Origin of the sequence: Paenibacillus gansuensis, assembly GCF_042684925.1 — a bacterium.
GTDB classification, from domain to species: domain Bacteria; phylum Bacillota; class Bacilli; order Paenibacillales; family DY6; genus Paenibacillus_N; species Paenibacillus_N gansuensis.
The window spans coordinates 115,344-230,686 of the sequence record NZ_JBHUME010000019.1 but is presented as its reverse complement, the minus strand read 5'-3'; the positions used below and the strand labels follow the sequence as shown (position 1 = coordinate 230,686).

Annotated in this window: 88 protein-coding genes and 1 riboswitch (2 of these 89 cut by a window edge); of the genes, 40 read left to right on the top strand and 48 right to left on the bottom strand. The window is 52.6% G+C overall.

Translation table 11 applies throughout. From position 1 onward, the window contains the following. From ACFSUF_RS23895 to ACFSUF_RS23885, 3 genes are all read right to left on the bottom strand, one after another. On the bottom strand, positions 1–1,255 hold the 5' portion of the coding sequence (locus tag ACFSUF_RS23895; protein WP_377607348.1) for a sensor histidine kinase. The gene continues 230 nt to the left of window position 1, outside the view; 1,255 of the gene's 1,485 nt are visible here — the first part of the coding sequence; it begins with the start codon at positions 1,253–1,255; the stop codon falls past the left edge of the window. Next, positions 1,252–1,974, bottom strand: a complete 723-nt coding sequence (locus tag ACFSUF_RS23890) for a response regulator transcription factor (RefSeq protein WP_377607346.1) — start codon at positions 1,972–1,974, stop codon at positions 1,252–1,254. The genes ACFSUF_RS23895 and ACFSUF_RS23890 overlap by 4 nt, the downstream gene beginning before the upstream one ends. Positions 1,975–2,126: 152 nt before the next feature. Then, the gene (locus tag ACFSUF_RS23885) at positions 2,127–3,791 is read right to left on the bottom strand and encodes a glutamine--tRNA ligase/YqeY domain fusion protein (RefSeq protein ID WP_377607344.1); all 1,665 of its coding nucleotides are present in this window, start codon (positions 3,789–3,791) and stop codon (positions 2,127–2,129) included. Between the two features lie 180 nt (positions 3,792–3,971). Between ACFSUF_RS23885 and ACFSUF_RS23880 the strand changes: the two genes are divergently transcribed. The 6 genes from ACFSUF_RS23880 (at position 3,972) to ACFSUF_RS23855 (ending at position 8,362) form a co-directional block, all read left to right on the top strand. Continuing rightward, entirely contained in the window at positions 3,972–4,448 is a 477-nt protein-coding gene (locus ACFSUF_RS23880; RefSeq protein WP_377607342.1) for a nucleoside deaminase, read from the top strand. A gap of 482 nt (positions 4,449–4,930) precedes the next feature. Continuing rightward, on the top strand, positions 4,931–5,653 hold the full coding sequence (locus tag ACFSUF_RS23875) for an ABC transporter ATP-binding protein (protein ID WP_377607340.1): 723 nt from the start codon (positions 4,931–4,933) through the stop codon (positions 5,651–5,653). Further along, entirely contained in the window at positions 5,650–6,741 is a 1,092-nt protein-coding gene (locus ACFSUF_RS23870; protein ID WP_377607338.1) for an ABC transporter permease, read from the top strand. The genes ACFSUF_RS23875 and ACFSUF_RS23870 overlap by 4 nt, the downstream gene beginning before the upstream one ends. A gap of 21 nt (positions 6,742–6,762) precedes the next feature. Then, a complete protein-coding gene (locus ACFSUF_RS23865; protein ID WP_377607336.1) occupies positions 6,763–7,380 on the top strand; it encodes a TetR/AcrR family transcriptional regulator in 618 nt (205 codons plus the stop codon). Positions 7,381–7,462: 82 nt separating this feature from the next. Continuing rightward, positions 7,463–7,762, top strand: coding sequence for a hypothetical protein (locus ACFSUF_RS23860; protein WP_377607334.1), 300 nt, complete (start codon positions 7,463–7,465; stop codon positions 7,760–7,762). Positions 7,763–7,912: 150 nt separating this feature from the next. Further along, positions 7,913–8,362: a hypothetical protein gene (locus ACFSUF_RS23855; RefSeq protein WP_377607332.1), complete on the top strand. Its 450-nt coding sequence runs from the start codon at positions 7,913–7,915 to the stop codon at positions 8,360–8,362. Positions 8,363–8,445: 83 nt separating this feature from the next. On the opposite strand, the gene ACFSUF_RS23850 is transcribed toward ACFSUF_RS23855, so the two are convergent. Next, positions 8,446–9,909: an NAD(P)/FAD-dependent oxidoreductase gene (locus tag ACFSUF_RS23850; RefSeq protein ID WP_377607330.1), complete on the bottom strand. Its 1,464-nt coding sequence runs from the start codon at positions 9,907–9,909 to the stop codon at positions 8,446–8,448. A 30-nt stretch (positions 9,910–9,939) separates the two neighbouring features. After that, positions 9,940–10,039: riboswitch (purine riboswitch) on the bottom strand. 270 nt (positions 10,040–10,309) lie between these two features. On the opposite strand from ACFSUF_RS23850, the gene ACFSUF_RS23845 reads away from it, so the two are divergent. The 4 genes from ACFSUF_RS23845 (at position 10,310) to ACFSUF_RS23830 (ending at position 14,198) form a co-directional block, all read left to right on the top strand. After that, positions 10,310–11,137 (top strand): AraC family transcriptional regulator, encoded by an 828-nt coding sequence (locus tag ACFSUF_RS23845; RefSeq protein ID WP_377607328.1) that lies wholly within the window; start codon positions 10,310–10,312, stop codon positions 11,135–11,137. A 115-nt stretch (positions 11,138–11,252) separates the two neighbouring features. Beyond that, entirely contained in the window at positions 11,253–12,344 is a 1,092-nt protein-coding gene (locus ACFSUF_RS23840; protein WP_377607326.1) for an amidohydrolase family protein, read from the top strand. Beyond that, entirely contained in the window at positions 12,341–12,706 is a 366-nt protein-coding gene (locus tag ACFSUF_RS23835; protein ID WP_377607324.1) for a Rieske (2Fe-2S) protein, read from the top strand. Before ACFSUF_RS23840 ends, ACFSUF_RS23835 begins: the two co-directional genes overlap by 4 nt. Further along, positions 12,693–14,198 (top strand): glycoside hydrolase family 88 protein, encoded by a 1,506-nt coding sequence (locus ACFSUF_RS23830; protein WP_377607322.1) that lies wholly within the window; start codon positions 12,693–12,695, stop codon positions 14,196–14,198. The genes ACFSUF_RS23835 and ACFSUF_RS23830 overlap by 14 nt, the downstream gene beginning before the upstream one ends. On the opposite strand, the gene ACFSUF_RS23825 is transcribed toward ACFSUF_RS23830, so the two are convergent. Continuing rightward, complete coding sequence (locus ACFSUF_RS23825) at positions 14,195–16,561, bottom strand: helix-turn-helix domain-containing protein (RefSeq protein ID WP_377607320.1); 2,367 nt, start codon at positions 16,559–16,561, stop codon at positions 14,195–14,197. The genes ACFSUF_RS23830 and ACFSUF_RS23825 overlap by 4 nt on opposite strands. A gap of 248 nt (positions 16,562–16,809) precedes the next feature. Here ACFSUF_RS23825 and ACFSUF_RS23820 point away from each other — a divergent pair, with 248 nt between their 5' ends. From ACFSUF_RS23820 to ACFSUF_RS23780, 9 genes are all read left to right on the top strand, one after another. Then, the gene (locus ACFSUF_RS23820) at positions 16,810–17,781 is read left to right on the top strand and encodes an ABC transporter permease (protein WP_377607318.1); all 972 of its coding nucleotides are present in this window, start codon (positions 16,810–16,812) and stop codon (positions 17,779–17,781) included. A gap of 30 nt (positions 17,782–17,811) precedes the next feature. Further along, positions 17,812–18,693: a carbohydrate ABC transporter permease gene (locus ACFSUF_RS23815; RefSeq protein WP_377607316.1), complete on the top strand. Its 882-nt coding sequence runs from the start codon at positions 17,812–17,814 to the stop codon at positions 18,691–18,693. A gap of 42 nt (positions 18,694–18,735) precedes the next feature. Beyond that, positions 18,736–20,295, top strand: coding sequence for an extracellular solute-binding protein (locus ACFSUF_RS23810; protein ID WP_377607314.1), 1,560 nt, complete (start codon positions 18,736–18,738; stop codon positions 20,293–20,295). A 160-nt stretch (positions 20,296–20,455) separates the two neighbouring features. Next, on the top strand, positions 20,456–22,210 hold the full coding sequence (locus tag ACFSUF_RS23805) for a right-handed parallel beta-helix repeat-containing protein (RefSeq protein WP_377607312.1): 1,755 nt from the start codon (positions 20,456–20,458) through the stop codon (positions 22,208–22,210). A gap of 62 nt (positions 22,211–22,272) precedes the next feature. After that, the gene (locus tag ACFSUF_RS23800; RefSeq protein ID WP_377607310.1) at positions 22,273–26,247 is read left to right on the top strand and encodes a sugar-binding protein; all 3,975 of its coding nucleotides are present in this window, start codon (positions 22,273–22,275) and stop codon (positions 26,245–26,247) included. Positions 26,248–26,498: 251 nt separating this feature from the next. Beyond that, complete coding sequence (locus ACFSUF_RS23795) at positions 26,499–27,590, top strand: Gfo/Idh/MocA family protein (RefSeq protein WP_377607308.1); 1,092 nt, start codon at positions 26,499–26,501, stop codon at positions 27,588–27,590. Positions 27,591–27,670: 80 nt separating this feature from the next. Continuing rightward, positions 27,671–28,408 (top strand): ThuA domain-containing protein, encoded by a 738-nt coding sequence (locus ACFSUF_RS23790; protein ID WP_377607306.1) that lies wholly within the window; start codon positions 27,671–27,673, stop codon positions 28,406–28,408. Further along, entirely contained in the window at positions 28,405–29,526 is a 1,122-nt protein-coding gene (locus ACFSUF_RS23785; RefSeq protein ID WP_377607304.1) for a Gfo/Idh/MocA family oxidoreductase, read from the top strand. Before ACFSUF_RS23790 ends, ACFSUF_RS23785 begins: the two co-directional genes overlap by 4 nt. 85 nt (positions 29,527–29,611) lie before the next feature. Next, positions 29,612–30,523, top strand: coding sequence for an AraC family transcriptional regulator (locus ACFSUF_RS23780; RefSeq protein ID WP_377607302.1), 912 nt, complete (start codon positions 29,612–29,614; stop codon positions 30,521–30,523). Here the strand turns inward: ACFSUF_RS23780 and ACFSUF_RS23775 are convergent. After that, positions 30,520–31,305, bottom strand: a complete 786-nt coding sequence (locus ACFSUF_RS23775) for a phytanoyl-CoA dioxygenase family protein (RefSeq protein WP_377607300.1) — start codon at positions 31,303–31,305, stop codon at positions 30,520–30,522. The two genes, ACFSUF_RS23780 and ACFSUF_RS23775, sit on opposite strands and share 4 nt — an antisense overlap. A gap of 278 nt (positions 31,306–31,583) precedes the next feature. On the opposite strand from ACFSUF_RS23775, the gene ACFSUF_RS23770 reads away from it, so the two are divergent. The 5 genes from ACFSUF_RS23770 to ACFSUF_RS23750 all read left to right on the top strand — a co-directional run bounded on the left by ACFSUF_RS23770 (position 31,584) and on the right by ACFSUF_RS23750 (position 37,042). Next, a complete protein-coding gene (locus ACFSUF_RS23770) occupies positions 31,584–32,915 on the top strand; it encodes an extracellular solute-binding protein (RefSeq protein ID WP_377607298.1) in 1,332 nt (443 codons plus the stop codon). A 176-nt stretch (positions 32,916–33,091) separates the two neighbouring features. Next, complete coding sequence (locus ACFSUF_RS23765; protein WP_377607297.1) at positions 33,092–34,048, top strand: carbohydrate ABC transporter permease; 957 nt, start codon at positions 33,092–33,094, stop codon at positions 34,046–34,048. Between the two features lie 15 nt (positions 34,049–34,063). Continuing rightward, on the top strand, positions 34,064–34,897 hold the full coding sequence (locus ACFSUF_RS23760; RefSeq protein ID WP_377607295.1) for a carbohydrate ABC transporter permease: 834 nt from the start codon (positions 34,064–34,066) through the stop codon (positions 34,895–34,897). 40 nt (positions 34,898–34,937) lie between these two features. Then, a complete protein-coding gene (locus ACFSUF_RS23755) occupies positions 34,938–36,773 on the top strand; it encodes a glycoside hydrolase family 66 protein (RefSeq protein ID WP_377607293.1) in 1,836 nt (611 codons plus the stop codon). Positions 36,774–36,835: 62 nt separating this feature from the next. After that, entirely contained in the window at positions 36,836–37,042 is a 207-nt protein-coding gene (locus tag ACFSUF_RS23750; RefSeq protein WP_377607291.1) for a hypothetical protein, read from the top strand. Positions 37,043–37,566: 524 nt separating this feature from the next. Here the strand turns inward: ACFSUF_RS23750 and ACFSUF_RS23745 are convergent. Continuing rightward, positions 37,567–38,814 (bottom strand): NAD(P)/FAD-dependent oxidoreductase, encoded by a 1,248-nt coding sequence (locus ACFSUF_RS23745; RefSeq protein ID WP_377607289.1) that lies wholly within the window; start codon positions 38,812–38,814, stop codon positions 37,567–37,569. A 394-nt stretch (positions 38,815–39,208) separates the two neighbouring features. Here ACFSUF_RS23745 and ACFSUF_RS23740 point away from each other — a divergent pair, with 394 nt between their 5' ends. Next, positions 39,209–39,727, top strand: a complete 519-nt coding sequence (locus tag ACFSUF_RS23740) for an RrF2 family transcriptional regulator (protein ID WP_377607287.1) — start codon at positions 39,209–39,211, stop codon at positions 39,725–39,727. 216 nt (positions 39,728–39,943) lie between these two features. Then, entirely contained in the window at positions 39,944–40,609 is a 666-nt protein-coding gene (locus ACFSUF_RS23735) for a GNAT family N-acetyltransferase (RefSeq protein WP_377607285.1), read from the top strand. A 365-nt stretch (positions 40,610–40,974) separates the two neighbouring features. On the opposite strand, the gene ACFSUF_RS23730 is transcribed toward ACFSUF_RS23735, so the two are convergent. After that, a complete protein-coding gene (locus ACFSUF_RS23730) occupies positions 40,975–41,811 on the bottom strand; it encodes a sugar phosphate isomerase/epimerase family protein (RefSeq protein WP_377607283.1) in 837 nt (278 codons plus the stop codon). A 212-nt stretch (positions 41,812–42,023) separates the two neighbouring features. Here ACFSUF_RS23730 and ACFSUF_RS23725 point away from each other — a divergent pair, with 212 nt between their 5' ends. From ACFSUF_RS23725 to ACFSUF_RS23705, 5 genes are all read left to right on the top strand, one after another. Continuing rightward, on the top strand, positions 42,024–43,829 hold the full coding sequence (locus ACFSUF_RS23725) for a cache domain-containing sensor histidine kinase (RefSeq protein ID WP_377607281.1): 1,806 nt from the start codon (positions 42,024–42,026) through the stop codon (positions 43,827–43,829). A gap of 29 nt (positions 43,830–43,858) precedes the next feature. After that, entirely contained in the window at positions 43,859–45,412 is a 1,554-nt protein-coding gene (locus tag ACFSUF_RS23720) for a response regulator (RefSeq protein WP_377607279.1), read from the top strand. An 18-nt stretch (positions 45,413–45,430) separates the two neighbouring features. Then, complete coding sequence (locus ACFSUF_RS23715; protein WP_377607277.1) at positions 45,431–46,726, top strand: extracellular solute-binding protein; 1,296 nt, start codon at positions 45,431–45,433, stop codon at positions 46,724–46,726. Positions 46,727–46,843: 117 nt separating this feature from the next. Further along, positions 46,844–49,165, top strand: a complete 2,322-nt coding sequence (locus tag ACFSUF_RS23710) for a glycoside hydrolase family 66 protein (protein WP_377607275.1) — start codon at positions 46,844–46,846, stop codon at positions 49,163–49,165. Positions 49,166–49,324: 159 nt separating this feature from the next. Continuing rightward, positions 49,325–50,557 (top strand): aminotransferase class V-fold PLP-dependent enzyme, encoded by a 1,233-nt coding sequence (locus ACFSUF_RS23705; protein ID WP_377607273.1) that lies wholly within the window; start codon positions 49,325–49,327, stop codon positions 50,555–50,557. Between the two features lie 16 nt (positions 50,558–50,573). On the opposite strand, the gene ACFSUF_RS23700 is transcribed toward ACFSUF_RS23705, so the two are convergent. The 20 genes from ACFSUF_RS23700 to ACFSUF_RS23605 all read right to left on the bottom strand — a co-directional run bounded on the left by ACFSUF_RS23700 (position 50,574) and on the right by ACFSUF_RS23605 (position 78,310). After that, on the bottom strand, positions 50,574–51,062 hold the full coding sequence (locus ACFSUF_RS23700; protein WP_377607271.1) for a DinB family protein: 489 nt from the start codon (positions 51,060–51,062) through the stop codon (positions 50,574–50,576). Positions 51,063–51,208: 146 nt separating this feature from the next. Further along, positions 51,209–52,432 (bottom strand): MFS transporter, encoded by a 1,224-nt coding sequence (locus ACFSUF_RS23695; protein ID WP_377607269.1) that lies wholly within the window; start codon positions 52,430–52,432, stop codon positions 51,209–51,211. Positions 52,433–52,551: 119 nt separating this feature from the next. After that, the gene (locus tag ACFSUF_RS23690; RefSeq protein WP_377607267.1) at positions 52,552–53,052 is read right to left on the bottom strand and encodes a hypothetical protein; all 501 of its coding nucleotides are present in this window, start codon (positions 53,050–53,052) and stop codon (positions 52,552–52,554) included. Between the two features lie 182 nt (positions 53,053–53,234). Continuing rightward, on the bottom strand, positions 53,235–54,509 hold the full coding sequence (locus ACFSUF_RS23685) for a glucoamylase family protein (RefSeq protein ID WP_377607265.1): 1,275 nt from the start codon (positions 54,507–54,509) through the stop codon (positions 53,235–53,237). A 68-nt stretch (positions 54,510–54,577) separates the two neighbouring features. Then, a complete protein-coding gene (locus ACFSUF_RS23680) occupies positions 54,578–57,028 on the bottom strand; it encodes a beta-galactosidase (RefSeq protein WP_377607263.1) in 2,451 nt (816 codons plus the stop codon). A gap of 907 nt (positions 57,029–57,935) precedes the next feature. Further along, complete coding sequence (locus tag ACFSUF_RS23675; RefSeq protein ID WP_377607261.1) at positions 57,936–59,267, bottom strand: glucoamylase family protein; 1,332 nt, start codon at positions 59,265–59,267, stop codon at positions 57,936–57,938. A gap of 1 nt (position 59,268) precedes the next feature. Then, entirely contained in the window at positions 59,269–60,261 is a 993-nt protein-coding gene (locus ACFSUF_RS23670) for a carbohydrate ABC transporter permease (RefSeq protein ID WP_377607259.1), read from the bottom strand. A 15-nt stretch (positions 60,262–60,276) separates the two neighbouring features. Next, a complete protein-coding gene (locus ACFSUF_RS23665) occupies positions 60,277–61,146 on the bottom strand; it encodes a carbohydrate ABC transporter permease (RefSeq protein ID WP_377607614.1) in 870 nt (289 codons plus the stop codon). 2 nt (positions 61,147–61,148) lie between these two features. After that, positions 61,149–63,557 carry a DUF5696 domain-containing protein gene (locus ACFSUF_RS23660; protein WP_377607257.1) on the bottom strand — a complete coding sequence of 803 codons (2,409 nt, stop codon included), beginning with the start codon at positions 63,555–63,557 and terminating at the stop codon, positions 61,149–61,151. Next, complete coding sequence (locus ACFSUF_RS23655; protein ID WP_377607255.1) at positions 63,550–65,622, bottom strand: YIP1 family protein; 2,073 nt, start codon at positions 65,620–65,622, stop codon at positions 63,550–63,552. The genes ACFSUF_RS23660 and ACFSUF_RS23655 overlap by 8 nt, the downstream gene beginning before the upstream one ends. Before the next feature lie 13 nt (positions 65,623–65,635). Next, positions 65,636–66,511 carry a carbohydrate ABC transporter permease gene (locus ACFSUF_RS23650; RefSeq protein ID WP_377607253.1) on the bottom strand — a complete coding sequence of 292 codons (876 nt, stop codon included), beginning with the start codon at positions 66,509–66,511 and terminating at the stop codon, positions 65,636–65,638. A gap of 15 nt (positions 66,512–66,526) precedes the next feature. Beyond that, entirely contained in the window at positions 66,527–67,498 is a 972-nt protein-coding gene (locus ACFSUF_RS23645; protein WP_377607251.1) for a carbohydrate ABC transporter permease, read from the bottom strand. 8 nt (positions 67,499–67,506) lie between these two features. After that, entirely contained in the window at positions 67,507–70,602 is a 3,096-nt protein-coding gene (locus ACFSUF_RS23640; protein ID WP_377607249.1) for an extracellular solute-binding protein, read from the bottom strand. A gap of 65 nt (positions 70,603–70,667) precedes the next feature. Beyond that, positions 70,668–72,119, bottom strand: a complete 1,452-nt coding sequence (locus ACFSUF_RS23635) for an extracellular solute-binding protein (protein ID WP_377607247.1) — start codon at positions 72,117–72,119, stop codon at positions 70,668–70,670. A gap of 154 nt (positions 72,120–72,273) precedes the next feature. Then, positions 72,274–73,284 (bottom strand): LacI family DNA-binding transcriptional regulator, encoded by a 1,011-nt coding sequence (locus ACFSUF_RS23630; protein WP_377607245.1) that lies wholly within the window; start codon positions 73,282–73,284, stop codon positions 72,274–72,276. A 616-nt stretch (positions 73,285–73,900) separates the two neighbouring features. Next, positions 73,901–74,230, bottom strand: a complete 330-nt coding sequence (gene cyoD, locus ACFSUF_RS23625) for a cytochrome o ubiquinol oxidase subunit IV (RefSeq protein WP_377607612.1) — start codon at positions 74,228–74,230, stop codon at positions 73,901–73,903. A 4-nt stretch (positions 74,231–74,234) separates the two neighbouring features. Next, positions 74,235–74,846 (bottom strand): cytochrome o ubiquinol oxidase subunit III, encoded by a 612-nt coding sequence (gene cyoC, locus ACFSUF_RS23620; protein WP_377607243.1) that lies wholly within the window; start codon positions 74,844–74,846, stop codon positions 74,235–74,237. Further along, positions 74,846–76,819, bottom strand: coding sequence for a cbb3-type cytochrome c oxidase subunit I (locus tag ACFSUF_RS23615; RefSeq protein ID WP_377607241.1), 1,974 nt, complete (start codon positions 76,817–76,819; stop codon positions 74,846–74,848). The genes cyoC and ACFSUF_RS23615 overlap by 1 nt, the downstream gene beginning before the upstream one ends. Before the next feature lie 23 nt (positions 76,820–76,842). After that, positions 76,843–77,829, bottom strand: coding sequence for a ubiquinol oxidase subunit II (cyoA, locus tag ACFSUF_RS23610; RefSeq protein WP_377607240.1), 987 nt, complete (start codon positions 77,827–77,829; stop codon positions 76,843–76,845). A 226-nt stretch (positions 77,830–78,055) separates the two neighbouring features. After that, positions 78,056–78,310 (bottom strand): hypothetical protein, encoded by a 255-nt coding sequence (locus ACFSUF_RS23605; RefSeq protein ID WP_377607238.1) that lies wholly within the window; start codon positions 78,308–78,310, stop codon positions 78,056–78,058. A 242-nt stretch (positions 78,311–78,552) separates the two neighbouring features. Here ACFSUF_RS23605 and ACFSUF_RS23600 point away from each other — a divergent pair, with 242 nt between their 5' ends. Beyond that, on the top strand, positions 78,553–79,299 hold the full coding sequence (locus ACFSUF_RS23600; RefSeq protein ID WP_377607236.1) for an ABC transporter ATP-binding protein: 747 nt from the start codon (positions 78,553–78,555) through the stop codon (positions 79,297–79,299). Continuing rightward, complete coding sequence (locus ACFSUF_RS23595) at positions 79,296–81,263, top strand: FtsX-like permease family protein (RefSeq protein WP_377607235.1); 1,968 nt, start codon at positions 79,296–79,298, stop codon at positions 81,261–81,263. The genes ACFSUF_RS23600 and ACFSUF_RS23595 overlap by 4 nt, the downstream gene beginning before the upstream one ends. 17 nt (positions 81,264–81,280) lie before the next feature. Here ACFSUF_RS23595 and ACFSUF_RS23590 read toward each other — a convergent pair whose 3' ends face one another. From ACFSUF_RS23590 to ACFSUF_RS23580, 3 genes are all read right to left on the bottom strand, one after another. Continuing rightward, positions 81,281–82,282, bottom strand: a complete 1,002-nt coding sequence (locus ACFSUF_RS23590; RefSeq protein ID WP_377607233.1) for a sensor histidine kinase — start codon at positions 82,280–82,282, stop codon at positions 81,281–81,283. Continuing rightward, a complete protein-coding gene (locus tag ACFSUF_RS23585; protein ID WP_377607231.1) occupies positions 82,279–82,950 on the bottom strand; it encodes a response regulator transcription factor in 672 nt (223 codons plus the stop codon). The genes ACFSUF_RS23590 and ACFSUF_RS23585 overlap by 4 nt, the downstream gene beginning before the upstream one ends. A 101-nt stretch (positions 82,951–83,051) precedes the next feature. Next, positions 83,052–85,136, bottom strand: coding sequence for an alpha-L-rhamnosidase-related protein (locus ACFSUF_RS23580; protein WP_377607229.1), 2,085 nt, complete (start codon positions 85,134–85,136; stop codon positions 83,052–83,054). Positions 85,137–85,271: 135 nt separating this feature from the next. On the opposite strand from ACFSUF_RS23580, the gene ACFSUF_RS23575 reads away from it, so the two are divergent. Continuing rightward, entirely contained in the window at positions 85,272–86,147 is an 876-nt protein-coding gene (locus tag ACFSUF_RS23575) for an AraC family transcriptional regulator (RefSeq protein ID WP_377607227.1), read from the top strand. Positions 86,148–86,203: 56 nt separating this feature from the next. Here ACFSUF_RS23575 and ACFSUF_RS23570 read toward each other — a convergent pair whose 3' ends face one another. Both ACFSUF_RS23570 and ACFSUF_RS23565 read right to left on the bottom strand, forming a co-directional pair. Then, positions 86,204–86,707 (bottom strand): CcdC family protein, encoded by a 504-nt coding sequence (locus ACFSUF_RS23570; protein WP_377607226.1) that lies wholly within the window; start codon positions 86,705–86,707, stop codon positions 86,204–86,206. A 175-nt stretch (positions 86,708–86,882) separates the two neighbouring features. Beyond that, positions 86,883–87,383 carry a DinB family protein gene (locus tag ACFSUF_RS23565; protein WP_377607224.1) on the bottom strand — a complete coding sequence of 167 codons (501 nt, stop codon included), beginning with the start codon at positions 87,381–87,383 and terminating at the stop codon, positions 86,883–86,885. A 508-nt stretch (positions 87,384–87,891) separates the two neighbouring features. On the opposite strand from ACFSUF_RS23565, the gene ACFSUF_RS23560 reads away from it, so the two are divergent. The 3 genes from ACFSUF_RS23560 to ACFSUF_RS23550 all read left to right on the top strand — a co-directional run bounded on the left by ACFSUF_RS23560 (position 87,892) and on the right by ACFSUF_RS23550 (position 92,141). Beyond that, positions 87,892–89,229 (top strand): FAD-dependent oxidoreductase, encoded by a 1,338-nt coding sequence (locus ACFSUF_RS23560; protein WP_377607610.1) that lies wholly within the window; start codon positions 87,892–87,894, stop codon positions 89,227–89,229. Positions 89,230–89,389: 160 nt separating this feature from the next. Then, a complete protein-coding gene (locus ACFSUF_RS23555; protein WP_377607222.1) occupies positions 89,390–90,106 on the top strand; it encodes a response regulator in 717 nt (238 codons plus the stop codon). Next, the gene (locus ACFSUF_RS23550) at positions 90,096–92,141 is read left to right on the top strand and encodes a sensor histidine kinase (protein WP_377607220.1); all 2,046 of its coding nucleotides are present in this window, start codon (positions 90,096–90,098) and stop codon (positions 92,139–92,141) included. Before ACFSUF_RS23555 ends, ACFSUF_RS23550 begins: the two co-directional genes overlap by 11 nt. Positions 92,142–92,650: 509 nt before the next feature. Here the strand turns inward: ACFSUF_RS23550 and ACFSUF_RS23545 are convergent. The 4 genes from ACFSUF_RS23545 to ACFSUF_RS23530 form a co-directional block, all read right to left on the bottom strand. Then, a complete protein-coding gene (locus ACFSUF_RS23545; protein ID WP_377607218.1) occupies positions 92,651–93,709 on the bottom strand; it encodes an EAL domain-containing protein in 1,059 nt (352 codons plus the stop codon). Between the two features lie 138 nt (positions 93,710–93,847). Continuing rightward, the gene (locus ACFSUF_RS23540) at positions 93,848–94,735 is read right to left on the bottom strand and encodes a diacylglycerol/lipid kinase family protein (protein WP_377607216.1); all 888 of its coding nucleotides are present in this window, start codon (positions 94,733–94,735) and stop codon (positions 93,848–93,850) included. A 138-nt stretch (positions 94,736–94,873) separates the two neighbouring features. Next, entirely contained in the window at positions 94,874–95,764 is an 891-nt protein-coding gene (locus tag ACFSUF_RS23535) for a TetR/AcrR family transcriptional regulator (protein WP_377607214.1), read from the bottom strand. A gap of 44 nt (positions 95,765–95,808) precedes the next feature. Continuing rightward, a complete protein-coding gene (locus ACFSUF_RS23530; protein WP_377607212.1) occupies positions 95,809–99,009 on the bottom strand; it encodes an efflux RND transporter permease subunit in 3,201 nt (1,066 codons plus the stop codon). Between the two features lie 341 nt (positions 99,010–99,350). Between ACFSUF_RS23530 and ACFSUF_RS23525 the strand changes: the two genes are divergently transcribed. After that, a complete protein-coding gene (locus ACFSUF_RS23525; protein WP_377607210.1) occupies positions 99,351–101,438 on the top strand; it encodes a multicopper oxidase family protein in 2,088 nt (695 codons plus the stop codon). Between the two features lie 157 nt (positions 101,439–101,595). Here ACFSUF_RS23525 and ACFSUF_RS23520 read toward each other — a convergent pair whose 3' ends face one another. The 11 genes from ACFSUF_RS23520 to ACFSUF_RS23470 all read right to left on the bottom strand — a co-directional run bounded on the left by ACFSUF_RS23520 (position 101,596) and on the right by ACFSUF_RS23470 (position 113,771). After that, on the bottom strand, positions 101,596–103,176 hold the full coding sequence (locus tag ACFSUF_RS23520) for an FAD-dependent oxidoreductase (protein WP_377607208.1): 1,581 nt from the start codon (positions 103,174–103,176) through the stop codon (positions 101,596–101,598). Beyond that, positions 103,149–104,090: an ROK family protein gene (locus tag ACFSUF_RS23515; RefSeq protein ID WP_377607206.1), complete on the bottom strand. Its 942-nt coding sequence runs from the start codon at positions 104,088–104,090 to the stop codon at positions 103,149–103,151. The genes ACFSUF_RS23520 and ACFSUF_RS23515 overlap by 28 nt, the downstream gene beginning before the upstream one ends. A 50-nt stretch (positions 104,091–104,140) precedes the next feature. Beyond that, positions 104,141–104,965 (bottom strand): MurR/RpiR family transcriptional regulator, encoded by an 825-nt coding sequence (locus ACFSUF_RS23510; protein ID WP_377607204.1) that lies wholly within the window; start codon positions 104,963–104,965, stop codon positions 104,141–104,143. Beyond that, entirely contained in the window at positions 104,940–105,656 is a 717-nt protein-coding gene (locus ACFSUF_RS23505) for an N-acetylmannosamine-6-phosphate 2-epimerase (protein WP_377607202.1), read from the bottom strand. Before ACFSUF_RS23505 ends, ACFSUF_RS23510 begins: the two co-directional genes overlap by 26 nt. A gap of 29 nt (positions 105,657–105,685) precedes the next feature. Next, positions 105,686–107,245: a DUF4127 family protein gene (locus tag ACFSUF_RS23500; protein WP_377607200.1), complete on the bottom strand. Its 1,560-nt coding sequence runs from the start codon at positions 107,243–107,245 to the stop codon at positions 105,686–105,688. A gap of 5 nt (positions 107,246–107,250) precedes the next feature. After that, on the bottom strand, positions 107,251–108,096 hold the full coding sequence (locus tag ACFSUF_RS23495) for a carbohydrate ABC transporter permease (RefSeq protein ID WP_377607198.1): 846 nt from the start codon (positions 108,094–108,096) through the stop codon (positions 107,251–107,253). Then, complete coding sequence (locus tag ACFSUF_RS23490) at positions 108,096–108,992, bottom strand: carbohydrate ABC transporter permease (protein WP_377607196.1); 897 nt, start codon at positions 108,990–108,992, stop codon at positions 108,096–108,098. The genes ACFSUF_RS23495 and ACFSUF_RS23490 overlap by 1 nt, the downstream gene beginning before the upstream one ends. 127 nt (positions 108,993–109,119) lie before the next feature. Beyond that, positions 109,120–110,436 carry an ABC transporter substrate-binding protein gene (locus tag ACFSUF_RS23485; RefSeq protein ID WP_377607194.1) on the bottom strand — a complete coding sequence of 439 codons (1,317 nt, stop codon included), beginning with the start codon at positions 110,434–110,436 and terminating at the stop codon, positions 109,120–109,122. Positions 110,437–111,843: 1,407 nt separating this feature from the next. Continuing rightward, on the bottom strand, positions 111,844–112,341 hold the full coding sequence (locus ACFSUF_RS23480) for a DinB family protein (protein WP_377607192.1): 498 nt from the start codon (positions 112,339–112,341) through the stop codon (positions 111,844–111,846). Positions 112,342–112,479: 138 nt separating this feature from the next. After that, positions 112,480–112,818: a hypothetical protein gene (locus tag ACFSUF_RS23475; protein ID WP_377607190.1), complete on the bottom strand. Its 339-nt coding sequence runs from the start codon at positions 112,816–112,818 to the stop codon at positions 112,480–112,482. 26 nt (positions 112,819–112,844) lie between these two features. Next, positions 112,845–113,771 (bottom strand): MFS transporter, encoded by a 927-nt coding sequence (locus ACFSUF_RS23470; RefSeq protein WP_377607188.1) that lies wholly within the window; start codon positions 113,769–113,771, stop codon positions 112,845–112,847. Between the two features lie 228 nt (positions 113,772–113,999). Here ACFSUF_RS23470 and ACFSUF_RS23465 point away from each other — a divergent pair, with 228 nt between their 5' ends. Beyond that, positions 114,000–114,464 carry a MarR family winged helix-turn-helix transcriptional regulator gene (locus tag ACFSUF_RS23465; RefSeq protein ID WP_377607186.1) on the top strand — a complete coding sequence of 155 codons (465 nt, stop codon included), beginning with the start codon at positions 114,000–114,002 and terminating at the stop codon, positions 114,462–114,464. Between the two features lie 37 nt (positions 114,465–114,501). Beyond that, positions 114,502–115,343 carry the 5' portion of a ring-cleaving dioxygenase gene (locus ACFSUF_RS23460; RefSeq protein ID WP_377607184.1) on the top strand. Its footprint extends 133 nt past the window's final position, so only the first 842 of its 975 coding nucleotides appear in the window; its start codon is at positions 114,502–114,504; its stop codon lies off the right edge, out of view.

The following is a 115,343-nucleotide window of genomic DNA, read 5'->3' as shown; positions in this document are numbered from 1 at the left end:
GACCGGTGTTCCTGACATCAACGGTTGCCCAATCTCCTTCCGGACGGCTGTCAATCCGGATGACTCCGCCAGGCTTGTTATATTTAATGGCATTGTCCAGCAAATTGACGAAAATATGCATCAGGCTTTCCTTGTCCGCCCATACGACCACCGGCTGCAGGCCTAGCTCGAGGCGAAGCCCGAACTTCTCCACTTTTCCGTTCATTCGGCCGGCGATATCGGTCAGCAGCTCCCGCAGTTCAACCGCTTCAGCCTGCTCTTCGAAATCATATTTCTCCAGTGCCGTGAGATGCAGCGCCTTGTCCACCATTTCATGCAGCCGTTCCGCTTCCTTCCCGATGTTCAGCACGCCTTCATCGACAAGCTTCGGATCGTCCTTATACATGCCCATTAAGTCTACGTATGCTTTGATGGAGGTCAACGGCGTTTTGAATTCATGGCTGATGTTGCCAATGAACTGCTTTTGCTGCTGCTCGAGTGCCTGCAGCTTGGCCACCGCCAGCTGAAGCTTGTGCTGCTCTTCCTGCATTCCGGTGATATTTCTTTGAATTTCCCGGCTCATGTAGTAGATTCCCTGACTAAGATCTCCTAACTCATCCCTGCTGCGCATCGGCGGTTCCGCTATATATCGCCCCTGCTGAATGGACACGGCAGCACCTTTGAGCTTTACGACCGACTTGGCGAACCGGCTGAAATACAGGTACCCGAATACGAAACTGGCCACAAGAACGGCCGCTCCGATCGTAAGCAGCAGATTACGGATCCTGAAGTAGAAATTCCGCTGGCTTGCCAGGGAATAATGAAACTCCACAACGCCTGCCTGCTCGCCGGCAACCATGACCGGCGCCAGGTAATACACCTGGGCGCCTTCCGTTTGATATACCGACTTGTTTTTCAAGGCATAAGGGAGCAGCGCAGACGTATCGGGTCTAGAGGTAAACGGCACAGAATTGCCCGCTTCTTTCCCTGTCAGATGATATAAAATCACAGGCAGGCCGCTATACGTCCCGATCGTCCTGGCAAGTTCCTGTCCTCGTGCAGTCAGAAACTTCTGTGCATCTCTGGTCTCCCCTGTGTAAAACGCCTGGTTCACCTGAAGATTGGCGAACTCGGTCTGCCGCTGGAGCGTTGCCTCCATCTGGCTGAGCTGATCCTGCTTGATCCCTTTCAGCACCAGAAAGCTGAGCACTCCAAGCGCCGTAACCAACAGGGCCGCCAGAAAAGCGATAAATTTCAGTTTGATGCTGATTTTCATCTGGCGGCACCGACCGCTTTATAACCCACGCCATATACTGTTTGCAGCAGTCCCGGGCCGTTTTCCCCGATTTTTTTGCGCAGCCGCTGAATATGAATATCGACGGTTCGGGTTCCACCGGCGTAATCCATGCTCCAGACCAGGTCCAGCAGCTCGTCCCGGGTATACACCCTTTCCGGGTGGCTGCACAGCAAAACCAGCAGATCGAATTCTTTCGGCGTGAGCTCCAGTTCTGTTCCTTGCTCTTCGGGATAGTCCCCAAGCTGCGGGTCGCGGTAAACGGCAGTACGTTTTTTGGTATGCAAAATCAAACCGCCCAAGCGAATCTCTTCCTGCTCGGCTTCTTTGGCCCCTTTGTTCAGCCTCCGCAGCAGTGCTTTGACACGGGAAATCAATTCTCTTAAATCAAAAGGCTTTGTCATATAATCATCGGCACCAAGTTCCAGCCCGAGCACTTTGTCTACAATATCGTTCTTGACCGTCAAAAGGACAATCCCGATATTCTCCCTGTCGTCCAGTCGGCGGCATACCTCATAACCGTTCAGCTTCGGCATCATCACGTCCAGAACGATCACGTGAGGCTTGAACCATTCCGCTTTCCGGAGCGCCTCTTCTCCGTCATGGGCGGTTTCCACCACATATCCTTCTCTTCGAAACGCATAGGTTACCGGCTGGGCGATGCTCACTTCATCATCCACCACTAAAATTCTCTGTTCCACTGTGGCTAGCCCCCTTTTTGCCTAAAAATGACATATCACTACTAGTATACCCGTAAGCATAGCAGAAGAATGTTTCAGAAACGTATCTAAGCCCGGCCGTATGCAAAAAAAAGCAGAGAACCTTAAGGTCCCTGCCTTCTCTGCTATATTTCTTACTTACCTGCTTCAAACGAACTTTTCAGGGACACGATCAGGTTAAATACCGGATGGCCCGGCGTGGAATGTTTCGGATCCACATTGAAATACCCGTGGCGGAAAAATTGGAATTTATCCTGCGCCTTGGCGTCCTTCATGTTCTCCTCGACAAAACCGTTCAGCACTTCCAGCGAATTCGGATTGATATGATCCAGGAAGGTTACGCCTTCCTCATCCGTTTCCATATCGTTTATCAACGGCTCGTAGAGGCGGAACTCAGCAGGCACGGCATTCGTCGCTTCTACCCAGTGGAGCGTGCCTTTCACTTTCCGGCCGGTGAAGCCGCTGCCGCTCTTCGTTTCCACATCGTACGTGCAGTGGAGCTCTACTACATTGCCGTTCTCGTCTTTCACGAAATCGTTGCACTTGATGAAGTAAGCATGCTTCAAGCGCACTTCATTGCCCGGGAACAGGCGGAAATACTTCGGCGGCGGGTTCTCCATGAAATCGTCCTGCTCGATGTAAATTTCGCGGGAGAACGGAATTTGGCGGCTGCCCATTTCCGGATTTTCCGCATTGTTCTCCGCTTCCAGCCATTCCACTTGCCCTTCCGGGTAGTTGGTGATGATCACTTTCAGCGGACGGACAACGCCCATCGTGCGCGGAGCCTTCAACTTCAGGTCTTCGCGGATGTAGTGGTCCAGCTGCATGGCATCGACTACTCCGGTTCCTTTATGCACGCCGAGATCACGCACGAAATTACGGATCGATTCCGGCGTGAATCCCCGGCGGCGCAAGCCGGAAATCGTCGGCATCCGCGGATCGTCCCAGCCGTCCACTACGTTTTCTTCAACTAGTTGCTTCAGCTTTCTTTTGCTCATCACCGTGTTGGTAATGTTCAGACGGCCGAACTCGTACTGGCGCGGTACGTTAGGCATTTCACATTCGCGGATCACCCAGTCGTAGAACGGGCGCTGATCCTCGAATTCCAGCGTACAAATGGAGTGCGATACGTCCTCGATCGCATCCTCCAGCGGGTGGGCAAATGCGTACATCGGGTAAATGCACCACTTGTCCCCGGTGTTATGGTGATGCGTATGGGAAATCCGGTAAATGACCGGGTCGCGCATGTTGATGTTGCCCGAGCTCATATCGATTTTGGCGCGCAGTACTTTCTCTCCGTTGCCGAACTCCCCGGCACGCATGCGGGAGAACAGATCCAGGTTCTCTTCCACGCTGCGGTTGCGGTACGGGCTGTCCTGTCCGGGCTCCGTCAATGTGCCGCGGGTTTCGCGGATTTGGTCTGCCGTCTGGTCGTCTACGTACGCGAGCCCTTTGTTAATCAGGAGCACCGCTCTATTGTACATTTCCTCAAAATAATCGGATGCAAAGAAAAGGCCGTCCCATTCAAAACCCAGCCAAGCTACGTCCTGCTTGATCGCTTCCACGTATTCCGTATCCTCTTTCAAAGGATTCGTATCGTCAAAACGAAGATTGGTCAGCCCCTTAAATTCGTCAGCCAACTCAAAATTGATGCAGATCGACTTGGCATGCCCTATATGGAGATAGCCGTTCGGTTCCGGAGGAAACCGGGTAATGACCTTATTGACTTTGCCTTCGGCAAGGTCGGATTCCATGATGGTGCGAATAAAATTTGCGTTAGAAGTCGGTTTCGTTTCCATCCCTATCAACCTTCCAGCTCTAATTTGTCTATGTCTCATTATTACCTTATCTGATAATTATAACATTTTCTGTGCATGATAATAAATAATGCATGAGTGAAATTGTTTTGCCCCGCCTTTATCATATAGTATACATATAGCGGTATAAGGACTTTTTGATTAGATATGGAGGGCAATGATATGTTCAATCCCGATTTGCTTCGCGAAGCGATCCGCCTGGCGGCGGACAATGTTCGTACGGGACACGGCGGTCCGTTCGGCGCAATTGTGGTGAAGGATGGGGTCGTTGTCGGCCGCGGCACCAACGAAGTGACCGATTCCAACGACCCGACGGCTCATGCGGAAGTGCAGGCCATCCGGGCCGCCTGCCGCGAGCTCGGCACATACCAGCTGGCCGATTGCGAGATTTATACCAGCTGCGAGCCTTGCCCGATGTGCCTCGGAGCCATCTACTGGGCCCGCCCACGCGCGGTCTACTACTATAATACCCGCCACGAGGCGGCCGATATCGGCTTCGATGACCAGCTGATCTACGATGAGATTGCCGTGCCGATTCAAGAGCGGCGCATCTCGTTCAAACACACAACGCCAGACGTGGCCGAGACGGATCAGCCGTTCGTGCTATGGAGCCGTTCGGCGGATCGGGTGGAGTATTGAGGTTTGCATTGAGTAAGGCGCAGGCTTAGGATCCCGGCACTTGTTGAAGTGCCGGGTTTTTGTTTTAGGTTATGGTGCTTTATGCCTTGCTGGTGCTTTATGCCTTGCTGGTGCTTTATGTACCGTGGTGGCGGCTGTTCAAATTCCAATTAGGGTAACCATTTTCGCTGTGCTGCAGCCGGATTTCGCTATAGAGGGCTCTTTCTCGGTATGCTCGACTTTAACGACCGTGAATTTCCTTAATCTACTGTCCATTATGCGCGACAAGGTAAAACGCGGTCGCAGATTCCGGGATTGCTGAAATTCCTCTTAATTTAAGGTAATGCCACTGTGAGATAGCGTAATTGGTTACTTTAAGTTCACCCCCGTGCAGGTTGGAAATTTTCTTTTCACTCGGGCTTGTTCGGACCTTTTTCGGCGCGCTTATTCATGCTAATATAAGAGTGAGTAATCACTCATTTATGTAAGGAAGGTGGGCTACAATGTCTCAAATCGAAATAAAAGACGTAAGCCGGACGTTCGGCAAACGTACTGTGTTGAAGGATATTTCGCTGGAGGTGGAAAAGGCCGAGATTTTCGGGCTGCTGGGTCCTTCGGGCGCAGGCAAGACGACACTGGTCAAATGCATCGCCGGAATTGATGAAGCAACTTCCGGCAGTGTGCGGATTGGCGGCGTGACCATGCCAGATTTGAACTTGATGAAGCGGATCGGCTATATGACCCAGTCGGATGCGCTCTATGAAGAGTTGACGGCGGAGGAGAATTTGGACTTTTTTGCCTCGATTTATGGATTGAAGGGTGCCGCCAAAAAGAACCGCATTCACGAAACGATGAAGCTGGTCAATTTGCAAGGGGATCTGAAGAAACGGGTAGCGGAGTACTCAGGCGGGATGAAACGACGGCTTTCTCTGGCCATTTCGTTGCTGCACGAACCGGAAGTCCTGATTCTCGACGAACCGACGGTCGGAATTGATCCGGTGCTGCGGCAGTCGATCTGGGAGGAGCTGGAGCGCCTGAGCCGCAACGGGACTACGATTGTAGTCACGACCCACGTTATGGATGAGGCGGAAAAATGCGGAAGACTGGGCATGGTCCGGGAGGGTCTTTTGATCGCGGTGGGTACGCCTGATGAATTGAAAGAGCGGATTGGAGCCTCCAATTTGGAAGAAGTATTCATTCATTACGGAGGGGTGAAGCAAGTATGAGAACGAGAGCGGTAGTTGTTCGGATTATTCGGCAGTTTATCCGCGACAAGCGAACGATGGCCCTTATGATTGCGGCGCCGATGCTGGTGCTGTTCCTGATGTCCCTCGTGTTCGGCAGCGATGCGTATACGCCCCGTATTGCCGTTACCTCCAGCGTCCCTGCGCCCGTTCAGGAAAAGCTGAAGGCAGCGGATGCGGAGATCAGCAGCCTGACGGGAACGAATGCGGAAGATGCGCTGCGATCCGGCGATGTGGATGCTGTCATAGATGTTCAGAATCAGCAGCTGTCCGTCACGCTGGAGGGTACCGACTCCTCGGTGAACCGTGCGGTGGTGATGCTCCTTCAAAAACTCGGAGGCGGAAGCAGTCCGGGAGCCGCAGGTGCTGATGGTGCTGGTGCTGGTGATGCAGGCGCGGGTAATGCAGGTGCCGCAGGTCCAGCAACCCAACAACCGCAGATTCACTATTTATATGGCTCTGCCGATCTCGGTACGTTTGATTATGTGGGGCCGGTGATGATCGGGGTGTTCATTTTCTTTTTCGTGTTCCTGATTGCAGGGGTCTCCTTCCTACGGGAGCGGTCCAAAGGCACATTGGAGAGGATGCTGTCGACGCCGCTGAAGCGCTCGGAAATCGTGTTCGGATATGTCATCGGCTTCGGTATCTTCACCTCCGTCCAGGCCTCCATCATCTCCTGGTTCTGTATTCATGTGCTGGACATGTGGATGGCGGGCTCCTTCGGATACGTCCTGCTTGTAACCTTGTTGCTCGCTATGGTAGCTTTAACGTTAGGTATTTTGCTATCGACATTTGCCAATAACGAGCTGCAGGTGGTCCAGTTCATTCCGATTGTGCTGGTGCCGCAGATTTTTCTGTCGGGGCTGTTTTCGTTGGATACGATGAACTCGTTTTTGCAGGGGTTAAGCCGTTATTTCCCTCTAACGTACGGGGCTCATGCCCTGAAACAAATTATGCTGCGGGGTGAAGGATGGTCCGGTATTCAGACGGATGTGTTCGTGCTGGTCGGATTTGCCCTGGCGTTCATGCTCCTGAACATCCGCGCATTGAAGAAACACCGCAAACTATAGTACAGGGAGGAGATTCTTCTCTTGAGCAAGGAACGCGTGACCGATAAGCAGCAAAAGATTTTGGAGAGCGCCATCGATATTTTTGCCGAAAAAGGATACGCCGCCGCCTCCACCAGTGAGATTGCCAAACGGGCCGGGGTGGCCGAGGGGACGATTTTCCGTCATTATCGCACGAAGCATGAACTGCTTACTGCGATTATCGGCCCTCTTTTGATGAAAATGGTGTCTCCGTTCGTGATCAAAGATTTTAAGAAAGAAGTCTTCGACAAAGATTACGGGAGTTATGAAGAGTTTTTGCGGCGCCTGATGGAAAACCGCATGAAATTTGCCCGTAGCCATGCGGCTTTGCTGAAGATTTTGGCCCAGGAGATCGCCTTTCAGCCCGAGATTCAGTCTGAGTTTAAGAAGCTGTTCAAGGAGCACATTTACCCGTTGTTTCTTAAGGTCGTGGAACATTTCAAGGAAAAAGGCGAGCTGAAGGATTTGCCGTCGGAGACGATCATCCGTCTGACGATCACTACGATTGTGAGTACGGTTCTGGCGCGGTTTTTGATTTTGACGGAGGGTACGGCTGAGGAGGAGCAGCGGTTTTTGGAGGATACGGTCCGGTTTATTATGGGCGGCGTGGGCCGCGTATAGAGTTGGCGCGGGTTAGCGGCGTGCTGGTCGGCGTGATGTGAAGGCTGGGATACGTCGCATCTCGGCGGCGGGTGTCAGCGTGATGCCAATTCGGCGGGCCGGGCGGGCAGTACGGAGTCGCATGATGCCAATCCAGCGGGCCGGGCGGCTTCGCATGATGCCAATTCGGCTGGCCGGGCAAATGTTGTATGCTGTGCAGCATTTTGCAGCGATTATGGTATCTAATATGGGAGTGTTGTATTCCGTGCAGCATTTTACAGCAATTATGGTATGTAAAATAGGGAATGTTGTATGGCGTGCAACATTTTTGGAGATCAGACCCCGTTACAGGGTGGAAATGTTGTATAAAGTACAATATCCCGCTGAAAACAGCCAATATTAACGGGTAATTGTTGTACAAAATACAACATTCAGCTGAAGTAACCCTTTTCGAGTTCCTCCGGCCAGTGCCGTTCTCAACATTCTAACAGGATTTCCCACTCCTTCCGGCGAAATAGTAATTATCTAGAATCCAAGGAGCGAGGTGTTACCGGTGGCGCATCATCCGATCCTGACAGAGGAAGAGTTGAAGTTGCTTTTGTCGAAGGAGCGTCCTGAGGAGGAACGGGAGGCTGCTGCGGAGGCTGGAGCGAACGAGGGCGCGGAGAGCGTGGATCCGGGCAGCGGTATGAACGAAGCTGTGGACGCGGCTGAGAGCGTGGAACGCGGTGAGGAAGCAGTGGTGCCAGCGGGCGTTGACGCAGGAAACGACGCGGACAGCGCTGCGGCTACGAGCGGAGGCACCGAGGGTGATAGCACCGAGGGCGGCGAGCAGCACGCAGGCGATGCCGGTCCGGCGGGCGAGGATGCCGCGGCGGACAGCCCGGGGCCGCCCATAGGCGAGCCGGGCTTTCTGCCCCGCGCGATGCGCAAGCGCGGCAAGAAGCCGGCCCTCGCGGACCGGCTGCTGGAGCGCTTCCGGCGCAGCGGAAAAAGGACGTGATCCCAACCGGGTGAAGTTTCACCGGTGTAGGTCACGTCCTTTTTCTTGCGCAGAGCGCGCGGGCCCCTGCGCAGCAGGCAGCCTTACGCGAGGCGGCTCACGATGCTGCGCGCGATCCACACGCCGGCTGCGCCCGCCTGGGCCAGGCCGCGCGTGATGCCTGCGCCGTCGCCGCCGCAGTACAGGCCGGCGATCTCGGTCTCAAACTCCTCCGTCAGCTTCGGTCGGGCGGAGTAGAACTTGGCCTCGACGCCGTAAAAGAGCGTATGCTCGGAGGCGAGGCCCGGGGTCACTTTATCGAGCGCGTCGACCATTTCGACGAGGCTCTTCATCGTGTTGTACGGCAGCACGAGCCCAAGGTCGCCCGGCACCGCCTCGTTCAAGGTCGGCTCAAGGAAGCCTTCCTTGATGCGGCCTTCGGTGGAGCGGCGGCCTTTGAGGATATCGCCGTACTTCTGAACGATCACGCCGCCGCTGGACAGATCGTTCGCCCGTTTGCAGATTTCGCGCGCATATTCGTTTGGCTTGTCAAACGGCTCCGTAAATTTATGCGACACCAGCAGCGCAAAGTTCGTGTTCGGCGAACCGAGCGCCGGATCCTTATAAGAGTGGCCGTTCGCCGCCATGACACCGCTGTGATTCTCGACCACAACGTGTCCGGACGGATTGCTGCAGAACGTGCGCACACGGGTCCCCACACTTGTGTTGAAAATAAACTTGCCTTCATACAAATGCTCGTTAATCTCACGCATCACCACATCGGACGTCTCTACACGCACGCCTACATCCACTTGGTTGTTGTACATTTTCAGGCGGCGGCGTTTCAGCACGTCCGTCAGCCAGGCGGAGCCGTCGCGGCCCGGTCCGACCATTACTTTATCCGCCAAAAATTCCTGCCCATTCCTCAGCACAACCCCGCGAACACGGTGCGCGCCCTCTTCTTTCACCGTCAGCAAATCTTCCACTTCGGTTTTGAACATCATATCGACCCGGGTTTTCAGGCATTCGAAAATGGACTGCAAAATCTCCAAATTCTGCTCCGTTCCCAAGTGGCGCACCTGCGCGCGAAGCAGCTTCAGTCCCGCCGCATAGCCGCGCTGCTCGATATCCCGGATCGTCTCCGTCGTCGGATCTGTGATATTCAATGTCGCCCCGTGCTTCAGGTTAATGTCATCCACGTAGCGGATGAGGTCCAGTACCTGCGACGGTGCCAAATAATCCGTCATCCACCCGCCGAATTCGGTGGTGATGTTAAACTTGCCGTCGCTGTACGCTCCCGCTCCCCCGAAACCGCTCGTAATGGAGCAGGCCGGGAGGCAGCCGGCAAAATCTTTTTTCCCGGCAGGCGGCGGACAAAGTTTAATTTTCTCCTCCAGTATCGGGCAGCGGCGGCTGTAAATGTCATGGCCTTTATCTATCAGCAGCACCTTCAGGTGAGGCGCCTTCAACGTCAGTTCATAGCTTGCAAAAATCCCCGCCGGCCCAGCGCCGACAATAATCACATCATAGTTGTTCATTTTCTTCGTCTCCTCCTTATAATAGGTCAAAAGAACACAAAAAAATCCCTGCAAACGAATAGGCGGAAGTCCACCTTTCGTAGCCAGGAATTTGCGGCTCCTTGTAGAGACCCCCGGCCCGTATCGCCAGGGTTATACGAAAAGAATTGTTGGATATTCAGTTAGGCTCAACGACTCTTATGGTAACGACAATGCGAAGGAATGTCAACCATTTTATTATTAACGTTCGTGTTTTACCGATAATAAGTGAGAAACTAGCTAAATAACCCAAAAAGTATTGATAAAATACGAAATTTATCTTGATAAATCCATATATCCGCCAAAGGCGCCTTCCGGCAGCACTGTAATCACACCAACCTTTTGAAAAACGCTATAATAAATCTAATAAAACTAACCCTTTGAGCGGGATAGCTTAGAAAGGCTGACGCTTATGAATTATGAATTTCTGACAGCACTTACGCCCCGCATTATCGATGTGGTGTCGCGCGATCAACCTTTTTGGGAACATTTTGATTATGTGCTCAAACGGGAAAAAACAGGTATACATACGCTGGCCTACGTAGACCAAGGGGAAGGCAGCCTTGAGGTGGATGGTATGGCCTATTCGCTTCATCCGGGGTGTCTGTTTCAAATTTGGCCTAACGTGGGCATGCGGATCGGAACGAACCCGGAACGGCCGCTGCGGTTCTTCTCCTTTCATTTTCACTACTGCCTCATCCGGTGGGAAGGCGGGCAAATGTCCAGCATCCACCTGAACGAGAAACTTCCCGTATTTGGCGACCTGCTGTATTTGGGCCAGCCTTCGATAGAAGAGTCCTTTCGGAAAGCATTTCACATCTGGCAGGACAAGAAGGAAGGCTATGAATGGCACGTAAAGTTTGAATTCCTGAACATTATCAGGCACATTACCGAGTGGTCCAGTTTGGAGCAGGAAGAAAGTTCTACAATAGGCCTGGTGCAAAAAGCTTCCGCATACATAAGAGCGCACTATAACGAGACGATCACACGAGAACAAATTGCCGAGCATGTCTCTTTATCTCCAGGTTATCTATCGATAGCATTCAAAAAATATACAGGTTTGAGCGTAATTGAGTATGCGACCAAAATCAGAGTGGACCGGGCGAAATTCCTCTTGAAAAGCAGCAGGCTTCCTGTTAGGCAGGTTGCTGAAGAATGCGGATTTACGGATTCCTTCTATTTCTCGCGTATCTTTACCAGAGAAACGGGCATGAATCCCCGCGATTACCGGAACGCCTAATTTCAGACATAACAATAATCCAGTTTTTCATTAGGATTCTTCATGTAAACAGCGATCAATGGCCGTTATAGTAAATATATAATTCCATTACATGTTTACGTGAGGAGTGCTTCAGTTGGATAAAAAGCATATTATTGATGCAGATGTTCACAATGCCATTGCAAATGGCAAAGACTTGCTTCCCTTTCTGCCTAAAGTGTGGCACGATTATTGGCTCTCCGCCGGACCTGCCTATGGCGGCGGCTGGCATTCACCGGTTGGAGTAATGCGGAAAGATGCTGTACCCGAGGGCGGCGGCATTCCGGGCAGCGACCCGCAGTACATGATCAAGCATCATTTTGAAAAATACGGAATTGATTATGGAATTTTGACCGGATCGGGCATCTTGGGAATTTCGCTGAATCCTAATCCGGACTACGGGAATGTCGTTGCCAGTGCCTATAATGACTGGCTTGTTGAAACCTGGCTGAAGGCAAGCCCCATTTACAAAGGCTCCATCCTTGTCAACCACGCAGATCCTGCGGCGGCGGCCAAAGAAATAGACCGGATGGCCTCGCACCCGGATATGATTCAGGTCATCATGTGCAGCGGCTCCAGGATGTTATTCGGCCAGCGCTTCTATCACCCGATTTATGAAGCGGCGGAGCGTAACGGACTTCCCGTTGCCGTTCATCCCGGTACCGAAGGAAGAGGCATTGCCGGCGCCCCTACTCCATCCGGTTATCCTACGACTTACCTGGAATGGCATAATATTCTCCCTACTAATTACATGGCTCACGTAAACAGCCTTGTCTGCGAGGGCGTATTCGAAAAGTTCCCTAACCTGAAATTCGTCGCGATCGAAGGCGGTATCGCGTGGCTTCCGCATCTGATGTGGCGGATGGACAAAAATTACAAAGCACTCCGGGACCTGGTGCCTTGGCTCAAAAAACTGCCGTCTGAGTATATCAAGGAGCATATCCGGCTCACGACGCAGCCGATCGAGGAACCGTCCAAAGCCGAACATATCAATCAGATCTTTGACATGATCGGCTCCGATGATATGGTCATGTTCTCCTCCGACTACCCTCATTGGGATTTCGATAATCCCCAGATGGTGCTGCAGCCGATCCGCAGGGATCTGAGACAGCGGATTCTGGTTGATAATGCTTTGAAACTATATGGTGCCCAAGCATTCCCTGCTATTACACAGGAGGTGCAGGCATGAGTAAAACCAAAACAAAGTATGCTGCCGCCAGCTTGCAAGAGCTGCAGGAGCTTGGACGCAAAATTATTGTAATCAACGGAATAGAGATCGGATTATTTCTTGTTAACGGTAGCTGTTATGCGTGGAGAAATCTATGCCCTCATGCGGCGGCGCCCGTATGCGAGGGTGTCGTGTGCGGCACCCGGTTGCCCTCCCTGGTATATGAATATGAGTACGGCCGGGATCAGGAAATTGTGCGCTGCCCTTGGCACGGCTGGGAGTTTGATTTGACCGACGGCAGTCATCTTGCTGACACGGGCGGGGTCCGCCTGCGGGGATATAAAGTCGAAGTTGAGGAAGATATCGTATATGTGCTTATCTAACCATACTGACAGTAAGGTGGAACTGCCCGGCAAAACACCCTGCCTGGCAGCAGCTCATGCTCAAACCGCCGACCTTAAGGTGCCGGAAAGCAAACGTATTCCGTTCGGATGGACAGCCGCCGGGATTGGCCCGGGCTCCGGGGAGAGTTTGACATTGTACTGGAACGGGCCTTTGCGGAACCATCCTGCATGGCTTCGGATCGCCATTGCTCTGGATGTCCGGGAGAATGTCCGCCTTGCCCTGCGCTCTGCGGCAACTGGTGTGCCGATCGGCGAATTTGATATCCGATACGCATCGGTCTTTCAGCTTTATCAGGTAAAGCTAACCGGCGCACAGACGGAATTGGTGTTAAAGGAAGGCGCAGTGTTATCTCTAATCCAGGGAAGTGAAGCGCTTTGGATTTTCACAGGCGGTCCTGCTGAAGCGCCGCTGCTGCTGCCTCATCTTCTTCCGGAGAGCGCGGATTCTCCTGACCCTTGGCTCCAACTGCCCGGTAACCTAGCCTCCCTATCCTCCGTGCAGGCTTTCGGATGGCAGGAAGGCTGTGTTCTGGACGGCCTGCTCGAGCTCGAGCGGGCCGCAGGGACCGGCCGCTTCCTGGGATCAGTGAAGGCTCACTTAGGCATGTTCTTTGATCAGCACGGCAACTTGCGCTACGAGAATCCCCGGAGTGAGCCGGCAGACGGCCGGGTGTACGGCATCGAGGGAACGCTGCCCTTTGCCGCACTGGCCCAAGTAGACCCGGCACACCCTTCTATGGAGAGGGCCATCCGTTTCTGGTTATCCGATGCTTCAGACGATGGTACGATCCGGGACGGAACGATGCTGTCTGCCGAGGGAAGTTATACGATTGCGTATCCGATGGCCGTCATGGCCAAGGCATACGATCGGCATGACTTGGCGCTGCTTGCGATCCGTCAGCTGGAGGCCCGCCAAAAGCTGCTCACCGACGGGGACGTCCTTTATCTCCGATCCCATGAAGACGGCAGCCGAAGCTTCCGTAACTGGTCCAGAGCCTATGCGTGGTATCTGCTGGGGCTTGCCCGTACGCTTCGGGAGCTCCAGGAATTCAGCAGCTTGCCGGATGCGGATTACAACCGGATCGCCGCCCTGAAGTCGGAGCTCGCCAGAGCAGCCGGCGTGATCATGACCTATCAGTCTCCTGCAGGGTTATGGCCGGTATATGTCGACGAACCGGAAACAGGCATCGAGACTTCTGGCTCTGCCGCCATAGCAGCCGCTCTGGCTATCGGGGTCCAACTGGGCGTGTTAGATGACCAAGCCGGTTTAGCCGCCCTGCGGACGAGAAACGCCCTTACGGATTATCTTACTCCGGACGGCATTCTTTACGGCGTGGCCCAAAACAACAAAGACGACGGCCGGCTCCAACGGGAAGGATACCGCATCCTGTCCCAAATGGGAACAGGCCTGGCAGCTCAACTGGAGGCGGTACTGCAGCAGCTGCCGGGCCTTCCCGGAATCCGTCTTTAAATCTCTTGCTGTTCACGGTATTGGGTAGGTGTTACCCCTTCCGCTTTCTTAAAAACCCGATTGAACCAGGAATGCTGGTACCCTACCTTTTCCGCGATTTCACTGATTTTCATGTCTGTTTCAAGCAGCAGTTTTTTTGAGTTTTCAATTCTTACCTTCGTTACATAATCTACGTAATTGATCCCTTTGACCTGCTTGAATATTTTGCTCAGCGAAGACACATTCACCCCAAGCGTATCCGCGCATTCTTCCAGCGACAAATCCGTCATATATTTCTCTTCTACCAGCCTGACTACCTTCTCTACGTTTTGGGTCAAGTGAGCCTGGTAGGTTTGGTTCATCTCCTGAACATAAGGCGAAATGACGTGGTTTTTGAACCACTTCAACATCTCTCCGCCCTGACGCAGCTGCATAATCTCCTCATAAAAGTTCTGCCCTTTGAGAAAAGAATAGACGTTAAATCCGGCTTGCAGCAGTGTATTGTTTACATTGCCGATTAATTGGATCATCGCCTGCTGCAGTAACAGCTCCACGCCGGCATGCCGTTCCAGTTCGACCACAAATTCCTCCGCCCGGCGGAACGCCTCCTCCTCTTGCCCCAACCGAATGGCATGTATCAATTCCTTCTCGATTTCAAAAGGGTACCGAAACGTAAAGTCACCAGAAATAAACAGGGAGTCCATTTCAATAATCTGGTTGCCTTCGATCAGCTTCCGGAACCGGAGCGTCTGCCGTGCCTCCTCCATCATTTGGGGGATACAGCCCAGTTCCGTGCTTAGCTGGCCGATACATACGGTGACTTGGAGATTCAAAATATTATTCAATGTGCTGATGATTTCCTGAGAGAGCTGCGAAAGCTCTTTTTTCACAGCTGTACCGGGGATATTCGCAGGCAAACCGATGACAATCCCCACAAATAAATCCTGGAAATTGATTACATAAGCCTGCTCCATGTGCAACCGGGTTAACTCGTCCATAATGTTCGCAGCCGCGAAGGAGACCAGCTGGTCGTCGTCTTCCTTAAATTTGCCGCCAACGGTAGTAAGTCCGATTAACTGCACAGCCAGTACAGCATACTGCTGATTGACGGTTTCCCATCCGTAATACTCCATCCTTGCTTTCAGTTCATCTTCAGCCAGGTAATAAAGGCGCCCTTGCACCCATTGGAGCATAAAGCCTTCCCGCAGCGCCGGCAGCTGCTCCTCCACCCGTTCCTGCAGAATGCTGCTTTCCCGGGACAAATTATGCCATTCCTTTTCGATAAACTTCAATTCGTCGCCGCTCTCCATCCCGCGGTACTTGGGATCCTTCGTAATGGAGCCCATCAACCGCGCGATCGGCGTGTACAATCTACGGGACGCGAACCAGGACAGAGCCGCAGCGGTGACAAAACCGATGGCGCTGATCAGCAGAATCAGTCTGGACATCACGACAACCGGCGCTGAAACCTTGGATATATCGGAAGCTGTGGCAAAAATCCAGTCCGATCCCAGCCGGGAGGAGGTGTAATACGATACCGAATATTTTATACCCTCGAATCCCGACAGGAATGTATCCTCTTTCAGATTCTGCCATCGGGCCATCACCCTGTCTTTAAGAAACTCCTCAAAGCGGGAGTTGCTCTCCGACCCTTGCTTTCCTCTGATTAATACATCCCCTTGCCGGTCAAACAGGCTGGCCGCCACCGATTCATCAAACTCATGCAAGTAGGAGCTTATTTGGGAAGGATTTAAACGCACGATAAGGACCCCGTATTTATTGGCGGCATCATAAGGGAGCTTATGAATCAGGCTGTAGGGAAACCCCTTCTGGGCGGACGGCTGACTGGAAACCCCAGGCAATTCGAGCGATTTGGTCCAGAAGATGTTCCTATCCTTGCTCATCATCTGCCGGAAATCAGAGAGGTCAGTCCCTTCCGGAAGTGTGCTGACGCCGCGGGTGCTGCTGATCAGGACCCCTCTGTTTTCTATATATAAGTTCACTTCCGCAATAAGCGGATTGGTTTCCTGCATAATGTACAGCGTCTTCAGCAGGCTTCTTGTGAAATCCACGTCTTCCGCGAACCTTATATGCTTTAGCTGCTCGCTAAAGACCGGATTGAGCGCCCATTGGGTAAGCCTCACTTCCAGTTGGGATAATTCATTATCTAATTGTTTGGACACTTGCGTAAGACGAAGCTGATGTGTCTTATTTACTTCCGATTCAATCCGGTTCACGCCGATCTGATGAAGACTGAATCCGATTAGCGCGGTTGGCAAGCAGGTGATCAGCATCACCAAAATCAGGCTCCTGCGAAAGAAGGAAGAATGAATGCCGGAGTTTCCACCCCGTCCCTTGTAATGTAAACGAATACGCTGCAGCACGCTCATTACCTCCAGCCGGAATCGGTCTTGTTATACACAACAATATATACCGCCTATATTTTCCTGGCAACAGGTTTCCCCCCTTACACCCGCTTTCCTGTACTAAGACTTTTTTGACGCAGGCCAAACCCCGGCAAATCAAGCGCCTTCCAACCTATTCCGCCAATCAAATAACTCTTATTGCTAGAAAGCGCGCAGAGAAATATAGTCAGGTCATAGACAACGACACATCGAATGATTGGAGGAGTATGGTGAGTACTACGAACGAATACCTGCTGAAACCAGCCGCGCTGCCCAAAACAAATACGAATCGCAAAAACAGGGTATGGAACGCGCTGAAAAGAGACAAATACCTTTATCTTCTCGGCTTGCCGGGATTGCTCTGTTTGGTGATATTTAAGTACTTCCCGATGTGGGGGGTCTTGATCGCTTTTCAGGATTATTCCCCCTATATGGGTTTCTTTAAAAGCGAATGGGTCGGCTTTGAACACTTCCAGCGATTTTTTAACAATCCTGATTTCTATCAACTGCTAAGAAATACGCTGGCCATCAATCTGCTTAGCCTCGTTTTCTTCTTCCCGATCCCCATCGTACTATCTTTGATGTTGAACGAGGTCCGGAATGAGGTTTTCAAACGAATCGTTCAATCCATTGTCTACCTGCCCCACTTCCTGTCATGGGTCATCATTGCCGGCCTGACCTTTTCCCTGTTTGCTACCGGAGAAGGGCTTATCAATCAGGTGCTGGTTTCATTGGGTGCCAAGCCTGTAGAATGGCTGACGACGCCTAACTATTTCTGGGGATTTCTGACCGCCCAAAGCGTCTGGAAGGAAGCCGGTTGGGGCACCATTATTTTTCTTGCGGCCATGGCCAATGTGGATCCGCATTTATATGAAGCAGCCCGCATGGACGGAGCCAGCCGGCTGCAGCAGATGCGCAATATCACACTTCCGGCCATCCAGAACGTCATTGTTATTCTGCTGATTCTCAAGCTCGGACACATTATGGATGTAGGCTTCGAACAAGTCATTTTATTGCAGAATGCTGCTGTCTCCAGCGTATCCGACGTGTTCGACACGTATATTTACCGGGTCGGCGTGAAACAGGGCCAATTCAGCTACACCACAGCCGTCGGGTTGTTCAAGTCGGCGATCGGCCTTCTCTTGGTCATCGGATCCAACAAGCTGGTCAAAAAAGCCGGAGGAGAAGGCTTCTATTAATACAGAAACTGATCATAGGGAGTGTCCGCTATGCGAGAGTCGCTTGGAGAAAGAATCTTCTCCAACATCAACCTTATATTGCTGGGTTTGATAGGGTTAGTATCTTTATTTCCTTTCTATTATGTGGTGGTAGTTTCATTTACGGATCCCAAGGAATTTGTGAACAGCAGCTTCATCCTGTTCCCGAAATCCTGGTCACTGGCTGCCTATAAGTACATCTTATCTACCGATACCTTCATTAAATCCTTGGGCGTAAGCGCATATCTGGCTGTTGTCGGAACGGCACTCAGCCTGATCGTGTCAGCAGCCTTCGGCTACATGCTATCGAGAAAGCGGCTGTTTGGCCGCCGTATCCTGACGATCGCCCTGTTAATTACAATTCTTTTCAGCCCAGGCATTATCCCGAATTATCTGGTGGTGAAGGAATTGGGACTGATGAACAGCCTATGGTCCATCATCCTGCCCGGTTTGCTCAGCGGCTGGAACGCCCTGCTGCTGAAAACCTTTTTCGACGGCATACCGGAAAGTCTGGAAGAGGCTGCTTATATTGACGGAGCTAATGACTTAAGAATCTTCTTCCGTATTATTTTGCCGCTGTCCCTTCCCGCCTTGGCTGCCTTTGGTCTGTTTTTTGCAGTCGGGTACTGGAATTCCTTCTTCAATGCGATCTTGTATCTGACCGATCCGGATAAACGGCCGCTGCAGGTCCTTCTGCAAGGCATGCTGGTCCAGTCCGAGACAGGCATCGGAGACCCGGGCGTGGCTGCTCAGCTGTCCAGCGAACAGCAAGTTCCTGCCCAGACGATCAAAATGGCCGCCGTCGTCATCGCAACCGTACCTATTTTATTGGTGTATCCGTTCCTGCAGAAGCACTTTGCAAAGGGTGTTATGCTTGGCTCTGTCAAGGGATGATCACATACATTACTATTAGAGAAGAAGAAAGGGAGGATTAGAATGAAAAAGAAGAAGATGCTAGTGTTGGCGCTCACCGCTTCGATCGCAATGACGGCGGCACTGGCCGGTTGTTCCAATAAGGAGGAAGCCAATGCCCCGGCCAACTCGAACGGTAACAAGACAGAAGCGCCTACCGAGTTTAACATTACAACGATTAACTACAATTCGGAGGCTCCGGCCAACGATAATCCGGTTGAGCTGGAGATGGAGAAACGTACCAACACCAAGATTAACGTAACCTATTTGCCTTCCAACAATTACGGGGACAAATTCAATGTGATGCTGGCTTCGGGTGAAATTCCCGACGTGCTCCTGACTCCTTACATTTTTAGCCCTGAAGTGACCCGTGCTATTAAGGAAGGCGCCTTCTGGGACCTGACTCCTTATATCCAGGATTATCCGAATATTATCAAAAACTATCCGAAAGAAAGCATTGAAAATACCAAAGTTGAAGGTAAAATCTATGGCCTTCCTCGTCCCCGCCCGCTGGTTGGCGGAGCTTCTTTTCCTTTGCTCCGTCAGGACTGGATGGATAAATTAGGGTTGAAAACGCCGGAAACGATGGAAGAACTATATACCGTATTGAAAGCCTTTACGGAAAAAGATCCGGACGGCAACGGCAAGAAGGATACCTACGGTTTTACCGGGCATGTGGCGGAAGGCTGGATGGATCAGCTTGACTTCATCGAAAGCACATTCCATGGATATAACGGCATGGTGGTAAGCAAGGACGGAAAGACCATTTTCCGCGATCTGGAACCGGCTGCCCGCGAAGCGCTGCTTTGGTTGCAACGGGCCTATAAGGAGGGCGTATTGTCTCCTGATTTCGCTATTATTCAAGGTTCCCAAGTGAAGGACATGATGAATCAAGGCAAAGTCGGCATGATTCCTACTTCCATGGACAGCAAAAACGTCGGAGAAATTTTGGCAGCATTGAAAACAAAGACTCCGGACGCGAATATCGCCCATCTGCCCTACTTAATTACTCCTTCTACCGGCAACAAATTTGCAATAAAAGAGGGCGGCTTCTTCGGAAACTACCTGATTTCCAAAAAAGTACCTGAAGACAAAATGAAGAAAATCCTGGCGTTCTTTGACTACGGCGCAACGCCGGAAGGTATGGAACTTGCCAATTATGGAATCAAAGACGTTCACTTCACAATCGGCGAGGACGGCAAAAAAACAACCAATGAGGAGTTCAAGAAGATTGCCGCAGCCTCTTTGAACAACATTTGGACGAACATAGACCCTTACAGCCGTATTTCCCAGCCTGCCCCGGATTACCCGAAAGAGTATTTCGAGCGCGATAAGAAGATTATTGAGGAACGTCTAAAATATGGCGTATTCATCAACAACAGCGGCGTCAGCTCTGAGACCGAGCTTCAGCTTGGCACTGAAATTTACAAGAAGATACAGGATATGAAGATTAAAGTCATTATGGGCAAGCAGCCGATTGAAGCATGGGATAAGCTTGTGGAACAAATGAAGAACGATGCGAACGTGAAGAAGATTATCGAAGAGAGAGACGCGAGCTATAAGCAATTGTTCGGCTCTAAATAAGCAAAGATGAATCTAAGCGGTTAGCGGGTTGGCAGCAGCTCCCTAGCCGCTTATTTTCAAATAAATCTTAATGCAGGAAAGCCCATCGAAGGTTACGATGATGGACGAAAGGAGGGAATTTGCAAAACGCATTAACACTCACACTAAGGAGGAAATGACAATGGAAATTCATGCTCGCAGGAACATGTCAGCCCGATTCATTTGTTTCTTTTTATGCTTAGTGTTATTCTGCTCCACCCTTGTATTTGGAAAGCCCGCACATGCAGCTCCAAAGACGTACTATGTCAGCCAGCTGACCGGCCAGGACCGCAGCGATTACGGCACTTCGACAAGCCAGCCTTTTGCTACCATCCAATATGCGGCGAATCTCACCAATCCGGGAGACACCGTGTATGTCATGAACGGAACTTACGGTCAAGTCAATGATCAATTTGTGTTTCAAGTGAAACGTTCCGGATCTGCCGATCCGAACGGTTATATCAGTTATCTCGCTTATCCTGGACATAAGCCGAAACTGAAGATAACCGATGCCTGGAATCTCATAGTTGTAAGCGCTTCATATATACGGATCGAAGGTTTTGAGATCGAAGGGAACAATGCGAATCTTACATTAAGCGACGGAGAAGCCCGTTATAACCATTTCGTTCAAAATAAGGCTGCAGGAACAATTGATTGGAATTACGTCCGGAAAACCCAGACTAACGGGATTTATATCAAACCGGACGCAGCAGCGGATGTTGCTAACCCCCATCACATCATCATCAGGAATAATACGGTACATGACGTTGCCGGCGGCGGAATTTCCGCACAGGATGCCGATTATATCACGATCGAGAATAACACGGTCTACAATAACTCCTGGTATACGCTCTATGCAACCAGCGGCATCTCCATCCTTACGCCCAAGAATACGGATTCCAATACTACGAGCTACAGAAACGTGGTTCGCAATAATCGGGTGTACAACAATAAAACGCTAGTCAAATGGGAAAAAACACTCGATTATTCCGACGGGAACGGCATTATTATCGACAGCACCAAGAATGTGTCCTATACAGGAAAAACGTTAGTGACCAACAATCTATCCTACAATAATGGCGGCTCCGGGATTCACTCGTTCAAGAGCGCGAAGGTAGATATCATAAACAACACGGCATACAACAACTCGTCCCAGCTCGATTACGGTGAAATCTTTGCGCTTTACAGTGACAACGTCAACATTTCAAACAACATCCTGTTTGCGAGAACAGGGCGGAAGATCAACCAGGACTATCAAAATACAAATCTCGCCATCAACCATAACATCTACCATAACGGCAATCCCGCAATAAGCGGAACGAATGATATCTGGGGTGATCCCCTGTTCGTCAATGCCGCAGGCGGAGACTTCCATGTCCAGATCGGGTCTAAGGCGATTGACAGCGGTACAACCAATTTGGCACCCGCCAATGACTTCGCCTACAGCCCAAGGCCCCGCGGAGCCGGCCCTGACCGCGGTGCATATGAAAGCCAGAATCTGATCGGCAACCCGAGCTTTGAATGGGGCAACTTGGGCAGCTGGAACAAAGAGCTGAACACAGCCGGCATTACGATTCAGAATACGGGGGCTTACTCAGGAACTTACAAGGCCAATTTAAGTACAACCGCAGCGACCAAGCTGTCCCAAACCGTAACGGCACCTGAAACTGCTTCCTATACCGTGACGGCTTATATCAATACGAATATTGCAAGCGGCGTGACTTTCGGTGCCGATGTTGCCGGTGTAAACAAAGGGCAGCAGACGGTTGCATCCGGGGGCTATAAAAAAGTCACGTTTACGGTAAGCGCAACGGCCGGTCAATCCATCAAAGTGTGGATCAGCGCACCTCAATCCTCGAGCGGCTGGGTTGCGGTTGACGATGTTTCCTTACAGTAAGTGAATGAAGCAGTTCAGGGATGGGGGTTTCCCCCTTCCCTTCATTTTGAAGTTCAGAGAGGATGACAAGATTGAAAAAGGTAGGATTATGTCTTCAAGTCCTTGCCCTGGCGGCAACGGCATTTTTTGCCCCCTTATCACCGGTATACAAGGCACATGCAGCGGGCGGAACCATCTATGAGGCGGAAGATGCCGCTAAAGTCGATAGTGTCGTGCTGACATCCGGCGGAAGCGCCGGCTATTCAGGAACGGGCTTTGTCGATTTAGGGGATAAGGCGAACGGCGCCGGCATTACCTGGAATCAAGTCCAGGCAGCCTATACCGGGAATTATACGATCAACATCAAATATAGTAACGCTTCAGGTAATGCCAAACCCGTCAGTCTTATCGTAAACGGGCAAAAGTACGCGGTATACCAGGGCGCTGTCAGCCCTGCTTGGAGCAATCTCCAAGCCGTGGTCTTCTTGAATCAGGGAGCCAACACGATCAAAGTGCTGTCTGAAAGCGCGGACGGTCCTGAAGTCGATTCCTTGGAAGTAACCCCTTATGCAACGGTCTTCGAAGCTGAGAACGGTGCGGGAGCGGCACATGTGGGCGCAACGATCGCCGCCAACACGGGAACGGCTCCGGGTTTCTCCGGCAGCGGATATGTCAGCATAGCAACTCCTACTAACGGATACTTGTTATACAACAATGTAAATGTGCCTGCAACCGGAAAATATACGATAAAAGTCAGGTACTCCCTGTTAAGCGGAAACCGTCCCTATGCCGTGACGGTAAACGGTGCCCGCGTTCAGGATGCCAAAGGCCTCTCTACGGGCGGATGGAACATCTGGAAGTATGAAGAACTTACGGGGATCGACCTGCAGGCAGGAGTCAATACGCTCAAAATCGAGCGGATTGGAACCAATTCCACTCCTGTCATCGACCGGTTTGAAATTGTAAGCGAAACACTGCCTGCGATCGGGGATCAGACGTTCCGTAATACCACCTTTGAAACTTCCGATGCGGATCCTGTCATTGCAGGAACTTCAACAGGAGCCGCGTTGAACTCACCGCTGATTGCCGGTTCCGCGTTGAAGGGCACTTCCGGCAGTACCGTTGCCATCGTGGAAAACAACGGCTCCCGCTGGGCTGAAATTACGACGCCTGAAGGCAAGCAAGGCATCGTCGGCTTCCCTTTCCACTCCAGCTGGATCACACCGGTATCGATGAAAAGCTACACCTTCGAATCCAGTTTTATACTGAAAGACGATAAAGCGAATTACATCTTTAAGTTGATCAATGCTGCAGGATCTATGGAAAGCCCATTGTTCGTATTTAGCATGGACGGCAAAATTTACGCAAGATCGGATAATAAAGCCGGCGGAGCTTTGGCTGAAAGAGCCGCTTGGAGCCCGGACACGGCCTACCGGATCAAACTTGTCTTCCACGTAGACACCAAAAGCTACGATATGTACATCAACGGCACCAAGGTGGTCAACAGCGAGCCTTTGCAGGACGATCCTTATTCAGGCGGACTAAAAGGATTCTTTATGGAAGTAACCGGCGGTCCTCACCAGCAAACCCGCATTCTGGCGGATGACATTACATTGAGCGGTTCCAATGCACCGGGTACGGCTCCTGTTGTCAATCCAAACCCCGGTGCTCCTTACATTGAGCAACCTTATATTGGAACACCTGTACAATATTATGTCAGCCCTGCCGGTTCCGATACGAACGACGGACGGTCTACTGACAAAGCATTCAAGACGATCAACAAAGCGGCAAGCGTCACCAATCCGGGTGACACCGTCAACATAATGCCGGGCACCTACTCCCCTGCAGCGAATGCGAATGATTTTGTGAACATTACCCGTTCCGGAGCGCGCGATTTCAAAACCGGCATCACACATTACATTACTTACCGCGCTTACGATCCGGCGCAAAAACCTAAACTGCTGCTGCCTCCGAACATTCCGGGGGTATGGGATATGGTCCAAATCAGCGCTAATTACATTATTGTGGACGGTTTGGAAGTAGAGGGAAATAACTTGAATTTAACTCTAGCCGAAGCGGAAGCCAATTATGAAAGCAAGATTGCCGGGGGTTCGGATTGGGCCACCTATGCGAAGACCAACACAAACGGTATATCGGTGACCGGACATCACATCACCGTGAAAAACTCGCATGTACATCACATGGCTGGCGGCGGCATCGGCGGTTACGGCGATTACATCCTGTTTGACCGCAATCTGATTCACAGCAACAGCTGGTATACCATGTACGCAACCAGCGGAATCAGCTTTTTGGGCAACTTCGATATCGATAACAACACTACAGATTACAAAATCATTGTAAGCAACAATACCATTTATGATAATGAAACCAAAGTGAAGTGGGATAGAACCAAAGGTTACTCGGACGGAAACGGAATTATCTTTGATGTGGACGATGACTACAAAGGAAAAAAGCTGGCTTACAATAATATTGTGTATAACAATGGCGGCGGCGGAATCCATGTCTATAGAAGCAACAATGTTTCCGTCATCAACAATACCATTTACCACAACAGCAGAAGCCCGTACCTGACGTATCCGAACATGGATGCTCAATCGAGTGATAATGCCGTATTCCTTAACAACATTTCCTATGCGCGGCCAGGCGAAAATGCAAACCTGGACAGCGGATTCAACAATTTGTTTGCCAATAACCTTTATTACGGCGGCAATGTACGCTTCCTAGGGCAGAATGACAGAGTAGCGGATCCGAAATTCGTTTCCCTGGAAGAAGGCAATTACGATTTCCGTCTGCAAGCGGATTCTCCTGCCATTGATTATGGTACGAGGACCTCTGCGCCGGGAGCAGATATCGAAGGAAATGCCCGTCCATTTACGGGACCCGGATCGAATACCCGTGTGGACATCGGTGCCTATGAAACTAAATTTAACAGTGCTGCTCCATTGGCGGATGATTCCGTTCTGATTAAAGAGCCAAACCCTGATAAGTCACTGGAAGCTTCAGCTATAAAAGGGACTCCTGTGCTGGATGGGGTCGTCGATGAGGCTTGGTCTTCCGCCCCGAGCTTCCAAGCGCTAAAAATCAGTGATACGACGAAGACAGCTCCATTGGCAACTATGCGCTTGTTATGGGATGAACATAACTTGTATGTGCTGGCCGAAGTGGTCGATGAAAACTTAAGCGTGAGAGGCGCCAATTTGTGGGAACAGGATTCCATGGAATTCTTTATGGATGAGAACAACGCCAAGACCAAAACGTTCCAGCCAGACGACGGCCACTATCGTGTCAATTACGAGAATTTGCGGACCGGCGGTTCCGGCGGGAAGAAAATTACGGCCAGCAGCTTCTCCTCCGCTGCGCGTGTCGTTGAAGGCGGATATATTATTGAAGCTGCACTTCCTTTAACAACCATCACCGGTTCGGTCGGAACCGTAATTGGCTTTGATGCAGGCGCCAGCGACGACAGCAATGACGATGGGATTCGTGATAATGCAACGATGTGGAGCAACCAAAGGTTTAACTCCCATGCTTCTACCGAATGGTACGGCAATATCACCTTGAAGGCAGCTCCTCCGTCCATAACCGCGTTGAATCCGGTGTATGTGACTACCACTGCCGGAACGGCCCCTGAACTGCCTTCGGTAGTCAATGCCGTGTACAGCGATGAGACTACTTCCAATGTGAACGTATTCTGGGATGCAGTGAGCCCTTCCAGTTATGCAAGCGCAGGAAGCTTTACGGTAAGCGGTTCGGTTTACGGGACGGCGTTGAAAGCTTCGGCTAATGTGACGGTAACGGCCCTGCCAACGACTCCGCCGCCGGTAAGCTACGATATAAGCGGCAAAGGGTTCGGCGTTCCGGATGGTAACGTAGACCTCTATGACCTGCTCTTTGTTTCTATGAACTATAACAAGACCTCCGCCCATCCCAACTGGGCGGCAGTAAAGAAAGCCGATTTCAATACGGATGGAGTCATTAACTATCGGGATTTGAAATTGATCGGCCTGCAGATTTATTCGGAGTTTAAGGAGCAATAAAGAAAATTGCAATGACGGCGGCTGTCCCCGAAGGTACTTACACCTTTAGGGACGGCCCTTTTCATTTCATAATGTATCCAAACAAGAAAAGTGTTGTATGTTCCGAAAGTGCTTCTTTTTCCTCAATTGCCGAAACGGGGCAGGAATCTTAACTTCGATTTCGAAGGTATAACTAAGCACAACAATGAGTATGGTTACTATGATACTGCCGAGCAGTCGGCATCAGTGGCGAGAGGAGTGAAGGCGTACATATGAAACAAGTGAACATCGGCCTGATCGGGCTTGGCGGCATGGCACGCTGGCACATTCATCAGTTTGAAGAGGTGGAGGCCCTTCGGATTGCGGCCATTTGCGACGTGAGCCCGCAAGCCCTGGAGGAGACTGGGGAAAAGCTGGGAATTGCCCCGGAGAAGAGATATTCGGACTTTGCGCAGCTTATTGCGGACGCGGAGATCGACGGCATAGTTTCGGTAACACCAAATAATACCCATGCGGAAATTTTGAAGGCCTGCATTCTGGCCGGAAAGCCTCTCTACGCAGAGAAACCGCTGACCCGCACATATGAAGAAGCCGTGGAAGTCGTGTCGTTGTACCGACAGTCCCCCATCCCCTGCATGATCAATTTTTCATATCGGAATGCTCCGGGGTTCCAAAGGGCGAAGCGCATGATGGAGGAAGGAAAGTTGGGGGCTGTCCGTCATATCTCCGTGCAGTATATGCAGGAATGGGGCGCTGTACCTTTTGAGACGCCTTATGTGTGGCGGTTTGATGAAAGCGTTACCGGAACGGGGACGCTCGGGGATCTGGGCTCGCACATGATCGACCTGGCCCAATATGTGACCGGCAGCAGCATCGAAGGCCTTCAAGCCATGCTCCGCACGCTGATTCCGCAGCGCCCGCATTTGGAGACGAAGGAGCCTGTGGAGGTCAAAGTAGATGATTTCGCCTGTTTTAATGCTTCCTTTGACAACGGCGCCGTCGGCGTCTTCCAAACGTCCCGCAACGCGATCGGCTGCGGCAACCAGCATGAGATTACGGTATATGGAGACTTGGGAACTGTGTATGTGAGCACGTTGAACGATCACGAGCTGACCTGGACTTCCATGAAGGAGGATGTCAAAGGAACGCTTACGGAAGTCATCGATGTGCCTTCCGAGGAAGGGCTGCATCCTTGGCGGGCGTTCGCTTCTCTGATTCGGGGAGAAGAGATACAGGGTTACGCTTCGCTGGAGGATGGTTTCCTCAATCAGCTGGTGCTCGAGGCTGTTGTGCGGTCTCATGAGTCAAGGGCTTGGATAGACATTGCGTCCCTGCTGCCGCGCCCGGTAGCTGTTAGCGAATAGGCTGCGTGGCTGATTTGGCTTAGTTGGGTAATAGAGGTGTAAGGGCCATTTTGCATACAAAAAGAAAGGATGGTTTCTAAATGCTGAAAGTTACGATTTGGAACGAATTCAGGCATGAGGTTCAGGACGCGGAGGTGCGCGAAGTATACCCGAAAGGGATTCATGGGGCATTGGCGGATGGGCTGGCTCCTTATGGATTCGATTTGCGTACGGCCACGTTGGATGAACCGGAACACGGCCTGACGGAGGAGGTGCTGAACAGCACGGACGTCCTGCTGTGGTGGGGGCATTTGGCTCACGGCGAGGTCAGCGACGAGATCGTAAATCGTGTGCATCAGCGAGTGCTGGACGGCATGGGGCTGATTGTGCTGCATTCGGGGCATTGTGCGAAAATTTTTGCCAAGCTGATGGGCACCAACACCTGTGCGCTCAAATGGCGCGAAGCCGACGAAACCGAACGGCTGTGGGTCATCAATCCGGCCCATCCGATCGCGGCGGGCATCGGGGAGTATATCGAGCTGGAGCGCGAAGAAATGTACGGGGAGCATTTCAACATCCCTGCGCCAGACGAGCTGGTGTTCATCAGCTGGTTTGAGGGCGGCGAAGTGTTCCGCAGCGGAGTGACCTATCACCGGGGCCGGGGCAAAATCTTCTACTTCCGCCCTGGGCATGAAACATATCCGACCTATTATAACGAGCAAATTGTGCGGGTGATTGCAAACGGCGTGAATTGGGCGGCTCCGAGCGATACGGCCCGTCCGGTGTACGGCCATGCGCAGCCGCTGCAGGAAATTCGGGGGAAGGTGACGGCGCTATGATGCAGAATTCCAATCCATCGAGAACCATCAACACCGGCCTGATCGGGTACGGGTTTGGCGGCCGCACGTTCCATGCGCCAGTCATCGACCGGGTAGAAGGATTGGCGTTAAGGAAAGTCGTGCAGCGCCATGGCTACTCTGCCCTCGAGCGGTACGCGGACGTGGAAATTGTGCGGAGTGTCGAAGAGCTGTTAGCGGACGAGGAGCTGGAGCTTGTAGTCGTGGCTACACCCAGCACGAATCATTATGAAGTGGTGAAAGCTTGTTTGGAGGCAGGCAAGCATGTCGTGGTAGAAAAGCCGTTCACAGCAACCTCTGCCGAGGCGGATGCGCTGATCGAGTTGTCCGAGGAGCGCGGACTGCTGCTGAGCGTGTTCCATAACCGCCGTTGGGACGGCGATTTCCTCACGCTGCGCGGACTGCTGCAGCAAGGGACGCTGGGTGACATTGTGGATGTGGAGATGCATTGGCACTACTTCGATCCGGTGCCGAGCCATCGCGGCTGGCGCGAGGACGATGCTCCCGGAACCGGGATTTTCTACGATCTCGGTTCCCACTTCATCGATCAGGCGCTCTGCCTGTTCGGCCTGCCGGACGAGGTCGAAGGCGACGTGCGCGTCCGCCGGCCCGGCGGGACCGCCGTCGATTACTACGATGTCCGGCTGCATTACGGCACGGGGCTGAAAGTGCGGGTGTCGTCGTCGAAGACGGTCCGCGAACCGGGCCCCCGCTACATTGTGCACGGGACGCGTGGTTCATTCGTGAAGCACGGCCTGGATCCGCAGGAGCCGGCGCTGATCAAGGGGCTGCAGCCTGGGGACGCGGGGTATGGCGTCGAGGCGGAAGCGTTGTGGGGCCGCCTGAGCTGTGTGAAGGACGGCCTGCAGTTTAGCGGACACGTTGCTACTTTGCCGGGGGATTACCCGGCATATTACCGCAACGTGCACGCTGCTCTCACCGCAGGCGCGGAGCTTGCGGTGACGGCCCGCGAGGCGCGCGACGTGGTGCGCGTGATCGAGGCGGCGATGCGCAGCAGCGCCGGGGGCGGCGGGCGCGTGCCGCTGGCGCCTGCGGGCGCCAAGCTGGGCGCGGGCGAGGAAGTAAGCTCGCAGAAATAGCCATGGAAGAGCAGGATTCAGCAGGAAACTGTTGAATCCTGTTCTTTATGTTTTGTTTAGTTTGCTCTTATTGGGAGGAACACCGATGAAATCTTACGCTGACGATGATTTTTTCCGCAAGCCGTCCTTTCCTTTTTTTATAGACCGGTATACGATCCGCAAAGACGATGTGATCCCGGAACACTCGCACAGTTTTTACGAGCTGGTGTATGTGGTGGAGGGAGATGCCGTTCACGAATTGCTGGGGAAAACCTACCGGCTGAGTGCAGGTGACGTTTTTATACTGGAGCCGCGCATGGTCCACAGCTACGAAGGCGGCGGGTCGCGGGATACGGTAGTGTACAATGTTATGTTTCAACGGGAACTTCTGGAGCAAGAGCTTGGCGGGTTGAGCGGCATGCAGCCGTTTGTCGATCTCTTCTATCTGGCCCCATTTTTACGGAAGCATGCGAACTTCGCCCCTTTCCAATCCATCGAAGGCAAAACCAGGGTGCAGCTGGAATCCAAACTTCAGAAAATGGAGCAGGAACGGCAAGGGGAAGCGCCGGGATATGAGATTCTGGTGAAAACGCAGTTCATTGAGTTTTTTGTTTATTTAAGCCGTTATATGATGGAAACGAAGCAGTTTTCCCTTACGGAACAGATGGAGGGCCGGGAATGGGCGCAATGGATCTGTTCTATGCTGGAGGAATCCTATAACCTGCCTGTTACCTTGAAAGAATACAGCAGGATGTGCGGGATGAGTACCTCTTCGTTCGCTCAGAAATTCAAAAGGATGACCGGGAGGAGTTTTCTGGGCTATAAGCAGGAACTTCAGATCAAGGAGGCTTGCCGGCTGCTGCGGACCACGAATTTGCCGATTGTCCGCATTGCCGAGCAGACAGGTTATGAGGATTTGAGCTTTTTTTACCGGGTGTTCCGCAGGGTAACGGGAGGTGTCACCCCGCGGCAGTACAGAAGCGGTATCATCCCCGGGGAATCGCCGGCGGAGGATTAAGCAAGCACCGGAAACAGAGGTCCCGCCAGCGGTTTCCCTTCCTTTAACCAGGCGGCATGGTCGCATAAAATGTGCGGTTTTCCGTTATAGGTCGCCCCGTCCGGGAAATAGATTACTGCCAGCACGCGGCGCGGCCGGTCCGTTACGTTGGAATGCGCGTAATGGAACGTGAGTCCGTCATGGAAAGTGCAGCTGCCGGCCCGTAAAGGGATTTTCACGGCGGTATCCTGGCGTGCGTTCTCGCTGCCTTCGAATTCATATATATTTTGAGGATTAACCAGATCGACCGCTGTCAGCTTTCCTACTTTATGCGACCCGGGCACAAACATCATACACCCGTTCTGTTCATCTACATCATCCAGTGGAAGCCACATGGACAAAGCCCCTGTTTCGTTCATCGGCCAATAAGGCAAGTCCTGGTGCCAAGGCGTTGGCTTGGAATCCCCCGGCATCTTGTAAAGCAAATGATCGTGAAGCAGCCGGACATGCTTTCCGCCCAGCAGTCTGGAGGCGATCCCGGCAAAACGCTCATGCAGCGAGTAGCGTGCCATCCCGCCATGGTCCCGCCACACATTCAGCCTTTGATTCAGCACGCGGGCATACCCCTTGTTGTTACGGTCCGGCTGTGTCGACACCGACTCCCCGAAATCCATCGCCTCATCAGCCCACTGACGCAATTCCTCCAGCTCTTTCGGTGTAATTACATCCTGAAATTGAACGAATCCGTTCTCTTGATAAAACGTCTGTTTCTCCCCCGATACGGGATAACTCTCCTGTTTCATAGGAACAACTCCTCTGCTTGGTTATAATACAGTTTTATCATCTGCCGGGTCTCCGGTTCTTGGGTGAATCGGTTTTTTTATTGGACGATATTTAGTGTCTTTCCTTCCTGCCTCCGTAACATATGACACCATGACAGCCCCCTCTCCCGTCCCTCCCGCTTTGCTGAGAGGAGAACGATATACACCTTATTCGGAATGTAAGCGGTTTTCTACAACTCCTATTCTGCCCCAAAATGAAAGCGTACACATTCCAAACATACGATTGGGGAGGCAAGGAAATGAGAAAATGGTTAGTTGGCGTAATGGCGCTCATGTTGATTTTTGTGACAGCATGCAGCGGCGGCAATAATGCCGGTAACAACGGGGGAAGCGCAAACGGCGGGAATGCTCCTGCAAACAATGCGCAGTCGGGCAACACCGGCGGAAACACGGAACCGAAAGAGAAAGTTACGATCGAATACTGGCACACGTACTCCGATGCAGAGGAAAAAGTGCTGACTGAGAAAATCAAGCCCTTGTTCGAGGAGCAAAATCCAGGCATCGAGCTGAAATTGACTCGCATGCCTTATGAAGGCCTGAAAGATCAGGTCATCGCTGCGGTTGCGGGTGACGCGGCACCGGATCTGATGCGGATGGACATTGTATGGGTACCTGAACTAGCCTCCAAAGGCGCCTTGGCTAAGGTAAGCGACAAAGACGGTTTCGACCAAATCAAAAGCAGCGTATTCGAGGGCCCGCTCGCGACCAACAACTTTGAAGGCGACTATTATGGCGTACCGTTGAACACGAACACGAAAATTGCCATTTACAATAAGGCGACATTGGCGGAAGCCGGACTGCAAGAAGCACCGAAAACGATGGATGAGCTTGTAAAAGCGGCTGAAACACTGAAAGCCAAAGGCAAGCAGGGTATCGGCCTATCCGGTATGCACGGCTGGGGACTTCTCCCTTACTTCTGGAGCCTCGGCGGCAAGCTGACCAGTGACGATTATACGAAAGTAGACGGTTTCATGAACAGCCCGGAAAGCATTAAAGCACTGGAAACGATGGTGGAGTGGAATAAAAAAGGCCTGGTTATCCCTGCTCTGATGGGCGGCGAGCCGGGCGCATGGGACGGCCTCAAATCCGGCCAGTACATGATGATCGACGACGGCCCTTGGTTCTACAGCATTCTGCTCGGCGACAAAGAAAACAAGTTTAACCCGCTGGATAACACCGTACGCGGCTTGATTCCGGAAGGCCCTGGCGGCACACATTCCGTAGTCGGCGGCGAGGACCTGGTTATTTTCGCAAACTCCAAGCATCCGGACGAAGCATGGACGTTCATGAAGTGGATGCTGACCGAAGAACCGCAAAAAATCATGGCAGAAACCGGTCTGATTCCTACGAACAAGACGGCTGCCGGCGCCATCGACGCTGCCAAAACACCTTTTGTCAAAGAGTTCATCGACCAGCTGAACACAGCGCTTCCTCGTACGCCGATCCCGCAATGGGGCGAGATGGAAACGATCTTCAACCTGGCGCTGGAAAAATCGTTCCGCGGCGAGCAAAAGCCTGCTGACGCCCTGAACGATGCCGTGAAGCAAATCAACAAGCTGCTGGGCCAGTAAACCCGTAATGGTTGCCCAGGGCTGCGCTGCTAGTGCCCGTCTCCTGGCAACACGCATTCCGAACGTGCAAATCGCAGCTCGCAGCTGCACAATTTTGAACCACCCGCTTCACCACCGGCTGATCTGCGGCGATGCCCGGGTCAGCCGGCTCATTTTTCTATAAAGGAGGTCTTCTTATGGCACAACCTGCATTATCCGGTCCTCCCTCCCCTGTGCCGCACAAGCCGGGTAACCGATTCTCCCTGGGAGTGAAGCAGTGGCTTCAGGTGCTCCCTTTTATTACACTCGGGTTGATCGGGGCGCTGGTCTTTATTGCTTATCCCATGGTCAAGAATATTATGGTCAGCTTTCAGGATTACAACATCATGCCGGGCGCCAAAAGCCCTTGGGTCGGCCTGGACAATTACCGCGGCGTGTTCGAAGATCCAAACCATAAATTTCTGATTGCCCTGAAAAATACGTTCCTAAACGTAGTTGTGACGGTGCCTGTGAACTGGTTTTTGGCTGTTATTTTCGCGGTGCTGATCAACTCCAAGTTTATTAAATTTAAAGTGACCTTCCGTACTATCTACTACCTGCCGATCGTGTCTTCCTGGATTGTGGTTGCGTTGCTGTTCAAGTATCTTTTTGCAGACGGACCCGGCGGTTTCGTAAACTTTGCGCTCCTGAAAACCAACCTGATCTCCGAGGCTATTTCATGGAAGAACCACTACTGGTCGGCGATGATCATGATATGGCTGTTCCACATTTGGAAAACGGTCGGCTGGGGCGTCGTCATTTACATGGCGGCTTTGCAGGGTATCCCTAAAGATTTGTACGAGGCGTCAGATATCGACGGGGCGAATGCGGTGCAGAAATTTTGGCGCGTCACGATTCCGATGCTGCGACCTGTGACCCTTTTTATCGTGATTAACTTGATCAACGGCGCTTTCGGCTTCTTCCCTCAGGTGTATTTCATTACGCAGGGCGGGCCAATGAACCAGACGCAGGTCATTCCGAGCTTGATTTATATGGAAGCGTTCAAGCATCTGCATTTTGGCGAGGCGGCGGCGATGGGCTTTATGATGGGCTTGCTGGTGTTCGCGTTCACGTACTATCAAATGACCAAAATCGGCAAACAACGGCTGTACTAGAGGGGGGGAACCGGAATGAAAACACCGCTGATTACGAAACTGATCGTGTATTTCCTCATTGTGGCCGGGGCCCTGCTCTTTGTGTTCCCGTTCATTTATATGATTTTGACTTCCTTCTTTACAGGCGTGTACTCGCTGCCTAAACCGAACGAGGTGTTCTCGGTTATCCCGAATTTCACGAATTACCAGATTGTGTGGGAGAAAAATCATTTTGCCCGGTACTTTGGAAATTCCCTTCTGATTACGGTGGTGGCTATGGTCGGATCGCTGCTGATCAGTTCGCTGACGGCATACGGCTTCGCGCGCTTCACCTTTCCGGGGAAAGAAGGCGTGTTCCGGCTGTTTCTGCTCACCATGATGATCCCCGGGGTCATTAACATCATTCCGCAGTTCATTATCATCAAAAATCTGGGACTTGTGAATTCCTACGCCGGGCTGTGGCTGGTCTACATCGCTACGGGCGTGGTCGGGAATATGTTCTTTCTGCGGGGATTTTTTGAAGGCATTCCGAAGGAATTGGAGGAGTCCGTGCTCATCGACGGCGGCGGCAGCTGGCGGATTTACTGGAACATCTACCTCCCGCTCTCGCTTCCTGCGATGGGAACGCTGGCGATCTTCATTTTCCAAGGTACCTGGGAGGAATACTTCCTGGCGCTGACCCTGATCAAAAGCGAAGCGCTCCGCACTCTGCCGATCGCTATCATGATGTTCAACGACAAGTATGCGACTAACTACGGGCAGATTTTTGCGGCTTCACTCATCGCGCTGCTGCCGGTCATGCTGATTTATATCGCGTTCCAGAAAAAGTTCGTGCAGTCCGGTTTCAACGAAGGCGCGGTTAAAGGGTAAACCGACTTCTCCACCAAATTCACCACGGAGGTACAAAACATTGCTGCAAACATTACGGCGGCCGGCGGTTCTGCTGGCCGTTTTCACTCTGGCTGTGCTCCCTTTGGCGGGCTGTACTTCTTCAGATAAGGCGGTTACCTTGGCTAAGGAGCTGCCCGCTGTGCAGGCTGGCAGCCCAGCTTTGGCTGCCGTCTCCACCGACAAGGCCGCCTACAAGCCGGGGGAGGCCGTTAAGTTTACACTGAAGCTGGACGGGAAGGCCGGGGATGGCGGCAGTGCCGGTACTGCCGGAGGGACGCTGCTCGTTCAGTACCGTCACCTCGGTACCATTGTGAGCCATACTGAAATGAAGGTAAAAGAAGGAGCTGCGGATGTCTCCTGGGAGTGGACTCCTCCGAAGGACGATTACCGCGGTTATCTTGCGGAAGTGCTGTGGAAAACGGACGGCGGCAAGTGGACCGGCTACGCCACGATCGCTGTGGACGTTTCCTCCGACTGGGGCAAATTCCCCCGGTACGGGTATTTGGCCGACTTCGGCCCGATGCAGCCGGAGGAGCGGACCGCCGTCGTGGAGCGGCTGAACCGGTTCCACCTGAACGGGCTGCAGTTCTACGACTGGCAATGGAAACACCACATGCCGCTGAAGCTGGAAGCGGACGGGCAGCCTGCTGCGGCTTGGCCGGACATCGCTAACCGGGACACCTCGCTGGAGACGGTGAAAGGCTACATCGACCTGGCCCATAAACACGGGATGAAGGCGATGAATTATAACCTGCTGTTCGGTGCTTATGACGATTACGAGACGGACGGGGTCAAGCGGGACTGGGGCTTGTTTAAAGACCCATTGGCCGAAAATCAGGACCGCCATCCCCTCCCGGACAGCTGGGCTAGCGATATCCAGCTGATGAACCCGGGCAATCAGGAGTGGATGGACTACTTGTTTACGCAGGAGAAAAAGGTGCAGGAGCACCTGCCGTTTGACGGCTGGCATGTCGATCAGCTGGGTAACCGCGGCACATTGTACACCGCCCAAGGAAAGTCCGTGAACTTGATGCTGACATATGGCGAAATGCTGGTCAAAGCGAAGCAGGCGGTTCCCGGGGATTACGTGATGAATGCGGTGGAAATGTACGGCCAGATGCTGATTGCTAAAGCCCCCGTCAAGTTCCTTTATGCCGAGCTGTGGGGAGCGTATCCGAAATACAGCGACCTGAAAAAAGCCATCGACGAAAACGCCAAGTACGGCGGAGGCAAGCTGAATTCGGTGCTGGCGGCGTACATGAACTATGACATGGCGGATTCGGCCGGCGAGTTTAACCTGCCAGGCGTGCTGCTGACCGATGCCGTCATCTATGCATCCGGAGGCTCCCATATCGCGATGGGCGAGAACATGCTGGCTAAGGAATATTTTCCGAACAAAAGCCTCAAAATCACGCCGGAACTGGAGCAGCGGCTGACCGCTTACTACGACTTCCTGACAGCGTATCAGAATTTGCTGCGTGACGGGGCTGTGGAGGATGGGAAGGCTATGGCTGCGTCAGGCAACATTCCGGTTTCTGCTAATGCCGAGGCAGGCAAAGTTTGGACGTTTACCAAACAGGCCGGGTCAAGCCAAGTGGTGCATCTAATTAACTTTGTGGATGCCGCCCATATGGAATGGAGAGACGGCAAAGGCACGCAGGCCAAGCCGATTGTGCGGAAAGACGTAGAAATCACCGTTCCGGTGAAGGGCAAAGTAAAACAAGCTTGGATGGCCAGCCCCGACATGTTCGGCGGCTCCCCTATCCCGCTGGATGTGAAGCAGAAGGACAGAAAAGCTGCGGTAACCCTGCCTTCGCTGGAGTATTGGGATATGGTTGTGTTTGATTTTGAATAAATGGGCGACGGTTGTCCAAACTGGGTAAGGATATACATACCTAGGAAGGGATGTGTGCAAGCATGGACAACCAACAGAAGAATGAATTTGTAAAAGACGCCCGGAACTCCGGGATCCCGACACCTCCGGAGAAGTCGAATGTGAAGGAAAACGAACCGATGGAGACGGCTGTATCCGAGATTACCAACAATATCGAGGAAGCTTTCACGGGGGAGCAGGCTGCGGTCGAACGGGTCAAATCGGACGGGAATCGCGGAACGGGGAAATAATCTTAGCAAGTACAACAAGACCCTTTAACAGTAATTCATTAGAAGAATGGCAGTCAGGAGGCAGCTCCTGCACTGCCATTTTTGCTTTCAGCAAATTCCGGGTAAAGGAAGGCCGCCGCCTCAAGGTTTACTTTGGGGGTAAACTGAAGAAATAACCTACGGATCCTTTGGGACAGCCATTTGATGGTTTCGGGCGTTTGCCGCGGATATATATAGTAAATCGCATATATTTCGTCTGTTTAGCGTGCTGGCCGCGGATATAGACGATAAATTGCATATTATTCCTATGTTTCGCATGTTGGCGACGGAATGTATACGATAAATCGCATATAATTCCTATGTTTCGCTTGTTGGTCGCGGAATATGCCATAGCCGTACATCTTTTCTCCCGCTACCATGCCATCTGCGGGATGCTTTACGATGAGCCGCAGTTCGGGACTTTGAGCGGCAGGTTTCTTGCGGCTTGTTCGGCTATTTTTGAATAACAAAAAAGGGCAGTGATTTTCTCACTGCCCCTTTCAACATTATTTTGTATCTTCTCTAAAGCGGTCAGGCAAGTGATCATCCAATGTAGCTATATATTTTGGTGCGGCTTCATTTAGTATGACTTCCTTATCGTCCATTGGCGGCATGATAAATTTGGTGTTAACGTTTATTTTGATTTCCTTGGCTTCTTTCCCCTTGGATATTACTTTACGATTCCAACCCTCCGTAAGTAATCCTCCCCATTCACCTAGATCAAGGCATGTCACATAGTTAGGCTGTTTGTAAGGTAACGGGTCTTGTTTGTATAAGTCACTTGTAATATTGTAACCTGTAAATTTCCCTTGCGGCTGGGCATGCTGGCATGACATCATCGCAACATTAGTTTCATCTGTCAATACTCTGGCGCAGTCTCCTGCGGCATACACATCAGTCATACCTACTACACGCATATATTCATCGACAGGCAGTCTGTCGAAATTATCACGTTCCACTGGGAATAGTGCAGTTAAAGGACTTGCTTTCACTCCCGCCGTCCAAATTGTAGTGAATGCGGGAATCTTAGTGCCATCGCTTAGCACCACACCCTCTTCAGAAATACTTTGTACGGTTACTGATGTGTAGGACTCGATCCCCATGTCAGTGATAGCCTCATTAATGACTGCACGAGCTTCTTCGCTGAATTCCGAAGCAATGCCAGAACGGTCAACTAATATAATACGAACAGCGGAAGGGTCAACACCATTATTTTTCGCAATCCGTTTTAGCGTGGATACCATTTCTGTTGCTACTTCGAGACCGGTAAAACCGGCACCGATAACGACGACCGTGTAGCTTCCTACAAAAGATTTTTTTGATACTAATGTATCCAAGTGTTGATTAAGTTTTGTCGCTTCATGATAAGTATCAACAGAGAAAGCATGTTCTTTAAGACCGGGGATATTCGGTTTGTGCAAGCTGCTTCCTGTAGCCAGAACCAGCTTATCGTATGGTAAAGCGAAACTGCCGGAAGAGCTGGAGACGGTCACTTTTTTGTTATCAAAGTCAATGCCTTCTACGTTGCCTTCCACATTTTTTACACCGATCGGTTTCAGAACTCTTTCAAGCGGTACACGAGTTGCGGACAAATCATGTTCATAATTTCTAGGACGGGCACTAAAGAAAGATTCTCTGCTTACCATGGTAACTTCTACTTCATTCTCCTTACCAAGTTCAATCGCCCTGCGAATTGCTCCTGCTGCGCTCCAAAGACCTGCAAACCCTCCGCCAATCACTACAACCTTTTTCATGATAACCTCCAGTAATCTATTTATTTGATATTGTAGATATCATATATCCATGATAGATTATTTATGAATGAAGTGTCAATTTTTTGTTCTTGGTTTTAATGGTAAAAATTAATAAATAAGTGATGACCACGATTCCAGTACAGTATAGGATAAAGAATTTCCTACATCTTAATGTGTATCGGTCACTGAAGAATATTGCTGTAGATAACCGTGCATTTTGCGCTTTTTAGAATGCCCGGATATTCGTATTATTATGAAACATGCCCTTAAGAACGGTCTTCATATCCCTAACCAAGATTAGCCTTTTCTGTGCAGTCTTGATCCAGCTGAGTTTGACAAAACAAACAAAAATATCTATTTTAGAGCTATAATATCTATGATTTGGAGGTGAACCATGCAGTATAGTATTGGAGTTGAATATGCTTTGCACTGTCTAGTTTATCTTACCGGTCTGCCCTCAGGGTCTAGTATAGGAATTAAAGAATTAGCCAAATTCCAAGGAGTTTCTCAAACCTATCTCTCCAAAATTTTCACCAAACTGTCCAAAGACGGAATTGTTAGGTCCATACCTGGTGCAAAAGGAGGATACCAACTAGCTCGCGAACCTGAGAACATAACATTTTGGGACGTTGTACAAAGCATAGAAGGTTCTACGACAATGTTTCAATGTGCTGAGATTAGACAAAGTTGTATTTTACTGAATGATACAGAAACTCCTGATTGGATGACTTGTGAATCATGTACAATTAAAACAGTAATGCTTCAAGGTGAGAATCTAATGCGTGATTATCTGAGTCAAAAAAACCTTGCTTGGTTAAGCAATTCAATAAAAGAAAAAATTCCATTGGAGTATCAAAAGCAAACTGAAGATTGGTTTAAGAAGGTACTCACCAAAAAAATGAAAACCACATAAACCCTATACGATTGCCGTGCTTGTCGGAGGTACTTTTACAACCTGTGTCCTCCTATACAATCCGCACGGTTTAACAAGGTATCAGAAATGGCAGTCAGGAGGCGGCTCCTGCACTGTCATTTTTGCTTTGAGCAAAAAACGGAATTACTATGCCCATCTGCCCTTACATATACTGTTGAGGACTATAACATGGTCCATACAGGAGGAGGCGGCTCCATGGTGAACAAGCTAAACAAATTCAAACACTCCTATGCAACCCGGGCCGGAGTAACGTTGACGGAAGCGTTCATGTTTAGTCCGGTATTTATGCATTTATTTCCCGATGAGCGGAGGCGCAGGGCGATCCTCTCTTCGCTGTTTCCCGTCATGATACGTATGCTGCATGCTATTGGAACGGTTTACGTAACATCAGATCGGGTAGAAGGCCTAATGTGTTTGCGCAGGCATGGATCAGTCCGGCAGAAAAGTACGCTTGCGCTGTTTATTGCAAGGCTCGCTGTCATGCTGCCCGGCCTGATACTCAAGGATTCCCCCCGGCAGCTTCTGCGGAGGATAAAGGGGATGAAAGAAGCCAATACGGCTCTGGATGAGTACAAAAAGATGCATCGGGATTTTGCCGTTCTCGATGCTGTAGCCGTACACCCCCAACATCAAGGCAAAGGTCTGTTCAGCATCTTGATGCGGTCCGTACTGGAAGATGTCGAGCGAACGGGGAGTTTTTGTGTGCTGCAGACCGAAACGGAGACGAACTCCCGGATTTATCAGCATGCCGGATTTCAGCTCGTACGCTCGTTCCCCTGTGCCGGAGGTGCTTTTACAACCTATGTCCTCCTATATGATCCTCACGGTTTAACAAAAATATCTACCGATGACAGCCAGTAAATAACGAATTCCATATTGTTGTATTTCCTGCAACAATGCCGACTGAAAGTAGGCCGGTTTTCTCAAAATCCTGCATCCCATACAACATTTTTAATGCCAACCCCATTCATTGGCCCCAAACTGTTGTACAATCTACAACAATTTGCCTTTCGCGCACAAAAAAACCGCCAAACTGTTGTACAAAGTACAACATTCCGCGAAAACAAAGTTTGTTTTAAAGCCTAGAGGTTCCTGCAGCCCCGCCCATCCCCTGCCCATACAGAGCTGCACCACCGTCCAGTAATACTACACAGCAATTTAAAAAAAGCAGACCTCCCCCGGACACAGGAAACGATCTGCTTATGCTAAACCTCTTCCACTGCACACTAACTGCCTTCCAGCATCACCCGCTTAATCCGTTCGATCCCTTCCCACATATCGCCTTCGCGGTCATAGATGATCGATACCGGCGCCTGGCAGTCCGTCTCCTCCAGCACACCCAACAGCTCAAGGAAGCGCTCCTCCTTGATTTCGCCGTCCGCCGTATACTCTGGTTTGGCGTGAATGGAGTGCGCGAACCGCGTGCCGTAGCGGATGCCGGCTTCCTTTTCGTCCGCGGCCAGGTTTCCGAAATCGACGATGGTGGCAAACGGCCCTTCCGCCGCGCCCTCGACGATCCGCGACCAGCTGCTGACCGTCGAGGTCAACTCGCGGAAATTTTCCGTAACAACGGCCACTCCCGTGCCCGCCGCGTACTCCCGAAGCTCCTGCAATGCGCTGACACTCCGGTCTATAGCTTCCGCATCATCCGCAGGCTGCTCCCCAGCTACGATCCGCACAGAAGCCGCACCTGCTGCCTTAGCTGTGTCGATCCAGGTTTTTAAATACTCCAAATCCGCAGCTCTCCGCACCGGATCCGGCGATGCGATATCCCCGTAATCCACAAGCAGCGTGTGAAATTGTACACCGGAATCTGCGAATGCCTTACGCAGCTCTGCTAAATACGCTTCTTCCCGTGAAGGAAAATGAAAGTGACAAAGCTCAAGATATGCCAATCCCCTGGCTGCCGCTTCTTTTGGCAAATCAACCAGTTCCAATTCCCATGGCTGATCCTGAATGCTGACCGTCTGCGTTCGCTTCTCCTCATCCCACACCGTCCACCGAAGCGGCCCTAAACACCTGTGCAAGCTCCAACTGCTGATTGAAAGGCGATGCCTCAACAAGTCCTTCACTCCCCATCCGTTTTTTTCTTCCTTTTTTACCATAGCAAAACAAAGCACCTGCCACAACGGGCAAAACCATAACGCAAGACACCATTCGCGGAATAAATTCCACCCCTTTTTCAGGTATGCTGTAAACAGAAATGTAATCGCTTTAATTTTACATCTATAGACCCTTGCGGTGGTGTACAATTAGGTACACGGAGGCGACGACCATGCTGTTTCAACCTGTAAGGCGAAGGAAGAAATTCGCCACGAAGATCGTTACCGCGCTGCTGATCGGCATTCTTTTTTCCATTACCATGAGCAGTGCCATGTTTTACTCTACTTCATCCAAACTGGTGAAAAAGAACGTTCGGACCTCCTCTCTTCAACTCGTCCGCCAGGCCGCCGAAACGCTGTCCGGCATCATTATATCTGGAAATGACGCGTCCAATGTGCTGTACAGCGATGTGAAGCTGCAGGAAGCCGTAAGGACGGTTGCTCCGGATTCGCTGCAGAAGAAGGAAATCAACGACGACATGAATCGTCTGGTAAATAATTTTGTCGCATCGAATTCGTTTGTGAAAACGCTGTATGTGCTGCGGGAGGAAGGAACCAGCTGGGGAAGCGGCTCGTTCAAGCTGTCCAAAGTGTACGGAAAGTCGATCCGGGAGCTCCCGTGGGTCCAGCTGGCGCTCCAGAAAGACGGAGAACCGGTTTGGGGAGCTCTTGCTTACGATCCGTTCAGCGGCGTCGGGGACCGCAACGACCTGGTTCTGCCGGTGACCCGCGTGATCAAAGACTTTGAATCGCTCGAGGATATCGGCTATTTGCTGGTCAACATGGACGGCCAGAAAGTGCTGCAGCGGATCCAACAGATCCGGCTTGGCAACACAGGCCGCTTCTACGTTGTAGACGGCGAAGGCCGGGTTATGATTGACGGCCGGACCGAGCGGATCGGCCTGCCGCTGCGGGAAGCGCCGCTGCGGGAATGGGCGGCCGCCAGCCGCGAAGCGGAGTTCGAGTTCGAAGCGGACGGCGTGCGCTACTACAACATCAAACAGCCGCTCTCTAACGGCTGGAGCATGATCGGCACTGTGCCTGTCCACGAGATCACGGACGAGCTGATCCATCTGCGTTACTACATCTGGTCGTCCTCGCTCGGCTTCGCCTTCATGGCCGTGCTGTTCGGTTTGCTGCTCGCACGGCAGGTGACGAAGCCGATCAAGCAGCTGACAGCCCAAATGAAGGTCGCAGAAACCGGCGATTTTACGGCCCGGACGGAAGTAAATTCGCAGGACGAAATCGGACAGATGAGCAGGCAGTTTAACAAGATGATCCGGCGTATCGATTCCCTGATCCACGAAGTGCAGGAAGTGCAGGCCAGCAAGCAGCAGGCTGAACTTCGGGCCGTCATGCACCGGATTCATCCGCATTTTCTCTTTAACACGCTAAGCACCATCAAGTGGCTTGTCAGATACAACGAAACCTCGCGGGCTTATGAAGCGTTATCCGCCCTCGTGCTCCTGCTTGAGGCGAATATGGGCAAGAAAGGGAATTTTGTCACGCTGGCCGAAGAACTGGACATTGTGCAGAAGTACCTGACGATCCTGGAAATCCGTTATGACCGTCCGTTCCGCTTCCACCTGACAGTGGATCCGGCGCTGCTGCCTATGACGATTCCCCGGATGTTGATTCAACCCGTCATCGAGAACGCGATCTTTCACGGCATTGTGCCGACCGCGGATGCTGGAGACATCTGGCTGAACGCCTCGGAGGAAGCGGACCGTACCGTAATCGAAATTTCGGATAACGGGGCCGGCATTTCCGAGCAGCGCATCCGGCAGCTTGACGATGCGGAGGACGGCGAGGGCGACGGCCCGGGCATGACGGGCATCGGCCTGAGGCATGTGCGGGAATCCATTCAGCTGTATTTCCCCGCCGGATCTTCCATGCGGCTGGACCGCCGCAACGGAGGGGGAACGGCGGTCATTTTGACCTTGCTGAAGCCGGATCAACCCGAAACCCTGCCCGCTTAACTACAACACCTTCAGAGGGGGTCTGTCCTATGTACAAATTGGCCATTGTTGACGACGAACCCGTGATTCGGTTCGGGATCGGCGCTTCCGTCGATTGGGAGAGCAACGGCCTTCGCCTGGCAGGCATGTTCGCCAATGGACAGGAGGCTTGGGAGTTGCTGGAACAGGAACCGGTCGACATTCTGATCACCGATATCAAAATGCCCGTCATGGACGGATTAGAGTTGACCAGACTGGCTTTACAGCATCACAAAATGACTAAGGTGATCCTCGTCAGCAGCTATAACGATTTTGAGTATGTTCGGGCCGGGCTGAAGTTAGGCGTTGCCGATTATTTGTTAAAGCCGACACTGGAACCCGAAAGCTTGCTGGAATTGGTAAAAAAATGCATGAGGCAATTGGAGGAGGAGCGTAAACAGGCGACGGAGCAAAAACAGTTCACAGACTCCTGGCACCTGGCAGAGCGCAGGCGCAATGAAGCCGGATTGAAACGGGCGCTTTCTCTGGAGCCGGGCAGTTCCGCCCAGTGGCAGCCTCCGGCCCTGTTGCAAACGCCCTATGCGGTAGCAGCCGTATCCGTCGATGGGGCGGCGGATTTGGAGCAGCAGCACGGAAGCCTGTATATCAGCCTCCTGCTGGAAGAAATGCAGGAAGAGTTCTACTCGGTTACCGCCGAGGGCTACGCATTTCCGGCGGGCCCTCATCAGCTATTGCTCCTCCTCCCTCAAGGCGGATTGGCCGGCAACTTGCATAAACTGCGGGAAAACTGGCTGAACGGGCTCCGCATCAGCACCACAACAGGAGTAGGCACCGGAACCTCTCCAGACTGCCTTAAGGAAGCTTACGCTTACGGCTTGCGGGCGGCCGGGCGGAAATTTTGGGAAGGTCCGGGCGTGTATTACAAAGAACCCGGCGATTGGCACCCTCCTGAGCCCGGACCTGCCGTACCGCAGCTTCAGCTGCTGCTGCAGGAGCTGAAAGTTACCGCCGTAACCGGCCACGACCCGGACGGCTGGAAGCTGCTGCTGGACGCATGCCTCGACCGCTGGCGGAAATTACGGCTTCCTCCGGACAGGATCCGGAAGGAGGCGTGTGAAACGATCTCCACCCTGTTCGGCCAGGACCACGACATGTCGCTGCTGCTTGAAGAGTTCGAAGAGCTGAAGCAGTCCGAAACGCTGGAACATCTGGGGCGTCTACTCGAATCCCAAATCCAGGGGCATGCCAAAGCCATAGTTTCTTCACCTCTGCCCGCCAAAGGCAACCGGCAGCTGATCGATAAGGCGATCGACTTCATCGCCGCGAACTATACGCATGAGCTGACTCTTCAACAGGCCGCCGATCATGTGCACATGAGCAAGAACTATTTTTGTCTGCTGTTCAAAAAGTTTACCGGCCAAAACTTCATCGATTATGTCATTCGGCTGCGGATCGCCAAGGCCAAGGAGCTGCTGACCGTCCCCGGGTTGAAGATTTATGAAGTGGCGGAGGGTTCGGGGTTTGGCGATGTGAAATATTTTAGCAAACTGTTCAAGAAAATGACCGGATGCTCTCCCGTAGAGTACAGGGACCGGTCTATGTGAGCAAGAGGAGGGCTGCCCATGAAGAAATATAGATCCCGTCCCGGCATGCTGGCCGCTGTCATGATCCTGGCGTTCCTCCTCCCCGGCTGCGCATCTAACGAAAGTATCATTAACGGAAATGCAGTCAGCATGGTACAGGAGGCGCCCGGCTCGGAGGAATTGATCGTCTGGCACACTTACAGCGATGAGGAGGCATGGAAGTTTGAACACGAACTGGTGCCGTTATTCGAGAAGGAGCATCCCGATATCCGGGTCCGGGCCGTTAAGCAGCCTTACGAAACGATGAAAGGCGCGCTCATAGCCCAGGCCACGGCCAAGAAAGGCCCCGATGTCGTCCGTATGGATATGGCCTGGGTTCCGGAGTTCGCCAAGCTGGGACTGCTGTTTCCGATCAGCGAACTGCCGGAGTATGCCGCTATTGAACAAACACTGCATCAGACAGCCGTCAACACAAACCGGTACAAAGGGCGCCATTACGGCCTTCCCCTGAATCTCAATACGAAAGTCGGCATTTATAATCTGGAGGTCCTTCATCAAACCGGCCTTCAGGAGCCGCCGAAAACGATGGATGAACTGATCTCCCTTGTGCGCGGCAGGCATCTGACAATCGGGCTGGGCGGTATCCACACTTGGGGCATCCTCCCCTACTTTATGGGACTCGGCGGGACGCTTACCGATCCTGACTACAAGCAGGCTTCCGGTTATCTGAACAGTGCAAAAAGCAAGCAGGTTACCCTGCAGCTGAAATCGCTCGTAGAGGAGGGGATTTTCGCTAACGATTTTCTGGAAGGGAAAGCAGACCGGTGGGATGCGGTACAGGATGCGGACAGCAATCTGCTGATGATTGACGAAGGGCCCTGGTTTTACTCCATTCTGTCCCGCGTGAATCATACGGATTTCAGCGAACTATTGAAAAAGACCGTACCCGCTCCGTTTCCCCACAATTCCGGCACGAAAGCGGCCATCATCGGTGGCGAGAATCTGGTCCTGATGAACGGAAGCAAACACCAGCAGGCAGCCTGGACTTTTATGAAATGGATGACAGATGTGGGGGCACAGCAGCTGATGTTCGATACAGGGCTGATTCCTGCCAATCTGGAAGCGGCTGAAGAGGCCAAAAACCGATCTGACGCTGTGGTCAGCCTCTATGTGAACAGCCTGGATGATGCGTTCCTCCGCCCTCCTGTACCGAACTGGGACAAAATCGACAAGGCCTTTAATATGTCGTTTGACCAAATGCTGCGCGGTGAGGCGGACATACCCGCAGAGCTGGACCGCTTGGCTGAGCAGATCGATTTGCTTCTGGCCTCTTAAGCTCAGGAACATAATGCACCAAGTTCGGAATGCAGACTCCTGTCATGTAAACGCTGTCATTATATACTGAAAGTACCCTTTTGCGAAGGGAATTTCGTACATGACAGGAGGATGTTTATGTTCTACAACGCGTCACCCCGAAGGATCAGAGTCTGGACCGTCTGGTGCCTGGCCGTGCTGTTGCTGTTGGCTTCCTATGGTCCGGGAGCTGCCGTGAGGCAAGCGCAGGCGGCTTCAACAGGAACCATGATTACCGACGTCAACACAGATAAGGCCATGTACTCTCCGGGCCAGCAGGCAAGCATCTACGTTGACCTCAAGAACAACACGGGTTCCTCGATTACAAACGGCTCAGTGACAGTGATTTTCAAACATCTCAATCAGGAAGCCACTCCATCTGCCACTCAAAACTACTCTTTAAACAACGGCACTTCCACCTCCCTCACCTTCACCTGGACGACACCCAACACTAATTTTAAAGGATATCTTATTGAAGTTTACGCCAAAAATGCCTCCGGCACGATCATCGACAACATGAATACGGCGATTGATGTCTCCTCCACGTGGACCAAATTTCCGCGTTACGGCTTCTTATCCAGCTTCGGAAATATGAGTGCCGCCACGACGGCAAACTGGACCTGGCAGCTGAAGAATTACCATATCAATGCGCTCCAGTATTACGACTGGATGTGGAAACACCATGTTCCGCTTGCAGGCACAACGGCAAATCCGGCCGCCTCATGGAACGATGTAGCAAACCGCACTACCTACCGTCAGACGATCCAGAATTTTATTAGCTCCGCCAAAGGCTATAATATGGCTAACATGAATTATAACCTGCTTTATGGAGCATTGAGCGGGTACGGCGAGGATGGCAGCGGAGTCAGTTCCAGCTGGGGGCTGTTCCGTAACACAAATGGTACAAACCAGTATAACGTAGGCCTGCCCTCCGGATGGGCCGCCTCTAACATCTGGTTCTTCAACCCTGCGAATGTCTCCTGGCAAAACTACCTGATCGGCAAAATGCAGGATGTGTTCACAGCTTACAATTTTGACGGCTGGCACGTTGACCAAATCGGTGACCCGGGAACGGTCTATACTTCCACAGGAGGCACCGTCAATCTGAAAACCGGCTTTGCCAGCTTGCTCAATAAAGCTAAAACGGATCTGGGCAAAACCGTTGTTTTCAACAACGTGGGCACCTATGGACTCACGGAAACGGCTGGAAGCAATGTGGATGCCCTTTACGTGGAAACTTGGGAAGGAAGCGGCCAAACGACCTATCAGGATTTAAAGAACGTCATCGATAACGGCAGCAGCGCCAGCAACGGCAGCAAACAGACCGTTATTGCGGCGTATATGAACTATGCCTATCAGAACAATTTTACCGACCAAAACCCCGGCTACTTTAACCCTCACGGCGTCTTGCGCACGAATGCGGCGATTTTTGCCAGCGGCGGTTCCCACATTGAGCTTGGCGACGACACGAAAATGCTGGATCACGAATACTTCCCTAACCATCACCTGATCCTGAGCGATACCTTGAAACGCCAGCTCCGAAATTATTATGATTTCCTTGTGGCCTATGAAAATCTGCTGCGCGACGGGCAGACGAACAGCTCCAATGCAATTCAGCTGAGCGGTGTAACTTCCAGTACAAACGGTTCCGCCAATACGGTCTGGACATTTGCCAAATCAGGCGGCGGGTATGATGTTCTGCATATGATCAACCTGCTGGGCCAGAGCAGCAATGCCTACAGGGATACGGACGCCAACTACCCTGCTCCCCAGATCAAGACGAATGTACCCGTGAAATACTACCTGGGCAGCGGCACGGCCCAATCCGTCAGCTTCGCTTCCCCGGACTACGAGAACGGCAAGAGCTTCGACCTCAGCTTCACTACGGGAAGCAACAGCGGCGGCAGCTACATTCAATTTACGGTACCGCGTCTGGAGTACTGGGATATGGTTTACGTGAAAAAAGGTACCGGAACCGGCGGCGGCAATCTGCTGACAAACGCCGGGTTCGAAACCGGCAATCTGAACGGATGGACGGAATGGCATCCATCCGGGCAGGCAGCCAAGTACGGCATCGACGGAAGCGACGTCCATAGCGGCAGCTACAAACTGTATTTCTATGACGGCGCTGCTTATCAGCAAAGCGTTCATCAGCTGAAAACCGGGCTGGCGAACGGCTCCTATACCGTCAAGGCTTGGGTTAAAGCCACAGCCTTTGGTGGAGCTCCTTCCGTTTGCCGGATGGAAACGTCCTCCTATGGCGGCACAGCGGTGTATGACAACATGACGGTAGACGGTACGTGGCGTCAGTATACCCGAACCGTCAACGTAACGAACGGACAGCTGGACGTCGGCTTCTATGTGAACTCGCCAGGCGCGACCTCTATGCAGATTGACGATGTAGAGCTGATTCGGAACTAATGAATTCATAGGGAATTAGGTTATAGGAGCAGGCTCCCTACGCGGGGCCTGTTCTTTTACAATAAAATACAATTCCTGGAGGATGGACAGTTTGCTGAACCGCTCGTATGGACAGGATAAATTCAGAGCAATTTTCCCATAAGAGAGGTTGGAGATCGCATGAGTCAATTACATCAAAACTCCACGAGAGAACCGGATTGGGACGCGGTAAGAAGCTTGTTCCGGCTCGATCCGGATTATATTCATCTCGGCAGCTCCCAGTTCATAGCCTCTCATCCGCTTCCTGTCCGGGAGGCGATCGGGCGGTATCGCGTTCTATTGGACAGTAATCCCGTGCATCATACGATGCAGTTAGAAAATAAAAAAGCGCAGGAAGCCCGCATCTCCGCCGCACGTTATATGGGCATCGGGGACCCGAACCTGATTGCACTAACCGACAGTACCACTATGGGGCTTGGAATGACTTACGCAGGCATTCATTTAAGGGAGGGGCAGGAAATTCTGGTATCGGAGTTCAGCCATTATTCCCATCAGGAATCCATCCGCAAGGCAACGGAGCGATCCAAGGCGCGCTTCACGGAGATGAAATTATACGAGCATCTTTCGTCGGTGACCGAACAAGGTATCATTGAGGCGGTACTTGCAAAGGTGTCCGATAAAACACGTATTATAGCTCTGACTTGGGTTCATTCCAACTCCGGATTAAAGACACCTGTCGCTGCAATTGCTAAATCGCTGGATCCTATAAGAGAAAGACGCGCTAAGGATGACCGCTTACTGCTGATTGTTGATGGGGTGCACGGGTTTGGGATCGAAACGGAGATGTTTGACGAGCTGGGATGCGATATCTTTGTAACGGCTTGCCACAAATGGACTTACGGGCCGCGAGGGACGGGGTTTGTTGCGGCTACGGACCAGGCCTGGCAGGAAGTGACGCCGATCATTCCTGATTACACCGAACGGTTCAAATCCTATTCGGACGGTAATGGCGGACCGGGCCGCATGGACGGGAAGATTGCCACACCCGGCGGCTTTCACGCCTTGGAGCACCGCTGGGCGTTGTCAAGCTCCTTTGAATTGATGGAATCCTTGGGCCGTCAGCACGTATATAACCGGGTACATAAACTCAATCGTATATGCAAAGAAGGGCTGGCAGATATGGGCCATGTGCAAGTACACACTCCGCTGAAGGATGAATTGTCTTCCGGTATCGTTGCTTTTGAGGTAAAGGGTATGGATGCTTCCGAAGTGGTGAAGCGGCTGGCCGAGAAGAAGATTATCGCCACAGCCGCCCCGTATCGTGTAAGTTATGCGAGGTTTACGCCCGGTATTTATAACTCTGAATCCGATATTGAGCGGGCTTTGGATGCGGTAAGCAGCTTAAAAGCTTAAGCTGTTCCTGCTATTTTTAATACAGGTCAAACATGTTGATCTCATGTCCCAGTTCCTTGAGGTAATTGAACAGCTGCGCCCGATGGTGGAATACGTGCGTGACCACTTCGATCAACCACTTCACCTGAACGGAGCCCTGGTCCGCGTAAAACGGCTTGGTGTACTTGTCCAAAAATTCTTCTTCCGTCAAGCTGAGGAAGTAGTCTTTCATAGCCTCGAACTGCTCCTGCATCAAGCCGCTAAGCTGCTGAGCATCGGTTATGCCCTGCACATCCCCCTCAATCCTCTCGAATTCAGGCCCGCCCTGCATCTCCCGGATGATTGCGAGGTCTGTTGCAGGCAGCATGACCAGGTGGCGGGTCAGCTCCAGCAAAGTCCTCATGTTCTCTTTGGGACGATATTCCCATTGGTCCGGCTGAATGCGCTGCACCACGCCTCTTGTCGTGCGGACTCCATGCTCCAGCTCATGCAGTAAATGATCGCGGATTATAAATACGTTGCTCATCTTATCGCTCCTTCTGGATAGTTGATAGATAACTACACTCATTTTACCGTAAAACTTGTCCAAATTCCTTCTTTTTCCTTTAAACGGCGGTTTTAGGATATAGGGAAAAACCGGGCTCCTTATAGTACAGGAACCCGGGTTTTTGTTTAGAGAGAGTCGGTAACTTCGGCTGTCTTGCGGGAATGGCCCGCTTGTTCCCTTACATACAGGATGCCGATTAAGAGGAGCGATGCACCGCCGAACAGCAGCACCATGTTGGTCAGACCGATGGTGTCCAGGAACAAGCCCGTACTCAGCAGCACTAACTGAAACATGACGCGTTCCAGCATCGTGCGGAAGGAGAAGAATCTCCCGTGATATTCCTTCGGTATTTGGGTTTGAAAAGCCGTGGATATGAGCGGGAAGAACACCCCGGCACCGAACCCGAACACGCCGAACGCGACTAGCGGCACCCAATGGTTCGAGGTGAAGGTCAAAGACAGCTGCCCGAGCGCAATGATGACCGCAAAAACATACAGCATCGTGCCGATATTTCTTCCGGAAGCGAGTTTCTTAACGGCTAAGCCCGCCAGAATAAAGGAGAAACCTTCCACGGTGTAGATCCAGCTTTTGATTTGAGGGTCCGCCAGCTTTTCGCTGATTTCAATGACCATGAGGTTAAAGCCCCCGATGAAGAGCGTTGGCACGATCGTCAGCCACAATATGTTAATCAGCGCAGGGCGCTCGCGCAGGAGCGGGACAATCGCTTTAAAACCTTGGTATTGAGGCTTGCCTGCGGCTCCGTCCGTTCGTTTACCGCCGACAGCTTCATGTTCTTTTACATTTAAGAACCAGGTGCTCGCCAGCAGCAGGATGTATGCGGCAAAAGACGCCATATACAGTCCATATAAGCTCATCACACCCAGCATGATACCGCCGATGGCGGTGCCTAGGATCCGCGCAATGGTACCCACATTCATATGAACCCCGTTCATCGCCAGCAGGTCCTTCTCCGGGACCGCCAGCGGGATTGCGGATTGCAGTGCGGGAAAATAAAACGCGGCCGACATCTGAAGGGTCACGGCGAACACCACCATCCACCCTACCGAGTCGAAGTACAACGCCAAAAACATAAAACAAACGCTAACCAGCCGCCCGGCGCCTGCGTACATGAGGACGGTTTTCTTTTTGTGCTTATCGATCACCTTGCCGGCCAGCGGGCCGATCAGCACTCCCGCCAGCAGTCCAATGAACAGCACCAGTGACTTCATAAAGTCGGACGGGATGTGACGCTGCATAAATTCCAGGTTGGCGATGATGGACATCCACAGCCCGATCCCGGCAAGAAATTCTCCTGACAGTATGATCCAAACGTTTCGATTCTTGTACATATGCTGATTCCCCGATCTGTCTCTCGTTCGTTGCGGTTCCTTTATCATACCATGGATCGGATTTATTGAGGCTGCTATATTATGTTATAAAGATCATATGCTGGCAGGAAACCTCCATGTCACGTCGGGGAAGATGCGGCATTTTGACGGCGTTTTTGGATGGCGTTTACGCCCATGATGACGGAGACCAGCTCATACGTATCCAGCATATCCGACTGGTTCTCCAGGCAAAAAGCAGCTGAAGCAAACCAGGAGTCGATTCTATCCATAATGGCAGCTACCCTTCCTTGGTCGTCTAGGATTTCATAGGTGCGTGAAAAGGCCGGAGAAACGATTTCATAGAGGCCCCGATGCCCGGCGTCATATTCGAACTTTTTGCTGAACAAGGACATTCTAGCCTTCACAATCCCCAGTTCCTCCTCCGAGGAACCATAGACCCGCCACTTGCTGGACAGCGTGCCGAATTTCCCGCCTGCCCGCAGTTCACCGCCCGGCCCATAGACCGCTATGGAGGAACCGAACGCACTCTTCAAATCCAGCGTCCCTGCCGCCCTTTGCTCCTCATCCAAAATCTCCGTAACCCCGCTGCTAAAAAAGTTATCCCTGAAATACAGCTTCACACCGCCGCCTCCTTAGAAAGTGTTATTTTATATACGAATTCCGGCCGGAAAAAGTAACGGATACATGGAGAAACGGCGGCCTGCCTCTTCAAAAAAAATTAACCAGGCTGGTAGCAGCCTGGTTGGGAGAAACACGTTGGGAATACAGCTGAAACGGGTGAAATTTGCGCGTGAGCATAGGCTCAGCGTCGATTCGCAGAGGATGGCGACAGCTCTCTTTTGGATGCAGGAAGTGCCGAGCGCGGTTCGCCCATGCACATCTCCATGCCTTTGCGGGCGGCAGGAATATTCATGAACTGTTTCCAGACGAAGCCGGTGCGGTAATTTTCAATCATCAGAAGGGTGATGCCCTTGTCGATCCCGATCACGTCCTCCGCATACCAGGCCGGACTGACATCCAGGTTATATGCGTCCTGGAAGCCATACTTGCCCCAGAGCTTCGGATGGTTCGTGTAATAGTTCTGAAGCGCTGCGATTGATTCTTCGGGCGTAAACACGATGGAACCGGCCGCGCCGCAAGGAGGAATGGTGCCGTCCACATAGTCGCGCTTCGTCACGTTCGGATCGGCACCGTACGTACCGCTGTAGCCGCGAGGGCCGTCACAGGCCGTCAAGCCCCAAGAATCCGGTCCGAACGTAGCCGACTTCGCTGCCTGGTCGATACAGAACTGGCGGTTCGTCAGAGACGCCTGTACCGAATTTTCGAACCAATCCACACCGTACTTATCCTCTCTGCCGCGGAAATCAAACCACGCATGGGAGAACTGATACACGAACAAGGCGCCGCCGGTGCTGTGGATAACGGGGCCATGGCCGTTATAGTATCCTACATACCGCGTAAAGTCATCGTACATATCGGCAGGTACCGGGTGGGTCGGGGAAGCCGCTCCGAGGAAATACATCATGAACTGCTCCGCATAGTGGTCCCAAGTGCCGAAATGCCGGCCCTCCTCATCGTTATAGCCCATGTAGAACTGGTTGGTATCCGGGTTGCGGTACCAGTCCCACTCCACCCGCTCGTAAAGCTCCTGAGCCAGCAGCTGTACTTCTCCGCCAAAATACTGCCCCGCCGCAAGCACCCCGCAGATGAGGATAGCCGTATCAATGACGGAAACTTCACAGCCGCCGAACTGCTTAGCCGTGTTCATGTCCAGGAAGTGGAAGTAAAACCCGTGCCGTTGCTCCGCATGATCGCGGAACGTCTTCAGCGTACCCAGGGCACGCTCTGCCGCAGCATCCCGGCTTACCCAGCCGCGCTCCGCCCCGATGGTCAAAGCCGTCAGGCCGTAGCCCACAGAAGCGATGCTCGCCATATCGGGCATACCCGGCGCCCGGTCACGGATCAACCCATAGCCAGGACTATCCGGATCAGTATTCGCTTCCTCCCAAAAAAACTGAAAACTCAATCTGCTTTCTGCCTCCAACAGCTGTTCGTCGGTCAGTTTCTCCCTTGTCATTGCATGATCCCTCCGGAAATGTAGTTTACATCAAGTTAAACATGTTCTCGTCGCCAGCTAGGTACCATTCATTCTTCGATGATCTTTTCCGCTCGAATCGGCCTTTCAAATTGGATCGTCATCCGGTCGTCCAGCCGTGCATGCTTATTAGATACGATGTGCTGGCTGGAGCCGTGTGTTTCGATGGAGTATTGCGCGCTCGGCAGAATGCCAAGATCCGTCTGTATTACGATCCTGTCCCACTGCTGTGTGAGCCGGAAAGTCATTTCGTTTATGCCGATACCCATAATTTCCGCGGTGGAGCTAACGATGCGGATACCGCCAAACTCCATATTCAGCGGAAGCATGACTCCGTCCTTACTGCCCAGCACCACTTTCTTCCCGTCAAAAAGCGGACCCCCGTTCTCATAAATGCAGAACGATTTCTCGAACCCGTCTAAATTGAGCAGATGCAGGAAGCGCTCACCCGCTTCGTTACGGGTAGACGTCATGAAGATGCCGTGATGCGGGCAGTCATGCGTCAAACCCGGCGCGGCGCCGAGCCGCTCAAGAGCGGTGCGGTACAAGCCGATATCGGTGTTGTAACGGGTCGTGATCACGATGGCCCGTCCCTGGCCCACAGGCAGTTCGAAGCCGCAAGCCTGGCCGCTGCCCAGCAGGCGCAGGAACGTTTCGGCGCCGTCTCCGGCGGCCTCGAACGTCTGCGCAAAGTGCGTGCGGACCTCCGGCCGCGGCGCCGCCCACTCTTCCGCAATCACGGAAGGATACTGGTGCAGCGCTTCGCTGTGGTCCGCCACATGGTGGAGTCTGAGCGCCTCCGCCAGCCAAGTGCACGGCTCACCCTCCATGTCATAGAGGGGGACTTCGCCGTAAAGCAGGACGCGGCCGCCCTCGCGGAGATACTCCGCGAGCTTGCGCTGCACCGCGCCGTCCATGTACCGGGCTGACAACAGCGCCAGCACCGGCACCTGAGCGGCACGCAGCGGCTTGTTCTGGATATCGGCCGCTCCAAACCGGTAGCCCGCTAGAAGCATTGCGCGGGCCATCGTCTCCCAGCTCCAATGCGCGCGGTTCGCTTCGATATTGTCGTAGATCGCCTTCATTTGGACACTGCCGGGATAGCGGTATTCCGTCATGTAGTAGTCCGGGATAAAAGCAAACACTACATTGTCCCGTTCTTCCTTCATAACCGCAAGCTTCTCCTCCACCGCTCTCACGGCTTGGATCCCCCTTGCCATGCGGCCGAACGTATAGTTCAGCTCGCCTTCCGGGCTGACGGGCGCCGCAAAGCCGTGCCGTTCCCCGGTAAACGCCACCCGGTCGTTACCGTCGTTCGGCTTCTCGTCCAGCACATAGTTGCGTCCCCCGCAAAACAGGTAGTAGTTGATCAGCCGGTTCCCCTGGGCTACGCACATTCTCATTTTCAAGTCTGCAGCGGAAATATCGTACCGGCCTGCGTAGGTGGTGCCGAAGTTCCCGTCACCGCAGTTGAATTCTACGGAAGTCAGCGGCTGATGCTCGTCATGCACCGCATCCATGAATCCGTTGATCAGATACAGGTCCTGGAACGTATTCATATCCAAGTCGCCGAAGTAAATGTCGGAGCCGGAAATGTAACCGGACTTCCCGTCATAGGTCTCATACAGCTGGCTGATGCCGATCGGAAACGTGAAGCCGCGCCCGCCGCCGGTACCGTGGATGTTGATGACAAATGGGATATCCTTCGCCCCGAATTCCTCCGCATAAGCGCGCAGCTCGTCAACATAGCGTGTAAACCGGTTGCGCATATAGTGCCCGAGGTCAAGGTGCAGGGCGGGTGCATACGATTCATCCGGACGGCGGATGCCCGCTTTGCGGCCTTCTACATTATGCAAATCGAACGGATATCGCTTCGTAAGCTCCTCCTGCTCATAGCTGCTTTCCAGCCATTGCGCAAAATCATCCAGCACCAGGTCCGTCAAATCCGGCCCATTGCTTACCCAGGAGAGCATCCCGATCTCATTGTCCAGCTGAATCGCGATAATATTGCCGCCATTCGGCTGCAGCCGCGGCGCCGCGACTTCCATGACCGCCTGGTACCAGCGCTTCGCCTCTTTCAAGAAGCCGGGAGCCAGGTAATCCACCGTGCGCGTCGTCGCCAGCCGATCATCCCATCCGACCGGAATGATCTCCGGATACTTATCGTAGATCCAATAAGGCAGGCCTTCGTTTTTCATCTCGGCCATTATGAACGGACCAGGGCGCAGGAAGAAGTAGAAGCCATTTTCTTGGCACAGATCGATAAAACCGGCCAAATCCAGCTCCGGACGCGTCTTTCCTGTGAGGTCGATGCGGCCCTCCACCGGTTCATGGCACAGCCACGGCACATAGGTGGCCACCGCGTTGCATCCGGCCAGCTTCAGCTTGTCGAGCCGGTCCTGCCACTCCTCCCGCTGCAGGCGGAAATAATGAATCTCCCCGCACATGATCATCTGAGGCTTTCCGTCGATGCGGATCTGCTTGTTCACAATTTCAATCATGGAGTGTATGCTTCCTTTCCTGGGTAAAAAGTGCTTCTTTCATCCTCGGCAGCTGCCCTATCCGTTACTTATCTTCCATCCCCAGCTACTTCCCGCGTCTGTTCCGGCACCGAATGTTGTATTTTGTACAACATTTCGAGCCGTTTAAGACCGTGTGAGCGGCGAATGTTGTACGTTGTACAACATTTACGGGGTGATCTCTTATGTTTCACGTGAAAAAGTTGTACACCGTACAACATTTCCTCATTTCAACCTGTGCTTTGCCCGAAATTGTTGTACTTATTACAACATTCGGCACTTTCACCATAGTGCTTCTTTCATCCTCGACAGCTGCCCTATCCATTACTTATCTTCTATCCCCAGCTGCTTCCCCCGTCCGTTCCGGCACCGAATGTTGTATTTTGTACAACATTTCGAGCTGTTTAAGACCGTGTGAGCGGCGAATGTTGTACGTTGTACAACATTTACGGGGTGATCTCTTATGTTTCACGTGAAAAAGTTGTACGCCGTACAACATTTCCTCATTTCAACCTGTGCTTTGCCCGAAATTGTTGTACTTATTACAACATTCGGCCCTTTCACCATGCTCCCCGCGAGCTGCCAACAGAATGACCACAACAAGTTACCCCGCGGAGTACCAGCCGAGTGACCCGCAGTCTTCTGCAAAGATGCCTGTAGATGTGACCCCTAGTTCCCACAAGTACCCGCGAGCTGCCAACAGACCGACCATAGCAACTTAGCCCGAAGTAACTGCGCTGCGGTGTTACTAGTGTGTTACAGCGTGTTACTAGCGGAGTTACCAACCAAATAACCCCCAGATTTACCTGCAAAGCCCCCTGCAGAGTCCCCTAGTTCCCACAAGTACCCATGAGCTGCCAACAGACTAACCGTAACAACCTAACCCCGCTCATCTGCTAGCCGCCGACAACCCGACCGCCTTAGCCCCTGCTTGAACGATGCTGCTCTTCATGTACATCTCCCAGATGAGCCCGCTGCGGTAGTTCTCGATCATCAGCAGGGTAATGCCTTTGTCGATCCCGATCACGTCGGGGCCGACCCAAGCCGGCGAGACTGCCTCGTTGTAGGCATCGGTCAAGCCGTACTTGCCCCACAGCTCCGACTTGCCGGCGAAGTGCTTCAGCGCTGCGATGGAAGCCTCCGGCGTAAATACGATCGAACCGAGCGCCCCGGCCGGAGCCAGCGTCCCGTCCGTAGTGTGCGCCGTATCGTCAAAGCCCGACGGAGGCGAGCCATACAGGCCGTTATAACCGCCGGGGCCGTCGCTTGCGGTGATTCCCCAGGCATCCGTACCGAAGGTACTGTACGTGGCGGCCATGTCCCCGGCATAGGCCCGGCTTGCTTCCGATGCCCGTACCGAGTTCACCCACCAGTCCACCCCTTCCCGGTCCTTCATGCCCCTGAAATCGAACCAAGCGTGCGAAAATTGATAAGTAAAAATAGAGCCGAACCAGGAATGAATGAACGGCTCCCCATCCTTGTAAGGCCGGGTGTCACGCTGAAACTTATAGAACAGGTCCCCCGGCACCGGATGCGAAGCCGAGCCCGCGGCAAGCACGTACATCATCAGCTGCTCCGCGTAAAAGTCCCAATGTCCGGCAAATCCGTTTTCCGGGGAGTAGCCCATATAGAACTGCTGGTTGGCAGGATCAATATACCAGGGCCATTCCACTTGTCCAGCCAAGGCCTCGGCCGCCTTCTGCACCTCACCGCCGAAATAGCTTCCCGCGGTAATCGCCCCGTTCAGGGCAATGGCCGTATCGATGACCGATACTTCGCTGCCCGGTGCCCGCGTGCCGTCAGCCAGATTCAAAAAGTGATAAAGAAACCCGTGCTCTTTCGCCGCATGATCCAGCAGTGTCCGCATCGTCCCGAGTGCACGCTCTTCCGCTTCCTTCCTGCTAACCCAGCCCCGTTCCGCCCCGATTACCAGAGCCGATAAACCGAAGCCTGTGGAAGCGACGCTCGACAGCCCCGGATTCCCGGGTGCCCTGTCTGCCACCAGGCCGTACCCCTTGCTGCCTTTTTCCCGGTTCGCCTCATTCCAGAAAAAATCGAAGCTCGCCCGGCTTTCCCGTTCCAGCATAGATTCCGTTTCTTTGTCCAGCTTGGCTGCGACTCCTCTGGAAACAGGCTTGCTGCCGCCCCCTGAGGAACATCCGCTGACAACCAGCATCGCAGCCAGCGCCAGTATACCCGCCGCACGCACCGTAAGCCGCATTTTATTCCCCCGTCAAACCGGTTTTGTCGACCACTTGTGTGAACCGCTTTTGCGCAAACAAGTACAGGACCAGCAGCGGAAGCACAATCAGCAGGGTACCGGCCATCCGAATGGATTCGTTCACGTCTGTAATGGTGGAGGAGCCGGTGTACATCGCTTTAAAGGAATCGTTAAACGTCTTGAGCTCCAGCGGCAGCGTAGTCATGGCATTCCCCAAATAAAGCGAAGCGAGATACGTTTCGTTCCAGTGCCATACCATGGAGAACAAGAAGACAACCACGACGGCAGGTACCGAGATCGGCAAAATAATCCGGAAAAACGTCTTCAACGCACCCGCCCCGTCGATCTGCGCAGCTTCCTCCAACGCTACCGGAATTGTCCGGAAAAACTGGTAGTAAATCAGGATGAACAGCGCGCTGCGCAGCCCCTGAGCGAACAGCCCGGGAATAATAAACGGCAGCGGCGTTTCCAGCATCCCGTACTGTTTGAACAGAAGGAACATCGGGATCATGATGACCTGCTTCGGCACGATAAACGTGATCAGCATCAGTCCGAACAGAATGGATTTGCCGGGAAACTTATATTTGGCAAAACCGTACCCCACGATCGCGCAGGAAATGGTCTGGGCCACAGCCGGCAGAACGGAGTTCAACAAAGTGCTCCCCAGCGTATTCACATAGTCCAGCACGTTCCACGCCTGCACGTAGTTCTTCCAGTAAAAGCTCCGGGGAATCCAGGCCACCGTGGGGTCCAGCAGATCGTCCAGGCTCTTGAAGCTCTGGGACACCATAAACAGCAGCGGATACAGGTAAATAAAACCCGTACTGATCAGCAGCACGTAAATGATAGTCTTCATCAGCCATCCGTCGTTGCCTTGGCGGCCGAGGAGCAGGCTTCTCATTTTGTACAGCGTCTTGTTTTTGTTGTGTCGGGCTTTGGCCTTGGGGACCGTTCCCTGCTGCAAATCCGGTTGGGAGACGGATAGGTCTCTCATGGTTGATGCCCTCCTTTAAGACCGTCTGGTGATCGTAATGTTCTGCTCTTTGTTCCGGAAAAACACCACGAACACAAGCAGGACGACGAAGATGACGGCAAAATAAATCCACGCCAGCGCACTGGCATAACCAAAGCCGGTATCCACCTTGAACATATTGTCCTGAATCAGCTTAATGACGTCGCTGAACCCGTTCGTAAACAAGTCGATGACCGTGTAAATCAGGTTCACTAGGATGAACGGCTTCACCTCAGGCAGCGTAATTTTCCAAAAGGTGACCCAAGGCGACGCGCCGTCCATCGCAGCTGCTTCGTACACTTGGGTGTTGACCTTTTGCAGCCCGGCCAGGAAGATCAGAATCTGCACGCCGGAGTACCACAGGATCAGAATGAACTGGTTGATGATGCCTATAATCGGCGAGGCCATACCCGGTGACAGGTTATCCTGAATCATGGTAATGATGCCGTATTTCTCAATGACCGGAATCGTGGCCGCCCCTTGTGCGAACAGCTCCTGTACGACCTCTCCGCTCGTAATCACAACCGGCAGGAAGAAAATAGCGCGGAACAGGTTGCGTCCTTTGATCGGCTGATTGATCAGCAGCGCCACAAACAGCGAGAACACGATAACGATCGGAATCATCAGGATGTTCGACTTCAGGAACAGGAACAGCTTCTGGGAAAATTCCGGATCCGTCAGGAATGCATCCTTGTAATTGCTCCATCCGAGGTAGGCGGTTTCAATCCCGTAGGGAGTGATCATGACCTTGTTGAAGCTCATATACAAAGAGAAGAGCAGCGGGTAGGCCATAAAAACAAGAAATCCGAGTATCCACGGAGAGATCAGCAGGTAGCCTATCATGGCTTCCCTGCGCTGCTTCGGCATTCTCACGGCTGCTCACCTCCTGTGACGGCGGCTGCGCTGCGGGCTTTCACCGTGACGCCGCCGGCTTTGTAATCGCTTGATGTGTAGTTGACCCATACCGAAACGCCGTTGTCGTAACTTACTTTCACGATGCCCAGCGCCGGAACCGAACGCCCTGCGATAGATGCCTGCTGCACTTGCTTCAGTACCTCGTTCGCTTTTGCGTATTGCTTCTTAATCTCCGGCGCCCAATCCTGATACTGTGTCGTATACAAAAACCCGGAAGGGGTATTTTGCAGCTTCCAGGACGGCTCATGCGTCACTAGAAAGGCAGGATTCGCCCCGTACTCGATGGCGCGAAGCATATCCAGCTCCGGATCGGGGTTGTTGTTGCCGTAACCGGCGTAATAAGGCATGACACCATGCATCACGATCGGCACAAACGGCACCGTATCCGTCGTATACATGAACTGCGCTGAAGTCAACGGCATATCGAAGTAAGCGGAAGCATGCTTAAGCATGTAATCGTTCGGCACGGAAATGTTCAGCTTCAAGGACTGTTTTGCCGCTTCCTCTCCGATGCTGCCGTAAAGCTCAGCCGACTTGGTCCGGTTAAGCTTATGCTTCTTGTTATAATCGGAATAAAGGAAGAATCCCGTACTGTTCAGTGCCGCCTGGTCCAGACCGTCCTTGCGGAAATTGCTGAAATCCTTGGCTGCAAGCTTCTGCGCTGTGGCAGGGCTCAGCATGTACCCCTTGAGATCCTTATACAAATCACTGACGTACCTGCCGACATAGCGGTACTCGATCAGCCTGTTGTTCACCATGCGGACCGCATCTGCACGCGGCTCGACCCGCGGGGCTCCGCTAATGAGGTTGGTGTAGTCGGTATTAAGGTACAGACCTATACCTTCCCGCTTCGTATATTCCAGCAGCGTCTTCAGCCCTTGTTTGCCGCCGATCGCTTTTTCATACCCCGGCGCCGCCGGCTGCGCGCCGGTGATCCCGCTTTTGCCCCAGCCCTGAATGCCGGCCTGAATGTTGCGGATGCCTGCTTTTTTCAAGTCCTCCAGAATGGCCTGAGCTTCAGCGAATGACGTCATTTTCACGACACCGCGCTTCAGAATGCCCGGGGCCATCTCGGAGCCCAGCAAGTCGAGACGCATCGGAATGTCACCGCCGGCATTGGCACTGCTGCCTGACGCTTCCGGGAGCATGCCGTTCTGCTCCAGATAGCCCTTGTACTCCTGGGCCATCCCGACATAATCGGCTTTGCTACCGCTGAGCAGATGATATCTGACTTGTTTATCGCCCTCGGTTTTGTTCTTGGTGTACATATTGATGCCGCCCATTGCTTTACTGGTCGGCTGAAAATAAGCGCTGCGGATCTGAAACCTAGTAGAGATCCAATAGAAATTCGTGTTGACTCCGCTCGGATAGGCTACGATTTCGGCATTCATCTTGCCGTCTTCCACCATGCCTACCAGGGCGTTCTTATTCACGCCGTGCACGATGCCGAACACCGGGTATCTTACGGTACTGCCCATTCCGTCAAAACCGGTGACCGCTATATCGTTCGCATAAATCTGGCCAACATAAGGCTCGTCGAACTGCGAATGGTTATCGGTAAAGCGGATCAGTGCGCCGCTGCCGTCAGGAATGAACAGGTAGCCCGGCACCGAACCGCCGCGGACCGAACCGAGGAACGGGTACATCTGTACGGAAGCGATCCGGCTCGGCCCTTTTTCCTGAATGCTGTCGTTCAGCAGGCGGACTACGAGGCCGTCCTTGTCCAGAGCCACACGTACGGTCAGCTTCGATTGAATGGCAGGCAGCTCATAGGTGACCTCCATGCCGTTATCGATGGCTTTCATGGAAGCCGCTTTGCCTTGCAGCGAACGATAGTTGGAGGTGGTGCGGAACGCATCCTCCGCGAAGAAATCGATGATGAACGGCGACTGCATCGCATTTTTCCAGTCCTCGTTCAGTTCCTCCGCCTGAAAGTCCTTCGCGCTCGGCACGGAAGACCACACATAGCCGCTGGCCAGATCCTGAAGCTGGATTGCAAAGGTCTTTTTGTTCATGTAAAGCGCCATCTTGCCGTTTTGGCCGATCGGCTCATAGCCTGCTTCGATCTTGGCGGCCGGAACAGGAGGCTGTACTGCGGCTTCCGGCTTCGTATACCCGTTCGAGCGGAAGAACGACAGCTCATCCTGCCGGTCCGGCTTGGCCGGTGTTAAAGCGATGCCGCCGTCGGAACCGCCGTCCGCGCCTGAATTCCCGTTGCTCTGCGCGTCTGCCGCTGCGCCGGCCGCCATAACCGCGGTTCCCGGGGCATCGGATGCTCCGCCGCCGTAGACGCTGATGACCGATCCGCCGCCGGCCAGAAGCACGGCGGCCAAAGCGGCGAGTTTCCATTTTGCATTAAACACGGTACTTCACCTCTTCCGCTATGCTGCGTACGAAATCCCACACCTGATTGGAAAGGCCGAAGAAAATAAAGGCGATCAAAGCCATCACAACCATGCCGGATAAGGTAATAGCCACGTTCTTGAACGTTTCTTTCACTTCGTAGCCGTGAATTTCCTTGACCATCGCGATCATCAGGAACACGCACCACAGGATGATGAACTGACGGGAGTAATCGTAGACCACGGATTCCAGCAGCGTTAAGCCTTTGGACATGACCGTGATCGGTACGGCGAAGATCAGGTAAGGGCTGAGAGCATACACCGAGCCTTTGAACACATCCTTGAACTTCCCTTCCCCGTCGTTGATAACGCTTACCAGATAGTTGCACAGAACCCAGGCAAAGAAAGGCACGATCAGCTTCAGCACTTCGCCTATCACATTCACTTTCAACGGATCAACGCCGCTAAAAATAAAATTCGTGCCGAACACCTCATAAAGCCGCACACCTGCCAAGACAACCAGCAAGATCACTGCAGACAGGACGGAAGCCCTGCCGTTTTCCAGCTCATAAAACCCGTCGAACGGACGCCGGAGCATCCGGAACGTATGGAGCAGCTCGCTGACGATTCGGATCCTGCGGAAACGCCTCACCGCATGGACAACCGGAGCCCCGAATCCTTTGGCGCGGTAAAGCCGCTTTGCGATATACCACAACACAACTGCGCCGGCGATGCCCAGCAAAATGTCCGACATGTGGCTCATCATCCAAGCCCTGCGCAGCTCCCAGTACGTATTGGAGTATTCGTTCACGTTGCGCGCAAATTTCAGCTCTTCGAACGCTTTGCCGTACTCGCCCTGCTTATAGTAAGCAAGCCCGATCCCCACATGGGCCAGATCGAACATGCTGTTCTGCCTTAACACTTCGCGCCATGGCTCCATACTCTGCACATATTTCCCGTCCAGGTACAGGCCGATCGCTTTATACACCAGCAACGCGAACTGCGTCGGCTTGAACATCTGGATGTTAGCGCGCTCTTTATCTAGTACATATAAAATCCCGTTGTTATTGACGGCAATGCCGGACGGGGATTTGAAGTACCCCAACCGCTGGTACCCTGTGTCGGTGCTGCCGAACGTGAACAGCATGTTGCCGTCCTTGTCGTATACGAACACATAACCATTCACCGAATCGACTGCAAAAATGTTGCCCATGCCGTCCACTGCAATATCCGCAACAGAAGGGCTCATGAACGTCCGGCCGCCTAACAGATTATCGCCCGCTACGTTGAGCTTCTTCACGCTGTTGCTGTCAAGCCCGGTAGTTGCAGTGTAAATCAGTCCGTCGCGATCGACCGCCAGATTGGACGGTGACGGAGGCAGCTTCTGCGACAGCTGACTCATCTGTTTCTTGGTGAAAAAGAGCTTCTGCACCGCCCGCTCCAGGTTGAACCCGGTCCGGTTCCCGCCGAAGTACCCCAGGAAGTCTCCCTCCGCGCTCAACTCGGCTAACCCTTGAATCAAGCCTTCCCCTACGATATATAAGTTACCGCGCTTGTCAGCCACGATTTTACGGGGCTTAAACTCGTTGTTTTTGCCAAAAAGGAGAGACTCTGGCCTGCCGACGGCCTTGATCTTCTTCCCGGCTGCGTCGTAAATAACGACTTGCCCCGCGCCATGATCGGCCACGTAGACTACGCCGGCCTCGTCCACATACACGCCGGTCGGCTCATCCAGCTCGCCTTGGCCGATTACGCGGACTTTGTTGCCGCGCTCATCCAGCTCCAGCACGCGCCCGTTGCCCGTGTCGGCCACAAACAGATGATTTCGTCCGTCCACAAACAAGTCTTCAGGCTGGTCGAGCGAGATGTTGAAATCGCTGTTCCTCTCCGCTTCCTTGGCGCCTTCCTCCCCGAACATATCGTGCCCGTCGATAACCCCTACCGGCAGGTAGGCGCTTTGCGTAAGCCTGAACTGTCCCTGCTGGTTAATCGTAAAAGACACATACGGCTCTGCGGAGGCGGGCATGGCGGATGCCAGCAGGGAGAACACGAGTCCGAGCGTCAGTACTAAGTTCCACTTCTTCATCGTTGTCCCCCCTCTACTTGATGCCTGAATGCGCCATCGTATCCATAACCCGGCTCTGCATAAAGATGAAAATGACTAGATTCGGTATAAACATCAGCATCGCCGCTGCAGCCGCCATCCCTTGACCGGCCACGTTATTACCGATGTTGGTCGTCAGTGTGGTCATATAGAAAGCGAAGGTTTTCAGCGTTTCTTTGCTCATGTACAAGGTTGATGTTTCTACGTTGTTCCACGCGGCTTGAAAGGCCAGGATCGCTACAGTCGCCATCGCAGGCTGGATCACCGGCATCACGATTCTGGAGAAAACCGTTACATCCGTCGCCCCGTCCATTTGTGCGGCCTCGATCAGCTCATTCGGAATCTGGTCCACGAACTGCTTGATCAGGAACACGCCTACCGGCAGCGCCAGCAGCGGCAGGATGTGACCCATATAATTGTCGATCAGCCCCAGCTTTTCGACGACCAGGTATCTGGGAATCGTCACCGCCGCAGGAACAAACATCAGAGCAATCGTATTCACTTCAAAAATCACCTTGCGCAGCCGGAACTGCTTCTTCGATAAGGCATATCCCGTCATCGCGCTGATCACGAGGGAAAGTACGACGACGATAACGGTGATCGTTAAACTGTTGAACAGAAATTTGGTTGCCGGGATTTTCGTGATGTCAGATGAAGCCAGCAGGCTTCCAATGTTCTCAAACGTCGGCTTCTGCACGAGAAACGTAGGCGGGAACAGGAACAGCTCATCGAGCGGCTTCAGCGATTGCGAGAAAATAAAGATAATCGGCAGAATCATCACGATGCCGAGCGGCACCAGGAATGCGTAAAACTTTAGCTGGCCGAGACTGAAACGGCTTGGGTTGATTTTGTTGCCGTGAAAGGAAGCCATCTGTCTTCCCCCTCCTTACTCTTTTTCTCCGAACAGACGCCAGGACAGCTTCGAGAAGCCGTAAATAATGAGAAGCAGCACTACGGAAACCGCAGAAGCATAACCCATGTCGTACCGGATAAAGCCATAATCGGCAATGTGATTGATCATCAGCTGGCCCGAATATTGAGGCGTCGGGTTCGCTCCCGACAGCTGCACCCCGATTTCCCCCGCCTGAAACGTGCCTACAATCGCCATAACGGCGCCGAACAGCATCTGCGGCTTCATCGAGGGAATAGTAATGTACCATACTTCCTGCAAGCGGTTTTTAATGCCGTCAATATATCCCGCTTCGTACATCTCCGGGTTAATATTCAGAATGCCGGCAAGCATCGCAAGAAATCCTACCCCCATGCTGTTCCACAGCGTAACCGTGATCATAATCGGCATCAGGTACTGAGGGGATTGCGTCCATTGAATCGGTTCGTTAATGAACCCGAAATTAATGAGAAATGCATTCAGGTATCCCGTGCTGTCGCCGCTGAAGACGATCAGCCATACGACCGCCATGGCAACCGCCGCCGTAAGGGAAGGCGAATATAAAGCCAGAGCAAGAATCGTGCGCGATTTGCGCGGGATTTGCGCCAAGAGCCAGGCAAGCCAGAAGGACAGGGCGTATCCGCCCGGTCCTACGATCAGCGCAAACTTGATGGTGTTCGGCAGCACATACATCATAAACTCGCTGTCCTGAGTCAGCAGATTAACGTAGTTCTGGAGCCCGATGAACTCGGGCGCCTGTACGGTATTGAAGTACGTGAACGACAAGCCGATTGCCGCCAGTACGGGAATGACGATGAACATCGTAAACATGATCAGATAAGGGCTTAGGAACAAGTACGCCGACAATTCGTTCCGGACGGATCTTTTTTGCAGCCATTTCAGCTTTATCGGCTTGTTCTGTTCCGTTGCCGGTGCCTTCTGCGGCGCAAGGTCTGCAGCTGGTTTCATCGGTGTGTTCACCTGCCTTTCTCCGGAAGCTGCGGCACTTCCAGCGGCTTGATAAGCTTGCCGTCTTTCATAAACTTGAACTCTTCCAGCTTCTTCGCCATTTCGCGGTTGGTAAGGATCGTGGCGTCTTCAATCGCCCGGCGCGGATTGACGCCGTTGAACACAATTTTGTTCCACGCGTCGCTAAGCTGGCGTTCCAGCATGTAATCTCCCGGGATGTGAGGAATGTCTTTAAGCCACTTCCACTGCTCCTGCACGACCTTGATATCCTCCGAAGGCCACGGCAGCTGATTGAAAGCTTCCAGGTTCGCCGTGTTCCATTTGTAGGTCGGCCCATAGATCGTCTGCATCCGGTTTCCGAACTTGATCTGGGTCTCCTTCGAAGTCCACCACTTCAGCACTTCCCAAGCTTCTTTCTTACGCTTGCTGCTCTCAAAAATAACCGCCGACTGGCCTGTGCCCGTCTGCCAGCGTTCCACCGTGCCGTCTTTCGCCTTCACACCCGGCACCGGCGCAATCTTCCACAAGCCGCTGATTTCCGGCGCCGCTGCCGTCAGCTGAACGTAAGAGGCAAAGTCGGCAATGCCGATCGGCAGGCTGCCGTCGCGGAAGTGATTGTAGAAGCTCGGCACATTTAACGGCAGGTTGTATACGGTAAACAGGTCCGTCATCTGCTTAATGCCCGTAACTGCGCTTTCCGAGTCGATAGCCGTACCTGTTCCGTCTTTTTTAAACAATTCCCCTCCGGTTTGGTATAGGAACGGGGATGTCAGCGTCAGAGGCTTTAATCCGCCTGTCGCCGACAACGGGGAATAGAAATTCAAGCCGTAGCGCTGCAAATCCGGCAGGATGCGGCGGACGTCGTCCATCGTATCGGGTACCGGTATGTTCAGCGCGTCCAGAATGTCCTTCCGGTAGAACATCACCCAGAAATTCTGCGTCTCCGGGAGGGCGTAAGTGCTGCCGTTGAACTGGAACGGAAGCATAGCGCCGGGTGAGAACCGTTTCGCTACGTCCCCGTAATCCGGGAACTTCGTCAAGTCCGCCAGGGTTCCCCGGACCGCAAGGTTGAACGGTGTGACATTGTTAATCGACAGCGCCATGTCCGGCGCGTTGCCGGCAGCATTCGCCAGAATCAGCTTCGTTTCATCCGGCATCAGAGAGAAGGATACTTTGATGCCCGTCTTTTTCGTGAACTCCTCATTAGCCACATACTGCATCATCGCCACATACTGGCGGGGCCGGTTTACCCAGATTTGCAGTTCTTTAGGGTCCGATCCGCCCATTTTGGAGTAGTCCTTCGTAAATGATCCGAAGAAGGCGTTCACGTTGGCGGACATTCTGCTAAACCAGCCGGCCTTAGCGGACGGCAGTTTCTTATCCGAGTAGACATAGAACCGGTCAACGGTCAGCGGCTGGTTCGGCAGCTTGCCAAGCGAGGTTCCGAGCATCTGCATGATGGAACCGGAGCCTTCGGATAGCTGTGCGTACCGGTAAGGCAGCGAATTCGGGTCCTTTGCCAGGTTCCGCAGACGCTGCGCGGAAATCGCCATAGACTTGGCCGCGTCGGGATTGCGTCCGATCTGCTTTGCCATTTCGTTAAACCTTGTCCTGAGTTCCTCCGCATAGCCGCTGAGACGGTCCCCTACATCCGGGATTTGTTCGGTCAGATCCCAGTCCCTGTTGGAGTCCTGGGTGTTGCCTGTGGCCATTTTGACCTGAATCGCAAGATCGTTGATCCCGCTCATGATCTTCTTGATGGTCCGGATCGTGTCCCGGTATGGAGCGTCGTTCGCAGTAAGGCTAAGGGTGTGCTCCCCCTTCGTCAGATAGAAGGCGTAAGGCTTCTCCTTCCCATCCTGCATGATCAGGTTTCTCCAGTCCTTTGCATAAGGGAATACGACTCTTCGCATTTCCTCAAAAGGGATGGCATTGTCTATTCGAAGCGTCCGGTAGACCGGCATGTCGGTCCCGGTTTCGCTCGTATTCGTATTTTGTTTGTATTTGATGGCGATCTGATAAGCGCCGTCTGCCGGCACGTTGAGCTTCCACGTTACCGTCTGCCCGCTGATCTGCCAGGAATCGCCGCCGATTGCGTTAAGCGACAGTCTGCCGCTGTTGAAAGGGACCGAAGACGGGCTTCCGTCCGCCTGAACGCGGATAAAAGGCTGATTTTTGCTCTCCGTTTGCTCGCCCTCCACCGTAATCAGGCTTGCAGGGGCTTGCTCGGCTTTAGATTGTTTCCGATAATCGGCATAGGCCGGAACTTTCTCGGGACTATACACGGTTACGGCACCGATCAGCAGCGCCTCGCTGATAAACGGGAAAGACAGCGTGTTCTTCCCTTGCTTGAAATAGAATAACAGCGGCTTGTCGTCAGCCGTCGCCGGATCTTGAACCGTGATGGACTGCCAGCCGGGAATGAGCTTCTGCTCCGGCAGGACGTCATTATTGAGCCGGTCCCTGTCAAAAGGATACCTCTCGTCTTTCCAATGCTTATCCAACTCGAATTGATGCGCCTGAAAATACGGATAAGCTCCGTTGATTTTAATGCCTCGTTCCGCAGACAGAATCTGCTCGGTCAGCGGATAATAGTCCAGCTTCACGTTATAGAGCCCGCTTACGGGCACATCGATTTCCACTTCGGCTTCGTCTGTTTCATCATCCGACCGGTAGACCGGACTTTCATACCCTTTAGCCTCCGCACCTGTAACAAGCGGCGCCGGACTTCCTTTCGTCCGAAACCGGTCCGGTGTTACAGTGATAGAAACATCGCTCACAGGCTTAACCCCGTCAGCTTCCCATTGCTTGAGCACGTCAAAATAATCCTGCTCTACCACACCCTGAATCGTCCCGTTACCACCCGGTCCGCCGGTTTCCTCCGCGGTGTCCTCCCCTTTGGAGGTATCCTTATCTCCCGAAGAACCGCTGTCTCCCCCGCCGAACAGAGCATCCAGCACATCCTGATTGTCGGTGGCTCCGCTGCTTCCCGTATTGTTCGTGCTGCCCTCGGCTGCCGCGGAGAACGTCATCCAGGCAGGCGTATGTACGCCGGCAACTAGAATCACGCCGCTCATCACGATAGCAAGTATCCTTCTCCTCATGTCCACCACTCCCGATACAACGGAAGTTCCCTCCCCCGAATGCACGGAGGAGGGACGTTCCGATTTTACTTGGTCGCCGCGTCGATCTGCTGTTTGTTCTTGTTGTAGATGTCCATGGCTTTCTTCTGAATATCCTTAGCAACGTCTTCCGGTTTCACTTTCAGCATGATCAGTTCTTTCTTCGTATCATAAGGATTCAGCACTTTATCGATGATTTCCGCATCGCCCGGAAGCCACTTGTATCCGTCAACGAATCCGTTAGGAATCCCTGCGATAACATCTTTCAGGCCAGGAGCGGTGTACGTCGTTTTCATGTAAGCATCCCATACTTCGCGGTCGTTCAGCAGAGGCATCGTTGTAATCGGTTTTTCAATGTTGTTGATGCGCTCCATCCATCCATCTTTGGAATACGTAAGGAATTTGATGAATTCCATCGCTTCTTTCGGATGCTTGGTGTTTTTAGCCATACCGATATAGTCCGTGATCATAGGAACGCGTTGTCCTTCTTTTCCGGGGATCGGCAGGAAGTCCCATTTGAACTTGGCGTTCTTCTGCACGTCGGCAAAAGCCCAGTTCGCATCGATTTTCATGCCGACTTTCCCCATCACGAAGCCGCTTTTGTCTTTTCCGTACCACTTATCCTGCTCTTTGCGCTCAAACTGGTCTACGGAGGTCTTGTCGCTGAATACGACTTTGTTGATCCAGTGAATCGTATCGGAGAAGGCAGGTTTGTCAAAATTGAATTGTGTGCCGTCAAACGTCAGCCATCCCAGTTTCGGATCGAACTGCGGTACAAAGGTTTCGCGTGCGCCGAACAGGTTTTCTACGCCATACTGGTTTGCGCTTGGTTTGGTCAGCTTCTTGGCGATTTTCTCAAACTCATCGATCGTCCAGTTCGCTTTAGGCAGTGGAACATTTTCCTTGTTGAACAGGTCCACGTTGATCAGCACGCCCATGGTGAACAGCTGATGCGGAAGCACAAATTGCTTGCCGTTGTATTGACCTGTTGCGCTGAGGTTTCCGAAAATGTTCTGCTCGTTATAATCCGGATCTTCCTTCAGGTAAGGTGTCATATCAGCCAGCCAGTTGCTCGATACGTTACCGGGTGCGTTAAAGACGAAGAATACATCCGGCAGCTTGCCGGCTGCTGCTGCTGCGCCAAGCTTTTCATCCCATGGCCAAGTTACGGCTTTGTCGATTTCCACCTTGATGTTCGGGTGAAGCTTTTGGAAGGCGTCGATTTTCTTCTGCTCGATCACCGGATCGTTCCATGTGCCGAATTTCAGCGTTACCACTTCTCCGGAAGGAGTATCTGTGGCGTTTCCAGCGTCGCTGCCCGTATCCGATGGCGTGTTGCCGCTGTTTCCTGCATTTGATCCTCCGGTATTGCCTGTATTGCCGCTGTTTGAAGCCCCCGTGCCGCCGTTATTGCCGTTATTGCCGGATCCGCCGCAGCCTGTCAGTAAGACCGTCAGCATCAGAATCGCGGTTAAAGCCAAAGCAAGTGTTTTTTTCATGGTCAACTTCCCCCTGTTTCCTAAAATTTGTTGTGTGTTACAAAAAAGGAACCGGTGTTGCCTATGTGAATCGGGTGTATCTGCAAGAGCCCTTACGATCCCCTCCCTGAGTCCGTAGTGTATATGGCAACGGCCGTAACCGCTTCCAACAAGGCTAAGAGATACTTTTCTGTGTCAGGAGACCACAGGAATCACGTACGATCAGTTCCGTGTCCAGCAAAATGGCTCTCGGCGGATCTTCCGGATTTTGCAGCGCCTGGAACACGACATGTGTGGCGACCGTTCCCCACTCCTGTTTCGGGTGTCCGACAGTGGTCAGCATCGGGCGGATGTAGGAGGCCAGGCGGATGTCGTCAAAGCCCACGATCGCTACATCTTCCGGGACACGCAGGCCTGCTTCCGTAAGAGCCTGAATGGCCCCGATGGCCATTTCATCATTTGCCGAGAATACCGCATCCGGAACGCCTCTGCTGATAAGCAGCGACTTCATCGCCTGATAACCGCCGCTTTCGGTAAAATGCCCCTGGGCGATGAACGCCGACTGAAACGGGAGCCCCGCCTCCTCGAGCGCTTTGCGGAATCCTACCAGCCGTTTCTCGTTGTTGTACGAGTTTACGGGACCGCTTAGGTAGCCTAGCCGCCGGCGCCCTAAACCCAGCAAGTGCTTTGTTGCCGTGTAGGCGCCTTGGACATTGTCGACGAGCACGCTATGTACGTGGTCAGCATGCAGTTCGCGGTCCATCACAACAACGGGGAAATCCTTGCCGGCGACCTGGACGATTAATTCGTCCGGAATGGTCGGACCAATGATAATAGCGGCATCGAATTGCTTCTCCCGCAAAAACCGGGTTGCCGTATTCTGCGGTCCTCCATACGTGCTGCATGCGATCAGGTCATACCCGTTGGAAGAGACTACTTCCTCTACCCCTTGAATGAACGAGCCGAAGAACGGGCCGCCGAAATCGTTAAGGAACAGGCCTACCGTTTCTGTTTTGCGCCGCTTAAGGCTCCTCGCGATGCTGCTGGGGCGGTAATTCAGCTCGTCAACGATGCGAAGGACCTTCCTGCGCGTCTCCTCGCTAACCCGCGGGTCGTTGTTGAGAACATAGGAGGCCGTCGAGATCGCTACGCCTGCTTGTTTGGCAACATCCCTAATGGTTACCAACACGAACCCTCCTTTTTGTATCCGTTTGCAGTAAAAATATGAGCAAGTCCTTGCAGAAAATCTAATCTGTATTTCCCATTCGAAACGATTCGATTGCATCCAAAGTATACTTCAGGAAGATAGCGCTTTCAAGTGTCAAAAAATTCAATTATCATTCAAAAAACCATGTATAGGTGAATTTTTCGTACACATGCTTTATTTTCCTCGCTGTTTTATCGAACCGTTTCGAATATAGACTTCCACCACATAACATCGGCTTTTCCGATCTACCAATTGGGTCCTGCCCATTTGTTACGTCCAAGCTTCCTGATTCCCACAGATTCTTACAAGCCAGTGCCGCACAAAAAACAGGCTGAGTGCTTAAAATCCTGCATTTTGTGCAACATAATTCTTCGTAAAACACCCTGTAACCTCAGTTTGTTGCACAGAGTACACTATTTTCACCCCCGCCGGGGGCTTTAAGCGTATATTGTTGTACAAAATACAGCAATGTCTCGTTTTGCACGATATCAACCCGAATATTGTTGTACAGAATACAACATCGAACCCAAAGAATTACACATACAAAAAAAAGCCTGCCCCCGTAAGGGCAAGCTTTCAAGCTTTACACCATCTATTAGTGATGTCCTACTCCGTTATACAGCATGATCCACATCGATCCGCCGACAATGGTGACTAGAATCACCAGGCCGAAGAGTAAGGACATAAGATTGTATCTTGGTTTCTTTTCTTCCCGAAGATGCATGAAGAAGAGAAGCTGAACGATAAATTGAAGAGCGCCCGTTCCTATCAGGACAACGATGGCAGCCGTTCCTTGCAGAAGGTCGTTCAAGACGATCAGGAGAGGAATGATCGTTAATACGATGGAAAGCACGAAGCCTACCAGGTACTGCTTGAACGTACCATGCCCGTGTTCGTGGCCATGATGTGCATTATGCTGGTCCATCATATTACATCACCCCCATCAAATACACAATCGTGAATACGAAAATCCAAACGACGTCCAAAAAGTGCCAGTACAAGCTGACGATATTTACTTTTCGTTTGGTGACCGGATTGATACCGTACTTTTTGAGCTGGAGCATAATGGCGGCCATCCAGACCAAGCCAATCGATACGTGAAGACCATGCGTACCGACCAGGGTAAAGAAGGCCGACCAGAACGCACTGGTTCCCATGGTTGCTCCCTCATGCACCAGATGGATGAACTCCGTAGCCTCCAGCCCGATGAACACTGCGCCTAATAATGCGGTAACCAGCAGCCAGCCAATCAGGGCTTGTTTCTTGCCCTGATTCATTGCAAGCACTGCTAATCCGCTTGTAAAGCTGCTTGTCAGCAGCACGAAAGTAGAAACAATAATGCCGTTGATTTCGAATAATTCCGTACCGGGTCCACCATTGGTGCTCCCGTTTAATACAAGATAGGTTGCGAATAATACGGAGAACAGGATCACGTCCGTCATCAGGAAAATCCAGAACCCGAACTGCCGAAGCTCTTCCTGATCATGATGGCCGTCGTGTCCATGCCCATTCTCAGCCTCATGGCTTACCGAGTTTGCCATCACATTGGTGTCCCCCTTAGCATAGATTCCGTCTTCTTAATCGTTTCCGTAGGGATATAATATTCGTTATCGTACGTAAACGAATGAATCAACATACATGCGGCGATACCGATCAGGCCCGGGATAACCATCCAGTACCATCCCCACACAAATCCGAACCCGGCGATAAACCAGCATACCGATTTAATGAACGGAATGCCCGATTTCCCCGGCATATGAATCGGTTCAAGAGGCTGCTGAACATCAGGCAGTATGCCTGCGGCACGGCGTTTCTTCTCTTCCCACCATGCATCCTGCTCATCCGCTCTTGGGATTACAGCAAAGTTGTACTCAGGCGCAGGAGAAGGAATCGACCACTCCAGCGTTCTGCCGTTCCAAGGGTCGCCTGTCGTGTCTTTCTGCATGAAACGAACGCTATGGGCGATCTGCCATACTTGGAAAATGAACCCTATACCCATCATAAAGCCGCCGATGGTGGAAATCAGGTTAAGGTCATACCAGCCTTTATCCCAGCCATATGTGCTGGTTCTGCGCGTCATGCCGTCCAAACCTAATACATATTGAGGCATGAAACATACATAGAAACCGATATTCCATGTCCAGAAAGCCCACTTGCCTAACTTCTCGTTAAGCTTGAAACCAAAGACCTTTGGCCACCAGTAGTACAGGCCTGCGAAGAAACCGAACGCAACGCCGCCGATCAATACCTGATGGAAATGGGCAATCAGGAAGTAGCTGTTATGGAATTGGAAGTCTGCAGGCGCAACGGAAAGCATGACGCCTGTTAAACCGCCCACTACGAAACAAGGAATGAAGCCGATCGTCCATAACATCGGTGTAGGGAAGCTTAGACGGCCGCGGAACATCGTGAACAGCCAGTTAAATATTTTTACTCCTGTCGGTATAGCGATAATCATAGTCGTGACCGCAAAGAACGCGATGACATTCGCATCCGTACCCATCGTGAAGAAGTGGTGAGCCCAGGTAAAGAACGAAGTGATACTGATCGTCATCAATGCGAAAACCATCGATTTGTATCCGAACAATTTCTTCTTAGAGAACGTTGCTACAATTTCAGAGAAAATCCCGAATGCAGGCAAGACTACAATGTACACCTCAGGGTGTCCCCACATCCAGATCAAGTTGATATACATCATCGGGTTCCCGCCCCCGTCCAGTGTAAAGAAATGGGCGCCGAACGTCCGGTCCAGCATGAGCAGGGCCAGAGTTACCGTAAGAATAGGGAACGCAAACACGATGGTAATGCTGCTCGCCAATACGGACCATACAAACATAGGCATTTTCATCAGTTTCATGCCCGGTGCCCGCATTTTTAGAATCGTTACGATAAAGTTAATACCCGTAGCCAGGGAACCGATACCGGAGATTTGAATACCCCAGTTGTAGAAATCCTGCCCCACACTAGGGCTGAAAGCTCTCTCCGAAAGCGGCGGATATGCCAACCATCCCGCATCAGGCGAACCCCCGATAACGAAAGACAAGTTAAACAGCATCGCGCCCATCAGGAACAGCCAGAAGCTTAAGGAGTTCAGGAACGGAAATGCTACGTCCCTCGCCCCGATCTGTAAAGGCACAACCAGGTTAAATAAACCGAACATCAACGGCATGGCCATAAACAAGATCATAATAACGCCGTGTGTCGTGAAAATTTGGTTATAGTGCTCAGGTGTAAGGAACTCCAGGTCCGGCATGGCCAGCTGGGTCCTCATGAGAAGAGCGTCAACGCCGCCCCGGAATAGCATCAGTAAGGCTGCAATGACATACATAATACCGATTTTTTTATGATCAACAGTAGTGATCCACTCACGCCATAACCAGCCCCACTTTTTAAAGTAGGTCAACGTTGCTAAGATAGCGATCATCGTAAAACCGATGCTGACCATCGCTCCGTAGATTAGCGGATCTCCTGTTACGAAAAATTCCGAAGCAAATTGTTTAATCGATTCGAACATGTGCGTATTCCCCCTTTCCTCTGTCAATGATGGTGACTATGTGCAGGCATATTTTCTAGTTGCTGGTCCGTAGTTTCCGGAGCCTGAGATTTGTGATGGCCATTGTGGCCGTGTGACGGCGCCGCATCAGAATCCTTATAGGATAATTCATGATTGTAGTGAGCAGAATATTTGGTAACGATTTTCTCGAAAAGCTTATTCGGGAAAGCCGAATACAACAGGGTACTCTCTACGCTTTTTTGCGATAACTTCTTATATCCGTCTATCGTCAATGCCGGTGATTTGCTTTTCACTTCGTTCACCCAGCTCTCAAATTCAGCTTTGCTGGTAGCCTTGGTCGTAAAGCTCATTTTGCCAAAATGCTCTCCGCTGAAATTTGCCCCGGAACTTAAATACTCTCCTGCTTCATCTGCTTGCAGGTACAGCGTGCTCGCCATGCCGGACATCGCGTACAACTGGCCGCCTAGCTGAGGAATCCAGAACGAATTCATAGGAGCGTCCGCTGTCAATTCAAATTTAATAGGTACATCTTCCGGAATCTGCAAGTAGTTTACTGTTGCTATGCCCTGCTCGGGATAAGTAAACAGCCACTTCCAGTCCAGAGCCGTTACTTGAACCGTAATCGCTTTTTCTTCAGAGGCGATCGGTTTGGAAGGCAAGAGATCATATGTGTACTTTACCGTAATAGCCCCGAGAAAAATAATGATCAAAATCGGAATACCCCACCAAATGGTTTCCAGCTTCGTGCTGTGTTCCCAATCCGGATGGTACGGAGCCTTATTGCCGGACCTGTCCCTGTATCTCCAGATAATGAATGCTGTCAAAGCCATTACCGGTATCAGGATTGCTAAGCAGATCAGGGTCGTGATCCAGATTAAATCCCTTTGCTGATCCCCGATCGGCCCTTTAGGGTCAAGAACGATGGGATTGGTACAACCAGTCATGAATAATAGCAAACCTAGCCCTGCTGCAATGCTGGCGAATTTCTTGTACCCTGTCCAGTGCTTCATTCTATATTTCACTCCTGTCGCGAAAAGCCAATATAATAAACTAAGTACAGTTAAAGTAACATAAAACGAACTTGTCCATAGCCCTGTTAACAAATGCGTCAAATAATCGCCTTCATTTCGTAACCGATTTGTTCACGAATTTGACTTTTTCAATTTTCCAAGAAAACGGGCATACAAAAAAGCCCACGAGATCTCTCGTGAGCTTACCTTAGAAAGCCTTCCGGCATTAGTCCGATTTAGATGTTTTATTGGAGAGCAAATGTACAAAAGTACCTATTCCGTAAACTTGCATCCCTGCAATCACAAAGCCGATCGCAACCATCAGGCCGAGATTGCTGTCTCTGAAGTCAGATACATATAAAGCAAACAGGATGAATCCTATGCCGAGCAGCACCCACGCGATAATTTCCGTCGCCTTGGAAAAATGTTGCCCGTTGTCTTTCCCTGCAGCTTGATTCACAGCAGTCGTTCTATCCTCCATGATGAACACTCCCAAGCTAATGTAATCGTTTACTATAATCAGTATATCATAAATTAAACAATTTGTTCATAATTTATTCAAATTTTCGTAAAAAAATAGACAAATTTCTGCTCCAGAGTTTCCCTTTCCAAAATGTACATCCTATTCTTTAAGTGACAAAACCGTCACGTTCCATTGTGCTGTATCGATGGCTGTCTCAAGGAGAGAGGTCTATAGTTAAGGCATACAAAGGAGGGAAATGCATGCAATATGTAATCCAAACGAAGAATGTGACAAAGCAATACGGAAAAACTGCTGTACTCAAAGGAATCGATCTTGCCATTCAATCCGGAGAGTTTACGGCTATTATGGGTCCGTCGGGATCCGGCAAATCCACTCTGATGAACGTCCTTTCTACTATAGATCAGGCGTCCGGCGGCGAGGTGTGGCTGGAGGGAACTTCGCTTCTCAACATGAAAAAGCCCGAGCTGCGCAAATTTCGTCAGGAGCATATGGGGTTCATCTTTCAGGACTATAATCTGCTGGACACGCTGACGGTCAAAGAAAACATCGTGCTCCCGCTGTCTTTGCGAAGAGTGGCGGCCAAAGAAATGGAGGAAAGGCTGCTCCCTATTATCCAGGCCCTTCATATCGAAAGCATTCTGGACAAGTATCCGAGCGAAATTTCCGGAGGGCAAAAACAGCGGACGGCGTCGGCCCGGGCCATGATTACGAAGCCGGCTATTATTTTCGCCGATGAGCCGACCGGAGCCTTGGACTCCCGCTCCGCCACGCAGTTGTTGGAGCAATTGGCAGCGCTGAACGCCAAGTTCGGGGCCACCATCCTTTTGGTAACTCATGATGTCTATGCCGCCAGTTACTGCCGCCGGGTCATTTTTCTAAGGGACGGCCATATCGTCAATGAACTATATGCGGGAGATCAGGGGCAGCAGGCGTTCTACGAACGAATTCTGGACACCCAGAGCATCGTAGGGGGCGCAGGCCGATGAGCTTATGGGACCTGACTCTCCGCAACGTCACCCGTAACTTCCAATTGTATACCCTCTACTTGTTTTCCATGGTGGCCGGTGTAGTCATTCATTTTACGTTTACTTCCTTACTGTTCAATCAGGATTTTATCGACGCGCTGCAAAACCGCCAGAACTTTGAAATCGGAGTAAGCATCGCCTCATTCGTCGTCTTTCTGTTCATCCTGTTCTTCATCCTGTTTGCAAATTCATTCTTTATGAGGCAGCGGAAAAAAGAGTTCGGGATGTACCTTCTGCTGGGCCTTAAAGAACGGCAAATTACCAGGATGGTGTTCTATGAGACGTTGATTTTAAGCGCGATTTCCTTACTGACAGGGATTGGGCTCGGCGGATTGTTGTCCAAGCTGTTCGGCCGCATCTTGATGAATTTAATGCGCTACAACCAAGAAATCAGCCTGGCGTACCCGCTCTCGGCAATTGCTTCTACTGCGGGCCTCTTCTTCCTGCTGGTGCTGATTATTACCGCGCAAAATCATCTCATGGTGCACCGCGTGCAGCTGATCGAACTGTTCCACGCCAAGGAAACTTCCGAAAAGCCGGTACGGGTTTCCGCTTGGCTCGCCTTGTTGTCCCTGCTCCTGCTTGGAACGGCCTTTTTTCTGATTAGCCGCGGCAGAGGCTCGGCCGTGTGGCAGGATCACTCAGGGATCAGCCTGCTGGCCGTCTCGGTTGGCATCATCGGAGGCACATATCTGTTTTTCCGCCAGTTCGCCGGTTGGCTGCTGCAGCGGATCAGCCGTACGAAAACGTACTATGAAGGCAATACGATGTTATGGTCTTCCTCCTTGCGGTTTCAAATCCGGAGCAACAATCTCAATTTAACGCTGATTTCCCTGTTCAGCACCGTCATCATTCTCATGGTTTGCTTCTTTGTCATTAATTACAGCGTCCAATTCAAATCGGTCGGCAGGAATTTACCGAATGACATTGCGTTCTCCCCGAAAGATGCGGCTTTTACGAAGGAGGCGGAACAGCTGATCCGGTCCTCTCCCCATTCAGTCGTAAACCATAGGACGTTAGAAGCTCTCGTGACGGTCCCTGAGGGGGATTTGGGCGCTGCGTTTGAGAACCCTGACTATTACCTGCCGGAGCTGCTGTTAGTATCCGAACAGGCATACAACGATATCGTTTCCATGCGGGGCCATACAGAGAAAATTAGCCTGAAGGGGAACGAAGCCTTGTCTTTAGCGCAAGGATCTGACTTTGCAAAACGATTTGAGGCTGGACAAGAGCCGGAGCTGGATGCAGGGATCGGCGGCGGGGCAAAGGAGTCATTCCGGATCGCAGAGAAGAAGGATTATGCCCTGCTGGGATGGACCACGGATCCGTTCCTGTCGATGCAGAAGAAACCGGCCGTTCTGGTCATTGCAGATGAGACGTATAAACGATTGTCTGCGGCCGCAGGGAAAAGGATATACGAGATTTATGAGATTTCGGATGCAAAAAATGCTTTGGAGCTGTCCAAACAGTTATATTCCCTTGGAAAAGACCGGACCGTATACTATTCGTCTTTTGCAGATGTATATTCGGTTCAAATCGAAGGGTCTTCCCTTCTGCTGTTTTCCAGCAGCTTTCTGGCTCTGATTGCCTTAATTGCCCTGGCCAGCGTCATCTATTTCAAGCAGCTACGGGAGGCTACGGAGGAACAACGGCAATATGCGATCTTGCGAAAGCTGGGAGTCGGGTCGGGCGAAATGAAGCGAGTCATCCGCAAACAGCTGTTGTTCGTGTTCTTCCCGCCTCTGCTTCTCGGCCTTCTTCACAGCTGGTTTATCATTAACTATTATATTTTGGAGACGCTGCAGGATTTTCCAGAGACCACAAAGGCGGTTTGGGGAATCGTGGCTGCCTATACGGTTATCTACGCTCTTTTTTATTTGTCCTCCACCAACTTGTACTACAAAATCGTCAGCAAAAAAGCATGACAAAAGGCAGCGGACCTTCACATCAGGTCGCTGCCTTTTTTGCCTAGAGCGGCGGTATAAGGGTCTTCAAATTTCGGGAAATGAACGATACACTCCGTAAAGCGCCCTGTTTCCGACGTGCAGGTGATGAAGTGTCCCAGCTTCTGCGAAAGCTCCTGCGCCAGATAGAGCCCCATGCCCGTAGACTTCATGTGCGTTCTTCCGTTGGAACCGGTGAAGCCTTTGTTAAAGACACGGGGTAGATCCTTCGCTTCAATCCCAATTCCGTTATCTCGGATCATCAGCTGCTTTTCGTCCGCAGTCTCCATAGAGGTAATGGTGATGGTCCCTTGCTCCTCCGTGTATTTCAGGCTGTTCGTAAGGAGCTGGTCGATAATATACTGCAGCCATTTAGCGTCGCTTTGCACCGTTACCGGCTCCGTGTTCAGCACAAGGCGGATCTTTTTGCTGATAAACGTCCTGGAATGCCGCTTTACCGCTGTTTTCACCAACTGTACCAAATCACAATGGACGAGCTCATAATCCTGTGTAAAGCTGTCCAGCTTCGCGTAATAAAGCGCCTGATCCACATACTGCTCGATTCTCGAAAGCTCTTGCTCCAGCCCTGCCGGATCCACCTCGGTCTGCTGCATAAGGCGCAGGACGGAGATCGGAGTTTTCACCTCGTGAAACCAGGAGACGATGAAATCATAATGCTCCCTCTGTTTCGCATGGATTTCATTCAAAGTGAAAATATGCTCCCGCTCCAGCTGTTCCTTTTCCTCATTAAGCAGCTCCGCATCCAAAGAAAGAAACTCCCGGTCCTGTCCCGCTGCGCGGCGGACCTGCATGCCCCTGAAGTAACGCCCTGCTGTAAACGCGGTAATCAGAATCAGGTACAGCATAAAAGCATAACTGAAGGAATCCCAGCGGTCGCGCAGCACCGGATCGGTAACGTAGACCAGGCTGACCAATGCGAAAATAGCGGCGCTTAGTACCAGATAAGGGCGCTCATACTTTAAAAACCGCAGCAGCTTCATTCGATGAGGTACCCCATTCCTTTGCGGGTAACGATGAAATCCTCAAGGCCGAGGGAAGCGATTTTGCGCCGCAGCCGGTTTACATTGACCGTCAGCGTATTGTCATCGATGAATTGATCGTCGTTCCACAGCGCCTGCATCAGCTTGTCACGGGATACAATTTTGCCGGTTTGCCTCATCAGCACTTGGAGTACGATAAATTCGTTCCGGGACAATTCCATCGTCTGGCTGCCGTACTGGACGGAGGAGCCTGACAGGTTCAGGATAAGGTCGCGGTGCTTGAGCTGCAGATGCTCGTCCTGGTACGTATAGTTGCGGCGCAGCAGCGCATTGACTTTGGCCGTCAGCACATCCAGATCGAACGGCTTCTGGACGAAATCGTCGCCGCCCATATTCATGGCCATAATCATGTCCATATTTTGATTCCGGGACGACAGGAAGATAATCGGCACTTTGGACACCGACCGGATCTGCTGGCACCAGTAATAGCCGTCGAAGACCGGCAGGTTAATGTCCAGAATGACCAAATGAGGCTCCTCCCGTTGAAAATCCTCCAAAATTCGATCAAACTCCGTCACTCCGGTGACAATGTATTTCCACTTTTGCAGCGCTTTGGCCAATATGGTCCTTATCGATTCGTCATCTTCTACAATCATAATACGGAACATGGAACTTCCTCCCGGGAAAAACTCATCTGCCTGAATTATAGCATTCCGTTATCCGGGAGACGAGTGTTCGGCAGCCGGGACCTGCATCGCATGAATTTGAATCACATGTTATACCGGATTTCATAAGTACGGTTGGGCTCTGTTATGGCGATTTCATACCTTTCATCCTCCATGCGTGCGCAGTTCCCATCATACCCGGCAGGGAGCGAACTGCTGCGGATGCGGAGGTACCCTGTTCCACCCGGTGATGTCACTCGCAGCTTCTCCCGGTCTGCATAGACGCGGATCGTCCCCATGGGGGTCGGGACCTCTCCCTCGATCCAGTCCAAATCCCCAAGATTCGGCTCAATAACATAGAGAGAGTAACCTGGTTCCAGCGGCCGGACACCCAAGTAATGCTTGCCGAGCAAGTAGATGGGGCTGGCTCCCCAGGCGTGGCACAGGCTTTTGCCATAAGGGCGCCCGTACATGCTCAGCTGTTCGGAGTCCTGAAGCGAGGGATCATACTCCTCCCAAAAGCTCGTCGCGCCCAAATCCAGCATCCCTCCCCAATAAGCACGCATTTCAGCAAGCACTTTGGTATGCTCACCCGCATCGCATAAAACGGAGAGCTCATGAAATCGCATGTAAGGAGTTTTGATCGGCTGTACCTCTCCGTTCAACATCACCCGGCGCTTTACCGTCTCCGCCCGGCCCTCGTCCAGAAAGCCGAACATCAGCGCAAACATGTTGGCGTACTTGGTCAGGTGCGGCTTCACTTCTCCATGCGCCCTGTGGTGGACGAGCCCGCCCTGTGCCTCATCCCAGAACAGGGCCATCGTTTTGCTTTTCAGGCCGTTCGCCAAGGAATCGTACCTTTCCGTTTCCGCCCGATCGCCCATTTTGCCTGAAAAATAAGCCATAATCTCAAGACTCCGGGCCATCAGCAGCTGCTCCGCACAGACTTCCCCCGTATTGTCCATCTCCGCCCAATCGATATACACCCAATCCCCGGGATGGCCTTCGACCAGTCCGTCGGCATTTAACCGTGACAGGCAAAAATCCATCAGCCCTTCCATCCGCCGGTACTGTCCGCGGATAAACTCCATATCGCCCGTGTACAGATAATAGTCATACATACTGATGAACCAGTAAAAAGAATAATCCAGGATCGTGTTCAAATGGCTTTCGACGGGGTCCTTCCCGCGCAGTGCCGCCAGCGTCCTCTTGGTGACTCCCAGCTCAAAAAAACTGTAATAGTTCATCAAGAAGCTTTCATACGCGTCGCCCGACCATACCCATCCGTCCCGTTTAATCCCGTCGAGAAACAATTCCCGGGTATTCAAGTGCAGCGTATAGACCGAGGTGCTCCAAATCCGGTTGATCCGCTCATCCGAGCACCGGAAAAGACCCTTATATTCCACAGGGAGGGATTCATATAAGCAGGTCACCGGGTGGACCAGGCTGAACGCCTGCTCCCCGGCAGGAACCGCCGCTTCGACCGCCGCATACCGGAAGGCGCGGCCCTTCGTATGAGTCCAGCTGACGTCGCAATCGATTTGGATCCGGTCCAGCAGTTCGCAATATTCCCGGTCAAGCGCTTCCTCTAGCGACTCGCCATAATATACGAAGAGCTGAGTTCCCTTTTGAACGCCATGCAGCTGCAAATACCCGAAGGTCTGTTTCCCGAAATCCGCCAGCAGCCTTCCGTCCGCCTCCCTCCAGGTTCGCACCGGACGCTGCTCTTCCAGATCAAAAGAGAACACCGACGGCAGCCGATGCGGATCGCTGTAACCGGCACTTCCCGGGCTCACCCATTTGCCGGTAAAACAGCTTGCCTTCCAGGAGGAATCCGTAGCTGCGGCAGTGCCCGATACGAACAACGCCGGGAACGTATCCCGCTCCGTTACGATGAACTCCAGTTGATAGCTGCCCGCCGGCAGACGCAGGGGCGGCGGTGCGTACACTACGGCGTCATTGACTTTCATGAGCAAGGAACCCTGCGCATAGATGTTGAGGGTTTCCTCTTGGTCCAGCTGCACCTTTTTGCGAAAAGCTACATTCACGTAAGGCCGTTCCACCTTCCACATGGGGGGATAAGGGATGCCCCGTTCCTCTCTCCTGCCCTCCACCTCGCCCCTTAACCAGACTTCATAGTCATTCGGATACCATATCCACTCCGCTTGCTGCAACGGATTCATAACCATAAATACGCTCCCCCTAAACTTACAGGATGTAATGCCTCTACTTTAAGGAAAAAGTAAGCGCATAACTACCGTTGATCCTGCCATCTCTCCCCTGTTATGATGACATTATCCTGTGCCTGGAGGGAGACCGGAACTATGACCCGTACGTCACAAAAAATCCCGCAATACAAAGGCGCCGAGCACTACCACGGCCGCTTTCCGCTGTTCCTGAACCGATATAGAGAAAATTTCATGTTGCCTATGCACAGCCATGATTACATCGAGATCTGTTATGTGGCGGAAGGGCAAGGGGAGCAGTATATCGGGGAGGAAAGGATCCGCGTGTCCCGAGGCGATGTGTTTGTGATTCCCATAGGCACGAATCACGTGTTCCGGCCGCCGTCCTTGCAGAAGCAGCATTCGCTGGAGGTTTATAATTGCGCGTTTGCGCCGGAGCTGTTCCGGCCGCTTGATTTACGCGCGTATCCGGTTGCAGCATCCTTTCTTGCCGAGACGGGGGAAGGCCGGCCCTGGTTTCGGATCAAGGACAGCGAGCTGCTGCTGATCCCCCTTTTTGACATGCTGCACGAAGAGTTTCAACAGGTTCTGCCGGGATCGGAGGAGGTACTGCTGGCCGGCGTCATCCAACTGCTCGCCTATCTTCACAGGTACCGGGCTGCTGCCGGCATCGGCAGGTCCCCGCACATCCCGGATTCCCGGATGCAGGCCGCTCTGCAGTATGTAAAGAACCATTTTCACGAACCTCTCACCGTCCGGGCCATGGCTTCCCAATGCAACATGAGCGGTAGGCACTTTCACCGCATCTTCAAGAATACGACAGGCCAAACGTTCACCGGCTATATTCAGCATCTTCGGGTAAATAAGGCGGGCGAGCTGCTGCGGCATACTTCCAGGACGGTTCAAGAGATTGCGGCGGAGACCGGCTACCAGGATGCCGAATTTTTTACCGCTGTCTTCAAAAGAATACAGGGCGTCACCCCCAGCCAGTACCGTAAAAATGCTGCCCAGTGAGTACGCCGGGAAAAAGAAATAGCTGCCGGCAACGGCAGCTGTGGTCCTTTTTATCATCAGGATTTTCGGTTTGCAGATGATTTATTCAGAGTACGGCGGGCAGCCAGGTACTGTGCCGTCATCGCCAGCCTCCAAGGGAGCAGCATGCCAAAGGCGAGAATAAAGAACACGGCCGCAGTTTGCTCCAAGCTGATATATTGCTCAACCACATCGTGCAGGCCGACTCTCAACAGCAGCAGGGCTACAATGATGAAGGCGAACACTTTGGAGCGTTTGATGTAAATGTCCCCGTCCACGATGTGAAGCTTCGAAGTTTGGATCAGCGGGAACGCAAACAGGACGGCCCCTGCCGCAAAAGCAGCCAGCCCCCACTCCCATGGGATCCGGACCGCCGGAACGAAAAACATAGCGAAACCGGTAGCCATGCCGAGGGGCGGAATGATGATTTTCTTGAGATTCGTCGGCCGGTCCCCCGCCCGCATCCGGATCCGGATCACAAACAAGCCTGCAAATAAGGAAACCAGCGTAGTAAGCAAGTGAGACAACACCGTAGCCTGCATGGACACCCCTCCTCTGACAAGTATATGTGAATGGAATTTATTTATAGACCAGACCTTCTTATTTTACACCAAAAAGGGAAGCTTATCACCATAGCCCGCTATGGCAAGCCATCATAGAAAAAAGCCGGCATGTGCCGGCCTGGCAGGACTTGTTATCGTTGACTAAATACAATTTCTAACCGAAAGACTCCCGCGTTGCAGGCCAGCTTCCCTGCTGTTTGCGAAGGAGCACGATCTGCCCGGTGTGATGGCCGTCGTGGAGAATCCACAATGGAATCTCCCTGCCAATCGTTGTATCCCCGAACGGCTTGTCGAGGTCTGCATCGGTCAATTCTGCAAAGCTGGCCAGAAAGCGTTCCGCTAACCGGTGAGCCCGCTGCACGGCCTCCGCCCAGCCAGCTTCATCTGCCGGGTTTCCGGGGTCACCGAACGTGCCCGTGTTTGTATCCATGCTGGAAGACGGCTCCTCCCCGTTTAAGCGTCGCAGCGTCCGTTCATTATAGTAATTCAGGTGGTTGAGAATTTGCCAGATGGAATTCCCCCCACCCGGCGGTACCCATGCAGCCTGGACACTGGTTACGCCGTCCAGCGCTTTTTGCAAAGGCGGTGCCCAGCTTTCTTCGGACCAATTCGTCTTAAACTGCCGTTCCAACATTTCCACAATCGCTCTGCTCATTCCATTGTCCTCCTTGGTGGTTAGGATTGTTCCTGATTTCAAATCGGATTGTACATGGTAATGATGGGTGCAGGTCTGCCAGCTAATGAAACCTCCTATTTGTGATATAGATGGTTACACCCCAGTTTACCATGACCTTCCAGCATTCAGCAAGGCTCTTAGAAAAATCTACCCTCGGCCTGCCGGCAGTAAACCAGTGGTATCACCGGCCCGACGGCAGTTCGGAGAACGGTCGGAGATGACTCGGAAATCCGCGGAAGATACATTGTGAATTAATTCACAATTTGTCCATAGTCAAATTCGAGCAGGCAGCGTATACTAACATCATCAAAAGAAAACAACACACTTGAACACACCTAACATTGTGAAAATAATCACAAAATCTCAAATGCTCTTGAATTATCACATGCTGCTCAATAAACTGCAGCTATCCGTCTCTTGAATATTTTTTTACAGAGGATTGTGAAAATTTTCACAAAAAATTCTATGGAGGCAACCTATCATGACTATGAACATTGCTGTTATCGGATGTACCCACGCAGGAACCGCCGCCATTATTAACATGGCCCGTTTATACCCGGAAGCACGTATCACCGTCTATGAGAAAAATGACAATATCTCGTTCCTCTCGTGCGGCATAGCGCTTCATGTGGGAGGGGTGGTCAAGCAAGCTGAAGACCTCTTCTATGCAAACCCGGAGCAATTGAAGGATCTAGGTGTGACCACTCATATGAAACACGAAGTTCTGCAAATAGACACCGACGCCAAAACACTGCGAGTACGAAACCTGGAGACGAATGAGGAAATAGAAGACAGCTTCGACAAGCTGGTTATGACCACCGGATCGTGGCCGATCATTCCGAAGCTGGAAGGTATGGAGTTGGATAACATCGTCTTATGCAAAAACTACCGCCACGCGCAAAACATCGTTGAGAAAGCCCGCCATGCGGAGAACATCACCGTTATCGGTGCCGGATATATCGGGATTGAGCTGGTGGAAGCTTTTGAAATGAGCGGTAAAAAGGTGACCCTGATCGACACCGCAGACCGTATCCTTTGCAAGTACCTCGACCGCGAACTGACCGACACAGTGGAACATGAGCTTCTGGCACGCGGCGTAAAGCTGGCGCTGGGGCAGACGGTAACCGGATTTGCAGCGGATGCAGAAAACCCGGGCAAAGTGGGCAAAGTGCATACCACAGAAGGCGAATATGCCGCCGATATGGTCGTCTTGTGCATCGGCTTCCGTCCGAACACGGATCTCCTCAAAGACCAGGTAGAGATGCTGCCGAACGGCGCCATCATTGTCGATGAATATATGCGTACCAGCAAACCGGATATCTTCGCCGCCGGCGACAGCTGTGCCGTCTACTATAACCCGGTCAAGCAGCACGCCTACATCCCCCTGGCTACCAACGCCGTCCGCATGGGTGCACTTGCGGCCCGCAACCTGGTGGAGCCGACAGTGAAATATCAGGGAACGCAGGGCACATCGGGTATCAAGATTTACGACTACAATATCGCCTCGACAGGTTTAACGGAAGCTGCTGCCGCCGGCATGGGCTTGCATGTGAAAACAATCACAATACATGACAATTACCGTATGGAGTTCATGCCAACAGCGGAGCCCCTGACATTAAGCGTAGTATACGAAGAACACACCAAAGAAATTCTTGGTGCTCAAATTATGTCGAAAGCCGATTTGACACAGTCGATCAACACCCTGTCGGTCTGCATCCATAACCGGATGAAGATGGAGGAGCTGGCTTTCGTGGACTTCTTCTTCCAACCGCATTACAACAAACCGTGGAACTTCCTGAATCAGGCCGGTTTGCAGGTACTGTAACACTTTCAAGGCACATGAGCCGCTTTCCCCGGCCATGTGCTTTTTTGTCATCATTTTTGTCATATCGGCTCATGACTTTGCGGAAACGCTTGATTTTGCCTGCGATTGTACTACATTTAAGAGAGACACCATTATCCGGGGAAAAAGAGGGCTGAACGGAATGAACCGCACAACGGAAACCATGCCAGGAAACCGCAGTTCCCGTGTCATCCGCGTGCTGATTGCCGACGATCAGACGCTGCTGCGCGAGGGACTGCAGACGATATTGAGTTTGGAAGACGACCTGGAGGTCGTAGCTACCGTGGAAAACGGGCTGGAAGCCTTCGAATCCGCTGCTGCACTCCGTCCGGACCTCATTCTGATGGACATCAAAATGCCCATTCTGGACGGCATTGAGAGCATGAAACGGATCAAACGGGATCTGCCGAACACGGCGGTGCTCATGCTGACTACATTTGCGGAGGACAAATTTATCGTCGATGCGATGGCAGGCGGGGCGGACGGCTTTCTGCTGAAAGACATGCCTTCTGATAAAATCGTGCACTCCGTACGGGAAGCCATGACGGGAAACCTGCTGCTGCCGGGTCCGATCGCCTCCAAACTGGCTGCAAGGCTATCCGTGATGTCCCCGGTGGGGTCGGACGCTTTTGATGAACATGCATTGAACGAGCACCGGCTCAAGTTTACGGAACGCGAACGCAAAATCATCCTCCTGATGATCGACGGCTACAACAATAAGCAGATTGCGGGGGCCCTTTTCATGAGCGAAGGAACGGTACGGAATTATATTAGCGTAATCTATAACAAGATCGCGACAAATGACCGCCAGGCCGCTATTGTTAAGCTAAAGGAGCTGTTGTTAAAGGATGCTCCCTAAGTTTCGTTCGGTCAAAATGCCAAAAACGACCGCCGCTCTGATTGCAGTGTTCCTGTTTATCCTTGTCTTCCCGATGTCCGGCGTCCTGGCAGACGGGGCCGGCGGCGGGCCGCCGGCAAAAAAGCCCGATCCCGAACGGATCACATTTTACATGACGGGTTGGCAAATTTATAAAGGAGACCGGCCTGTTTCGGAAAGCGATTGGAGACCGCTGGACCGCAGCATGGCCCGGAGTATGAAGCATTATCAAGGCTCCGTGTGGCTGCGGCGGACATTGCCGGAGTTGTCGCAGCGGGACCCTTATTTATTTTTGCAGGGGATCAAGAGAGCTGAAGTGCGGGTAGACGGCAAACCTGTATATTCGTTTAACATGGATCATTCAAGAAAGTACATAACGGAGTGGGTGTTTCTTTCCATCCCTTTGAAGCCTGATGATGCGGGCAAACAAATGCTGATTCACTCCATATGGGATCACTCTCCCCTTCGCAGCTCGTGGAACATTATCGGTCCACGGGAGGAGCTGAGCCAAAACGTGCTCCGTTCATCCTGGACACTTCAAGTTTACAGTACGCTTCTGATCACCGCAGGGCTCGTATCGGCGGCATTGTTCGTCCGCAGGCGTAAGGAGCCGATGTACGGCTGGCTGGCCTTGTTCGGCTTATCCGCCGGCATTGGGATCCTGCTGCTGGACACCGATCTGGTGGGTAAGCTGGAGTATCTGGAGTGGATCTACTGGAGGGACTTGCTTCTCCCGGTGGGCATATATGCATTTGTCGGGTTCTTTGGTGCCGCTTTGGGAGGACGCTTCGGAACTTCTTATAAGTGGGCCAAAAGGCTTCTGCTGCTATTCACCGTAATGACCGCAGTTATGGGAATTGTCCACAGTTACCTCTACACCAGGCTGCTCGTGGAGGTCCTTCCTTATTTCTTCTTTTCTGCGTTCGGGATCGTTACGTTTACCCTGTTCCGGCAGTACCGCTCTGACCGTTCCCGGCAGACGGTTTGGCTGGTGCGCGGCTATGCCGTGCTGCTGGCCTCTTGTTCGATCCATATTTTGAACAATGTAACCGGGGCTCTTCCTGAGTTTATTGCGAGAAAATGGGTGTTTGTTTACCGGATTCTATTCGAGATTCTGCCTCATGGGCTTATGGCCTTCACGCTCTGCCTCATTATGGTCGTCTACGAGCGGATCACGGAAGTGTACCGCCAGTCGGCGGCTTATGCGGCGGAGCTTGCGGAGTTTCAGCTGTCGCTGGAGGACCTCGTCAGGCAGCGGACACGCGAATTGGAAGAAGCCAACACAGCGCTGGCCGGGTCCGTCCGGGAGACGGCGGAGGCGCTCACGGAAGTGTCCGTGCTGGAGGAGCGGAACCGGATCGCGCATGAAATCCACGATGTGGTCGGCCACACGCTGACCGCCGCAGTCGTGCAGCTTGAAGCCGCGAAGAAGCTGGCCGACCGCGGCATTCCGCAGACCGTCGACAAGATCGCGGTCGTGCAGGATCTCGTCCGCAAAGGACTGGACGACATCCGCCGCTCCGTGCGGCTGCTGAAGGACGAGTCCGGGCCGTTGGAGCTGGGCGCTGCGCTGCGGGAGCTGGTGCGGGAGACGGAGGACGCTGCCGGCGTCCGGATCGATGCGTACATCCATCCGCTCCCGCCGCTCAGCGGCCTCACCCAGCGAGTGCTGTATCACGCGCTGCAGGAGGGGCTGACGAACGGCATCCGGCATGGCCGATGCACGTTCTTCACGTTCGAGCTGTTCGCCGACGGGGAACAGCTGCATTTCAAGCTCGCCAATGATGGCGAGCCGTATTTGGACGCGCGGCCGGGCTTCGGCCTCACGGCCATGATGGAGCGCGTGCACCTGCTCGGCGGCACGGTGCACATCGGCCCGGCTGCCGGCCTGGCGGCGGACGGCATGGCTGCTGGCTTGGCCGCGGACGGCACCACAGGCACCGCGGCCACAGGCACTACAGCCGAGGCCTTCTCCGGCTGCCGGCTGGAGATCGAGCTGCCCCTGCCGCGGGGCTGAGAACATAGTCTACCTCATCTGCCTAGCTAGGCTTGCTTGATAGATTCCACGCCCGGTTGGCTAACGAACCTCAGACCCCTTATTTCGGACAAAAATTATTTTTTCAAGTTGTAACGAATCCTAGTAACCTTATTTTGCCGCTTTCTCTCCTGAAAGCGGCATTTTTCATTAAATAGCGTGTATTGGGTTCGTTAGATTGATAGCCTCCCTTTCTTGAACCATATAGCGTGTATTGGGTTCGTTAGACGGGATGGCCCCTGCCGGCGTCTGCCCGCCAGCCCCGCTCAAGAAGAATAGTTACTTTCCGGCAATGGGAATGGAGAGGTCATCCGACAGATACGCCTATCGGCATATTCCACTAAACAGTATAGTCTAACAATGCTGCCTAGCTACCCGTTCCCCTAATCTATCTATTCTACCTAATCTACCTAATCTATCTAATCTACCTAAACTTAATCTACCTACTACCTACTGCCCACTTTACCTACTACGCCTGACTATCTAATTCCTTACTTTACCTGCTCTGCCACTAACCCCGCTCCACCATAGCCCACCGGCTTTGGCCCGGGCTTGCCGAAGTAGTAGCCCTGGAACAAGTCGTATCCCATAGCGAGCAGCACTTCGTAGTCTTCCCGGTTCTCCACGCCCTCGGCGAGTGCCTGGGAGCCCATTCCGCGGGTCATGTCCAGCACCGCTTGGGCAACTCGATATTTGTCGGGGTCATTGCTGACGCCTCGCGTATACTCGATAGCCAGCTTCACCACTTCCGGCTTCAGCTCGGCCAGCACCTGGAGGCTGTTGTACCCCGTCCCGACATCGTCCAGCGCGAAGCGGAAGCCGTGCTTTTTGTAATACTCCAGTATAGTCCGCAGATGATCCATATTCTTAATCTCCTCGCTCTCCACCACCTCAAACACGATGTTCGAAGGCTCCAGCCCCGACTGCCTCACCATTTGAAACGTGGATTGAAGGCAATGCTCCGGATTATAGATGGACGTCGGCAAAAAGTTAATGAACACCAGCGCATCCTGAAGTCCCGAAGCTTGGCGGACGGCCTCCAAGCGGCAGACGCGATCCAGAGCGAACAGACGGTTGCGGACCCGGGCAGCCTCAAACAGGCGGTTCGGCGGAATCAACCCTCCCTGCTCATCCACTCCGCGGGACAGCAGCTCATAGCCCGCCGTCCGAATCACATTGCCTTCCGCACGCACAATCGGCTGAAACTGGGTTTGGATCGCGGCATGGCGGATCACATCATCGATCCAATGCGCCTCCCGATGTGCCAGAAAATGCTCCAACGGCAGCATTAACACTTGCTCGACAGGAGCATCCTGCTTCGCGGATGGCGCCGCCAGAATACCGGTATCCTGCAGATGAGCCAGCGCGTAATCCAGCATTTCATAAAAGGGCTTCTCCTTCAGCCACACCCTTCCCCCGCCGAATCTTTTCCACTCCGATGCAGGGATTTGTGCCATATACCGGTCCAAAAACCGGGAGTCCGACGCTTCAGGGAATAAAACCGAGTACCCCCCCTCCGTTACACTGCATCCTGGGCACACCGCTGTCATAACCATTCTCCTCTCTACTCGCCGCTTGCTGTAAGTATGTACCTAATGTATTCTGCCAAGCAGGCCTCTTCACCTCCGATCTCACAAAAAAACCGCTCTTTCCCAAAGAAAGAACGGTCTCTCAATCCTAAAGCAATCTTATTTTCCTACTGCAAAAGTAATCAATTCAGACTCAACGGAGACATCAATCGGAGTTTCCAGATAAATTTCCCCGTCCGTGTCGGCCCTCATCGGCTCATCCGTCGTAAGGCGGAACCGATTAGCCCGGTAGTAATCGATTTTGCTCTTGTCCGGATCCCAGGTTTGGGTAGCCTTTTGTGTCAGTATCTCCACCAATAAAGGAATTCCCGCCTCGCGGATAACGAAAATATCCAGCATTCCATCCTCAAGCGAATCCGTTGGCGTCGGCAGGACATTAGTTCCGATCGAGCGCCCATTAGCCGCAAAAATCATAACCGCCTCCCCGTCCGCAGTACCCTGCTCCATTTCCAGACGGAAGCGGAAGGTGCTGGCGTTCGTGACTTTTTGCAGCGTGCTCAGAAAGTAACTCAGCTTGCCGAACACTCCCTTCAATTCGGGGTTGATGTTCTCCGACGTTTCCGTGATCAGGCCGATCCCGAAAAAGTTGCTGAAATACCGCTCCCCCGCCTGTCCCAGATCGATCTTTGCCGTCCGGCAGTCCAAGATGGCCTGCGCCGCCTGCACCGGATCGATCGGAATGCGCAGGGAACGGGCAAAGTCATTACATGTGCCGCCAGGTATAATCCCCACGATAGGCCGCTTTTCCAGGCCCGCCAGCCCGTTCACACCTTCATGAACCGTTCCGTCTCCGCCCAGCAGCACCACCAGCTCATAAGAAGCCCCCAGTTCCCGGCAAATCCGCTCCGTATCCCCCGGCTCCTGCGTCGGCATGAGCGTCAGCTTCCGGATTCCGGGGGACAGGATGCCCGCCGCTGTTCCGAGCATCTCTCCGGCCGACCGGGCATTAGGATTGTAAACTAGCAGGGCGTTCCCGTATATGCACATGACACTCCACTCCGTTCTAAGCCCCGTAAGGTTTTACCTTATTTTAACCTCAAGTTCAGGCGTACAATCGCAATCATACTTCCATTACAAAATAATCTTCATCGGCAGGTCAGATTCGTCTAGCTGCCGCTGTCGTATTTAGTTCCCGCCGATGCCTTCCTCCAAGGCGGAGAGGCCTTTCTTAAGATCGGCTATCTTATAGCCTCTCAGCAAGGCGATCAGCCCTCTCATAATCAGAGGCTCCGGCTGATCCTTGGCCGCTTCTTTCTCAAGCAGGAGAAGGGCTGCCACGGCCTCCTCGCGCTTTGGGGCCTCAAGACTCCACGTGCCGGCAGCCGAGAGCATCTTGCGGATTTCCTGCAGCATCGGCGGCAACGCCGAAGCGGCTGCCGGTCTGCCGGCCTGCAGGAGATGGTGCACCTTCGACTCCGTAAGCAACGGCTTCTGCTTTTTGGCCAGCATGCCTTCCATGGCTTCTTCCGTGCGGTTCACCAGAAATACGGCTGCCTCCCTGTTGTTAAACTCCAGCCGGTCCAGCACCATATAGCCCATATACTCGTTGAATAAGCCGATCAGCAGGGCGGCTCCGTCGAGCACATAAGAAACAGCCCGATCGCCATACATTTGCAGCAGATTTTCCCTAAAACGGCACAGAGCCTCTCCCCGCATCGCTGTAATGAATTGTTTCATTTCTTCGTTAATCTGTACCCCTTGTTCGCTCATCAGCATTGTGATGAATTCCCTCTGCTCCAGCACCTGCCGGAACTGCTCCTCTATCTGAAGAAAGAGCTTCTCCCTGGGGGAGAGGCTCTTGTCGTTCAGAATGCGGTGCAAGGTGCTTACATTCCGTTCCTGGTAATATCCCAAGGTGGAATGCAGCAAAGCTTCTTTGGATTCAAAATAAAAGTACAGCGATCCCTTGGCGATCCCCGCCGTGTCGGCGATATCCTGCATCGTGGCCGCATGAAAGCCTTTGGATGCGAAGCAGTGGATCGCCGCTTCAATAATCTGGCTTCGTTTGTCGCTCAACCCATCCACTTCCCTTACACCATTCGGACACTACGGACCTTAAGTTAGATCCGTTCGTCAGTCCGCTTTTTCTTAAATTTCATCAAGAACTCATAAACGACCGGCACAATCAGCAAAGTAAGCAGTGTCGAGCTGGTCAAACCGCCGATCACTGTTACGCCAAGGCCGCGGGAGATAATTCCCGCACCTTCAAAGCCCAGCGCCAACGGCAGCAGTGCCCCGATGGTGGCCAACGCCGTCATCAGAATCGGACGCAGGCGGGTTCCCGCCGCTTCCAGCAGCGCTTCCCGGGTGGTCAAGCCTTCCCGTTCCTTATGGATAACCCGATCCAAAAGTACGATGGCATTCGTCACGACAATTCCAATCAGCATCAGCGCTCCCATCATAACAGAAACCGAGATGGTTTCGCCTGCTATCAGCAAGGCAACAAGGCCCCCGATAATGGCAAACGGCAGCGAGAACAAGATCGCGAACGGAGCCAGCGCACCACCGAAAGTAATGACAAGAACAAGATACACGATGGCGATCGCGGCCGCCATAGCAAGGCCCAGCTGCGTAAACGTCTCGTTGATTTGTTCCGTGACACCGCCGAATTCTACATCAACGCCCGGCGGAAGGTCAAGTTTGTCAATTTCCTTTTGCAGGTCGGCAGAAGCTTTTCCTACATCAGCTGTCACGATTTTCGCTGACACTTCCACGTACATCCGGTCGTTTTTGCGCGTAATGGTGTTCGGGGATTCCCCTTCCTCCACTTTAACTACATCTTTCAAAGGAACCTGGATACCCAATGGAGAAGTGAGCGTCACCTTCTCGATATCTTCAATGCTGTTATATTTCGCCTGGTCCGTCTGAACGTAGACGTTGTAGTTTTTGCCTTCCACATCCACTTCCGTCAGCACCGGACGATCGCGGGCAGGGCTCAGCGCCATAGCGATGTTTCCTGCGGTCAGTCCAAGGCTGCTCAGCTTCTCCTGGTCGGCTACGAGTGTGTATTGGCCGTACGTTTTGGACAGAGTAGTGTCTGCATCTTCATAAGCTTCGTTCTTTTTAACCAGAGCCTCTACCTGTTTTACAACCGGCTTGATCTGCTCCAGGTTTTCGCCGAAGACGGTAAGCGCCAGATTGCTGCCGCCCACGCCGCCGCCCATGTCCAAAAGCTTCCATTCACCCTTAGATTTAGCAGCATTCTGAATGCCTGCTACCAGTTCGTCTTTTACCGCCGTAAAATCTTCGACTTCGTCCTTATATTTCACATAGAACAGCGCAGATTTCGAAGGTCCCGGGCTAAGCGGGTTTTTGCCCCCGACCGAATAGGAGAAGTCCGTTACTTCCTCCAGGCCGGAAATGTATTTCTCGGCTTCCATAGACGTTGCCTGGACTTCGCTCAGCAGTTCGCCGGGTGCCGGGGTGTACGTAACCATAGCGTATTTCTCTTCTTCTTCCGGCAGGAACGATACCCCGATAAATTTCACGAGGGAGAAACTGCCGATCAATAACAGAAACGCCAGTCCGAACGTAATCAGTTTATGGTTCAACGACCAATTGAGCACTTTGCGGTAAAAAAGGCCCAATCTGCCCGGATTGTCCTCATGCTGTTTGGCGTTTTTCAAGCCTTTGCGGAACATGGAATGCCCCAGCATCGGCACAATCGTGACCGCCACCAGCAAGGAAGCCAGCAGGGCGAACACCATTGTTAAAGCAAAAGGCATAAACAGCTCGCCGACCGCCCCGCTGACGAGTCCGAGCGGCAGGAAGACGGCGATCGTCACGATCGTGGACGATGCAATCGGCATGAACATTTCCCGGGTAGCGTCTAGAATCAGCGCTTTGCCGGACAGTTTCTCCGTTGCCAGCGACATGCGCCGGTAAATATTCTCGATGACAACGATAGAATCGTCCACGACACGTCCGATAGCTACTGTCATGGCGCCTAGAGACATCATGTTCAATGTGATATCCCATTGCTTGAGCAGCAGAATGCCGATCAGCAGAGACAACGGGATGGAAATGATGGAAATGATGGTCGTACGGAAGTTCCGCAGGAACAGAAGAATGATGATGACCGCAAACAAGGCGCCGAATGCCGCTTTGCTCAACATCGTGGCCACCGACTCCTCGATCGGCTTGCCCTGGTCCAGCATCGTAGTAAGCTGGATGCCCTCGTAATCCTTCGTGAACTGTTCCGTAGCGTCTTTGACGCTGTTCACCACGTCCACCGTGTTGGCGTCCGGCGCCTTCACGATTTGAATGCCGATCGATTCCTGCCCGTTTGTGCGGGAAACCGACTCGGCTGTGCCGACCACCTGGATGTCGGCGATGTCTTTCAGCGGTACCGTAGGGATACCGGCAGCAGGGGCACCGGGAGCCATGGCGCCTGGTGCCGAGCCGCCTGGAGCGGTGCCGGGCGCTAGGCCTGAGGCTGTTCCAGGGGCTGCGCCGCCTGGAGCTCCACCGGGAGCGCCGCCGGGTGTGCCAGCGGAAGCTCCTTGGCCGGCTCCGCCAGGAATGACCGGAATCGCTGCGTTCTGCAGCTGCTCCAGTGTAGTAACATTACCGTCTACGACAACGGTTTTCTCGGTTTTGTCCATTTCAAACAAGCCCAGCGGCGCTTTCAAGGCCGAGCCTTGAATGATGCCTTTGACCGTATCTTCGGTCAGGCCGAGGGAGGCCATTTTGTCCTTATTGAATTTCAGTTGAACTTCCTTCACATGCTGGCCCGAAATCTCCACGGAAGACACGCCGCCCAAGCCTTCGAGCGCAGGCTGCACTTCTTCTTCCACCAGCTTCGTCAGCTCTTCCAGGGAGCGTTTCTCATCCGTGATGCTCAGGGAGATCACCGGGAATGCGTTTAGGCTGATGCGGGACACCTCAGGCGCCTTCACGGAGCTTGGCAGAGGAGCGGCGGTTAACGCCTCGCGGACTTCCGCCGCGGCTTGGTCCATGTCCTGGCTATAGTCATACTCAACGGTCAGTAAAGACACGTTCTCCATGGAGGTCGAGGTGACGGTTTTGACGCCTTCCAAATTTTTGACCCGTTGTTCAAGCGGTATCGTGACCTTGTTAACCACTTCATCGGGCGCAGCGCCTGGATAAACGGAGGTCACCTGCAAAATTGGAATTTCGAGATTCGGCAGCGTTTCCTGCTTCATCGTCAATCCGGAGTAAAGCCCGGCTACAGTTACAATGATTGTAATAATCCATAAAGCAAACTTATTGTTCAATGAGAAGCGAATAAAGCTGTTCACTCCAGGGTTCTCTCCTTCATCCGTATAATTTGACCGGTTGGTCGACTTAATTTTAACTATACCACACGCTAATTTCCAACCTCAACTCGGCAAAATTGAACAATGGGTCAAATTTATGAACATTTCGAAACCTTATATGCCCCCGTCTGAAGTCTAGGTACGATTTCCACCCAGCGTCCGTTCTTCCGGAGTACAGACTGCGATTACAATTGAAAGTGTTCATAAGGCGAAACGTCCTGTAACCGTATTGCCAGTTAACGGTACAGCCGTTTCATTCCGGATAAGTATGAGGAAGGGATCTCGCCCAAACCTGATATTTTCATAGAGAAAGGATGTTTTTTGTGTATTTTCAATTGTTCCTATTCGAACTGCTGGGCCTGCTGTTACTTTTGGTCTTGTCCCTTTTTGCCGGCAGGACGGCCTCCAATCTGGTATTTGCCCCCTCCGCCACTGTGCTTCACAAGCGGTCGTGGCGGCTTATGCTCTGGAGCGTGATTTTGACCCTGATCCTTGCGGAGGCCTTCCTGTGTGTGCTGCTGATGATCGAAGATTATGACGCGGTGTTCTGGAAGGACCGTCTCTTCCTCCACCTGCCACTGGCGGCACTCCCCCTTACTGCGGTATGGGCCGGGTCCTTGCCGAAGCTGCTGAAGCTCCGGCGCAAAACCGCCTCGCGCACGGAAGTGCCGCCCCGCCCCGATTTGAGGGGCATGGCGGCTGAACCGGGGCTGGTCGTCCCGTTCCGGATGACCAGCGTGGGCGCTGCGGCGGCACTGTACTTTACGTTTGTGCCGGCGCTGCCTTTTCGGTGGGCGGACGTGATCGTGCCGCTCGCCCTGTATGCCGCGGTATGGGCCGCCCTCTGGACGGCGCATGAACGCCGCTGCCTGAAGGCGGGCGACGCGAGCTTTGCTCGCCGCCCCCGCGGGGTCCGCGCCTTGCGGGCTGCAGCCGCAGCGGGCGCGGTGCTGGTTGTGGCCGGGCTCGGTGTGTTCGCCGCCCAGGCCTCGACCCGGCTGCCGGCCAGCATGGACATGATGGCCGGCGTGCCGGACTACGGCGGCGGCCCGGTGCTGGCCGGGCACGCCCATGGAGGCGGCGCCGTCACGGCCGCCGCCGGCGCGCTCACCCCCGTCACGGAGCTGACGGGGCCGCGTACGGGTACACCGGACCGCCGTTTCACGTTGACGGCGGAACAAGCCGCGGTGCGGCTCAGCTCGGGCCGGACGGTCCAGGCCTGGACCTTCAACGGCAGCATCCCCGGCCCCGAACTGCGTATGCGCGAAGGGGAGCTGGTAGAAGTCACCCTTGTCAACAAGGACATCGAGGGTGGAGTGACCCTGCACTGGCACGGGCTCGACGTGCCGAATGCAGAAGACGGCGTGGCCGGCGCGACGCAGAACGCGGTTCTGCCTGGCCAGACGCATACGTACCGGTTCCTTGCGGAGCAAACCGGTACGTTCTGGTACCACACCCATCAGCATTCGCTGGAGGGTGTGCAAAAAGGGTTGTTCGGCACCCTCATCGTAGAGCCGAAGGAGGGCCTTGCCGAGGCGCGGGATATCACCGCCATCACCCATGTATGGGATGACATCGGCTTCGCCATCGGCGACCATGACACCGTGCAGCGCGAGAGCATCGCGCCCGGCACGCAAGTCCGGCTGCGCCTGATCAACACCGACAACTGGGTGCGCCAAAAGTACACGCTGACCGGCGTTCCGTTCCGTGTCGCTGCGATCGACGGCGTCGAACTCAACGAGCCCGGACTGCTGACCGACACCCACCTGGAGGTGACGACCGGGGGCAGATACGACCTTACGTTCACTATGCCCGAAACTCCGGTGTTTTTAAGCGTACTGGGCGGCAAAAAGATAGGAATCCTCATAAGCCCTGACGGCCAAGGGGACATCCCTGCCCCAGCCAAGAATACGAAAGCTTTCGATCCTGTGAATTACGGGAAGCCAGCTGCGACGCCATTTGGTCTGAACACAGACTACGACCGCGAATTCACGGTGGTGCTCGACAACAAATTAGGCTTCTACAACGGCTCGCTGGACTTCCAATACACGATGAACGGGAAGCTGTTCCCTGACTCCCCTATGTTCATGGTGCGCGAAGGCGACCTGGTGCGAACGACCATCATCAACCGCGGCGCCGTCGACCACCCGATGCATCTGCACGGCCACCATGTGTTGGTCCTGTCCAAAAACGGCAAACCCGTCACCGGCACCCCCTGGTGGTCGGACACCTTGGACGTGCAGCCCGGAGATACCTACGTCGTTGCGTTCGCAGCCAACAACCCGGGCATATGGATGGACCACTGCCACAACCTGGACCACGCCGCTGCCGGCATGTCCATGCATCTGATGTACGAAGGCGTCGTCACGCCATTTAAAATGGGTATCGAAACCGTGAACCATCCTGAGTGAAATCTACAACTAAAAGCGGCACCTTATCTCTTATGAGAACAAGGCGCCGCCTTTTATATGTCTTTATTTTCCATAATAATCCTATCACCATAAATATATGCTTGTAAATCAACCATACTTCAAGGAATCTCTTTTGTGGATGCGGTCTCAAGTCCCCTCAACCCATCTCCGCTTCCTTCGGCCAATGCAGCTCCACGCCTTCGGAAACCAGCATCGCCTGAAACTCCCGCAGCCGTTCCGGTTGATCGCGCACCTCATGCGGCGTTACCCCCTGCCGAAGCGCGTATGCGGCCAGCAAGCCGGCCGACTCGCCGATGTTCCACTCCGTAGGGTGCAGCCGGTAGCAGCCGTTTGTAATCTGCGTGGTTCCGATGTTTTTGCAGGCGGGCAGTACATTCGTTACCCGGACAGGAAGCAAGGCTCCGAGCGGAATTTCGTAAGGGGTGCTGGGGATATAGAAGCCTCGCTGGCTGACCGTCGTAGGGTGCAGATCCAGATGGTAGCTTCCCACGCCTACGCTGTCATGGTAGCGCTTCGTCCCCTCGGCACCGCGGATGTCTTTGCTGACATCTCCTTCCGTGACGGTATACACTGCTTTAATCCGTCGGGACTCCCGGATATACGGCGCTTTAGCCAGCCCGTCGTTTGTCCCCAGCACATCGCCGCGAAGCCTCACGCCGGGATAGCCGAAACCGCCGTCCAGGCGCGGCGCTTCCGTCTGCAGCCAATACACCAGCGACAGGCTTAGCTGCCGGGCCGCCTCCAGGTTTTTTTGACCCGTCTCCCGGTCTACGCCATAGATCGGGCCTGCAAAATAATCGTTCTGGGGCCAATTCAGCAGGGTCACTTCGCCATCGTACAAGGAAGGGTCATTCAAATTCGCCGGGTCAAAAATCCTCCGGTAATCCCAAAGCGAGATAACGCCTTCCTCATTCGGAAACATCGTATACGTCTTCAGCTTGGTCATATCATCCGGGTCCATACAGTGCCAGGAAAGGATCGGATAGGTCGAGAAAGCAGGCATATACCGCTTCCACTCTTCGTACATGGCTGGTTTCTCGATCGTGAACTGTCCTCCCGGCACATAGTCAACAGCAGCTACGTGCGTGATAGACTGCATATCCAGAGGATCGGCAACGTCCAAAGCATGGGGCTCGCCCGTCTGCTCCTTCGATTCACCGCCCATAACATGCTCAATCCCTGCCAGCGGAAGCAAATCCCCGCATTCGGTTGCATCCAGAAAAAATTTCCCGGTCAATAACATTCGCCGGCCCGAAGAGCGCTGTTCGACTATAACGGAACGCACTTCGTCCCCGAATGTCTCGCAGTCTGCCGGAACCGTATGGTAAAGCACTTCGATCCGGCCGCCATGAACGTAAGGCGCCATCATATCTTCCAGCACGCGGAGCGCTGCTTTCGGCTCATGAGCCAACCGGCTGACCCAGCCATTGCCCGGGTTCAACAGAACCTCCCCGCGGGCTTTCCCGTTGAGGTCAAAGTTCGCCCGATAATAGGCGCGCACACGCTCTCGGAACTCACGGTACCGCGCCGTGCAGCCAAACCGCTCGATCCACTGGTGTTCGTCGGGAGGAACCGCCTGGCTGGTCAACTGCCCCCCCAACCAGTCCGTTTCTTCTGTCAGAATGACGCGCAGTCCCGCTTTTGCCGCGGCCATCGCTGCTGCGCATCCGCCCATGCCCCCGCCTAAGATTATGAGGTCCGCTTGTTTTTGTTCCATCGCTGTGTTTCCTCCTCCATCCTGTCGAGGGCCAGCTTGGCTGCCCCGATATATCCCGCGGTATTGCCGAGCAGCGCAGGTACGATTTGCGGCTCTATAGCAGGTGCCGACATGGAAGCCACCGCTTTCCTGTACCGCCCCCACCATGCCTCTTTCGCGTCCACAACTCCGCCGCCGATTACAATAGCCTGGGGATCCAGGCTATGCATCACGTTTAGTGTAATCAAAGCAAGATTCCGTGCAAACTGCTCCACCGTCTCCACCGCGGCCTTCATCCCGGCCTCAGCCGCAGCAAACACCTGTTGACCGTTCTCAAACACCGTCCCGCAAGCCTCCGATGCGAGGCGGACCAGCCCCGTGCCGGAAACATACTGTTCCGCGCATCCCCGCTTTCCGCAGTTGCAGGGGCGTCCATCCGGGTACAGGATCACATGTCCCCAGTCTCCGCCGCTGCAATGCGCACCGCACACCATCCGGCCGCCGATGAAATTCGCACCGCCCACGCCGGTGCCCAGCGTGAGCATGACGGCATCCTGCTCGCCCTGCACGGCCCCCTGCCAGATTTCCCCCAGCAAAGCTGTGTTTGCATCATTGTCCGCAAAAGCGGGCAGCCCGAAGGATTGCTTCCCCCACTCGGAAAGGTTTGTTCCCTGCCAACCGGGCAGGTTGTCCGTGGCATACACCACGATCCCCGTTTCGGGATCGATCCGCCCGGCCGAGCCAATCCCGATAGCCGCAGCATCCGGATGAGCGGAAACGAGATCTTCCACAACCGCAGACATCCCGGCCAAAATGCGTGCTTTTCCCTCTTGCGCTTGCGTACGGACCGCCGTTTCCCGAAGCACGTATCCTTCGGAGGTACATACGGCTCCCTTTACCGTCGTCCCGCCTATGTCGATCCCGATTACGTTCACTGAACAGCCCGTCCTTCCCTGAAAGTTGGCCTAATCTGACCGTGCGCACCCTAGTAAATACGGTCAATAACGGCCCGTGCCGTTTTTTCCTTCATCGATTTCGTTTTCGCTTCGTCGCGGCGGGCGATGCCTTCGCAAATCAGATCGATGACGAACAGCTGGGACATTTTGGCCGCGATCGACCCGCCCTCCAGAGGGGACTCCTTGCCCGCCGTCAGTAGCACGATATCCGCAATTCCCGTAATCGGCGATTTAGCGTAGTTCGTGATCGCAATGACCTTCGCCCCGTTCTGCTTCGCTTTGGCCAGCATATCGTTCGTGTCCTTCGTGCTCCCCGTGACGGAAACGCCGACGGCCACATCGCCGGGACCCATGAGCACGGCGCTCATCGCCTGCATATGGCTGTCCGTAATGGCCTCCGTTATACAGCCGATCCGCATCAGGCGGTTCTTGGCATCCAAAGCCGTAATGGCCGAAGCCCCGACCCCGAAAAACTGCACCCTTTTAGCTTGGTCGATCAATTCCACCGCCTGGTTCAGCTTCTCACGGTCCAGCAGCGCCACGCTTGCATTAAGCACATGAACCGCGCTTTGATACAGCATCTGCACATAATCCAGCGGGTCCGCCTGCTGGGTCTCCACACGCAAAGCATTCTGGTCCTGTGCGAGCGACAGCCGGAAATCTTGATACCCCTTAAACCCAATCTTCCTGCAAAAACGCATTACCGTCGTTTCCCCGACATCGGCATACTCCGCCAGCTCCGTGACGGAGAAATACAGCACTTCCGGGGACTGTTCCAGTACCACCTGCGCTACTTTTTGCTCCGATTTGGTCAAAGAAGGCAAATAACTAGAAATGTGCGCTTTCAAATCCATTTCGATCCACCGCCTTTCTAATTTGGTCCACATATCGCGATGTGATGACCTGCGGACGCGTAATTGCCGTTCCTACGACAACGGCGAACGCCCCTTCCTCCAGCGCCTTGACGGCCTGAGCCGGATCCGAGATGCGGCCTTCCGCAATGACCGGTACGCTCAGTTGAAGAGCCGCGCCGCGAACCAGGCCGAAATCCGGTTCGGTCAGCTGGGGCGAGTAGCCCGTATAACCGGACATGGTCGTCGAAACGCAATCGACTCCCAGTGCAGCCGCATAAACGGCTTCCGCCAATGTTGATATATCGGCCATGATTACAGCATCACGCGATTTCATATAGCTGACCAGATCCTCCAGCGTTCCTCCGTCCGGGCGCGGTCGGCCGGTTGCGTCGACGGCAATGATGTCTGCACCCGCCTCAAGTAATTCATCGACTTCTTTGGCAGTCGGCGTTATATAAACTTCACTGTCCGGATAATCCCGCTTCACCAGCCCGATGACAGGCAGCTTCGTTTCCGCGCGAATCGCCCTTACGTCCCCTGCGCTGTTGGCCCGGATCGCTGCGGCTCCGCCCATTTCTGCAGCCTTTGCCATCTTCGCCATGTGGGATGCGCCGAACAGCGGCTCTCCCTCCAAGGCCTGGCAAGAAACAATCAATCCCTTGTGAAGCTGTTCAAATATCGGATGTCTCATGTTCTATCCACTCCTGTATCCCGTTCCTCTTATCCGGCCGGGTCAATTTCCGATGGAACATCGTTGTCTGCGTATTGTACCTTCAATCCGACTTCGAACATCCGGTTCCACGGCAGCCAGCAGTCCTGAATGAGAACCTTGTGTCTGCCGTCTTCTATGCACTCGGAGACAAAGGACTCCAGTTCCTCCCTGACCAGTCCGGAAACCTTGCCCCGGACACCGTCGGCCTCAAAATAATTCCACCCCAACTGTTGAATCGGCCCGCCGCTCAGCTTACCGCGGACGGACGAGCAGTAACCGGCATCCTCCACGAGTCGCAGAGCCAGGAAATCGAAATGGCTGCGCGAAGCGCCGTACAGCAGGTACGCCATGCTTTGGGCCAGTACGGTGCCGATCGTGTTGGAGCTTGTATTCCAGCCGGCATAGCCTGCCAGCTCAAACAGCATGTTTTTCTGCCGAAGCAGGCGCAGCAGCTTTAGGTCAGCCCCGTTTGCATAGGCCACATCGGCCACGGCGCAAGGCTTCCCGAGGTTCCTCAGCACATACTCCCCAAATTCCGAAAGCTCGATCACGTTGCGGCGCGTACCGTACTCCAGCGACACTTGGCTCTGCTGAGAAGCTTCTTCCATTTTACCGCCGGGGGAGTTAACCAGCAGCACCAGATCAGCTTCGGCTGCAGAAGATGCCACAATGCCGCCCGCGGCGATGATCTGATATTTCAAACTTTCAAGTAACGGCCTGTCTTCATACAATGGAATAACGGAAGGCCCATCCACGCTTGAAAACCTCGGATACACCGCCGGTTTTGTTCCCTGAATTTGATTCAGCATCCGCGCCAGCAGCGTGCATCCCGCTTCATCGGCACCGGGATACATATACACATCCAGATCGGCCTCCAGTTGATGGATCCGTTCCCTGATCCGCATCTGGTCTTTTGCCGTCCAGCCGTAGGGCGCAGAATCGTCCTGGGGCACGATCATGAAATCGATGACCCCTTCCGCAGCCAATTCAATCGAGCGTTCATTGGCTGCCCGGTTCACGGCTCTGCGGCTTACATAATCGTCCAGCGCCTCTTTCGGCACTTCTGCCGACAGCTTCTCCAATGCTCGGGCTTCCATCTCCAAATCGGCGGCCAGCCCAAGCTCCAGGCGATGCTGTAAATCACCTATATTGAATATCGTTTCGCCCCACTGTCCGTAATAATCAGGCTCCTCATCGCTGGACGAATACCGGGGGCACCTCATAATTAAATGAAAAGCATAGACCACAAGGCTAGGGTTGCTCTCCTTCAGCTGGCGAAGCCTAGACAACCGGTCCGAACAGGCTTGCTCCGTCTCGCTGTGCAGCCTCGAAGGTACGATGCCTCCGTACAACAGCGTATCCATCGACAGGATAGCTCCATAAGCCCCGGGCGCCTGCTCCAGAACCCACTCCCATATGGTATCAATCCTCCCCGGCAGCTTTTTATTTCCCATCCACGAAAGCGGCGGACGGACCAGCTCGACATCCGTATCCGCAGCGATCAGGGAAGGAAAATCATAGTTGCAAGGCCGCTCGTCCAGGGGGACGTAAATGATTTTCTTTTTCATAACCGTCAGCCCTTCACCGCCCCTGCGGCCCCCTCCATGTAATAACGTTGCGTAAACAGGAATACGATAATGATCGGTACTACGGAAATGATCGTCCCTGCAGCAATCCATCCGAAATTATACGAGAACTGCCCGTTCAGGAACGTCAGCGCGGTCGCCAGCGGGTACATATCCGGGCTTTTCAGGACGATCAGCGGCCACAGGAAATTGTTCCACATCGCCATGAACTCCAGCAGTCCGATAACGGCAATAGCCGGCTTCACTAATGGCAGGAACAGCTGCAGCCAGATGCGCAGTTCCCCTGCACCGTCGATTTTTCCTGAATCCCGAAGTTCCGCGGGAACCCCTTGAAACGCCTGCCGCATCAAAAACACGTTAAATACCGTCACCGCCGACGGCAGCACTACCCCAATATACGTGCCGAGCAGCCCCAGCCATTTGATCGTCAAATAGTGCACAACCATGCCGGCTGCGGCAGGCACGATCATCGTGGCGATCAGCAGCGTGAACACCAGCTGCTTTCCTTTGAAGTTCAGCACGGCAAGCGGATAGGCCATCAAGCAAGACAATGCAATATTGCTGACCACGCCCAGCAGCGTAATCATCAGCGTATTGCCGATATATTTAGGGAAATTCATGAAGTTCCACACTTGCGCATAATTTGAAAATTTGATGAAGGTCGGCAGGATGGCCGGCGGAGAAGTAAACACATTTTTGCCGGGCATGAGCGATACGCTCAACATCCATAGAAAGGGCCCCATCATCAAAATCGCGAATAAAATCAGCAGCGTATAAATCACGGTGTAGCGGAGCACTTTGGATGCCGGTTGTTTTTTCGTTAAAGTCGCCATCAGTAGGAGTTCACCCCGCCTTTCTGGTTGAAACGGAAAATAACTACGCTGAGGACAGCTATAATGATACTTACAATCAGCCCGAGCGCGGATGCGTAGCCGAACTCAAACTGTTTAAAGCCCCTGTCGTAAATATATAAGCTGGATGTCAATGTCGCCGTTCCGGGACCGCCCGTGCCGCCGCTTAAAACAAACACTTCGTCAAAGACGCGGATGGCGGACATCAGCGAGATCATCGTACAGAACAGCACATATGGACGAAGCAAAGGAATGGTAATATGGCGGATGACCTGCATCCGGTTCGCACCGTCGATCATGGCAGCTTCACTCATCTCTTTGGGAACCGACTGAAGACCTGCCAGGTAAATCATCATATAGTAGCCGAGCCCTTTCCACATCGTCACAAACATGACCGTGCCCAGCGCCGTTTTCTGATTGGAGAGCCATGCTATTTTTTCAGGAAGAATCCCCGCCGACACCAGCAAAAAGTTCACAACCCCGTTGGGGCTGAGCAGCCAGTTCCAAATGATCGCTACGGCAACCATGGAAGTTACTACGGGAATGTAATAGGCGGTTCGGAACCATTTCACACCGGGTACTGCGCTGTTGACCAGGATGGCCAGCAAAATGGAGAACAACTGGATAAAAGGTACAATGAGAACATAAGTAAGCGAATTGAGCAGAGAAATGTGAAAATCGTTGTCTTTCCAAGCTCTCGTAAAGTTATCAAATCCGATATAGTTCGTTTCCGCAATGACGGAGTAGTCGGTAAAGGCAAGCGGAACACTGTAAATGATAGGCCAAAACACAAACAACGCCAGAAGAAGCAGTCCGGGCGCCATAAAAGTCCACGCGATCGCCCCGTCGGAGCGCCAAATCTTCCGAATATGATTCAATGCCGGTTCCCCCTTAGTGAAGAAGGCGGGGCACTTGATACAAGACTGTTGTGCCAGCCTCGCTCATGGTTCAAATAGCCCCGCCGCATCTTGCCTGACTTTCATACTTACATCTTAATGCAAAAGATTACTGCAGCAAGCCTTCAACTTCCTTCGCTGCGGCATCCATTTCCGCTTTCACATCGGCTTTGTTCAAGAAAATATTTTGCAAGTGCTTCACGATCGTTGTGTTGATATCGCCGGCTTTTTCTACGCCCAGCAGGAAGTCGGAGGCGTTCTCCAAACCTTGGGAAGAAGCGATTTTCGCTTGGGCTTCCAACGTTCCGTCATCCTGGGAGAAGAACGGGTCCTTAATGGAATCCTTCGTCGACGGCAGCGTGTTGGCTACCTTAGCAAACTCAAGCTGGTTCTGTGCATTGGTCAAAAATGCCGCAAACTCCACAGCCTCTTTTACATTATCGGACTTAGCAGGAACCGCGATGTTCATCGTGTTGGAGAATCGGCTGCCTGCTTTGCCCAGAGGCATAGGTACAGCCATCGTCTGCTTATACACATCAGGTGCAGCTGTCTGCAGGCGGTTGATGAAAGTAGAGCCTGACAGTTCAAATGCAACCTGTTGGCTCGCAAAATACGTTACCTGCTTATCAAAGTTAGCATCCTCTTTCGGAATGATGCCGTCTTCATACAGTTTGCGCTGGTTCTCGATCGCCTGATAGCCCGCATCTGTGTTGAAACCGGCCTTTTTCTTGTCTTCGGACAAGAGCGGCACCCCGTCGACGGCCAGCAGATTGCTGTTCACTTGCTGCGCGTAGCCCGCTATGCCGGTTTTCTCTTTCACCTGTCTTGCCCAGGTCAGCAGATCTTCGCGGGTTTTTGGAGGGTTGCTTACATCCAATCCCGCTTTCTCTGCGATAGCCTTGTTAATGAACAACACTTGGCTGCTTGTGTACCATGGCAATCCGTAAGCTTTGCCGTCAATCTCAGTAGATTTATAAATGCCGTCGAAGTAAGCAGCTTTAGTTTCCGGAGTAATCTCCTGATTCATGTCTACCAAAGCGCCTTTGCTTCCCATCTGATTGGCAAGCTCTGTGTTCAGGTTGACCACATCCGGAGCCGAACCGCCCGCAATGCTGGTCAGCAGCTGGCTTTGCAGCCCGTCATACGGATAATCCTTCCAATCAATCTTCACGTTTGGATGATCCTTCTGATAAGCCGCGAACAGATTATTGAAGTAATCGTTAAACTTCGGTTGAAGCGAAATCGTCCAAAACTCCAGCTTTACCTCTTTCGCCGTCTCTGTCGCCGGTTCATTGGATCCCTTCGCCCCGTTTCCGTTCGCCGCATTCCCATTCCCGTTCGCTTCATTGCCGTTTCCCCCGCCGCATCCTGCCAGCAGCCCCGCCATCAATACCGTTGTGGCCATTCCGGAAAATAATCTTTTCATGCCTTTTCTCATTGCTTTACCCCATCTCCTCAATGAATGATTTGGTAACAAACATAGTACATGAAAGCGCTTCTTATCGCTTGTTACTCATTATATATGATGTTTGGGAATATTTCACCACAATTTTATAAAATGGTGGTAATTTTCTTTATTTTTATTCATGCAGCACAAAGAAACCCCGCCAACACCTCTCTTCAGGCCGCTCTAAATTACCTCTTTTTGCTATGATAGCATCGCTTGTTTCCTTCTTTCTTTTGTTCCTTAGTTACTTTTGTTCCCATGATTCCATGATCCCTTGTTCCTATGTTCCTTTGTTCCTTTGTTCCTTTGTTCCTTTGTTCCTTTGTCCCTTTGTCCCTTTGTCCCTTTGTTCCCTTGTCCGCTCTTCCTATGTTCCTATGTTCCTATGTTCCTGTGTTCCCTTGTTTTCCTTTTTCCTTTTTCCCTTTTCCCTTGTTCCCCTGTACACTGTTTCCCTGGTTCCTCTTGTTCCCTCGCCTCCCTTCTTCCCATATGTTCCACGCGTTCAATCCACCCAACCCTCCCGCCAATGTCCTTGTAATGTGCACAAATTCGGGAATTTGTCTTTCAAAAGGTGGACATTCGGTTTTTCCTTCATCCTGTTAACTAACTCCATATTTAGCCTTAGCACCAAGTCATAGGACTCCATATATGGTATTTGATTCGTAGAATGGCATATAGTACCCGTGTCCTCCTTTAGAAAAACATTTTTCTCGTTTTGTGCGTTGGTGGAAGACATATCAACATTGCCTGAACGAGTTCTCCCTCAAGATGATCAGCTTGAAATATAAGTGTATTTTTTACCTTTATTCCTTCTAAATTATGCGTCCCTCGCGGACAAAATGGCCTTTCATGTTTTCTAAAAGGAGGACAACACAGGTATTTCCACCCCGGCTCCCGACCCACCATATATAGTATTAATACCTTATCCCAAGACGTCATATATAGAATTTGAAGTGATAGCTATACCATAAAGCAATGTCCACCTTTTGAAAAACATTTTCCTAGTGTTTGTGCGTATCAGGAGGACAGGCGGTTGTAGGAAGAGGCTATGTAGAAAACAAGGCAACTGGATGTTAGGGGATAAAGGGGCGAGCTTTACCAGATGAGAATAAAGTATAGTCAAGTGAAGAACGTCTAGGGTAAGGTTTAGTTGTAGTCGGAGTGTAGTAGAAATGTAGTCGAAGTAAAATTGAAGTGGAGTGGAAGTTAAGTCGAAGTGTAGTGGAAGTACAGCGGAAGTACAGTGGAAGATCTAGTGCAGGAGAAGCTCACATTTAAGATTCAATGTATTGCTGTGTTATCTGTTATCAGTTTGTGAAGACCAAAAGGTAAATGAAACGCTAAAGAGGCCGCGTCCCGATCATCGGAGCGGCCTCGGGCATGTTATTCGGGTATTGGTGCTCCCATAGCGGCCCATTCGTCTTTGGATGGACCATAAACGCCAATGACAGGCACTCCTGCTTGGCGCATGACGATGGTCATCTGGCCGCGGTGATGGATTTCGTGCTTCAGGAAAATATACAGAACCAGCCCTTTGGTCCAAGTCTGTCCGAACAGATGAATAGATTCGGAAAGCTCCTCATCGGTCCATTGGGTTTCTACAGCTTTCAGCAGCCCCTCTGTGACGGAGCGGTACGCATCGGCAATTGCCTTGGCTGAAGACGGGCGTTCCTGTTGGGCAGGAGCCTCGAACGTTAACCCTGCCTGAATCAGCATGCCTTCGTTGTTGTGTACAAGGTGCCAAGCCAATTGGCCCAGTGTGCGGTATCCCGGAGCCAGCTCCTGATTCAGGGATTCATCGGTAAGCGCATCAAGCAGCTTTTGGGTTTGGCCTGCCTCTAACCGGTACTCTTCCACAAAGCCTCGAATTGTTGTGTACATGTTTACAGCCTCCAATGATTTGTTAGATTGGACGATGACTTTGGAGCCATTTCGCACTCTTTTGCCCATCCTTAGTTAGAACAAATGTTCCCCAACTTGCAAGTTCTGTTATTGTGGAGCCGGCCTTTGCGAATGCGTTCATACCGTTCCGTGGACCTCCTGTTCGGCACTTTCCTTTATAGACTGGCTGTAGCGCTGCTCTTCCCTTCCCATCATTTCAGGCAAAGTGAAAAGGTAGATGAGGAACACGCCGTACAACAGCACGGCCATAGCAGCATAAAGCAGCCCAAGGGAAATGATCTGGGGATATAGCAGCGCAATCATCCCTAAAGTAGCCGACTGGCCGAACATCATGATGGGGTCGATCCAGGCGGAGACCCGGCCCATTTTGGAGGGTTCCACAATAACAGGCAGTAACCCCCCAAGCACGATATTAATCGGGGTCAGTGTCATTCCGGCCACAAAGATGATGCCCACATACCACCAGGGATGGCTGATCCAACCTAGGCATTGAACGAGTATGCCGTCAACAGGATTCCGCTGATCAACAGTTGATAAGATTTGAACTTTTGCAGCAGCTTATTCGTGACCATACTCCCTGCCAAAATGCCCAACCCGAGAAATACCGCAAACAAGGAAGAAAAGGTCTCGTAGGCGTCCGGTGCCAGTTTATATTTCATCGTAAACATGGGCAGGACCGCAAAGCCTCCATTCAGGAAGCCGAACAATACATACCCCGCCAGCAGAACCATAAGCAGCTTATGGCCGAAAATGTACTTCAGCCCCTCTTTGAAATCGGTAACCATCATCCCTGACCGGAGATCCCTTACGGACGACCGGCCGTTCGGCAGCCGGACTTCATGGCTGATCCGAGTGAAGCGGATTAGAAGCGCAGACAGCAAAAACCCGCAGCCGTCAACCGCCACAGCCCCGACAATGCCGAGCCCGTTATAAGTAACTGCGCCGAGCGCAACACCAAACAGCATAAAGATTCCCATAATCATCTGATTTAATCCGGAGGCTTGGACATATTGGTCTTTTTCCAAAATGCCCTGCAGCATAGCCTGCTCGGCAGGCATATAGAACTTGCCCACGGCACTCCGTATAAACAGAAGCCCAAACACTATGCCAATCCAATCCATCAAAAGTGCCCCGATGAGCAGTCCCGTTAAACCCAGCCGGATCCAGCCGGTATTTTCCGCAATCCGTTTTCTATCGAATCGGTCTGCAGCGACGCCTACTAGCAAAAAGACCGCCAGCGTAGGCAAGGCATACATCATCTCTGCTAACGTGGCATAGGCGGGTTTGGCGGCAAACCGGTACAGCATGTAAAACGCAAAGGCCATATTGCCGATTGTAGTTCCAAGCTGCGATGCAAAGGTGGCAAAAAACAAGGTAACGAATGCCCTGTTGGCAAAAAGCTGTCTCATCCTTCCTCACTCCTTTTAGGACAAGGGTTACCCCTTGTTTGGTTACGGTGCTGCGCATGTAAACTTTTCCTAATTCAGAATAAACGACTCCCTCCTCTTTTTACATACATCCCCCGACGGATCTTGTGCAGCCCCGGGACGTACACCTGCGGGTAATGGAGCACAACGTTTGACATTTGGTCAGTTTAGTCATAAGCTAATGTTGCAAATCAGTTTATAATTAAACTGATGAGAGGAGATATTCGCCCCGTGAAAGATGAATCATTGAAACCCTCTTTATCTAAAATAGAAGAACGATTAGGGCTGCTTCTTTGGTTTCGCATCTCTCGTTTTTACAACCAGAGTATCCGTGAATCCAATCAACACTTAAAGCAATGGAATCTGTCGGCAGCCCAGTTCGATATCTTGGTGCAGATCGGCTCCCACGAGAGGTTGTCGCAGCAAGAGCTTGCGGATAAGCTTCTGGTCACGAAAGGAAATATCACGCAGCTGTTGGGCAAACTGGAGGAAGCAGGCTGGATTATGCGGGAGCAGGAATGGAAGACGAAGTACTTGTCGCTGACGCAGAAAGGCAAGGAAATGTTTGATGAAATCGTTCCGAAACAGGAACAGTTTCAGGCTTCCCAGTTTTCCGGATTGGCCCTTGAAGAGAGGAAGCAGCTGCTGGCTTTATTGAAAAAGATTCAAAACTAATATGCAAACTACAAAGAACATACAGGAGGACCTACCCATGGAATTCAAAGGAATACATCACGTTTCAGCCTTAACTGCCAAAGCGCCGGAAAATTTCAATTTTTATACCAAAGTGTTGGGTCTGCGGTTAGTGAAAAAGACGGTCAACCAAGACGATCCTTCCGTGTACCATCTGTTTTATGGAGACGAAAGAGGGAATCCGGGTACGGAGGTTACGTTTTTTGAGATTCCGCATCTGGCACAAAGCCGTGAAGGCACGAACAGCATTACCGCCTTCTCACTCCGCGTACCGGATGACCGGGCACTAGTTTACTGGAAAGGGCGTCTTAAGGAACACGGTGTTGAAACGGAAGAAATTACGGAACGTGCAGGCCGGTCTACGCTTGCCTTCCGCGACTTGGAAGGACAGCGCGTAATCCTGGTGTCGGATGAACAGGACCACGGCGTTCCCGGCGGTACCCCATGGAATCGAAGCTCAGTTCCTGCAGAATACGGCATCATCGGACTGGGTCCGGTAAAAGTCACGGTTCAGAACGCGGCAGCGACGGCCCGTATTTTAACGGAGGTCATGGGTTTCCGCAGCAACGGCTCCTACCCCTCTCCTGTTCCCGGCCAGCCGGATATATTGGTGTTTGAAACAGGTGAGGGCGGCTCTGGATCCGAAATGCACGTAGAGGAACGCAGCGACTTGGCGCCGGAACGGCCTGGGCGCGGGAGTGTGCATCACGTCGCCTTCCGGGTGGACAACGAAGAAGAATTGAAGGAATGGGTCCGCCGTATTCAAGATGCCAAGCTCCCGAACTCGGGTTTTGTGGACCGATTCTATTTCCGCTCGCTATATTTTAGAGAACCGAACGGGATTTTGTTTGAGCTCGCTAC

Excerpts from the sequence above, each read along its gene's own strand:
- ACFSUF_RS23885 (WP_377607344.1), bottom strand. The coding sequence starts at position 3,791 with ATGGAAACGAAACCGACTTCTAACGCAAATTTTATTCGCACCATCATG.
- ACFSUF_RS23880 (WP_377607342.1), top strand. The coding sequence starts at position 3,972 with ATGTTCAATCCCGATTTGCTTCGCGAAGCGATCCGCCTGGCGGCGGAC.
- ACFSUF_RS23875 (WP_377607340.1), top strand. The coding sequence starts at position 4,931 with ATGTCTCAAATCGAAATAAAAGACGTAAGCCGGACGTTCGGCAAACGT.
- ACFSUF_RS23870 (WP_377607338.1), top strand. The coding sequence starts at position 5,650 with ATGAGAACGAGAGCGGTAGTTGTTCGGATTATTCGGCAGTTTATCCGC.
- ACFSUF_RS23860 (WP_377607334.1), top strand. The coding sequence starts at position 7,463 with ATGCCAATTCGGCGGGCCGGGCGGGCAGTACGGAGTCGCATGATGCCA.
- ACFSUF_RS23845 (WP_377607328.1), top strand. The coding sequence starts at position 10,310 with ATGAATTATGAATTTCTGACAGCACTTACGCCCCGCATTATCGATGTG.
- ACFSUF_RS23835 (WP_377607324.1), top strand. The coding sequence starts at position 12,341 with ATGAGTAAAACCAAAACAAAGTATGCTGCCGCCAGCTTGCAAGAGCTG.
- ACFSUF_RS23830 (WP_377607322.1), top strand. The coding sequence starts at position 12,693 with ATGTGCTTATCTAACCATACTGACAGTAAGGTGGAACTGCCCGGCAAA.
- ACFSUF_RS23820 (WP_377607318.1), top strand. The coding sequence starts at position 16,810 with ATGGTGAGTACTACGAACGAATACCTGCTGAAACCAGCCGCGCTGCCC.
- ACFSUF_RS23815 (WP_377607316.1), top strand. The coding sequence starts at position 17,812 with ATGCGAGAGTCGCTTGGAGAAAGAATCTTCTCCAACATCAACCTTATA.
- ACFSUF_RS23810 (WP_377607314.1), top strand. The coding sequence starts at position 18,736 with ATGAAAAAGAAGAAGATGCTAGTGTTGGCGCTCACCGCTTCGATCGCA.
- ACFSUF_RS23805 (WP_377607312.1), top strand. The coding sequence starts at position 20,456 with ATGGAAATTCATGCTCGCAGGAACATGTCAGCCCGATTCATTTGTTTC.
- ACFSUF_RS23800 (WP_377607310.1), top strand. The coding sequence starts at position 22,273 with ATGACAAGATTGAAAAAGGTAGGATTATGTCTTCAAGTCCTTGCCCTG.
- ACFSUF_RS23795 (WP_377607308.1), top strand. The coding sequence starts at position 26,499 with ATGAAACAAGTGAACATCGGCCTGATCGGGCTTGGCGGCATGGCACGC.
- ACFSUF_RS23790 (WP_377607306.1), top strand. The coding sequence starts at position 27,671 with ATGCTGAAAGTTACGATTTGGAACGAATTCAGGCATGAGGTTCAGGAC.
- ACFSUF_RS23785 (WP_377607304.1), top strand. The coding sequence starts at position 28,405 with ATGATGCAGAATTCCAATCCATCGAGAACCATCAACACCGGCCTGATC.
- ACFSUF_RS23780 (WP_377607302.1), top strand. The coding sequence starts at position 29,612 with ATGAAATCTTACGCTGACGATGATTTTTTCCGCAAGCCGTCCTTTCCT.
- ACFSUF_RS23775 (WP_377607300.1), bottom strand. The coding sequence starts at position 31,305 with ATGAAACAGGAGAGTTATCCCGTATCGGGGGAGAAACAGACGTTTTAT.
- ACFSUF_RS23770 (WP_377607298.1), top strand. The coding sequence starts at position 31,584 with ATGAGAAAATGGTTAGTTGGCGTAATGGCGCTCATGTTGATTTTTGTG.
- ACFSUF_RS23765 (WP_377607297.1), top strand. The coding sequence starts at position 33,092 with ATGGCACAACCTGCATTATCCGGTCCTCCCTCCCCTGTGCCGCACAAG.
- ACFSUF_RS23760 (WP_377607295.1), top strand. The coding sequence starts at position 34,064 with ATGAAAACACCGCTGATTACGAAACTGATCGTGTATTTCCTCATTGTG.
- ACFSUF_RS23750 (WP_377607291.1), top strand. The coding sequence starts at position 36,836 with ATGGACAACCAACAGAAGAATGAATTTGTAAAAGACGCCCGGAACTCC.
- ACFSUF_RS23745 (WP_377607289.1), bottom strand. The coding sequence starts at position 38,814 with ATGAAAAAGGTTGTAGTGATTGGCGGAGGGTTTGCAGGTCTTTGGAGC.
- ACFSUF_RS23740 (WP_377607287.1), top strand. The coding sequence starts at position 39,209 with ATGCAGTATAGTATTGGAGTTGAATATGCTTTGCACTGTCTAGTTTAT.
- ACFSUF_RS23735 (WP_377607285.1), top strand. The coding sequence starts at position 39,944 with ATGGTGAACAAGCTAAACAAATTCAAACACTCCTATGCAACCCGGGCC.
- ACFSUF_RS23725 (WP_377607281.1), top strand. The coding sequence starts at position 42,024 with ATGCTGTTTCAACCTGTAAGGCGAAGGAAGAAATTCGCCACGAAGATC.
- ACFSUF_RS23720 (WP_377607279.1), top strand. The coding sequence starts at position 43,859 with ATGTACAAATTGGCCATTGTTGACGACGAACCCGTGATTCGGTTCGGG.
- ACFSUF_RS23715 (WP_377607277.1), top strand. The coding sequence starts at position 45,431 with ATGAAGAAATATAGATCCCGTCCCGGCATGCTGGCCGCTGTCATGATC.
- ACFSUF_RS23710 (WP_377607275.1), top strand. The coding sequence starts at position 46,844 with ATGTTCTACAACGCGTCACCCCGAAGGATCAGAGTCTGGACCGTCTGG.
- ACFSUF_RS23705 (WP_377607273.1), top strand. The coding sequence starts at position 49,325 with ATGAGTCAATTACATCAAAACTCCACGAGAGAACCGGATTGGGACGCG.
- ACFSUF_RS23700 (WP_377607271.1), bottom strand. The coding sequence starts at position 51,062 with ATGAGCAACGTATTTATAATCCGCGATCATTTACTGCATGAGCTGGAG.
- ACFSUF_RS23695 (WP_377607269.1), bottom strand. The coding sequence starts at position 52,432 with ATGTACAAGAATCGAAACGTTTGGATCATACTGTCAGGAGAATTTCTT.
- ACFSUF_RS23685 (WP_377607265.1), bottom strand. The coding sequence starts at position 54,509 with ATGACAAGGGAGAAACTGACCGACGAACAGCTGTTGGAGGCAGAAAGC.
- ACFSUF_RS23680 (WP_377607263.1), bottom strand. The coding sequence starts at position 57,028 with ATGATTGAAATTGTGAACAAGCAGATCCGCATCGACGGAAAGCCTCAG.
- ACFSUF_RS23675 (WP_377607261.1), bottom strand. The coding sequence starts at position 59,267 with ATGCGGCTTACGGTGCGTGCGGCGGGTATACTGGCGCTGGCTGCGATG.
- ACFSUF_RS23670 (WP_377607259.1), bottom strand. The coding sequence starts at position 60,261 with ATGAGAGACCTATCCGTCTCCCAACCGGATTTGCAGCAGGGAACGGTC.
- ACFSUF_RS23665 (WP_377607614.1), bottom strand. The coding sequence starts at position 61,146 with ATGCCGAAGCAGCGCAGGGAAGCCATGATAGGCTACCTGCTGATCTCT.
- ACFSUF_RS23655 (WP_377607255.1), bottom strand. The coding sequence starts at position 65,622 with ATGAAGAAGTGGAACTTAGTACTGACGCTCGGACTCGTGTTCTCCCTG.
- ACFSUF_RS23650 (WP_377607253.1), bottom strand. The coding sequence starts at position 66,511 with ATGGCTTCCTTTCACGGCAACAAAATCAACCCAAGCCGTTTCAGTCTC.
- ACFSUF_RS23645 (WP_377607251.1), bottom strand. The coding sequence starts at position 67,498 with ATGAAACCAGCTGCAGACCTTGCGCCGCAGAAGGCACCGGCAACGGAA.
- ACFSUF_RS23640 (WP_377607249.1), bottom strand. The coding sequence starts at position 70,602 with ATGAGGAGAAGGATACTTGCTATCGTGATGAGCGGCGTGATTCTAGTT.
- ACFSUF_RS23635 (WP_377607247.1), bottom strand. The coding sequence starts at position 72,119 with ATGAAAAAAACACTTGCTTTGGCTTTAACCGCGATTCTGATGCTGACG.
- cyoD (WP_377607612.1), bottom strand. The coding sequence starts at position 74,230 with ATGGACCAGCATAATGCACATCATGGCCACGAACACGGGCATGGTACG.
- cyoC (WP_377607243.1), bottom strand. The coding sequence starts at position 74,846 with ATGGCAAACTCGGTAAGCCATGAGGCTGAGAATGGGCATGGACACGAC.
- ACFSUF_RS23615 (WP_377607241.1), bottom strand. The coding sequence starts at position 76,819 with ATGTTCGAATCGATTAAACAATTTGCTTCGGAATTTTTCGTAACAGGA.
- cyoA (WP_377607240.1), bottom strand. The coding sequence starts at position 77,829 with ATGAAGCACTGGACAGGGTACAAGAAATTCGCCAGCATTGCAGCAGGG.
- ACFSUF_RS23605 (WP_377607238.1), bottom strand. The coding sequence starts at position 78,310 with ATGGAGGATAGAACGACTGCTGTGAATCAAGCTGCAGGGAAAGACAAC.
- ACFSUF_RS23600 (WP_377607236.1), top strand. The coding sequence starts at position 78,553 with ATGCAATATGTAATCCAAACGAAGAATGTGACAAAGCAATACGGAAAA.
- ACFSUF_RS23595 (WP_377607235.1), top strand. The coding sequence starts at position 79,296 with ATGAGCTTATGGGACCTGACTCTCCGCAACGTCACCCGTAACTTCCAA.
- ACFSUF_RS23590 (WP_377607233.1), bottom strand. The coding sequence starts at position 82,282 with ATGAAGCTGCTGCGGTTTTTAAAGTATGAGCGCCCTTATCTGGTACTA.
- ACFSUF_RS23585 (WP_377607231.1), bottom strand. The coding sequence starts at position 82,950 with ATGTTCCGTATTATGATTGTAGAAGATGACGAATCGATAAGGACCATA.
- ACFSUF_RS23580 (WP_377607229.1), bottom strand. The coding sequence starts at position 85,136 with ATGGTTATGAATCCGTTGCAGCAAGCGGAGTGGATATGGTATCCGAAT.
- ACFSUF_RS23575 (WP_377607227.1), top strand. The coding sequence starts at position 85,272 with ATGACCCGTACGTCACAAAAAATCCCGCAATACAAAGGCGCCGAGCAC.
- ACFSUF_RS23570 (WP_377607226.1), bottom strand. The coding sequence starts at position 86,707 with ATGCAGGCTACGGTGTTGTCTCACTTGCTTACTACGCTGGTTTCCTTA.
- ACFSUF_RS23565 (WP_377607224.1), bottom strand. The coding sequence starts at position 87,383 with ATGAGCAGAGCGATTGTGGAAATGTTGGAACGGCAGTTTAAGACGAAT.
- ACFSUF_RS23560 (WP_377607610.1), top strand. The coding sequence starts at position 87,892 with ATGAACATTGCTGTTATCGGATGTACCCACGCAGGAACCGCCGCCATT.
- ACFSUF_RS23555 (WP_377607222.1), top strand. The coding sequence starts at position 89,390 with ATGAACCGCACAACGGAAACCATGCCAGGAAACCGCAGTTCCCGTGTC.
- ACFSUF_RS23550 (WP_377607220.1), top strand. The coding sequence starts at position 90,096 with ATGCTCCCTAAGTTTCGTTCGGTCAAAATGCCAAAAACGACCGCCGCT.
- ACFSUF_RS23545 (WP_377607218.1), bottom strand. The coding sequence starts at position 93,709 with ATGACAGCGGTGTGCCCAGGATGCAGTGTAACGGAGGGGGGGTACTCG.
- ACFSUF_RS23540 (WP_377607216.1), bottom strand. The coding sequence starts at position 94,735 with ATGTGCATATACGGGAACGCCCTGCTAGTTTACAATCCTAATGCCCGG.
- ACFSUF_RS23520 (WP_377607208.1), bottom strand. The coding sequence starts at position 103,176 with ATGGAACAAAAACAAGCGGACCTCATAATCTTAGGCGGGGGCATGGGC.
- ACFSUF_RS23510 (WP_377607204.1), bottom strand. The coding sequence starts at position 104,965 with ATGGATTTGAAAGCGCACATTTCTAGTTATTTGCCTTCTTTGACCAAA.
- ACFSUF_RS23505 (WP_377607202.1), bottom strand. The coding sequence starts at position 105,656 with ATGAGACATCCGATATTTGAACAGCTTCACAAGGGATTGATTGTTTCT.
- ACFSUF_RS23500 (WP_377607200.1), bottom strand. The coding sequence starts at position 107,245 with ATGAAAAAGAAAATCATTTACGTCCCCCTGGACGAGCGGCCTTGCAAC.
- ACFSUF_RS23495 (WP_377607198.1), bottom strand. The coding sequence starts at position 108,096 with ATGGCGACTTTAACGAAAAAACAACCGGCATCCAAAGTGCTCCGCTAC.
- ACFSUF_RS23485 (WP_377607194.1), bottom strand. The coding sequence starts at position 110,436 with ATGAAAAGATTATTTTCCGGAATGGCCACAACGGTATTGATGGCGGGG.
- ACFSUF_RS23480 (WP_377607192.1), bottom strand. The coding sequence starts at position 112,341 with ATGTACACAACAATTCGAGGCTTTGTGGAAGAGTACCGGTTAGAGGCA.
- ACFSUF_RS23470 (WP_377607188.1), bottom strand. The coding sequence starts at position 113,771 with ATGAGACAGCTTTTTGCCAACAGGGCATTCGTTACCTTGTTTTTTGCC.
- ACFSUF_RS23465 (WP_377607186.1), top strand. The coding sequence starts at position 114,000 with ATGAGAGGAGATATTCGCCCCGTGAAAGATGAATCATTGAAACCCTCT.